Origin of the sequence: Streptomyces sp. NPDC017520 (genome assembly GCF_044329855.1) — a bacterium.
In the GTDB taxonomy this organism is placed as follows: domain Bacteria; phylum Actinomycetota; class Actinomycetes; order Streptomycetales; family Streptomycetaceae; genus Streptomyces.
Window position 1 is genome coordinate 21472 of sequence record NZ_JBIRKB010000017.1, and the last position, 115343, is coordinate 136814.

Consider the following 115343-nt stretch of genomic DNA (forward strand, 5'->3'; position numbering starts at 1 on the left):
TGATCCGACCTGCTCCAAACGAAAGCCCCTCAAGCCCCCCCCCCCACCCCCCCCCCCCCCCCCCCCCCCCCGCCCCGGCCCCCCCCCCCCCCGCCCGCCCCCCCCCCCCCCCCCCCCGGGCCCCCCCCCCCCCCGGCCGCCCCCCCCCCCCCCCCCCCCCCCCCCCCCCCCACCCCTCCCCCTCGTACGTGCGCGAATCGCATGGGCGGGGACTCGTTCAGCCCGCCGCCGCTATGTGCTCCGACGCCGTCGCGGCGGCGGTGAGCTCGCCGGCCCGCCGTCGACGCCGGGCCAGCGCCACCCGGCGCTCCGCGGCGGTGAGCCCGCCCCACACCCCGTACGGCTCGGGCTGCATCAGCGCGTGCTCCTGGCACTCCACCATGACCGGGCACCGCGCGCAGACCCGCTTGGCGGCCTCCTCGCGGGCCAGCCGGGCAGCGGTCGGTTCCTTCGACGGGGCGAAGAACAGGCCGGCCTCATCGCGGCGGCAGGCCGCATCGGAATGCCAGGGGCCCGCGTCGTCCTCCCGGGCGGGGGTCCGCTGGGCCGGAACGGCGGCGACCTGCAGAGGCTGATGCGGCGGTTGCAGCACGGTCTACTCCTGACGACGGCTACGGCTTCGCGAGCGAGAGTCGATGCAGCACTCCCTACCCGCTGTGCGTACGCCTATGCACTGAGTGGCACCAGTGCGCGGCGCACTGCAATGCGCCCCCACGGCTTTATGGCCGATTACCGGAGGTCGCGCGCCCCGCCGTATGCCGTGCGCCCCGCCGTATTCAGTAGCCGAGATGTTTGCGCAGCCGCTGCTGGAGGTCCGCGACGAACTTGCCCCGCTTCGGCCTGGCTTCCACGCTTCCGAACACGGAATAGCCGTTGACCACGACGACCGGTGCTTCCGGATCCGGCGATTCGAGCGTCCGTACTTCGAAGCTGCCGAAGACGCCCGTACCGCTGCCGCGCAGGGAAATGTTCTCCGGCACCCGGACGTCGACGCTGCCGAAGATGGACGTCGCGTTGATAACGGTGAGGCGTTGGCCGAAAAGCGCTTCGGTCAGATCGATCTCCACGCTGCCGAAGAGCGCGAAGGCGTTCGTCCGGCCGCCGACCCGCCAACGGCCCTTGCGGTTGGCGCTGCTGAAGACCGCGACGAGATTGTCCGCGGGGCCGTCGGGGGCCTCGGGGCCGTAGGCGTACGGCTGGGAGTCCGGGCGGGCCGTGGAACCGGAGGCGGCGGGCAGGTCCCGGACCAGCGGCTGGAGTTCGCCGACGGTCTTGGCCCGGTAGACCAGGTCGATCCGCTCCGCGTGCTCGTCCGCCGTCAGACGACCCTCGGCCATCGCCTCCCGCAGGATGTCCGCGATCCGGTCGCGGTCGGCGTCGGAGGCGCGGATGCCATCGCCGTCCAGGGCTTCGGCGGGCGGCCGGGCGGCCGGCGCGTGGGGCTGCTGGGGCTGCTTCTCTAGGTCCACCGCCCCAGCGTACCCAAACGCGATAGATCGCGACTACCCCTCCAACCGGCGTGCCCCGGCCCCACCCCCGCCTTCCGGGGGCGGCATCCAGGTGAGCCTTACCTCACAGGATCCTCCCGGGGGCGGCGCTCTACCCTGGTGGATGCGCTGCCCGAGGGAGGTCAGCCGCCGTCGCCGAGTGAGGAATGGCCGTCATGGCAGAGTTTGCGTACTCCGATCTGCTCCCCCTGGGGGAGGACACCACGCCGTACCGTCTGGTGACCGCCGAGGGTGTCTCCACCTTCGAGGCCGACGGCCGGACGTTCCTCAAGGTCGCACCGGAGGCGCTGCGCACCCTGGCCGCCGAGGCGATGCACGACATCTCGCACTACCTGCGCCCGGCCCACCTGGCGCAGCTGCGGCGGATCGTCGACGACCCGGAGGCGTCCTCCAACGACAAGTTCGTGGCGCTGGACCTCCTGAAGAACGCCAACATCGCCGCCGCGGGCGTCCTGCCGATGTGCCAGGACACCGGTACGGCGATCGTCATGGGCAAGCGCGGGCAGAACGTGCTGACCGAGGGCGGTGACGAGGAGGCCCTGTCGCACGGGATCTACGACGCGTACACCAAGCTCAACCTGCGCTACTCGCAGATGGCCCCGCTGACCATGTGGGACGAGAAGAACACCGGCTCCAACCTGCCGGCCCAGATCGAGCTGTACGCCACCGACGGCGGCGCGTACAAGTTCCTCTTCATGGCGAAGGGCGGCGGCTCGGCCAACAAGTCGTTCCTCTACCAGGAGACAAAGGCCGTCCTGAACGAGGCCTCCATGATGAAGTTCCTGGAGGAGAAGATCCGTTCGCTGGGGACCGCGGCCTGCCCGCCGTACCACCTGGCGATCGTGGTCGGCGGCACGTCGGCGGAGTTCGCGCTGAAGACCGCCAAGTACGCCTCCGCGCACTACCTGGACGAGCTGCCGGCCGAGGGCTCGCCCACCGGGCACGGCTTCCGGGACAAGGAGCTGGAGGAGAAGGTCTTCGAGCTGACGCAGCGGATCGGCATCGGCGCGCAGTTCGGCGGCAAGTACTTCTGCCACGACGTGCGCGTGGTGCGGCTGCCCCGGCACGGGGCCTCGCTTCCCGTCGCCATCGCCGTGTCCTGCTCGGCCGACCGCCAGGCCACCGCGAAGATCACCGCCGAGGGCGTCTTCCTGGAGCAGCTGGAGAAGGACCCGGCGCGCTTCCTCCCCGACACCACCGACGAGCACCTCGACGGGGCGGGCGGGGACGTCGTGGAGATCGACCTCAACCGGCCGATGGACGAGGTGCTGGCCGAGCTGACCAAGTACCCGGTCAAGACCCGGCTCTCGCTGACCGGGCCGCTGGTCGTGGCGCGCGACATCGCGCACGCCAAGATCAAGGAGCGGCTGGACGCGGGCGAGGAGATGCCGCAGTACCTGAAGGACCACCCGGTGTACTACGCGGGCCCGGCGAAGACGCCCGAGGGGTACGCCTCCGGTTCCTTCGGCCCGACGACGGCCGGCCGGATGGACTCGTACGTGGAGCAGTTCCAGGCGGCGGGCGGCTCGAAGGTGATGCTCGCCAAGGGCAACCGCAGCAAGCAGGTCACCGACGCCTGCGACGCGCACGGCGGCTTCTACCTCGGCTCGATCGGCGGCCCCGCGGCCCGCCTCGCCCAGGACTGCATCAAGAAGGTCGAGGTCGTCGAGTACGAGGAGCTCGGCATGGAGGCGGTCTGGCGCATCGAGGTCGAGGACTTCCCCGCGTTCGTCGTCGTCGACGACAAGGGCAACGACTTCTTCACCGAGCCCGCCCCGGCTCCGACGTTCACCAGCATTCCGGTGCGGGGGCCGGGGCTCGGCTGACCCCGTCCCGTAGATGTGACCGGGAGGGCCCGTCCGCGCGGACGGGCCCTCCCGTTCGTTACGGGCCCTCCCGTTCGTTACGGGCCCTCCCGCGCGTTATGGGGCCCTCCCGCTCGTTACGGGGCCCTCCTGCTCGTTATCGGCCGTCCAGCAGGCCCGATGTCGCGACCAGATACCCCAGCTGCGCGCGGCTGTTGCTGCCCAGCTGCTCGGAGACCTTGCGCATGTGCTCGGCGACGCTGCGGCGGCTCATGCCGATCCGGCGGGCGATGGCGGCGTCCGTCTCGCCGTTGACGACGGCCTGGAGGATGGTGCGCTGGAGGTCGGAGGTGACGACGGGGGTGCGCAGCGGCGCGCGTTCGGGGCGGACCGGGACCGCGCGGGACCACGCCTCGTCGAAGTGGCGGGCCAGGAAGCGGACCAGCGACGGGTGCTGGACGCGCAGGGCGGTGTGCGGTTCGTCGGAGAACGGGATGAGGGCGAGGTCCCGGTCGAAGACGATGAACCGGTCGGCGACCTCCGCCAGGGTCCTGACCTCGGCGCCCTCGGCGGTCACCTGCTCGATGTAGGCGAGTGTGGTGCGGTCCGAGCGGACCGTGTGCTGGTAGAGGGTGCGTTGCCGGATGCCGCGGCGCAGGTTGCCCAGGTCGCGCGGGAGCGACTGCTCCAGGACGTGGGCGGGGCGCCCGCCGCCGGGGTGGGCGGTGCGGACCTCGGCGCGGCAGCCGCTGACCCCGGCGTCCAGGGCCTTGCCGATGACGGCCGTGCCGGAGAGCCGGGTGAGGACGGGGCGTTCCTGCCGGTGCATCTCGGCGTAGAGCCCCTCGAAGGCGGCGAGGGTGGCGCGGGCGGAGCGCAGGGTGCGGCGCTGCTCGACGATCGCCTCCTCGATCGGGGCGAGCGCGGCGAACGAGGCGGTCTCCGGCGGTACGGGGATGAGGTAGCCGGGTGATTCCTGGTCGGCCACCATCAGGTGCAGGGACCGCAGGCAGGGGGGCGCGGCGCCGGCCGGGAGGCGGCCCTCCGTCAGCGCACGACGATAGGCCGCGAGCGCCGCCTCGCAGGGTTGTTCCGGTATCGACCGGTCCGAGGGTGATTCACGGCAATCACATACCGGTGAGGGGGAATGATCGTCCTTCACAAGGATGCAGATTACCTTTGTGCAATCGTGAGGCCCCCGTCCGGCGTCCGTGCTCGACGAGTATGTCCGGGTGACATCTGGAATGGGCAGTGCGGACGGACCGAGGGCGGACGAGGCGGACGGCGGTTCCCGGAAGTCCGGGGAGGCCCGGGAGGCTCGTGATACCGCGGTCTCCGAGCGCCGTTTTCGATTCCTCGTCGCCGGATACGCGGTGTCTTCCTACGGCACTTTCCTGAATATGGTGGCGCTGAATCTCTTCGTCTACGAGACGACGGGCCGGGCGCTGGCCATGGGGCTGTTCATGGCGGTGCGGCTCGCCTCCGGATTCGTCGCCGGTCTGGTCGTGGGCGGTCTGCTCGCCCGTTTCAGCGCCAAAAGCATCATGCTGTGGGCGAACGTCGGACAGGGCGCCGTGATGCTGGTGCTCATCCTGGCGCCGGACGGTCTGCTGACCGGGGCGCTGATGGCCGTCTCGGTGGTGATCGGGGCGTGCGGGACGCTGTTCATGGTGGCGTTGCGCAGTTCGATCCCGGAGATGGTCGGGGAGGACCGCAGGGCCTGGGCGAACTCCCTCTCGATCACCGGCCGTTCGCTGGCCATGGTGGCGGGGTTCGCCTCGGCGGGCGTGGTGGTGTCCCTCGTGGGGTACACAGCGGCCTTCGTCGTCGACATGGCGACGTTCGTGGCCTGCGCGGTGACGGTGGCCCTGCTGCCGATCGCCGGAGGCAAGGGAGCGGGCGCCGCCAAGGGAGCGGAGGCCGAGGGAGCGGACGGCACGGCCGCCGAGGGCTCCGGGGACCAGAAGGCGGCCTCGGGCGCCGCGTCCGCGAAGGGCGGCAGGCGCTGGCGGCCCGTGGCCTTCCTCGCGCTCGCCGCAGCCCCCGGGATGGGCCTGATGGTGGCCCTGCGCGGGGTCGACGCGTTCGGTTCCTCGTCCCACAACGCGGCACTGCCGATCTACTCCACCTCGCTCGACGCGTCGAACCCCGCGGTGTTCGTCAGCGCGTTCTGGTGCGTGTGGGCGCTCGGCAACATCGGGGCCCAGCAGGTGATCCAGCGGTACGCCCAGCGCACCGGACGCTCCGTGGGGGCGCTCGGTTTCGGCTACGGCACGGTGGTGATGTCGGCGGCGTTCATCGCGGCGTTCGCCGGGTTCCCGCTGGCCGTGACCGCGGTGATCGCGCTGATCGCGGGGGCCGCGGACGGCCTCACCGAGGTCGCGTACACCTCGCACCTCCAGACACTTCCGGCCACCTTGCGCGGCCATGCCTTCGGTCTTTCGGCCACTTTCGAGAACCTCGGCTTCGGCGTCGGCATGATCCTTGTGGCGGCGGCCCTCGACCGGTTCTCCCCGCTGGCCGTGGTGGGCTGGTCCCATGGCGCCGCCATCGTCGTCGCCGTGGTGTTCCTGCTGAGGGTGGCGGGAGTGCGGCGGGCGGAGCGTGGGGGGCGTGCTGGGCGTGCTGGGCTGCGAAAGGAAGAAGCCGTTGAGGGACGACCGGATCGCGGTGATCGGGACGGCGCTGAGGTTTCCGGGGGCTGATACCCCGGAGGCGTACTGGCGCGACATCCGGGCGGGGGCCGGCCACGTACGCCGGTTCACCCGGGCCGAGTTCGCCGCGGCGGGGGTCCCGGCGGCGGAGTACGAGCGGCCGGGGTTCGGCGGGGCGAGCGCGCTCCTGGCGGATGTGGACGGCTTCGACGCCGGGTTCTTCGGGATGAGCGGGCGGGAGGCGGAGCTGACCGATCCGCAGCAGCGGCTCTTCCTGGAGTGCTGCTTCCACGCCCTGGAGGACGGGGGGTACGCGGGTGGCACGGGCCGTTACGCGGGTGGCACGGACCGTTTCGGAGGTGGCAAGGACCGTTACGCGGGCGGCGACGGCGGCTCGTTGCGGATCGGGGTGTACGGCAGTTCCGGCTACCGCCTGTACTCGCTGCACAGCTATCTGGCGGAGAACCTGGCGACGGAGGCCGGCTCGGGCGACTGGATGACCGCCAAGCAGGTCCAGGTCGGCAACTACCCGGACTTCACCGCCACCCGGGCCGCCTTCCGGCTCGGTCTGACCGGTCCCGCGCTGACCGTGTCGACGGCCTGTTCCAGCGCTCTGGTCTCGGTGCATCTGGCCTGCCAGGCGCTGCGCGCCGGGGACGCGGAGCTGATGCTGGTGGGCTCCGCGGCCCTGCATCTGCCGGGGGTCACCGGCCAGGTCCCGGTGAAGGGTTCCACCCTCTCCCCCACCGGCACGGTCCGGGCCTTCGACGCGGACGCGGACGGCACCGTCGGGGGGAACGGGGCCGCCGCCGTCCTCCTCAAGCCCCTGGCCCGCGCACTGGCCGACGGCGACACCGTGCACGCGGTGATCCTGGGCTCGGCGGTCACCAACGACGGCTCGGACAAGGCGACCGGCAACGGCCCGGGGAGAGGGGGGTTCGCCGCCCCCGGGGTCGCCGGCCAGCGGGACGCGGTGCTCGGGGCGCTGCGCGCGGCGGACGTGGACGCGGCGTCGATCGGCTACGTGGAGGCGCACGGCACGGGCACGCTGAAGGGCGACCCGATCGAGTTCGCGGCCCTGACCGAGGCGTTCCGCGCGCACACCGACCGGACCGGCTTCTGCGCGCTCGGCTCGACGAAACCGGCCATCGGCCACCTGGACAGCGCGGCGGGACTCGCGGGGCTGATCAAGGCCGTCGAGGTGCTGCGGCACGGGGTGGTCCCGCCGCTGGTGAACTTCGCCCGGCCCAACCCGGCGCTGGCGGTGGACGACAGCCCGTTCCTGCTGCCGGTACGGGAGAGCGCCTGGCCGCTGGCGGGCGTACGGCGAGCCGGTGTGCACTCCATCGGCATGGGCGGTACGAACGCTCATGTGATCCTGGAACAGGCGCCGGAGACCGTGCACGCGGAGTCGGCGCACGACGCTCCCGTGCCCGCGCTGCTGCCTCTCTCGGCCGCGGACGGGGACGCGCTCCGGGCGTACGCCGCCGCCCTGCGGGACCACCTGGCGGACGGGCCGCCCTGCTCCCCCGCCGATCTGCTGACCACCACGGCCCTCGGGCGGCGGCAGCTGCCGCACCGGCTGGTCGTCACCGGTGCCGACCCGGTGGCCGGTCTCGACGCGTTTCTCTCCGGGGCCCCGGAGGGCGAGGCGTACACGACCGGAGTGGCCGACGGCGTACGGGAGCGGCGGCCGGTGTTCCTCTTCAGCGGCCAGGGCGGCGGGCATCCGGGCATGGGCGCCGAACTCGCCGCGCGCTTCCCGGTGGTGGCCGAGGTGCTCGATGGCTGCGCCCGGGTGTACGCGGAGGAGACCGGGCAGGACGACTTCCTGGACCGGATCGTCGGCGGACGGGGTCCCGAGCGGTGGGACACCGCCTTCGCGCAGCCCGCCCTGTTCGCCCTTCAGATCGCCCAGGCCCGGCTGTGGGAACAGCTCGGGATCACCCCGGCCCGGGTCGCCGGGCACAGCGTCGGCGCGTACGCGGCGCTGTGCGTGGCCGGGGCGCTGGAGACCGAGGACGCGATGCGGCTGGTGTGCGGGCGCGGGCGGCTGATGCTGGAGCGGGCGGCCCCGGGCGCGATGGTCTCCGCGTTCGTCCCCCGGGCCCGGGTGCGGGAGCTGCTGGCCGAGGTCCCCGGGCTGGAGCTCGCGGTGGTCAACGGAGCCGCGCACCACGTTCTGGGCGGCCCGCCGGAGACGGTGGACGCGGCACGGGCGCTGCTGGCCGCGCGGGGTGAGGCGTATGAGGTGCTGGCGGTGGACCGGGCGTTCCACACGGCGCTGCTCGACCCGGCGCTGGAGGACTTCCGGGTGCTGGCCGACAAGGTGGAACTCCGGCCGCTGCACACGGAGTTCGTCGACGGCATCGACGGCACGGTCCGCCCCGCCGGGTGGCGGCCGGACGCCGCGTACCTGGTCGCACAGGCCCGCCGCACGGCGGACTTCGCCGCCGTCCTGGACCGGCTGGCCGGGACGCCTGAGGACGGTTCGCCGCGGGCCGGGTCCCCGCTGCTGCTGGAGCTGGGCCCGTCCGCCGTGCTGACGGGGATGGTCCGCCGGTCGCTGCCGGACGCGGTCTGCGTACCGACGCGGCAGTGGGAGCGGGCGGTGGCCGCGCTGCACTGTGGCGGGGCCGGGGTGGACTGGGCGGCGCTGCTGGAGCGCTGCGGCGGCCGGCGCGTGCGGCTGCCCACGTACCCCTTCCAGCGCCGGTCGCACTGGCGGGGCCCGGCCCCGTACACGCCCCCGGTACCGGCCGGGCAGCCGACCCCGCCCGCCTCGCTCACGGAGTTGCCCGCGCCGGCCGGCGGGGCCGCTCACTCATCCCCACGCTCCTTGGAGGACCGCATGACCGCACAGGCCGTACTGGAGAGGGTGCTGGAGCTGACCGCGCGCCATCTCGGCCACCGGCCCGACGAGGTCGCCGCCGACCGCACCTTCGTCGGCCTCGGCGCGGACTCGCTCCAGCTCATCGGGATGGTGCGGCAGCTGGAGGCCGAGTTCGGCACGGAGATCAGCATGCGGGAGGTTCTGGAGGAGGCGGGCACGCCCCGGCTGACGGCAGCGCTGATAGCCGGGCGGCGGACGCCTCCGCCGACGGCAGCGGTGGAGCCGCCGCCGCCCGCGCCGGTGCCCGCGCCGGTGCCCGCGCCCGCGCCCGCTTCCGTGCCTGCGCCCGCTTCCGTGCCCGCGCCCGCGCCCGCTTCCGTGCCCGCGCCCGCGCCCGCTTCCGTGCCCGCGCCCGTGCCTGCTTTCACGCCCGCGCCCGCTTCCGTGTCCGCGCCTGCTTCCGTGTCCGCGCCTGCGCCTGTGCCTGCTTTCACGCCTGCGCCCGTGCCTGCCGCCGACGGGCCGGCGTACGCCACCAGGGCCGAGGTCGCAGCCCTCTCCGAGCAACTGCGCCAACTGGCCGAGACCCAGACCGCGATGCTCACCCAGCTCTCCGAGGCCGTCGCCCTGCTGACCGCCCGCACCACGGGGACGGACGGCCGATGAGCGCGGGGATACCCGAATCCGTCGAGGCCAGGACCGGGACCGGGAAGGACGCCGCCACCGCCGCCGCCGGCACGACCGCCGAGGCCGTGGCCCGGGCGGCGGAGCTGTCCCGCGCGCTCACCGCCCGGCTCGCGGAGGCCCGCCGCCAGTTCGCGACGGAGGACCCGAAACCCACCTCCGGGGAGGCCGCTCACGGCCCCCGTCTCGTCGTGGACGCGGCGGGCGGGATGGCCGGGGCAGGGGCCGACGAGGCCCAGCGGGCCCACACCGCCTCCCTGGTCCGGCGGTTCACCGAGCGCACCCGCACCTCCAAGGAGCTGGCCCAGCGGCACCGTTCGGTGCTCGCCGACAGCCGCGCCGTCGTGGGGTTCCGGGACGCCACCAAGGAGATGCTCTACCCGATCGCGGCCCGCTCGGCGCACGGCTCCCGGCTCACCGACGTGGACGGCAACACCTACACCGACATCACCATGGGGTTCGGCGCGCTCCTCCTCGGCCATGAGGCGGAGCCCGTCACCGAGGCCGTGCGCCGCCACCTCGCGGACGGGCTGCGCTTCGGCCCCCGGTCCCCCGACACCGGGGAGGCCGCGGCCCTGCTCGCCTCGCTGACCGGCCTGGACCGGGTCGCCTTCGCCTCGTCCGGTACGGAGGTGAACTCGGCCGCGATCCGGCTGGCCCGCGCCGCCACCGGGCGCGACAAGGTCGTCATGTTCCGGGGCTCGTACCACGGGCACATCGACTCCGTCCTCGGCCGGCCGGGCGGGCCCGGGCAGCACGCCGTGCCCGTCTCCCGGGGCATCCCGGCCAGCGCGGTCGCGGAGCTGATCGTGCTGGAGTACGGGGCCCAGGAGTCCCTGGAGACGATCGACGCCCTCGGGGACGGCATCGCGGCCGTCCTCGTCGAGCCCGTGCAGTGCCGCAACCCGGGCCTGCGGCCCGTGGAGTTCGTCCGCTCGCTGCGCGAACTCACGTCCCGCCGGGGCATCGTGCTGCTCTTCGACGAGATGCTGACGGGGCTCCGCCCCCACCCGCGCGGCGCACAGGAGCACTTCGGCGTGGTGCCGGACCTCGCCACGTACGGCAAGGCGCTCGGAGCCGGCCTCCCGATCGGTGCGGTGGCGGGCCGGGCGGATCTGCTCGACGGTGTGGACGGCGGGTTCTGGCGGTACGGGGAGCCCGGCGGCCCCTCGCGCGAGACCACGTTCATCGGCGGAACGTACATGCAGCACCCGCTGTCGATGGCGGCGGCCCGCGCGGTGCTCACCCACCTCACCGAGCGGGGGCCCGGCCTCCAGAGCGGGCTGAACGCCCGTACCCAGGCGCTCGCCGACCGGCTCAACGCCTTCTTCCACGACGAGGAATTCCCCCTCGAACTAGCCCACTTCGGGTCGATGTTCCGCTTCCGGCACCGCGCCGACCTGGAGCTGCTCTACCACCACCTCCAACTGCGCGGTGTGTACGTGTGGGAGTGGCGCAGCTTCTACCTCTCCACCGCCCACACGGAGGAGGACGTGAACCGGGTCGCGGAGGCGGTGGAGGGATCGCTGCGGGAGCTGCGCGACGGCGGGTTCTTCCCCCGGTCCGCCCGCACGGCCTCGGCGCGGCCCGCCGAAGTGCGGGGCCCCGCGCCGGACTTCGGCGTCTACTTCTTCGGCGACTACCCGGAGACCGGAGAAGCCGACGGCAGCGGCAGCGGCACCCCGGAGGCGTACGACACCGTCCTGGACACCGCGCGCTTCGCCGACGAGCACGGCTTCTCCTCCGTCTGGCTGCCCGAGCGGCACTTCGACTCCTTCGGCGGGATCTTCCCGAACCCCGCCGTGCTCGCCGCCGCCGTGGCCCGGGAGACCGGGAGCGTCCGGATCAACGCGGGCTCGGTCGTCCTGCCGCTGCACGATCCGGTACGGGTCGCCGAGGAGTGGTCGGTCGTGGACAACCTCTCCGGCGGCCGGGTCGGCATCGGCTGCGCCACCGGCTGGCACGCCCGGGACTTCGCCCTGCACCCGGACCGGTTCACGGACCGGCGGCGGATCGCCTTCGACCACCTCGACGAGGTGCGCCGGCTGTGGCGCGGGGAGGCGGTGCGGCGGCCCACGGGCGAGGGCGTGGAGGCGGAGATCCGGATCCGGCCGCGCCCGGTGCAGCAGGAGCCGCCCTTCTTCCTGGCCACCTCCGGGCAGCGGGCGTCGTACGAGGAGGCGGCCCGGCGCGGCCTCGGGGTCGTCACCAACCTGATGAGCCAGACCGTGGACGAGCTGGCCGCGAACATCGCGCACTACCGGCGTACGCGGGCGGAGTGCGGGCTCGACCCGGCGGCCGGGCGGGTGACGGTGCTGGTGCACACGTATCTCGGCGACGACCACGCCACCGCCCGGGCCGAGGCGCTGGAGCCGATGGTGCGGTATCTGCGGTCCTCGCTGCTGATGCGCTCGGCGGCCACCGCCGCGGGGTCCCGGCGCGAGGACGTGGCGGCGGCGGGCGAGGAGGACCTGGACTATCTGTTCCGTCGCGCGTACGACCGCTACTGCGACCGGCGGGCCCTGATCGGCACGCCTTCGAGCGTCGCCCCGTTCGTCGACGCGCTGCACGGGGCCGGGGTGGACGAGATCGCCGCGCTGGTCGACTTCGGGATGGACCGGGAGCGGCTGCGGGCGGGGCTGGAGCGCCTGGACGTGCTGCGCCGCCGGACGAAGGAGCGCGACGCCCGGTCCGAGGACACAGTCGCGCCCGCCACCTCGGCGCAGCGGCGGCTGTGGCTGGCCGCGCAGCTGATGGAGAACCCGGCGGCGTACAACGAGACGGGGGCCGTGCGGCTGCGCGGGCCGCTGGACGTGGCCGCGCTGCGGGCGGCGGTGGACGGCCTGGTCGAGCGGCACGCGGGGCTCCGCACGGTGTTCCGGGCCGAGGAGGAGACGGGCGTCGTCCAGGTCGTGCGGAACGGGCTCCGCATCCCCCTGGCGGTGACCGACGCCCGCGGGCAGGACGCCGAGCGGGCGATCGGGGCGCTGCTCACCGAGGAGAGCGGCCGGGCCTACGACCTGGCCGGGGGGCCGCTGTTCACGCCCCGGCTGCTCCGGCTGGCCGAGGACGACCACGTCCTGGTGCTCGGTACGCACCACATCATCACGGACGCGCACTCGGCCGCGCTGATCGCCGGGGACCTCCAGGAGCTGTACACGGCGGCCCGCGCCGGACGTCCGCCGGTCTTCGACCGCCCCGCCGGGACGACCGTCGGAGCCCCCGAGCCTCCGGCCGACGCGGCCGGCCTGGCCTGGTGGCGCGAGCTGCTGGGCGACCGGCCGCCGGTGCTGGTCCTGCCCACGGACCGGCCGCGTGGTCGCCGGGTGGCGGGGCGCGGCGGGGCGGTGGCCCGGGCCGTGGGCCGCGAGCGGGCCGACCGGCTGCGGGAGTGGAGCGGGCAGCAGGGCGTGACCCTCTTCGCCACGCTGTGCACGGCGTGGCAGCTGGTGCTGCGACGGCGGTCGGGGCAGGACGCGTTCCTGCTCGGCACGACGTTCGGGCGGCGGTCGCCCGCGACGGCGGACACGGTCGGGTTCCATGTGGCGCTGCTGCCGTTGCCACTGTCCGCCACCGACGCGACCTCGTCGCCGGAGGCCGTACGGGCCACCGGGCGGGCGCTGTTCGCGGCGGACGAGCACAGGGGGGTGGACCTGGACGCGCTCTTGGCGGCCGTCCACCCGGACCCGGGGAATCCGCGCCCGCTGGTGACCGTTTCGGTCGACCTCGACCGGGCGGCGCTGGCCGGAATCGACCTGCCCGGCCTGCGGGCCGAGGGCGTGGCGGCCGGGACGGAGTCGGCGCCCCTGGAGCTGGCCCTGATGGTCACCCAAGTTCAGGACGGGGGTCTTCGGCTGCGGCTGCGCTACGACGCTGATCTGTTCGACGCGGCGACGGCGGAGGGGTATCTCGGCGAGCTGGCACGGCAGTTGGACGCGATGTCGGACCCGGCTGAGGAAGGCGCGGATCGACCGGGCGGGCGGGGGGAGCCGGGGGGACCGGGCGCGGAGAGCGCCGCCGTGCTCCTCCGCGAGGTCTGGGAGTCCGTCCTCGGCCGGCCGGGCTTCGCCGCCGACAGCAACTTCTTCGACCTGGGCGGCAATTCGATCGCCGCGATCCGCCTGGTGAACCGGGTCCGGGACACGCTCGGCGTCGACTACCCGCTGGCGGACTTCTTCGCGGACGCCACCCTGCGGGCCATGACCGAGCAGTTGGCGGGCGGCCAGGGGACGGACGGGCCGGAGCCGGAGGGGCCGCCGGACACGGACGGGCCGGAGCCGGAGGGACCGCCGGACACGGACGGGCCGGAGCCGAAGGGGACCGGGACGGACACGGACGGGCCGGACACGGACAGGACCGGGACGGACACGAACGGGAAAGGGCCGGACACGGACGGGACCGGGACGGATCTCGTGGCCGTCGTCGACCGCGCCCACGTCAGCGACCAGCAGGCCCGGATGATCGCCGGGCACCACGCCATGCCCGACCCCGCCGTGTGGAACGTGCCGACGCGCATCACGTTCACCGGGGCGCTGGACCCGGCGGTCCTGCGGTCCGCCGTGACCGAGCTGGTCGCCCGCCACGACGGGCTGCGGACCAGGTTCACGCAGGACGGGGCGCCGGACGGACCGTGGTGGCAGGAGGTGCTGGCGGCGGAGCCGGTGCCACTGCCGGTGGAGGATCTGACCGGGCTGCCGACCGCCGAGCGCCGGCCCCGGGCGGACGCCCTGTGCCGGGCCGACGCGGCGGCCCCGTTCGACCTGGGGCAGTCGCTCCAGCCCCGGACGCGGCTGCTCCGGGTGGAGGAGGACCGCTGGGAGCTGATGTTCGTCCTGCACCACGTCTGCGCCGACGGCTGGTCGCTGTCCGTGCTGCTCGCGGAGATCGCCGCGCTCTACACGGCGGCCGCCGCGGGCGTCCCGCACGGCCTGCCCGATCCGGCGATGCAGGCGCCCGGGTACGCCCGGTGGCAGCGGGAGCACCACGATCCCGGCGCCGAGGCGGAGCGGGCCGCGTTCTGCGCCCGTTACCTGGACGGGGTGCCGTCCGCCGTCCCCGTACCGACGGACCGGCCGCGCCCGCAGAAGCTGAGCGGGCACGGCGACACCGTGCGCGGGGTCGCGACGGGTGAGGTGCGGGCGGCGGTGGAGAAGCTGGCGGCCGAGCGGCGCACCACCCCGTTCGCGGTCGCGGCGGCGGCCCTCGGGGTGTTCCTGGCCCGGCTGTCAGGAGAGGAGGACACCTTGCTGAGCGTGCCGTACGCCAACCGCGAGGGCACCGACGCGGAGTCGCTCGTGGCGATGACGTCCACCGCGGTGATGGTCCGCGTACGACTGGATTCAGCCAATCTTGACGAGACCTGCGCGGAGCTCGCGGTCCGTACGGGCGTGGGCGCGCTCGGTGCCATGGCGCATGTGCTGCCCACCGCGCGCATCATGCAGGCGATGCGGGACGCTGGCGCTGTCAGCGTCCCCGACCGGGTTCCGCACGTCCTGGCGTTCCAGAACTCCGTCGACACGGACATCGAGATCCCCGGGCTCCGGGTCGAGGTGACCGATCTGGCACCGCCGCTTTCCCGCAGCGAACTGTGCTTCGGACTTGCGCCACGGCGGGACCCCGCGAAGGGTTATCGAACATTCCTGGAATTCTCCACCGACCTGTGGGACCACGCGACCGCCCACGACCTTCTCGCGTCGTACACCGACCTGCTCGCGGAGTTCAGCGCCCGGCCCGACCGGCCGGTGCGGGAACTCCTCGGGGAGCGCCCCCGGCAGGGGCCCCCGGGCCGAGGCTCCGGAGGCTCAGCCGGGGACGCCAGCGCCGGGCCCGACCGGCCCGGCGGACCGTCACCCTCCCAGTCATTGCCGAACACCGGAAAGGCGGACGCCGTATGACTCCGGCCCCCCACCGCAGCCACACCGACGACCTGCTCGCCTTCATCGCCGCCAGCCCTTCCCCGTACCACGTGGTGGCCAGTGCGGCCCAGCGTCTGGAGAAGGCCGGGTTCCGCGAACTGCGCGGCACGGACGACTGGACGGGGGCGACCGGCGGCTGCTTCGTCAGCCGAGCCGGTGCGCTGATCGCCTGGTACGTCCCCGAGGGCGCGCCCGCCCACACGCCGTTCCGGATCATCGGCACCCACACCGACTCCCCGAACCTGCGGATCAAACCGGCGCCGGACACCGGGTCTTCGGGGTGGCGGCAGATCGGGGTGGAGATCTACGGCGGGGTCCCGCTGAACACCTGGCTCGACCGGGACCTGGGCGTCTCCGGCCGCCTCGCCCTGCGCGGCCCCGACGGCGCCCCGCGCAGCCGGCTCGTACACATCGACGAACCCCTGCTGCGGGTACCCCAGTTGGCCATTCACCTGGACCGTACGGTGAACGAGGGCGTGGCCCTGGACCGGCAGCGGCACATCGCTCCGATCTGGGCGCTGGGCGACCCGCGGGAGGGCGAGCTGCTGCGCCGGGTCGCTTCGGCCGCCGGGGAGGACCCGGCGGACGTGCTGGGCTGGGACCTGATGCTGCACGACGTCCAGCCGCCCGGATACCTCGGCGTGGACCAGGAGTTCGTGGTGGCGTCCCGGCTGGACAACCAGGTCTCGGTGCACGCCGGGGTGACCGCTCTGGTGGACGCGGCGACGGGGGCCACACAGCCGTCCTTCGTGCCGGTGCTGGCCGCCTTCGACCACGAGGAGGTCGGCAGCGGTTCCGAGACGGGGGCGCAGAGCCCGCTGCTGGAGCGGGTCCTGTCCCGGTCCGTGTCGGCGCGCGGCGGCAGCGACGAGGACTGGTCGCGGGCGCTGGCGGGCGCGTTCTGCGTCTCCGCCGACATGGCGCACGCGGTGCACCCCAACTACGCGGAGCGGCACGACCCCGACCACCGCCCGCTCCCCAACGGCGGCCCGACGCTCAAGGTGAACGTCAACCAGCGGTACGCCACCGACTCCACCGGCATCGCGGTGTTCACGGCGGCGGCCGAGCGGGCCGGGGCCCCCTGGCAGCCGTTCGTCTCCAACAACGCGATGCCCTGCGGTACGTCGATCGGCCCGCTCACGGCGGCCCGCCTCGGCGTCACCACGGTGGACGTCGGGGTGCCCGGCCTGTCGATGCACTCGGCGCGCGAGCTGTGCGGCGTGCGCGACCCGGGCTACCTCGCCGCGATCCTCACCACGATCATGGTCGGGGACTGACCGAACTCCGGTAGCAGAGAAAGAGAACAGGAACGACCGTGGCCGACGAAGAGACCGTCCTCATCTGCCTGCCCTTCGCCGGGGCGGGTCCCTCCTTCTTCACGCCCTGGCAGAAGCTGGCCCCGGAGGGTCTGCGGATCCTCCCGGTGTCGCTGCCGGGCCGCGAGAAGCGGTTCCCCGAGCCCGCCCACACCTCGGCGGCCCCGGCCGTCGACGACGCGTACGCGCAGGTGACGGCGGCCCTCGGTGAAAGGGACGGGAGCGGCGGCCCGGTCGTGCTGTTCGGGCACAGCATGGGCGCGGTCCTCGCGTACGAACTGGCGCACCGGATCGAGCGGTCGGGCGGCCCGATCCGCCTGGCCGCGCTCGTGGTCAGCGGTGCCCCCGGTCCCTGGACGCCGCGCACGGACCGGGCGGACGGGCTGCCGGACGAGGAGTTCGCCGCCCGGGTCCGGGCGTTCGCCGGGTACGACCACCCGGCGCTGGCCGACCCGGAGATGCGGGAGCTGCTGCTGCCGTTGCTGCGGGCGGACGTCCGGCTCCACGAGACGTATGTGCCGTCCACGGAGAGCCCGTTGGGTGTCCCGGTCATCTCCGTCCGGGGGCGGGAGGACACCCTGGTCGGGGCGGCGGAGGCGGCCGAGTGGGGCCGGGTGACGACGGGGAAGCTGACGGTGGCCGAGCCGACGGGCGGGCACATGTACCTCACCGAGCGGCCGGGCGAGCTGCTGGAGCTGGTGGCCGCCGAGGTGCGGGCGGCGAGGGGCCGGTGACGGGCGGCGACGACGACGGCGGCGGCCTTCCGGGGCCGGATGCCGACGGCGCTGGTGCGGGGCATGCGGCCGACGGCGGCGGCGGTGCGGGGCATGCGGCCCTCAGCGCTGGTACGGAGCGTGCGGTCGGCGGCGCTGGTACGGAGCGTGCGGCCGACGGCGGCGGTGCGGGGCATGCGGCCCCCAGCGCTGGCGCGGAACGTGCGGCCGGTGGCGGGGCCCGGCTCGCCGGGCGGACGGCGCTGATCACGGGAGCGGCGCGCGGTCTCGGCCGGGCCTGTGCGCTGGCCTTCGCCCGCGAGGGTGCGGACCTGGTGCTGCTGGACGTGGCGGGCGAGCTGCCCGGGGTGCCGTATCCGCTCGGTTCCGCCTCGCAGCTCGCCCACACCGGGCGGCTCTGCCGCGAGGCGGGGTCCGCCGTGCTGACCCGGCAGGCCGACGTCCGGGACCTGGCGGCGCTGGAGTCGGCGGCGGAGGCGGCCGAGGAGCGCTTCGGGCGGATCGACGTCCTGGTCAACAACGCGGGTATCGCCGCCCCTTCGGGCCGCCCGGCGCACGAGATCACCGAGGCCGAGTGGCAGCTGATGATCGATGTGGACCTGGGCGGCGCGTGGCGGGCGATCCGCGCGGTCGGCGGCCGGATGGTCGCTCAGGGGTCCGGTTCGATCGTCAACATCGCCTCGACGGCGGGCCTGGTGGGCTACCGGCACTTCGCGGGGTACGTCGCGGCCAAGCACGGCCTCGTCGGCCTGACGAAGGCGGTGGCCCTGGACTACGCGCCCCGGAAGGTCCGGGTCAACGCGGTGTGTCCGGGCTCGGTGCGGGACGACGAGGCGATGGAGGGCCGGATGCTGGCGGAGATCGCCCGCTCGCTGGAGGTCCCGGTCGCGGAGCACGGGGCCGCGTTCGTCCGGGACCAGCCGATGAACGCGCTGGTGGAGCCGGACGACGTGGCGAACGCGGTGCTCTGGCTGGCCTCGGACGAGTCCCGCCAGGTGACCGGCAGCGTGGTCGCCGTGGACGGCGGGTTCACCGCCCGCTGACTGCCCGCTGACTGCCCGCTGACCGATCGCTGACCGCTCGCATCGCCGTATCCCCCGCTGTGGACGAGGAGTTGTGCACGTGTCGCCTGCCCATCACGCCCTGACGGTCCGCCTGCCGCCGGCCGTCACCGGCACCGCGCTCGCCGCCGCCCTCGCGGCGGCGGCGGAGCGGTGGTGGCCCGGGGAGCGCCGCCCCCGGCTGTGGACCGAGACCTTGCCCGTCCCGGCCGGGGCCGACGCCGCCGCCCGGCGGCGCGCGGCCGAGGCCCGCCGTCCGGTCGCGCCCGGCCACCGGCTGCGCGCGGTGCTGCTGCGGTACGCGGGCGGTCACCCCGCCGACCTCGTCCTGACCGCCGACGGGGCCGCGCTGGACGCCCGGTCGTTGCGGATCGTCGCCCGGGTGCTGCTGGGCGAGGTGCCGCCGGACGCCGTGACGCCGCACGACGGGCCGCTCCCCCCGGACCCGCGCGTGGACGAGGAGACCCGGAGCCTCGCCGCCGCGCTCGCGTTCACCGCCGGGCGGTACACGGGCGCGGCCTCGGTGCGCGTCGCGGTCCCCGTACCGGCCCGGGACCGGCCTCCCCGCGCGCTGGGGGCGCTCGACGGGTACGTGGTGTTCGCGGCGGACCTGTCGCCCGGCCGCACGGTCGCCGACCTGCTCGCCACCGAACCGCTCGTCCCGGCCGAGGGCGAGGAACCGCCCGCGCTCGGTCTGGTTGCGGGCGACGGGGACGGCCCGGCCACGCTGCCGAGCCGCCCGGAGGGGCTGTGCATACCGGCACACCAAGTGGAGCGTGCGCGGCAGGAGTTGCTGAGCCGCCCGCCCAGCACCCCGCTTCTGGAACTGGATCCGCTGAGCGAGTCCGAGTCCGCCGAGCAAGTGCTGCGCGGGGCAACGGGGAAGCCCCCCGCCTCCCTCCCCCTCCGCGTGGACGAGGCCTTCGCCGCCCAGGCCGCCGCCCGCCCGGACGCCCCCGCGCTCACCGCCGGGCCCACCACCCTCTCGTACGCCGAACTGAGCCGCCGGGCCGAGGAGTTCGCCGACGGTCTGTACGCCCACGGCGTCCGCCCGGGCGATCTCGTGGGGCTCTGCCTGCCCCGCGGAGCCGACCTGGTGGCGGTGATGCTGGGCGTCCTGAAGGCGGACGCGGTCTACGTACCGCTGGATCCGGAGCATCCGGCGGAACGGCGTGAGCGCACCGCGAAGGCCGCCGGGGTCCGGCTGACCGTCGAGGACCCGGCCGCCCTGACCGGCCACCCGCCCCGTCACACCGCGGAACGGCGGGAGGGCGGCGCCCCCGCGTACGTCATCCACACCTCGGGCTCGACCGGCCGCCCCAAGGGGGTCCTCGTCCCGCACGCCAATGTCACGGCCCTGGTCGATGCCGTCCGCGACGACTTCGGCCTCTCCCCCGACGACACCTGGACGTGCTTCCACTCGGCGGCGTTCGACTTCTCGGTGTGGGAGATCTGGGGGGCGCTGCTGACGGGCGGCCGGCTGGTCCTCGTGGACCACTGGACCTCGCGCTCGCCGGAGGACTTCCACGCGCTGCTGGGCCGGGAACGGGTGAGCGTGCTGAGCCAGACCCCGTCGGCGTTCACCCAGCTCGCGGCGGCCGACCGGACGGGCGGTGGCCTGTCCGCCCTGCGGCTGGTGGTGCTGGGCGGCGAGCCGCTGGACACCCACCCGCTGCTGGGCTGGTTCGACCGGCACCCGGAGGACCGCTGCCGGCTGGTCAACATGTACGGGATCACCGAGACCACCGTCCATGTCACGGCGGCCACGGTGACCCGCCGCGAGGCGCTCGCCGGTTCCCGGTCGGTGGGGCGGCCCCTGCCGGGCTGGTCGGTCCGGGTCCTGGACCCGTACGGGCGGCCGGTGCCGCCGGGTGCGCCCGGCGAGATCCATGTGGGCGGGGCGGGCGTGGCCCTGGGCTACCTGGGCCGGCCCGCCCTGACCGCCGAACGCTTCGTCCCGGACCCCCTGGACCCGGCCGGGCGGCTCTACCGCAGCGGCGACCTCGGGCGGCTGCTGCCCGACGGAACGCTGGAGCACCTGGGCCGGATCGACGACCAGGTGAAGGTGCGGGGCTTCCGGATCGAGCCGGGCGAGATCCGGCACGTCCTGCTGGAGGACCCGGCGGTGTCGGCGGCCGCGGTCACCGTGACGGGCGGCGGGGGCGGGGACGCGGCGGCCGTGCGGATCGACGCGTACGTGGTCCCGGCCCCGGGAGCGGGCGAGGACGGCGGGCCCGTACGGGAGCGGGCGGCCCGGCTGCTCCCCCCGCACATGGTGCCCGCGACGGTGACCGTGCTGCCGGCCCTCCCCCTCACCGCGAACGGCAAGCTGGACCCGGCCCGGCTGCCCCCGCCCGGTGCGCGCCGGCCGACTGCCGCACCGCCCCGCGAGACCGCGCCCACCCCCGCCGGCGTCCTCGCCGGTATCTGGCGGGACGTCCTCGGCGTCGAGGAGATCGGCCCGGACGACGACTTCTGGGACCTGGGCGGCAATTCGCTGTACGCGATCCGGATCGGCACGCTCGCCCGGGAGCGCGGGCTGCCCGGCATCCCGCTGCGGCAGCTGTATCTGACGCCGACGCTGGGAGCGCTGTCCGAAGCGCTGGCCCGACAGGCGTGAGAGAAGGCATGACGAGGGGACGGCCGCACCGCGCCGGCCGCCCCCTCGCACGCGGTGGCTACACGAAGCGCTGGTTCGCGCCCCCGTCGCACGTCTGGAGCTTGAGCGGGTCCTTGGCCCCCGTCAGCGTCAGACACAGGCCGGTCGCGGCGGCCGGGCGGACGGTGCCCGCCTGCCGGACGAACTTCTGGTTGGCCGCGCCCGAGCAGTCCCACACGACGAGCGTGGCGCCGGCGTCGTACCTGGCGCCCGGCACGTCCAGGCAGCGGTCGTGGCTGAGCGCGGTGCGGGCCGTCTGCGTACCCGCGTCGTACCACCAGTTCTGGTTACGCCCGCCGTGGCAGTCCCAGCCGCCGATCGCCGTGCCGTTACGGGTGACCGAGGCGGGTACGTCCACGCAGGAGCCGGTCGCCTCGTTCCTCAGCGGGGCGAACAGGTCGTCGAAGGCCGCTCCCGTCAGGACCGGGTTCCCCGTGCTCGCCGGGTCGGCGCAGCCCGCCTCGCGCAGCCCGGAGTCGTACAGCTGGGTGAGGCAGGACGCGAAGGCCCGGTGGCCGGCCGCGTTGGGGTGGAAGGACTGCCGGACGGAGTTCTCGTCGGGCAGTCCGGGCTTGCTCAGGTCGATGTAGAGCCCGCGCGCCCAGGCGTTCTCGGTGCAGACCTCGTGACCGTGGAAGAGCCGCGAGTTGTCGAGGTAGGTGGCGCCGGTGGCGGCGGCGGCCTTGCGCATGCCGGTCTGGAAGGCGGGCACGGCGGTGTTACGGCCCCAGACGGTGTCGGAGTCGTAGCCGAGTCCGCCGCAGATGAGCTTCCCGGGGAACTTCGGGTTGTCGCGGAAGTCCGGGCCGATCGGGCTCGGGTAGCCCATCAGGACGAGCTTGTAGTCGTTGTCCGCGTACCCGGCGTCCGTCATGACGGTGCGCAGGTCGCGGACGGTCTGCTCGACCTTGGGGACCAGGGCGTCTACGCGGGCCTGCCAGCCGCCCGCGTACTTCGGCTCGCAGGGGCCCTGGAGGCTGATGTAGCGGACCACGCAGTCGGTCATGACCGGGCCGAACTGGAGGTCGTCGTTGGCCCCGGCGACCAGGACGATCATCTTGATCCGGGTGTTGCGGGCCTTGATCGCGAGGCTGTCGCTCTGCACGAGCTCGTCGGCGTACTGCTTGTTTCCGCCAATTCTGATGTTTCCGGTGGAAGCGCCGGAACACGAGACGTTGTACGTGACGTCCGCCGCGATGCCCGTGCGGTGGATGGCGGCGTCCGGTGAGCGGTGGCACCAGTTGTCCGGCCCGTTGGTGCCGGGGTCGTAGGTGCCGACGCCCTCGCCGGAGATCTCGCTGTCGCCGAGCGAGATCAGCCCGGTCCTGCGGTCGCCGAGCGGGCGCTCGGCGGGGCTCCCGTACAGCTGGGTGGCCTCGGCGGCCCGGACGGCTTCCAGCGCGGGCGGGAGAGGGGTGGATGCGATAGAGCTGGTACCCGACTCCGTCGCGCCCGCGGGTCCTGCGGCGGCCATACCGCCGACGGCGGCCGCGAGAGCGACGGCGCCCGCGACCGTAGAGCGGAGCCGGCGAAGGCTTGCGAGCCCTCGAAGTCTGGTGCTGGTGCGCCTCATTGCGCCTCCCGGTAGTGGTTACCCCCGGTATTTACTGGTCGGTAGGCGACTTGGGAATACATCGAACAAGAGAAGTGCTCATCTTTTTCAGGAGGTTTGAACACCATGGTCGATACGTCAGGTGACACGCCCCGCGAGAGCGGGTTCCGGATCGAGCACGACTCGATGGGCGAGGTGAAGGTCCCCGCGGAAGCCAAGTGGCGCGCCCAGACCCAGCGGGCGGTGGAGAACTTCCCCGTCTCCGGGCAGCGTCTGGAGCGGGCGCACATCGAGGCGCTGGCCCGGATCAAGGGCGCGGCGGCCAAGGTCAACGCCGAGCTGAAGGTACTGGATCCGGACATCTCCGCCGCGATCCAGGAGGCCGCCGCCGAGGTCGCCTCGGGGCAGTGGGACGAGCACTTCCCGGTCGACGTGTTCCAGACGGGTTCGGGCACCTCGTCGAACATGAACACCAACGAGGTGATCGCCACCCTCGCCACCGAACGCCTCGGCCGCCAGGTCCACCCCAACGACCATGTGAACGCCTCCCAGTCGTCCAACGACGTCTTCCCGTCCTCCATCCACATCGCCGCCACCGCCGCCGTCACCGCCGACCTGATCCCCGCCCTGGACCACCTGGCGGAATCCCTGGGGCGGAAATCGGCCGAATTCGCGGAGGTCGTGAAGTCCGGCCGTACGCATCTGATGGACGCCACCCCGGTCACCCTCGGCCAGGAGTTCGGCGGCTACGCGGCCCAGATCCGCTACGGCGTGGAGCGGCTGCGCGCCTCCCTCCCCCGGCTCGCCGAACTGCCCCTGGGCGGTACGGCGGTGGGCACCGGCATCAACACCCCGCCCGGCTTCTCCGCCGCCGTGATCGCGGAGGTCGCGGACGCCACGGGGCTGCCGCTCACCGAGGCCCGCGACCACTTCGAGGCGCAGGGCGCGCGGGACGGGCTCGTGGAGACCTCCGGCCAGCTGCGGACCATCGCGGTGTCCCTGACCAAGATCTGCAACGATCTGCGGTGGATGGCGTCGGGGCCGCGCACCGGTCTCGCCGAGATCGCGCTGCCCGACCTCCAGCCCGGCTCCTCGATCATGCCGGGCAAGGTCAACCCGGTGATCCCCGAGGCGGTCCTGATGGTCGCCGCCCAGGTCACGGGCAACGACGCGACGGTCGCCACGGCCGGCGCCGCGGGCAACTTCGAGCTGAACGTCATGCTCCCGGTCATCGCGAAGAACCTGCTGGAGTCCGTACGGCTGCTGACAGCCGCCTCCCGGCTGCTCGCGGACCGTACGGTCGACGGCATCACCGCCGACGTGGAGCGGGCCCGCGCCTACGCCGAGTCCTCGCCGTCCGTCGTGACCCCGCTGAACAAGTACATCGGCTACGAGGAGGCGGCGAAGGTCGCCAAGCAGTCCCTCAAGGACGGGACGACGATCCGCGAGACGGTCCTGGCCTCGGGGTACGTCGAGCGCGGCGACCTGACGATGGAGCAGCTCGACGAGGCGCTGGACGTGCTGCGGATGACGCGCCCGTGAGCGGAGGGCGGGACGCCCGGTGACACCCGGGAAGGGTTCCCGGTGCCGCCCGGGAGCGCCCCGTGGGGCCCTAGGTCCTGTCGTCGAACTCCCGCCGTCGCCCGAAGGGCGGCCCTGCGGGGTCGGGTGTGTGCTCTCGGTGTGCCGGGCGCGGGTCCGCGTACTGGACGTACTCGGGCGTGTGCCCGGTGCGGCGAGAGTGCGTGCATGGCGCCGCGGGGCAGGCGGGAGTTCGACGACAGGGCCTAGGGCATCCGGCGGATCGGGACCGGGTGACCTGAGTCGCAGCGGGCCGGCGGGAGCGCTCCGTAAGATCTCTCCATGACAGGTACGGGAGAGTACGCACGCTGGGCGCCGGGGGACCAGATCCTCTGGCGCTACCGCGACAACGGCCGGGCCCACCGGACGGCCGGCGTCCCGCCCGTGCACATCTGCCGTCCGGTGACCGTCGTCCAGGACACCGACGAGCTGCTCGCCGTCTGGATGGCGCCCGGCACCGAATGCGTGCGGCCGGTGCTGGCCGACGGCACCCAGGTACATGCCGAGCCGCTGGCCACCCGCTACACCGCGCCGCGCACCACGGCCCGCTCGACCTGGTTCGGCTCCGGGGTGCTGAAGCTCGCCAGGCCCGGGGACCCGTGGTCGGTATGGCTGTTCTGGGACCGGGGCTGGACGTTCCGGAACTGGTACGTGAATCTGGAGGAGCCCCGGACCCGGTGGACCGGAGGGGTGGATTCCGAGGATCACTTTCTCGACATCTCCGTGAACCCCGACCGGAGCTGGAAATGGCTCGACGAGGACGAGTTCGCCCAGGCCCAGCAGGTCGGTCTGATGGACCGGGAGACCGCGGCCCGGGTCCGGGAGGCGGGCCGCGCGGCGGTCGAGGTGATCACCGTATGGGGGGCTCCGTTCCGGGACGGCTGGGAGCACTGGCGGCCCGATCCGCGGTGGCAGGTGCCGCCGCTGCCGGATGACTGGGACCGCACCCCTGCCCGTATGCCGTCGTGAGACCCTGGAGAGTCCCCTCGGGCGGTCCGGTCGGCAGGTCCGGACGCACGGAGGGCTGATCGCCGCAACCAGCGGGTGCCACACCGGAACTGACCACAAGTCACCACACCGGTCGCGCGGAGGGGCGGGTCACGGACCCGGACGTTCCGCTCGGTCGCGGGAGCCACTACGAGGGGGTGGAGACGTGCACGCTGTCCGCTGCCCTCTCGCCGCGTCCGCCGCCGGAGGGGTCGCCCGTCGGCCATCTCCGGGGCGCTCGGTTTCGGCCCCTTCATCGGGGGCATCCGGTGACAGCCGTTGTTCTTCCCGCGCTTGCCGGGGCACAGTAGCGCCCCACGAGGTGACTGCCTCATACAACCGGCCCGGACGGACGGAATCCCACGCGTGACGGAGCACCCCACCTCCCACGAAGGCCGGCAGCCTCTGGCGGCCCGGCAGCAGGAGCGCACCCGGCCCCGGCAGCAGGACGCCGCAGCCGCCGCTGCCGCGGTCCCGGCTCCGGCCGCCGCGCCGAACCCGGGTCCGGGAGCGGCCGCCGTCTCCGAGGCGCAGGCGGCCACCCGCCGCGAGGGCGACCGGCTGCGCTTCGTCGGCGCGGCGACCCGGCGGATCGCCCGGGGCATAGACCTGGACGAGATCGTCCTCGGGCTGTGCCGGGCCAGCGTGCCGACGTTCTCCGACGCGATCCTGGTCTATCTGCGCGACCCGCTCCCGGTGGGCGACGAGCGCCCGGTGAGCCCGTTCGTCCTGCGGCTGCGCCGCAGCGACCGGCTGCGCGTCACCGGCGAGGAGGGCGGCGAGGCGTCCGGCTCCGAGACCGAGCGGCTGCGGCCGCTGATCCTCGACCCGCAGGCCGACCTGATGCCCGCCGCCGAGCTGTGCGAGGTGCGGGCGGGCGGTGCGCTGGCGGAGGTGCTGCGCGGGGTGCGGCCGGTCTTCGGCGACTCCGCGGCGGCCCGGGCCGCCCTGCCGGAGCTGCTCGGCCCCGGCCGGTCCGTCCCCACCGGGCACCGGGCGATCCTCGCCCCGCTGCGCGGCCGGCGCCGGGTCATCGGGGCCGCGGTCTTCGTGCGCGGCACCGAGCGCACCCCGTTCGAGGCCAGCGATCTGCTGGTCGCGGCGCAACTGGCGACGCACACCGCGCTCGGCATCGACAAGGCCGTGCTGTACGGGCGCGAGGCCTACATCGCCGACGAGTTGCAGCGCACGATGCTGCCCGACTCGCTCCCCCAGCCCACCGGCGTCCGGCTCGCCTCGCGCTATCTTCCGGCGGCCGAGACGGCCCGGGTCGGCGGCGACTGGTACGACGCGATCCCGCTGCCGGGCAGCCGGGTCGCGCTGGTCGTCGGCGATGTGATGGGCCACTCGATGACGTCGGCGGCGATCATGGGCCAGCTCCGGACGACCGCGCAGACCCTGGCGCAGCTCGATCTGCCGCCGCAGGAGGTCCTGCACCACCTGGACGAGCAGGCGCAGCGCCTGGGCAGCGACCGGATGGCGACCTGCCTGTACGCGGTCTACGATCCGGTCGCGCACCGGATCACCATCGCCAACGCCGGACACCCGCCGCCCGTGCTGCTGCACCTGGGCGGGCGGGCCGAGGTGCTGGTGGTGCCGCCGGGCGCCCCGATCGGGGTGGGCGGCGTCGACTTCGAGGCCGTCGAGCTGGACGCCCCGGCCGGCGCCACGCTGCTCCTCTACACCGACGGTCTGGTGGAGTCGCGGCTGCGGGACGTGTGGACGGGCATCGAGCAGCTGCGGGAGCGCCTCGCGGCGACCGCGCAGCTCACAGGACCGGACCACTCGCCGCCGCTGGAGGCCCTCTGCGACGACGTGCTCGACATGCTCGGCCCGGGTGACCGGGACGACGACATCGCGCTGCTCGCCGCCCGCTTCGACGGGATCGCGCCGAGCGACGTGGCGTACTGGTACCTGGAGCCGGAGGACGCGGCTCCGGGCCGGGCCCGCCGACTGGCCCGGCGGGCGCTGAGCCGCTGGGGTCTCGACGACCTGGCCGACGAGGTGGAGTTGCTGGTCAGCGAGGTCGTCACCAACGCGGTGCGCTATGCCGAGCGGCCGGTGACGCTGCGGCTGCTGCGGACCGACGTCCTGCGCTGCGAGGTCGGCGACGACTCCCCGCAGCTGCCCCGGCAGCGCCGGGCGCGGGAGACGGACGAGGGCGGACGCGGGCTGTTCCTGGTCAACCGGCTGGCCCGGCGGTGGGGGGCGACGCGTCTGTCGACGGGCAAGGTCGTCTGGTTCGAGATGGCGCCCCGGGGGCAGTAACGCCTCGTCGCGAGTCGGCCGACGATATGCGTGTGGGGCGGGCCTGGAGGCCCGCCCCACACGCATGACGTCATGCCGTCAGTGGCTCACTCGCCGAGCAGTCCGTTGCCGCCCGGCCGTTCGCCCGGCTGGCCGTCGTCCTCCCCGGGCTGGGGCGGCACCTCCGGGCTCGTGGAAGGCGCGGTGGGAGGCGTGGAGCTGGGCGGAGGCGGCGGCGTCGACGACGACGGGGTGTCGCTGGGCGTCTCGCTCGGCTTCTCGGAGGGCCTGTCCGACGGGGTCGGGTCCTCGGACGGGGTGGGGTCCTCGGAGGGGGTGTCGGAAGGCGTCGGCGGGGCGGGCACCTCGCCGCGCTCCACGTCCTGGAGGTCGAACGTCTTGTCGGACCCGCCGCCGAGGGCGCCGAGGGTGTAGTCGGCCCAGATCCTGGCCGGGAAGCCGCTGCCGCTGGCGCGGCCGGAGTTGGCCGTACCGGTCAGGGAGACCTGCTTGCGGCCGCCGTCACCCTCGCCGAAGAGGGCCACGACCGTGGCCAGCTCCGGGGTGTACCCGGCGAACCAGGCCGACTTGTTGTCCTCGGAGGTGCCGGTCTTGGCCGCCGCGTCGTAGGCGGGGCTGTTGGCCGCGCCCCCGGAACCGGCGTCGACGACCCCGGTGAGCCCCTTGGTCACGGTGTCGGCCGAGGCGCGGCTGATGGCCTGCTCCCGCTTGGGCTTCTCGGCGTTCACCGTGCGGTCGCGGTGCTCGGCGGACTGGAGGATGTGCGGGGTGACCTTCCGGCCGTGGTTGTCGAGCGTGGCGTACACGCCGGCCATGTCCCAGGTCGAGGCGTTCATGGTGCCGAGGGTGACGGCGGGGCGCTCGGGGAAGTTCTTGTCCGGTACGCCGAGGGCGAGCGCGGTCTCCTTCACGGCGGCGGGCGTCACGTCGACGATCATCTGCGCGAAGACGGAGTTGACCGAGCTGTTCAAGGCCTTCTGGACGGAGACCTGACCGTAGCTGCGGTCGTCCTGGTTCTGCGGGGCGAACGGGGTGTCGCTGCCGACGACGGGCCGCTTGCTGGTGCCGTCGTACACCGTGTTGAGCCCGATCAGGCTGCCGTCCTGCGTCTTCGACTCGTTCTCCAGGGCGGAGGCGAGCACCAGCGGCTTGAAGGTGGATGCGGGCTGGTAGTCCTGGCGGGTGGCGTTGCTGATGTAGTGCTTGATGTAGTCCTCGCCGCCGTACAGGGCGACGACCTCGCCGGTCTTCGGGTCGACGGAGGTGGCGCCGGCCTGGACGGTGGCGTCGACCTTGTTGCCCTCGCGGTCGAGCTTGGACTCCAGCTGGTCGTCCACCGCCTTCTCCAGCGCCTTCTGGCGCTTCTTGTCGACGGTGAGGGTGAAGGTCCAGCCGCCCGCCTCGCGGTCCGCGGCGGAGACGCCCTGTTTCTCCAGCTCCTTGTTGGCGGCCTCGACGAGGTAGCCGGCCTGTCCTTCCATGCCCTGGGCGGGCTTGGGCTTCTGGGGGACGGGGAACTCGAGGCCGGCCTTCTCGGACTCGGTCAGCCACTTCATCTCGACCATGTTGCGCAGGGTGTAGGCCCAGCGCTCCTTGACCAGCTTCTTGCCGGTGTCGGTCGCGGTGTTCCAGTCGTACTGGCTGGGGGCCTGGAGGAGTGAGGCGAGGTAGGCGCCCTGGGAGACGCTCAGGTCCTTGGCGTCGACGCCGTAGTACGCCTGGGCGGCGGCCTGGATGCCGCTCGCGCCGCGCCCGTAGTAGGCGGTGTTGATGTACCCGGCGAGGATCTTCTCCTTGGACTCCTGCTGGTCGACCTTGAGCGAGATCACCAGTTCCTTGAGCTTGCGGCTCACGGTGGGGTCCTGCGTCAGGTAGAAGTTCTTCACGTACTGCTGGGTGATGGTCGAGCCACCCTGCTTGCCCTTGCCGCTGACGGTGTTGAGGAGGGCGCGGGTGGTGCCCTTCAGGTCGACGCCCTGGTCCTTGTAGAAGGACTTGTTCTCGGCGGCGACGAAGGCGTGCTGCACCTTCTTGGGAACCTCGTCCAGGTCGACGATCTGGCGGTTGACGCCCTTGCCGGTCCGGGCGAGGACCGAGCCGTCGCTGTACTGGTAGACGTTGCTCTGCCGCTCCGCCATGGCGTTGGCGGCGGGGACGTCGACGTACACGTAGAGCGCCCCGAAGGCTCCCATGCCCAGCAGGACGATCCCGAAGAACGCGCCCAGCAGCTTCTTCCACGTGAAGAGTCTGCGTATGCCGCCGCTCTTCGGGGCCCGGCGCGACTCCCGCGCCTGGGCTCGTCGCGCATCCGCTCGACCCATTGGTGTGTTGCTCCCGCTTCTCTGCTCGACCGGCTCGCTCGGTTTCCTCAGTTCGCTCAGACCTGCCAGCTAACACCGCCGACGGGGACAAAAGACAAGCGATCCGGTCTTTTACGGACGTGAGAATCAGCACCCGTTCCCTAGGAACCGACTCCCCAGAGGTGGACAAGGTTGCGAGAACCATTAATGTGTAATCACATTGATAGCGCGGCACGAGACCGCGCCGAACGGGGGATCCCATGACTGCACAGCACGACGACCACCGCCCGGAGGCTCCGGCCGACGACCTCGCGATCGACGCCCCCGACATGCCCGCACCCCAGGTCAGGGAGGTCCCGGCGCACTCCATCGGGGGCGGGGTCGGGCTCCTGCTGACCGTGCTCGGGGTGATCGCGGGCATCGGCCTCACCATCGGCGGCGGAGTGATGAACGGGAGCGGCGCCGTGCCGCTCGGCGTCACCCTCCTCGTCCTTGGACCACTCCTCGCGCTCACCTCGTTCTTCTGCATGAGCGGTGTGAAGATGGTCGCTCCGGGCGAGGCCCGGGTGATCCAGCTCTTCGGCCGGTACGTCGGCACCATCCGCACCGACGGCCTGCGCTGGATCAACCCGCTGACCTCCAGCCGCAAGATCTCCACCCGGGTCCGCAACCACGAGACCGCCGTCCTCAAGGTCAACGACGCCTACGGCAACCCGATCGAGCTGGCCGCGATCGTCGTCTGGAAGGTCGAGGACACCGCCCAGGCGCTCTTCGAGGTCGACGACTTCCTGGAGTTCGTCGCCACGCAGACCGAGGCGGCGGTGCGGCACATCGCCATCGAGTACCCGTACGACGCCCACGAGGAGGACGGCCTCTCGCTGCGGGGCAACGCGGAGGAGATCACCGAGAAGCTGGCCGTCGAGCTGACCGCCCGGGTGAAGGCCGCGGGCGTCCTCATCATCGAGTCGCGCTTCAGCCACCTCGCGTACGCCCCCGAGATCGCCTCCGCCATGCTCCAGCGCCAGCAGGCCGGCGCGGTCGTCGCGGCCCGCCAGCAGATCGTCGAGGGCGCGGTGGGCATGGTCGAGATGGCCCTGGCCCGGATCGCCGAGCAGGACATCGTGGAGCTGGACTCCGAGCGGAAGGCGGCCATGGTCAGCAATCTGATGGTGGTGCTGTGCGGTGACCGCGCGGCCCAGCCGGTCCTCAACACGGGCTCCCTCTACCAGTGACCGACCAGACGCCTCCCCGGCGGACACCGGAGTCCCGGTCGCGGCAGCGCAAGCAGATGCTGCTGCGGCTGGACCCCGCGGTGCACGACGCACTCGCCCGCTGGGCCTCCGACGAACTGCGCAGCGCCAACGCGCAGATCGAGTTCCTGCTGCGGCGGGCGCTCGCGGAGGCGGGCCGGCTGCCGGGGGCCGCGCGCCCGATCGCCCGCCGGGGGCGGCCGCCCACACGGCCGCCGGAGGGGCCGGAAACCCCGCCGCAGCCCGAGGCGAGCACTCCACAGCCAGGGGCGACTGCGCCGCAGCCCGGGACGAGCACGCCGCAGCCCCCGCCCGGAGCGACCGCTCCAGGCACCCCGTAGTCACCGCGACCCCGGCCCGCCCCAAGGGCCGGGGTCGCTTTCCGGACGCGTATACACCGTAGGTATACACCCCGTGTACAGTTCCGTTCATGTCTATCGGTCACACCCTCCTCGGGCTCCTGGAGTCCGGCCCCCGACACGGCTACGACCTGAAGCGGACCTTCGACGAGAAGTTCGGCCAGGACCGCCCGCTCCACTACGGCCAGGTCTATTCGACGATGTCCCGGCTCCTGAAGAACGGACTCGTCGAGGTCGACGGCGTCGAGAGCGAAGGAGGCCCCGAGCGCAAGCGGTACGCCATCACCGACGCCGGGATCACCGATGTCTCGCACTGGCTGGCCCAGCCGGAGAAGCCCGAGCCCTACCTCCAGTCGACGCTGTACACCAAAGTCGTCCTGGCGCTCCTGACCGGCCGCAGCGCGGCCGATCTGCTGGACACCCAGCGCTCGGCGCACCTGCGGATGATGCGCGTCCTCACCGACCGGAAACGCAAGGGCGACCTCGCCGACCAGTTGATCTGCGACCACGCCCTGTTCCACCTGGAAGCCGATCTGCGCTGGCTGGAACTGACCTCTGCCCGTCTCGACCAGCTCGCCAAGGTGGTGGCTCCGTGATCCCCGAAGGCTCCCTTCTCTCCGCGCACGATCTGCGCAAGACCTACGGTTCGACGCCCGCCCTGGACGGCGCGTCGTTCTCCGTGCACCCCGGCGAGGTCGTCGCCGTGATGGGCCCCTCCGGCTCCGGCAAGTCGACCCTGCTGCACTGTCTGGCCGGGATCATCACGCCCGACTCCGGCACCATCACCTACGCGGGCCGCGAACTGTCCGCGATGTCGGACGCCGAGCGCAGCGCCCTGCGGCGCAGCGACTTCGGCTTCGTCTTCCAGTTCGGCCAGCTCGTCCCGGAGCTGACGTGCAGGGAGAACGTCGCCCTGCCGCTGCGGCTGAACGGCGTCCGGCGCAAGGCCGCCGAGCGCACCGCCCTGGAGTGGATGGAGCGCCTGGAGGTCGACGACCTCGGGGCCAAGCGCCCCGGCGAGGTCTCCGGCGGACAGGGCCAGCGGGTCGCCGTGGCCCGTGCGCTGGCCGCGTCGCCGAAGGTGATCTTCGCCGACGAGCCGACCGGTGCGCTGGACTCGCTCAACGGCGAGCGGGTGATGGAGCTGCTCACCGAGGCCGCCCGCTCCGCCAGCGTCGCCGTGGTCCTGGTGACCCACGAGGCCCGCGTCGCCGCCTACTCGGACCGTGACGTCACCGTGCGCGACGGCCGGGCCCGCGACATGGAGCACGCCGCATGACGCTGCTCGAAGAAGGGCGGCCCGTGGCGCCCCCGCGCCCGGCAGCGCCCTCGCGGGCTGCGGCGACCCTCCGCGACCTCGGCCTCGGCATCCGGTTCGCCGCCGCCGGGGGCCGCGAGGGCTGGATCCGTACGCTGCTGACCGCCGTCGGCGTCGGCCTCGGCGTCGCCCTCCTGCTGCTCGCCTCCTCCGTACCGCATCTGCTCGACGAGCGGAACGCGCGCGAGCAGGCCCGCAGCGAGACCCGGATCTCCGACTTCCCCGACGCGAACGCCCCGAAGTCGGACAGCTCGGTGCTGCGGGTCAACACGACCACCGAGTACCACGACCGGACCGTCGCGGGCTATCTGATGCGCCCCGACGGCTCGAAGCCCGTCCTGCCGCCGGGGGTCGACCGCTTCCCCGCGCCGGACACGATGGTCGTCTCCCCCGCCCTGCGGGAGCTGCTCGACGAGCCCGGCAACGAGCTGCTGCGGGAGCGGCTGCCGTACGGGATCACCGGCACGATCGGGGATGCCGGGCTGCGCTCCCCGGGTGAACTCCTCTACTACGCGGGCAGCGACACCCTGACGCCGGCCAACGGCGGCCACCGCATCGCCGGGTACGGCGACGAGCGCCAGGGCGATCCCCTCCCACCCCTGCTGATCGTGCTCGTCATCATGGTCTGCGTCGTGCTGCTGGCCCCGGTCGCCATCTTCATCGCCACCGCCGTGCGCTTCGGCGGCGACCGGCGCGACCGGCGGCTGGCCGCGCTGCGCCTGGTCGGCGCGGACATCCGGACGACCCGGCGGATCGCCGCCGGGGAGGCGCTGTTCGGCGCGCTGCTGGGGCTGCTGTTCGGCCTGGCGTTCTTCCTGGTGGGCCGGCAGTTCGTCGGCGCGGTGGAGATCTGGGACGTCAGCGCGTTCCCGGCCGACCTGGCGCCCGACCTCCGGCTGGCGTCGCTGATCTCGGTGGCCGTGCCGTTGACGGCCGTCCTCGTCACCCTGGTGGCGATGCGGTCCGTGGTGATCGAGCCGCTCGGCGTCGTACGCCGGGGTCGTGAGCGGGGACGCCGTCTGTGGTGGCGGCTGCCGGTGCCGCTGGCGGGTCTCGTGGTGCTCGCGCTCTGGGGCCGGGTCGAGGAGTACGCCCCGGTGAACCCGTTCCCGATCACCGCGGGCGCCGTGCTGGTGCTGTTCGGGCTGGCCCTGCTGCTGCCCTGGCTGGTCGAGGCCTGTGTGGAACGGCTGCGCGGCGGCCCGGTGCCCTGGCAGCTCGCCACCCGCAGGCTCCAGTTGAGCAGCGGGGCCGCGTCCCGCGCGGTCAGCGGGGTCACCGTGGCGGTGGCGGGGGCGATCGCCCTCCAGATGCTGTTCGCCTCGATGAACGCCGACTTCAACCGGATGACCGGCCAGGATCCGACGCGGGCCCAGTTCGCGGGGTACTCCGAGGACGTCACCGGCGAGGCGGCCACCTCGACCATCGAGCAGTTCCGCGCCACCAAGGGCGTGGAGGTGGTCATCGGATCGGTGGCGGCGTACGCGTCCAGGCCCGGCGTCCACGCCGACGAAGACGTGCCGCCCACCACCACCCTGACCGTCGGCACCTGCGAGACCCTGCGCGAGCTGGCCCGGATCGAGGCCTGCGAGGACGGTGACACGTTCGTCGCCCACCCGCCGGGCGACAAGGACATGAGCGCCTGGATCGACCGGACCGCCCGCAAGGGCGAGGTGGTCGAGATCGGCTACGGGAACAAGCTGATGCGGTGGACGCTGCCCGCCGACTCCCCGACCGTGCGGGGCCGCAAGGACCCGATGGGCGAGACCCACTACGGGATCATGGCCACCACCGGTGCGATCGACGCGGGCAAGCTGCCCGGAGCGACGATCACCGTCCAGATCCGGGTCGACCGGAGCGTGCCGGACGTCGCCGAGTACGTACGCAACACGGCGGCGAAGGTCGACCCCGGGATGCGCTTCGTCACGCTCGACTCGGTGGAACGCGACCGCCAGTACGCCAGCATCCAGACCGGGCTCCAGGTGGGCGCGAGCGCGGTGCTGCTGCTGATCGCCCTGTCGATGCTGGTCTCCCAGGTGGAGCAGTTGCGTGAGCGCAGGCGGCTGCTGTCGGTCCTGGTGGCCTTCGGCACCCGGCGCTCCACGCTCGGCTGGTCGGTGCTGTGGCAGACCGCCGTGCCGGTGGCGCTCGGTCTGGCGGTGGCGGTCGCGGGCGGTCTTGGCCTCGGGGCGATGCTCGTCCACCTGATCGAGAAGGAGGTCTCCGACTGGTGGCTGTTCTGGCCGATGACGGGGGCCGGGGGCGCGCTGATCCTGCTGGTCACCGTGTTGTCGCTGCCGCCGCTGTGGCGCATGATGCGCCCGGACGGACTGCGCACCGAGTGACGCCCGCCTGATCCGCGTACGGCCGGGGCTCCTGCAAACCGGGCCCCGGCCGTCCGTGCGCTCGCAGGACGTGCGCTCGCAGGACCTGCGCTCTCAGCCGTCTTCCGCCACCAGCCGCACCGGCAGGGGCTCCATCGCCTCGCGCAGGGCGGCGGCGAACTCCTCGAACTCGCCGCCCCGCGCCGACCCGGTCCGCATCGCCAGCGCCACCCGCCGGGTGGGCGCCGGGTCCGCGAAGTACCCGGTGGCCAGCGCCTCGTTGCGGCCGGTCTCCACCGTCACCGCCGTCCGGGGCAGCAGCGTCACCCCGAGCCCACCGGCCACCAGCTGGACCAGGGTGGAGAGCCCGGCGGCGGTCGTGGTCACCGGCGCGCCCTCGGTGCGGCCCGCCTCGCGGCAGATGTCCAGGGCCTGGTCGCGCAGGCAGTGCCCCTCGTCCAGGAGCAGCAGCGGCAGTTCGCGCAGCGCGTCGCGCGGGATGTCCGCCCGGCCGCCGAGCCAGTGGTCCTGCTCCATGACCAGCACGAAGTCCTCGTCGAACAACGGGATCTCGGTGACCCCCGGCACGCCGAGCGGCACGGCGAGCAGCAGCAGGTCCAGCCGCCCGGCGGCGAGACCCTCCAGCAGCGAGGAGGTCTGCTCCTCGTGGACCTGGAGGTCGAGGTCCACGTAACGCTCGTGGACGAGGCGGAGCACGGTGGGCAGCAGATACGGGGCGACGGTCGGGATCACGCCGAGCCGGAGCACTCCGGTGAACGGGGCCCGGACCGCCTCCGCCTCCTCCATCAGCGCGGCGACGGCCTCCAGCACCGCCCCGGCCCGCACCGCGAGCCGCTCCCCCGCGGGCGAGAGCAGCACCTTGCGCGTCGTACGCTCGATGAGCTGGACACCCAGTGCCTCCTCCAGGGTGGACACCGCTCCGGAGAGTGCTGGCTGACTCATCCCGATTGCTGCCGCCGCGTCCCGGAAGTGCAGATGCTCCGCCACCGCCGCGAAGGCACGCAGCTGCGACAGGCTGGGCTGCTTACCGGCCGGCTTACCGGACTGCTTGGGACGTATGCCCTGATTACCCTGGCCCACTGATAGGCACCTCCGATCATCTCGACCGAGTGTAGCTATTTCCGCGATCAATGCACTCTGTGCCAAGGTGGAGTCCGTCCAACCCTCAGGAACGCCCCCAAAAGGGGAATTCCAGACGTTGCAAGGAGAGCGCGTGCTCACTGTCGGTGACAAGTTCCCCGAGTTCGACCTGACTGCTTGTGTTTCGCTGGAGAGCGGCAAGGAGTTCGAGCAGATCAACCACAAGACCTACGAGGGCAAGTGGAAGATCGTCTTCGCGTGGCCGAAGGACTTCACCTTCGTGTGCCCCACCGAGATCGCCGCCTTCGGCAAGCTGAACGACGAGTTCGCGGACCGCGACGCCCAGGTCCTCGGCTTCTCCGGTGACTCCGAGTTCGTGCACCACGCCTGGCGCAAGGACCACCCGGACCTGACCGACCTGCCCTTCCCGATGCTGGCCGACTCGAAGCACGAGCTCATGCGTGACCTCGGCATCGAGGGCGAGGACGGCTTCGCGCAGCGCGCCGTCTTCATCGTCGACCAGAACAACGAGATCCAGTTCACGATGGTGACCGCCGGTTCCGTGGGCCGTAACCCCAAGGAGGTCCTGCGGGTCCTCGACGCCCTGCAGACCGACGAGCTGTGCCCGTGCAACTGGACCAAGGGCGAGAACACCCTCGACCCGGTCGCGCTCCTCTCGGGCGAGTGAGCTGATACCGACATGGCTCTCGACGAACTGAAGTCCGCCATACCGGACTTCGCCAAGGACCTGAAGCTGAACCTGGGCTCGGTCATCGGCAACAGCGACCTCCCGCAGCAGCAGCTGTGGGGCACCGTGCTGGCCTGCGCGATCGCCTCGCGTTCGCCGAAGGTGCTGCGCGAGCTGGAGCCCGAGGCGAAGGCCAACCTCTCCGCCGAGGCGTACACCGCGGCGAAGTCGGCGGCCGCGATCATGGCGATGAACAACGTCTTCTACCGGACCCGGCACCTGCTGTCGGACCCGGAGTACGGCACGCTCCGCGCGGGCCTGCGGATGAACGTCATCGGCAACCCGGGCGTGGAGAAGGTCGACTTCGAGCTGTGGTCGCTCGCCGTCTCCGCGATCAACGGCTGCGGCCAGTGCCTGGACTCCCACGAGCAGGTGCTGCGCAAGGCCGGCGTGGACCGTGAGACCATTCAGGAAGCCGTCAAGGTCGCTTCGGTGATCCAGGCGGTCGGTGTGACCCTCGACGCCGAGGCCGTAATCGCCGAGTAGTGACACCGCACCACCCCTGATACGAGAAGAGCCCCGAGGACGACCGACCGTCCCCGGGGCTCTTCTTCTCGTGTCCCTACTCTCCCTGCTCCTGCGGCGGCTTCTTCTCCCGCGCGGGTTCCCCCGGAGGGTTCTGCGGACCCGGGGTCGCGGACACGGCGGGTGCCGGGCTCATCGACAGGGCGGTGGCCCCCTGGTGACCGCCCCGCTCGCCGGGCTCCCCGTACGCGCGCAGATAACCGACCACCGTGTTGGTCACGGCGACCAGCGGTACGGCGACCACCGCACCGCCGATGCCCGCGACCAGGCCCCCGGTCGCCACCGCGAGGACCACCGCGAGCGGATGCACCCGGACGGCGCGGCCGAGGATGAACGGCTGGAGGATGTGGCCCTCGATCTGCTGCACCGCCAGGACCACCACCAGCGCCCACAGCGCGGTCCACACTCCCTCGGTGACCAGGGCGACGACCACCGCGAGCGCGCCGGAGACCACGGCGCCGACGAGCGGGATGAAGGCGAACAGGAAGATGAAGACGGCCAGGGGCACGGCGAGCGGCACGTTGAGGATGTAGAGGCCGAAGCCGATGAAGATGGCGTCGATCAGGGCGACCAGCACCGTGCCGCGCACATACGCGGTCAGGGTGCGCCAGGCGCGCGGCCCGGCGCCGGCGACCCCGGGGCGGGCCGCGGCGGGCACCAGCTTGAGCGACCACTCCCAGATGCGCCGGCCGTCGTAGAGCAGGAACAGCGTGGAGAACATCGCCAGCAGCAGCCCGGTGAGGAACTCCACCATCACGGTGACGCCCTGGAGCCCGGCGGAGGTGATCTCCTCGGTGTTGGTGCTGATGGTGTCGCTGAGGTTCTTGGCGATGTCGTTGATCTGCGACTCGGTGACGTGGAACGGGCTGTCGAGCGCCCAGCGCTTCAACTCGTCGATGCCGTCGCGGACCCGGTCGGAGAGCGTGTCGAGGTTGTCCATCACCTGCCACACCACGAACCAGCCGACCAGTCCGATGATGACGAACCCGAGCACGGCGGTCACGGCGGTGGCGAGCCCGTGGGGCAGCCCGAACCGCTTGAGCCGGACCACCGTCGGCTGGAGCATCGCGGTGACGAGCAGCGCGGCGGCGAAGGCCAGCACCACGAGCTGGACCGCGCTGATCACCCGCATCAGCACCCAGAGCGTCCCCGCGAGGACGAGGAGGCGCCAGCCGGCCTCGGCGGCGACCCGCATCCCCCACGGGATCGCCGCCACCGGATCCGGCTTGGCGGCGACCGAGGGGGCGTACGAGGGCGGCGCGGGCACCTGCCCGGCGTCGTCGTCCTCCGGGGCGGCGGGGGCCCCGCGCGCCGCGAGGAGGTCCTCGTCATCGGCGGCGGCGCGCGCCCGTCGCTCGTCCAGTCGCGCACCCAGCTCCGTCAGTTCGGACCCGAAGCGGCCCAGCCAGCCCGGCAGTTTCGACATGCTTGCTTTCCTTCCCCCATCTTCGCCACCCAGTGCTCCGCAGCGCTTCCCCACGCTCCCCGGGCCGCCAGGAAGCGACCGTACACGCGCGAGGCCCCCCACCGTCTGGACGGTGGGGGGCCTCGCGAGGTTGAGAGGGCGGTCCGTGGACTTCGCCCGCTCCCTCTAATACCAGTTGTTGGCCTGCCAGAAGGACCAGGCGCCGCACGGGCTGCCGTAACGGCCGTCCATGTAGCTGAGGCCCCACTTGATCTGGGTGGCCGGGTTGGTCTGCCAGTCGGCGCCGGCGGACGACATCTTGTGGCCCGGGAGCGCCTGCATCAGACCGTACGCCCCGGAGGACGGGTTGGTCGCGCGGTAGTTCCAGGTCGACTCGTGGTTCACGATGTTGCTGAAGCACTGGAACTGGTCCGCGGGGACCATCTGACGGGCCATCGCCTTGACGTCGGCCACGCTGTAGGAGCCCTGCGCGGAGAACGAGGCGGCGTCGCGGACGGAAGAACGGCTGGCGCGCTCGGCGTCTTCCTTCTTCTTCTGTTCCGCCTTGCGCTCGGCCTCGACCCGGTCCTCGGCCGCCTGCTTCTTGGACTTGGCGTCCTTGGCGGCCTGGATGCGGGCCGATTCCTCGGCCGACTTCTTCGCGGCGGCGTCGGCGGCGGAGGCCTGGGCATCGGCCTGCTGCGTCAGCGAAGCGGTCTGGACCTGGGCCTGCTGGCCCGCGGGGATGTCTGCGAGCAGCGTGGTGTCGGCTGCGGCCGCCTCGAAGTTGTTGTTGTCGTCGGCGGCAGGTGTGCCGCCCGCAGCAACGCCTACGACGGCGCCAACGGTGGTGACCGCGGTGGCGGATGCCACGGCGAACCCCCGGACCGAGATCCGGCTCACATGGTGTCCTTCCAGCATCGCCCGCTTAGGTGACCTCGCGGGCGCGTTCGTGCCCCTGACACTGGCCTCCCTACTGCGTGGGTCACGGGAGGCGCGGGCCCGATGGGCAACCCCGGCGAGGGGGCTGCCGCGTGGTGCTCGCGGGCGGCATACGGGCGTCTTGTGTGGAGTTGTGTGGTGCGTGGCACCTCTGGAGGTGCCCAAGTGCCGTATGCGGGGCCTGACGGAAGCAAGACTCTGCCGGACGGGAGCGCCGGGAGGCAATTCTGTCTCGCGTGGGAAAGGTCACACCCCGTTTGGCCCTCCCGTTTTCCGGAAATGACGGCGCAGCACAATGCCGCCCGGCTAAGCTCCTTGGCTCGCCGGGCGACATCAAAGGGACATGCGTTTCAGATGTGGCCTTCCTCCAGCATTTCGGTCACCAGCGCGGCGATCTGCGAACGCTCCGACCGCGTGAGCGTGACGTGGGCGAACAGCGGATGGCCCTTCAGCTTCTCGACGACGGCGACGACTCCGTCGTACCGGCCGACCCGGAGGTTGTCCCGCTGGGCCACGTCATGGGTGAGCACGACACGCGAATTCGCCCCGATGCGGGACAACACGGTCAGCAGGACGTTCCGTTCGAGCGACTGCGCCTCGTCGACGATCACGAACGCGTCGTGCAGGGACCGGCCGCGGATGTGGGTGAGCGGCAGGACCTCCAGCATCCCGCGCCCGAGCACCTCCTCGATGACCTCGCGCCCGGCGACCGCCGAGAGCGTGTCGAAGACCGCCTGCGCCCAGGGGCTCATCTTCTCGGCCTCGCTGCCGGGCAGATAGCCGAGCTCCTGCCCGCCCACCGCGTACAGCGGGCGGAAGACCATCACCTTCTTGTGCTGTTGGCGCTCCAGCACCGCCTCCAGGCCCGCGCAGAGGGCCAGTGCCGACTTGCCGGTGCCGGCCCGGCCGCCCAGTGACACGATGCCGACGTCGGCGTCGAGCAGGAGGTCGAGGGCGATCCGCTGCTCGGCGCTGCGCCCGTGGATGCCGAAGGCCTCCCGGTCGCCCCGCACGAGCCGTACGTTGCCCTCGGCGGTCACCCGGCCGAGCGCCTTGCCGCGCTCGGACTGGAGGACCAGACCGGTGTGCACGGGCAGTTCGGCGGCCTCGGGGACGTACAGCGTCTCCTCGCTGAACAGCAGGTCGATCTGTTCCCCGGCGAGGGACAGTTCGCTCATGCCGGTCCAGCCGGAGTCCGTGATGGCGAGCTCCGCGCGGTACTCCTCGGCGAGCAGTCCCACGGAGGAGGCCTTGATACGGAGCGGCAGGTCCTTGGAGACGACCGTGACGTCGTACCCCTCGGCCTGGAGGTTGCGTGCGACCGCGAGGATCCGGGAGTCGTTGTCCCCCAACCGGTAGCCGGCGGGCAGGACGCCGGGATCGGAGTGGTTGAGCTCGACGCGGAGCGTCCCGCCCAGATCCCCGAGCGGGATCGGGGCGTCCAGCCGGCCATACCGGACCCGGAAGTCGTCCAGCAGGCGCAGGGCCTGCCGGGCGAAGTATCCGAGTTCGGGGTGATGCCGTTTGGCCTCCAGTTCCGTGACCACCACGATCGGGAGCACGACTTCGTGCTCGTCGAAGCGGGCCATGGCACCGGGATCGGCCAGCAGGACGCTGGTGTCGAGAACGTATGTGCGCCGGTCGGGCATGCGGCGCTTGCTGCTGGTCACCACGGAAGGACGTACCCCCTCGGACGAGGTCGGGGAGTGCGACGGACGGTCGCGCTGCTTCCCGAAGGGAGAGGACGGACCGGGATCGGGCCCCTGTGCGCGGGCCGGACCACGGCCACCGCGTCGGCCGCAGACTGTCTACGGTCCTTCGTGTGCAAAGGGCCTCCCGGGCGAGCGGCCTTGGCACCGCTCACTTGGATGCGACATCCGCCTGGTTGATGACCGGACGTCGACCTGCCAGGGGTATTCCCTTTTCCGCGCGTAGCCATGCCGCCGCATATGACACGGTGTGGAGAAGTCCCGGTGGACGGGCGATGGCGCCCTCGCGTACGCGTACACGCGCGATGGCTCCCCTATATAGGGGAGCCATCCGGGAGAGGGGGGAGTGATCGGGGCGGATGGGCGGCAGGAGGGCGTTCAGGCGCCGTAGCGGCGGTGGCGGGCGGCGTAGTCGCGCAGCGCCCGGAGGAAGTCGACCTTGCGGAAGGCCGGCCAGAACACCTCGCAGAAGTAGTACTCCGAGTGGGCGCTCTGCCAGAGCATGAAGCCCGAGAGGCGCTGCTCGCCGCTCGTCCGGATCACCAGGTCGGGGTCGGGCTGGCCCCGGGTGTAGAGGTGCTCGGAGATCAGGTCGGTGGAGACGACCTCGGCCAGCTCCTCGAAGGTCGTGCCCTTCTCCGAGTGCTCCAGGAGCAGGGAGCGCACCGCGTCCGCGATCTCCTGGCGGCCGCCGTACCCGACCGCGACATTGACGATTATTCCGTCGATGTCGGACGTCGCCTCCTGCGCTTCCTTGAGCACCGACTGCGTCTCCGGCGGAAGCAGGTCGAGTGTGCCGACGTGGTGGACGCGCCAGCGCCCGTCCGCGGCGAGGTTGCGCACGGTGTTCTCGATGATGCCGAGCAGCGGCTTCAGCTCGTGCTCGGGGCGGTCGAAGTTGTCCGTGGACAGCATCCAGAGGGTGACGACCTCGACATCGGTCTCGCTGCACCAGCCGAGCAGCTCGGAGATCTTGTCCGCACCGGCCTGGTGGCCCTGCACGGCCGAGCCGCCGGACGCCTTGGCCCAGCGCCGGTTGCCGTCGAGGATGACCCCGATGTGCTTCGGCACCTGGTCGTGGTCCAGGCGGCCTCCCACCCGGCGCGCGTAGAGCCTGTACACCAGGTCGCGGAAGTTCACTGCGTTCACCCTCTCGGTTCCGTACGGGCCCGGGGCCCGCCCTCCCCGTCGCCGGGGGTCCGGGGGCCGTCCCCCGCAGGGGGTCGCCGCGCGGTCTGCGCCGCCCGCACGATCCCTCGGCGGTCCGCACCCCTACCACTGGCACGGCCGCGCGGGCCTTCGCCGCGCCGCACATCGGCATTCCCCGAAGCCGCCACATTACTGCGATCGGGGCACGAGGGCCCAACCCGGTCTGTCACAACTCCGTGATAAGGAATGAAACGTGACTGATTACCTCTCCCCCGACCTGTACTACCGGGCCGCCGGTTCGCGCTACGACTCCATGGAGTACCGCCGGACCGGGCGCAGCGGCCTCAAGCTGCCCGCCCTCTCGCTCGGCCTGTGGCACAACTTCGGCGACGACCGGGCCCTGGACTCCCAGCGGGCGATCCTGCGCCGCGCCTTCGATCTCGGGGTCACCCATTTCGACCTGGCCAACAACTACGGCCCGCCGCCCGGCTCGGCCGAGCTGAACTTCGGCAAGCTCTTCGCCCAGGATTTCGCCCCGTACCGCGACGAACTGGTCATTTCCACCAAGGCCGGTTACCTGATGCACCCCGGCCCGTACGGCGAGTGGGGCTCGCGGAAGTACCTGCTGTCCTCCCTCGACGCCTCCCTGAAGCGGATGGGCCTCGACTACGTCGACGTCTTCTACTCGCACCGCTTCGACCCGCACACCCCGCTGGAGGAGACGATGGGCGCCCTGGCGTCCGCCGTGCGGCAGGGCAAGGCGCTGTACGTGGGCGTCTCCTCGTACAACGCGGAGCAGACCGCCGAGGCGGCCGGGCTGCTCAGGGAGATGGGCGTGCCGGCGCTGATCCACCAGCCGTCCTACTCCATGATCAACCGCTGGATCGAGGACGACGGGTTGCTCGACACCCTGGAGGCGGCCGGGATGGGCTGCATCTCCTTCGTGCCGCTCGCCCAGGGCCTGCTCACGAACAAGTACCTGAAGGGCATTCCGGAGGGCTCGCGCGCCACCCAGGGCAAGTCCCTCGACCCGGACCTGCTCTCCGACGAGGTGGTCCGCCGGCTCAACGGGCTCGACGACATCGCGCGGGGCCGCGGCCAGTCGCTCGCCCAGCTCGCCATCGCGTGGGTGCTGCGCGACAGCCGGATGACCTCGGCACTGATCGGCGCGTCGAGCGTGAAGCAGCTGGAGGAGAACGTGGCGGCCCTCGCGGGCCCGGCTCTGACCGCCGACGAGCTGAAGGAGATCGACGCCTTCGCCGTGGACACGGCGGGCACGAACATCTGGGCCGGTCGCAGCTGACGTCGGCTCAACGGGGCCTGCGCGCCGGGAAGAACGAGAACTCCCGGGGGCCGCGCGGCGGTGCCGCCGTCGGCCCGTAAAAAACGGGCCGGTCCGTGGGGGGGGATACGGACCGGCCCGAGGGGGGGTTTCCACCATAACCCTTCGTAAGTACTGCCGCGTGCAACGCCACTCCATCATTACTCTCCGGATTCACCGGACTGCGCTCCGGGCAGGGCGGCGGACGCCCGTGGGGCCCCGGAGCCGCCCGGTGTCGGCCTCGGTGTCGGCCCCGATATCGGCCCCGATATCGGCCCCGGTGTCGGCCCCGGTGTCGGCCTCGGTGTCGGCCTCGGTGTCGGCCCCGATATCGGCCCAGGTGTCGGCTCCGGTGTCGAGGGGGAGCGGTACGGCGTCGGCTTGACGCCGTCCGGGCCGTTGAGGACGGAACCTGACCTCTGAGGGCTCTAGGTTCGACGGCATGACGACAGGATCCCGCGCTACATCGGCAGCGGCAGCGACCGTGAGCTGGACCGGGGCGAACGCCCGGAGGCTGGCCCGCCAGCACCTCCACCCGGATGCCGCCGCCACCGCGTCGCGCGGCGCCACCACCCCCGGCGCGGCGGTGGCCTCGACGCTCGGCGCGCACGCCCAGGTGCTGTCGGCGGCCGAGCTGTCCGTGGGGCTGCGCGGGGACGGGCTGACCCGTACGGACGTCCGTACGGCCCTGTGGACCGACCGGACCCTGGTCAAGACGTTCGGACCGCGCGGCACGGTCCACCTGCTGCCCGCGGCGGACCTGCCGCTGTGGACCGGGGCCCTGTCCGCCGTGCCGGCGGGCCAGAACCCCTTCTCCAAGGACGCCCGGATGACCCCGGACCAGGTGGAGGCGGTCGTCGCGGCCGTCGCGGAGGCGCTGACCGGGGCGGAGCTCACGATCGACGAGCTCTCCGAGGAGGTCGTCGCGCGGACCGGGCCGTGGGCCGGGGACCTGGTGATGCCCGGATTCCAGACGATGTGGCCGCGCTGGCGGCAGGTCCTGCACCTGGCCGGCCACCGCGGCGCCCTCGTCTACGCCCCGAACCGGGGGCGGAAGGCGACGTACACCAACCCCGGGTGCACCCCGCTGCCCGGCCCCGGGGCGACGGCCGCCCTGATCGAGCGGTATCTGCGCGCATACGGGCCGGCCACCTCCGCCCACTTCGCCCGCTGGCTCGCCGCGCCGAAGCCCTGGGCGGCCGACCGGTTCGCCGCGCTGGCGGCGGCGGGGGCGATCGAGAAGGTGATGTTCGAGGACGCGGGTCCGGCGTGGGTGGTCGCGGGCGACACGGACTTCCCGGCGTCACCGGTGCGCGGCGTGCGCCTGCTCCCGTACTTCGACGCTTTCACCATCGCCTCCCAGCCCCGTGAGCGGCTGTTCCCGGGGGCCGCGTACGAGCGGGCTCTCGCAGGCGGGCAGGCGGGGAACTTCCCGGTGCTGCTGGTGGACGGCACGGTGGCCGGCGTCTGGCACCTGCGCCGCTCGGGCCGCCGGCTCGCGGTGACGGTGGAGCCGCTGGAGCCCCTGCCGCCGGCCGGGCTCCGCGCGCTGGAGGAGCAGGTGGAGCGGGTCGCCGCGATCATGGAGGGGACGGCGGAACTGACGGTCGGCCCGGTGACGGTGGGGCCGCACGCGTAGGCGGCCGGGGGGCGGGGTCCACTCGGGGGTACGGGAGTGCGTGCGTGGCGCGGCTCGCGGAGTCAGGGGCGGGGCTCCTGGGGCCAAGGGCGCGGCTCGCGGAGTCAGGGGCGCGGCTCGTGGGCCAGAGGTGGGGCTCCTGGGGTCAGTGCAGGGCTTGCGGGTCAAGGGCAGGGCTCATGGGTCGGGCGTGAGGCTCGAAGCGGATGGCCATCGTGTCCCCGGCAACCACCACGAAGTCCCCTTCCTCGCACCGGATGACGGCCTGGAGCACCTCCCCGCCGGCGTCCCTCAGCTCCTGGGTGCCCACGACCGTCCACGCTCCCCCATGCGGCACCGGCGGGAGGAGGGCGGGCGGGGCGTGCTGCCACCGGCTCGCCGGTACGCACCAGTCGGGCAGCCTCGGCCAGGCGCCCGGGGTGACGTGCAGCGTCCGGTCGGAGGCGCAGGTCAGCAGGACGGACTGGTCGCCCGAGAGGACGAACTCGACGGCCTCCGGCTCGCCCGCCCGGCCCTCGGGCCGGTAGTAGACGCCGAGGACCGCGGTGATCCTTGCCCCCGTGAGCCAGTCGGCGTTGCCGTGCCGCGCGCGCCCGGCAGGCGCCGCGCAGCCTTCCCTCTCCAGGCTCATGACCGCTCCCCTCCTTCGCTGGGCCCTTCGCTGGGCCCTTCGCTGGGCCCTTCGCTGGGCGTGCGTCCCGTCGAGTAGGACGGCCGCCCGCACGATCCCGTTGCCTCCGGGGCGAGGCTGAACTGGCGTACGGGGTAAACGGGTTGACCGGCGGCCGGGGTAGGCGGTTGCCCGGCGGACGGGCCCCTGCCGCCGTCACCGGGGCTTGCGGGCCTCGATCAGGAAGCGGGCGGTGCGGGCGCGGAACGGTCCTTCCGCCTCGATCTGCCGGTGCAGTGCGGCCAGTTGGGACCGGTACCGCTCGACGGTGAATCCGGGGACCATCCAGATCACCTTGCGCAGGAAGTAGACCACCGCGCCGATGTCGTGGAACTCGGTGCGCAGGGTCTCGGAACGCAGGTCGACCACGTCGAGTCCGGCCGCCGTCGCGGCGGCCCGCGCGTCCTCCGGGTGCCGGCCGCGGCGGACCTCGGGCGGCTGCGGGCCGAGGAAGTACTCGACGAGTTCGAAGACGCTGGCCGGGCCGACCTGCTGCGAGAAGTACGTGCCGCCGGGTGCGAGGACCCGCGCGATCTCCTCCCACCATGTGGTGACCGGATGGCGGCTGACCACGAGATCGAAGGCGGCGTCCCCGAAGGGCAGCGGCGGCTCGTCCTCGTCGGCGACGACGACCGCCCCGAGCGGGTGCAGGAGGGCGGTGGCGCGGGCGATGTTGGGCGGCCAGGCCTCCGTGGCCACGGTGACCGGAGGCAGCTTCGGCGCGGCGGCCAGGACCTCGCCGCCACCGGTCTGGAGGTCGAGAGCGGCATGGGCCCGGCCGAGGCGGTCGGCCATCGCGCGGGCGTACCCCCAGGAGGGGCGCTCCTCGGTGGCCCGGCCCTCCAGCCAGGAGAAGTCCCAGCCGTCCACGGACACGGCGTCGGCCTCGGCGACGAGGGCCTCGAACCGGTCGCGGGAGGCCGCGGAGTCGAAGGGGAGGGGGGCAGGGACGGGAGCGGAGGAAGGAGCGGGGGCAGGGCCGGGGACGGCGTCGGATGGTTCGGACATACGGGAATCGTGTCAGGCGGACCCGGAGCACGCGAACGGATTCCCGCCCGTGCGGACGCCCGCGCGAGGGGCCCCGTTCTCACCCGGCCAGGGCCCCCAGCAGCAGACCGGTCAGCGCCCCGCCGATCATGAACGGGCCGAACGGGATGCCGGTCCTGCGCCCCGCCCGGCGCAGAAGCACCAGGGCGAGGCCGTACGCCGCCCCGAACAGGAACCCGGCGAACCCGCCCACGAACAGCACGGTCCAGCCGTACCAGCCGAGGGCCACGCCCAGGGCGAGGGCGAGCTTCACATCGCCGAAGCCCATGCCGTTCGGGTTGATCAGGAAGAGCAGGAAGTAGAAGCCGCCGAGGGCCAGGCCGCCCAGCAGGCCGGAGGTCCAGGATCCGGCGTGCCCGGGAAGCAGCGCGGCGCCGCCGAGCAGCAGGACGGCCGCGGCAGCCAGGGGCAGGGTCAGCGGGTCGGGCAGCCGGTGGACCCGCCGGTCGACGACGGCGAGGAGCACGGCGACGGGGGTCAGCGCCAGCCATCCGACGAGCTCGGGCCTGGCCCCGGTGGCGGCGGCGAGCGCGACACAGGCGGCCACGGTGACCAGCGGAGCGAGGAGACCGGGGGCGTAGGCGACGGACGGGGCGGGAGCGGGGGCTCCTGTGTCGTTGCCCGCCTCGGCAGAGGCGGGAGGTCCGGTTTCGCGGCTCGCCTCGGCAGAGACCGGGGCTCCCGTGTCGTAGCCCGCCCCGGCGGAAGCGGGCGGCCCGGTGTCGCAGCCCGCATCGGCGGAAGCGGGAGGCCTGGTGTCGCAGCTCGCCTCGGCAGAGACCGGGGCTCCCGTGTCGCCGCCCGCCCCGGCAGAAGCGGGAGGCCTGGTGTCGCAGCTCGCCTCGGCAGAGACCGGGGCTCCCGTGTCGCCGCCCGCCCCGGCAGAAGCGGGAGGCCCGACGTCGCAGCCCGCCCCGGCGGAGGCCGCGCCGGGTTCGGCGCCCGGTCGGCCGGCGCCGGGCAGGCCGGTATCGGCGCCCGTGCCGGTGTGGGCCCCGGGCGCGGCCGGTGTTCCCGGGGCGGCGGCGCAGGGCGCGCACCGGGCCGGCCCCAGCCAGCCGCGGACCGGGCCGGTGAGCGGATGCCCCGCGGGGCACGCCGTACGCCAGGGCTCCTCCGGCTCGACGGCGAACCGGTACGCGGCACGCGGGATCAGCAGTCCGGTGACGGCACCCCAGACCGCGGCGAGGGCGAGCAGCACGGCGTCCACGGAACGACCCTAATGGGCCTGGGGAACAGGGGTCTTGGGCCCGGGGGCCCAAGCGCGGCCGTATAGGACCCGGGCGGGTCCGCCGGGGGCTACGGTCGGTGCCCATGAGGACATGGCGCGATGGCGACGGGACGCTCACGGTCGGTACGGACTCCGGGGCCCGGGAGGTGCCGCTGCGGATAGCGGCCTCGTACCGGGCCCGTACCAAAGGGCTGCTCGGGCGGGACGGGATCGAGGGGGCGATGATGCTCACCCCGTGCGGGAGTGTGCACACCTTCCGGATGCGGTTCCCCATCGATGTGGCGTACCTGGACCGGAAGTTCACGGTCCTGGCCGTCCGCACGATGAAGCCCGGCCGCCTCGGGCTGCCCCGGCCCCGGGCCCGGCACGTGGTGGAGGCGGAGGCCGGGGCGATGGAGCGGTGGGGGGTACGGCCGGGCGTACGGGTGGAGCTGAAGGCGACGGCCCACGCCTCCGGTGCACCCGGGACGTCGTCAGGTTCCGGAGCCTGAGAACGCGGCGCGAGGCCGCTGGGACGGGGCTACGGCGGGCCCGCGCCCAGCAGGGTCCAGGCCCCGTAGGCGGCGGACACGCAGGCCAGGACGGCGAGGACGGCGGCCGTACGCCCGGTCGTGCGCAGCCGCAGCAGGGCGACGGCGGGTGGCAGCAGCAAGGGGAAGGCGGGCATCATCAGGCGCGGCCGGGAGCCGAAGTACCCGGCGCCGATCAGTGAGATGACGACAATCGTGAGGGCGTAGACGAGCACCGGGAGCGGCTGCCGCTGCCGTACGCACAGCACCACCAGCCACCCCAGCAGCCCGAGCGCCGCGCAGAGGCCGAGGGCGGCGGGCCACGGAAGGCCGGCGATGAACGCGGCGAGCGCGCGACCGCCGTCGATGTTGTTGCCCCACTGCGCCTGGACGTCGAAGTAGGCGAACGGGCTGCCCTCGCGGACGGCCACGAACACCACGTACGCCAGCCAGCCCAGCGGTGCGAGCGCCACGCCCGCGATCATCCGGGCGTTGCGGCGCAGTACCGGGCCGGCGCGGCGCTCGTCGCGGTACTCCCGTACGAGGGTGACGGCCGCGGTGATCGCCAGGGCGGCGATGAGCGCCGCCGCCGTGGGCCGGGTGAGCCCCGCCAGGACGCAGAGCGCGCCCGCCACGATCCAGCGGCCCCGGAGGACGGCGTACAGCGCCCAGGCGGCGAGCGCGGTGAACAGGGTCTCGGTGTACGCCATCGACTGGACGAACGCCGTCGGGTACACCCCCCACAGGGCGGCCAGCACCACGCCCGTACGCCGTCCTCGCAGCTGGGCGCCGACGGCGTAGACGCCCCAGGCGGCCAGCAGTCCGGCCGTCCAGGCGACCAGGAGTCCGGCGCCGCCGAGCGTGAGCGGGGTCACCTCGGAGATGGCCCGTTCCAGGGCCGGGAGCAGAGGGAAGAACGCCAGGTCGGAGTGGACGGAACCGTCCGGGAGGGTGACGGTGTAGCGGTAGCCGTTCTCGGCGATGCGCTGGTACCAGACGGAGTCCCAGCGTCCGCTGAGCGGCCCCAGGGGGTCCCTCCCGGCGGCGGACGCGGCTGCCCAGAAGGCCAGGAGCCCCAGGGCCCGGGCGGCGGCGTAGACCGCGAGCGCTGGCGCGGCGGCCCGGAGCGCGGCGGCGGCCCGGGAACCGGGGGTGCGGGGGCCCGGGGCCGGACCGGCGGGCGGCCGGGCGCGGAGCTGGTGATCGGACATATGGCCGATTATGACGTCGTCGGCGGGCGTCCCTCCGCACCGGGGGCCGGGGCCCGGGGAGTGTCCGGAGGTTCGCGGCGGCCCGGCATCCGGGGTTCGTGGCGGCCCGGCATCCGGGGTTCGTGGCGGCCCGGCATCCGGAGGTGCGTGGCGGCAGGGAGCCGGGGGTGCGTGGCGGCCCGGTGTCCGGAGGTTCGCGGCGGCCGGGCTCAGACGCCGAGCACCTCATTCCCGTACACCTTCCACGGCGACATCTCCACCCCGTCCATGACGGCCAGCTGCGGGTGGCGGGCGGCCGTCTCGTCCCGTACGGCGACGGCGTCCGGCCAGGAGTGGAGGTGCGCGTCGCCCTCGATGACGACGCCGTCCCAGTCGGTGGCGGCCGTCGCCCCGCTCCGGTCGACGACGAAACCGATGCAGAGCACGGAGGCCCGTCCGACGGTCCGCCGGATGGCGCTCACCGCGTGTTCCCGCTCCGGCTCGGGCAGCTCCCCCACGGAGAACTCCACGGCGACGACGCCGGCCCGGGCCTGCCGGATGCGCACCAGGAGGTCAAGGCCCGCGTCGGTCCACAACCGGAATCCGACCTCGCGGAGCCGCTGGAGCCCGGCGATGGACAGCAACTGCTCGCGGGTCACGGGCGAACGGGCGCCCAGGGAGGCGGAGTCGAGACTGACGAGCACGGTGCGGCCGGACACCGGGTGCGTCGGGCGGAGCCCTTCGGCCTCCAAGTCGCCCAGCAGTGTCCGGGCGTCCAGCCGCGTCCAGCCCAGGTGGTACGAGTAGAAGAATCCGGCATCCATCGACGCCCCACCCCCATCGCGGTTCTTCGCGGCGTCGTGGTCGGCGACCACCGGCAGATCCGAGGGTACTGAGCCGCGGCCAGGGCGGCGTGGGTCCACGGGCCCACGGGCGGCCCCAAGCGGAACGGCGGGCGCGCCAGGGCGCGACACGGCTCCCGCACCGCGCACTTGGGCCCGGCTTGGGGACCGGGGACCCGAGCTGGGGCCGCTTGCTGTACGGCTTCGCCGTCGCCGGGGACGTCGTCGGCATCGAGGGCGTTCTCATGCCCGGCGTCTCGCCGGCGGCCGGTGCGGTGTCGGGGGTGGCCGTCGACGGGCTCCTGGAGGAGCGCGCCACCCGGACCCAGGAGCCGCCCCGGTACACGTACAACTGACGGGACGGCGGTGCGACCGCGTTGGAGTGCCTGGGCCTCGTCGCCCTCGTCGCCCTCGTCGTCCTCGTCGCCGTGCTCATCGGCGCGATGGCCGGGGCCGGGTCAGGGGCCGGGTCAGGGGCCGGGTCAGGGTCGGTGGTCAAGTAGGGGATGTGTTGCGGGGCTTGTGGTGTTGTCCGGACGACCCCCCCTCGGAGGAGACCCCACCATGGCAGAGCTGAAGATCGACGCCGTCGTGTTCGACGTACTCGGCACGCTCGTCGACGAACCCGCCGGACTCCGTGCCGGCATCCGCACACTCGTCGATGAATCCGCCGGACTGCGTGCCGGCGTCCGCGCGCTCGATCCGCCACTCGACGCCCCCGGCGCCCCGGACGCCCCGGACTCCGCCGGGACCGAGCGGCTCCTGCTGCTGTGGCAGCGGCACATCGAGCGCGAGCAGCGCCGCGTCCTCGACGGCGACCGGCCCTACCTGCCCAGCGATCTCCTCGACCGGGAGGCCGCCGGGCTCGCCGCGGAGGCCGCGGGGGTCGGGGATCCGGCAGCGGTGGAGGCGCTCGCCCGCTCGGCCCGCCGCCTCCCGCCGTGGCCCGACACCGTGGCGGGGCTCGCCCGGATCGGCGGGCGCTTCCCGCTGATCGGCCTCTCCAACGCGAGCCGGACGGCGCTGCTGGAGCTGAACGCGCACGCGGGCCTGCGCTGGCACCAGGCGCTGTCCGCCGAGGACGCCCGCGCTTACAAGCCGGACCCGGCGGTCTACCGGCTGGCCGTCACCGGTTCCGGGGCGCCGCCGGAGCGGCTGCTGATGGTCGCCGCCCACGCCTGGGACCTGCGCGGCGCGCAGGCGCTGGGCCTGCGCACGGCCTATGTGGCCCGCCCGGTCGGCGACCCGCCCGCCTCCTCGGACCGGTTCGACCTCTACGCGGAGGGGTTGGCGGACCTGGCGGAGCAGCTCGGGGTGTCCTAGACAGTGCGGGGCCCGTCGAGCCGGGTCGGTCAGCCCGTGCCTCCGTTGCGGTGGAGGGCTTCCAGGACGGTCAGTTCGTCGTCGGACAGCCGCAGGGCTCCGGCGGCCACGTTGGCGGTCAGGTGGTCCGGGTTGCCGGTGCCGGGGATGGCGAGCACATGGGGTCCGCGGTGGAGCGACCAGGCCAGCCGGATCTGCGCCGGGGTCGCACCGTGCGCGCGGGCGACGGTGAGCAGCGCGTCGCCGTCGGCGTCCGGGGAGGCGCCCGCCTCGCGCCCGGCACCCGCGATGGAGTAGAAGGGCACGAAGGCGATCCCCTGCTCACCGCAGGCCCGCAGGAACGCGTCCTGGTCCGGCGGTGATCCGAGCCCGTACTTGTTCTGCACGCAGACCACCGGTGCGATGGTGCGGGCTTCGGCGAGCTGGGCGGGGACGACGTTGGAGATCCCGAGATGACGGATCAGCCCGGCCTCGCGCAGTTCGGCCAGCGCACCGAACCGCTCGGCGATCGAGTCGGTTCCCACGACGCGCAGGTTCACCACGTCGAGGTGGTCGCGGCCGAGCTGCCGGAGGTTCTCCTCCACCTGCCCGCGCAGCTGTCCCGGCGTGGCATGGGTCTGCCACTCGCCCGAGGAGTCGCGGCACGGTCCGACCTTGGTGGTGATGACCAGGTCGTCGGGGTAAGGGGCGAGCGCGCTGTTGATCAGCTCGTTGGCGGAACGGAGTCGCGAGAAGTAGAACGCGGCGGTGTCGAGGTGGTTCACGCCGAGTTCGCGGGCTCGGCGCAGCACTCGTATCGCACGGTCCCGATCGCCCGGCACCGCGTCGACGTCGAATGCTTCGCCCTGCTGCGGCAACCGCATCGTCCCGAACCCGATCCGGTTGACCACGAGGTCGCCCAGGGTCCAGGTGCCCGAGGCGGCGGCGGCGATCGTCTCTGATGTCATGCCCGGATGATCTCAGGGCGGGTGTGGCACCAGCAATGAGATGCGCGGCGGGACGCGGTCCGGGAGCGTCGGAAGGACCGAAGCCCGGCCCGCGTCCGCTTCCGCCTCCACTTCTCAGGACAGCCGCCTCCACTTCTCAGGACAGCGGGCAGGTGAGAGGGAGGACGCGTTCGGTCAGCCGGCCGCTGAGGACGGTGACGGGGTCGGTATTGGTGTCGGTGTCGGTGTCGGTGTCGGTGACAGGGTCGGCATCGGTGCGGACGGTGTCGGTGTCGACCGCCTCCGTCAGCCAGTCCGCCGCGGTCAGCCGGTCCACCACCTCACGGAGGTCGCCGGGAGCGATGGCGCACCAGGAGGAGAGGGCTTCCACGTCGAGGCCCTCGCCCTCGGGCCCCAGGCGTCCATCGGCTGTGACGCCGGTGGCCAGGGCCAGGGCGAGGAGGCGTGCGTCGGCCGTGGTCTTGCCCTTGCGGAGCTTCTTCTCGCCGACGACTCGCTGGGCCCAGCCGCTGAGCTTGGGGCGCATCTTCCTGCCGAAGGTGAACGGGCCCGGGTTGCTCTCGTCGGGCGTCAGGGACGGCACGTCGATGCGGGTGGGGTTCTCCGGGCGGGAGGCGATCAGCTCCTCGACCGTACCGGCGATTTTCAGCCAGCCGCACTCCAGCAGTTGCTCCACCAGGTGTTCGGGTTCCGCCAGGGGCAGCCCCTTGAGGTCCTGCCCGACGAGGTTGCCGGTACCGGACTGCGCGGTGCGCAGCGTCAGCATCACCACCAGCAGGCGGGCCTCCGGCCCCGGCAGGGGCGCGTGGTCGGCCACGTGGGCGAGGACGGCCCGTGCGTGATCCCACTGGGCGGGCGCGGTCAGAAGCCGGGGCACAGCGGGGCCTTCGCCTTCCGGGGCTTCACCGATGCGGTGCAAATGCTGGAGACGGGCGGTGGCGGCGGCCTGTTCGGCTCGCTGGGCGTCGAGGCGGAGTCCGGTGTCGGCGGTGACTTCGGCCCAGGCGCTGAAGGCCTTCGCCTTGCGGGCGTGGAGGTCGGCGAGCATCGCGAGGTCGGGTTCGGGGCGCTGCTGGTAGGCGCGGAAGAGTTCGCCGAGTTCGGTCAGTTCGTCGCGCAGGGAGATGGGCCGAAGGTCGTGCGGGACGAACCGCTGAGCGATCCTTCCCCGCCGGGCGCGCTGCCGCGCCGGCCTCGGGGGCCGCGGGGGCCTCTCGGACCGGGGGGCCGGCACCTCGTGCGGGGGGTTGGCCCCGGCGGCGCTGTGGGAGAAGTGCGGGCCGACGGCCGACACCATCGACGCGGGGGCGGCCGCGGCCCGGGAGGGTGCGGACGGAGCCGTCCGGTCGAGAGCCGGGGCGGTCGCGGCGATCTTCGCGGTGGGATGCGCGGCGGCACAGCGCGAGCAGCACTCCATCACCTGCCACCAGCGCCCTCCCCGGTCCGTGACGACGGCCAGGACGACCGCCCCGCCGCACCTCCAGGGCGCGGGGCGCTCACGGGGTCCGGCGGGGCGGATGTGGGTGTGGCATTCCGCGGCCCGGCAGGCGCAGTACGCCGACGGGCTGGGGGCCGGGCCCGCGCGCAGGTGGGCCTTGAGGTGCTCGACCGCCGCCGTACGGCCGACGGCCGCGGAGGGCAGCACCTGCGCGGCGCAGGCCGGGCGGCTGCACGAGACGCGTACGTCCGCCCGGCCGCGGCCGACAGGGTCCAGCCGCACCGTCCAGGTGCGTCCCGTCACCCGCTCGTTCGTCGCGTGGGCCTCCACACCCATCACCCCTTCCGCCCTTCCTCGACGCCTGTTCGTCCGCGCACCCCGGCACACCCGCTGACCCACGTCTCCGTGGCGCACGGCGTGTCGCACCCCGCCGCACCTGCCGCCGGTCCTGATTCCGGCCCGGCCGCACGAGGGGCCCACCGCGTTCTTGTCCGTAGGGGATGTGTCTGATCCACAACGCAAACGACGGTCCGCCGTTCGGGTGACGGGCTCGGAGAGAATGTGGCTGGTTTACGGCCCTGCCGGACCTCCGGGCGGGCCGTCCGCCGCATCCGCCGTGTCTGCCATGTCCGCCATGTTCGCCATGTTCGCCATGTTCGCCATGTTCGCCGTAACGACGAACGGTCCGGCACGCGATGGTCGTCGCGCGCCGGACCGGGCCGTCTCCCGTGGGGTGCGCAGGAGGTCAGGACCCCGCGCCGCGCGGGAAGGAGACCTCCACGCGGCGGTTCTTCTTGCGGCCCTCTTCGTTGCTGTTGCTGGCGATCGGGTACTGCTCGCCGTAGCCCCGGATCTCGTACGTGATCGTGGCGCCGAGCTCCTTCGACAGGACCCCGTGCACGGCGTCGGCGCGCTGCTTGGACAGGATGTCGCCGTGGGCCGAGGAGCCGAGGTTGTCGGTGAAGCCGAAGACGCGGACCTTGGTCGCGTTCTGCTTCTTGATCTCGGCGGCGATCGCGGCGATACGGGCGTTGGCCGCCGAACCGAGCTTCGCGCTGTCCTTGCCGAAGAGGACTTCGGCCTGGAGTGCGAACTTGATGTCGGCGTTGCTGTCCTCGCGGCGTTCCTCGCCGCCGAGGTCCTCCACGACCTGGACGATGTCCAGAACCCGGCCGGGGGCAAGGGTGCCGCCCTCCGGCATCTTCAGGTCCGGGTCGTTCGGGTCGACGGGGACGGGCGGCTCCGACGTCGCCTCCGTCCCGGGCGGGACGCTCGGCCCGTCGTCGGCGTACGAGGGCGAGGCGCCGAGCAGCGTGGTGCCGGCGATCAGCACGGCAACCGCGACGGCTTGGCCCATGTGGTGGGCCGCCCGGGGGCGCTTTGTGGTCTTCATGGCCGCACTCACCCAGAAATCTTCAGCGAGGTGGTGGCGAAGGTCGGGAGAGTGAAGTCGACCTCGGTCGTGCCCTGCGGCGGGGCGGGGAACTGCATGAAGATTGGCGCAGACTTGCCGGGGGCGAGGGATGAGATCGCCGTGGTGCACAGGCAGCGGGAGTCCGTGTCACGGAGCACGTAGTAGCGCTTCTTCCCCACCTTGTCCACGAGCGTCGCGCCGGCGACGGAGTTGGGGTTCTTGTTCACCAGGTTCACCTCGGACCCGGACCACGCCGTGGTGATCCGTGCCTGGTCCCCCTCATTGGTGACTTCCCCCTGAACGGTGAGGAATCCGCCCGAGTCGCGCTTGGCCTCGTTGATCACCAGGACGAGCCCACCCATCCCCCGGGCTTCCGCGAGCTTCACGTCCGGGTCCACGTTCTCGCCCGCAGCCGTGTCCTCCTGCTGCGGCTCGCCCTTGTCCTCCGCAGAGGGGCTGGCCGGGGCGGACGGTGCGCTGGAGCCCTCGTTGCCGGGCTCCTCGCCTCCGTCATCGCCGCAGCCGGCGAGCGCGAGGGCAAGAGCAGCCGTCACGGAGACAGCCGCCATCGCCCTTCTGGTCGTCGTGGTCCGCCGCATGCTCATGGTCCGATTCCTCTACTAGTCGTTCGCTTCGCTGTCACTGGTCGACCAACCGCACATCGAAGAGAGTTCTGCCCACGCTCTCCCACAGCCCGGGCCGACCGATTTCGGCCGTCGCGATCTTGATGACATCGCCGCTCCTGCACGTGAAGATGAATGCCTCCGGGGAGCCGTCACTGTTGGCGTCGATGACTACCGGGTTGGGGCAGCGGAACTCGATGAGCGCGGTGGCCTTGGCGTTGGCCTTCTTGTTCTGTGAACCGGGGATCACCGGCGAGTCCACCGATTCGTGTCCCTCAACCTCGACCGTGATCTTGTCGCGCAGGTATCCGTGGGTTGGATAGCAGAGCTCCCTCTTCGCGTCGTTGGCCTCGGCAAGTCTCTGCGCCTCGGCGCAGGGCGGGGCGAAAGGCGCGATGAGGAAGGCATCCAGCGCGTTGCCGGGCAGCGAGCCGAGGAATCCGGGCCCGAAATCGGCGCGTGCCTTATGCGCGGCAGCCAGCGCGGCGGCGTCCGCCGCGCCCTGGGAACCGTTGCGCAAGGCCGAGGCCTTGCCCACAGCGAAGAAGGCCAACGCAAGGAAGAGCAGGCCCGCCACCATCACGATGTAGATGGGGAAGGCCTGCCCTGCGTCGCCGCGTGGACGTGTACGCATCAGCCAGAGGTGATGGCGGTCACCAGTCCGTCGATGCGCTCCGAGATGTTCCCACCGATCCCGGCTGCCGCAATCGCACCGATGATCGCCACAACCACCAGAATGATGCCCAGATACTCGAACGCCGTCTGCCCTCGGTCCTTCGCCGCGTAGCGCTTCTGGATGCTGCTGACGGCGGTGTTGGCCCAGCCGTTGACGCGGACGGCGGTCTTCAGGGTAATGTCCGACATGGTGGTCCCCTCCGGGTTCGGCCGACCGATTGCCGGCCGACTCGCACGTTCCTGCGGTGCCGCCCTCGGTACCGGCTTCCTCCCGGCCGGTGCCATTGACGACGTGAGAAACATACGGGAGAACCCCTACCGCCCCAGAGGGCCCGTGGGCCCATTCCCGGGCCCAAAAGGCTTTCTGCGTAGCCTCGTTGCGCGATCGCTCGGTCATGGCTGCCGCCCGGTGCTCCGGGGCGCGGTGCCGAGCCAGTGGGCGATCGCCTCGCTGCGGGTGGTGCTGTGGAGTTTCGTGAAGATGCGGTTGATGTGGTTCTTGACCGTCTTCTCACTGATGAAGCAGGTGGCGGCGATCTGCTGATTACTCATTCCGGACGCAATCAGGTCCATGACCTCCACCTCCCGCGAACTCAGCTTGTATTGCCGCCTGTTGGGGGCGGGCGCCGACCCCCCGGACAGAGAAGACTGTCCCACAGAAGGTTGCAGTTGCGAAAGACTTTCCGAATTTTCGAGGGGGCGTGGCGCCGGGTGCGCGGGGAGGGGCGCCGCCGTCAGGGCCGATCCGAGCCCCTCCGGCAGGGGGCCCCGGGGCGGAGCCGATCCCAGTCGCATGTGGGCCAGCAGGGCGTCGGCGGCCGTGGCGGTGAAGTTCGCGCGGCCGTCCTTCGTGTCGCGCACGGCACGGACCAGTTGGTCCGCGGTGAACTCTCCGTGCACCAGGTAGCCGCCCGCACCCAGGCGCAGCGCCTCGTGGACGATCTCGCTCTCCCTGTTGTACGTCAGCATCAGCACGGGCGCGAGGCCGACCAGGTGCGGCAGGGCCGAGATGCCGTCCACGCCGGGCATCCGGACGTCGAGCAGAACCACGTCGGGGCGGTGCTGGAGCGTCTTCTCGTAGGCCTCGCGGCCGTCCGCCGCCTCTGCGACGACCTGGATGTCCGCCCGACCCGAGAGCAGGACGCCCAGCCCCGCCCGGACCACCGGGTTGTCGTCCGCGACCACCACCCGGAGCCGGGCCGGTTCGGGAGCCGCGGGAGCCGGTGGGAAGGGCGACGCGGTGGGCCCTCCGAACGCGGGGTACGGGGTCGGCGCGGCCGGGTGCTGGATCGCAGTGTGCTGGTGTCCTGGCCGGCCGGCGGGACCGGGGGCCTGGGCGAGCGGGTTGGGCGACGACGTGTGCTGGGGGGCGTGGTGACGGGCCGACGCCCCATCGCGGTTCGTGGGGGTGACATCGTCCGGCATGCTGCGACCTCCTCTCAGGGTCGGGGTCATGGGTGGGGGGTCGTGACGTGCTCGGGCGCGAGCGACGGCGGGAGCGGTGGTGAGGTCTGCGGCGCGGGGGCGGGCGGGGAGGGCGGCGGGGTGTTCTCCCCGGCGGCCGGTCCCGTCAGCGCCGCCAGGGGGAGCTCCACTCTCACCTCCGTGCCCTTCTCCGCCTTCCCGCGGCCGATCCGGATGCGGGCCCCGATGGAGGCGGCCCGCTCCACCATGCCGACGAGGCCGAAGTGGCCGGCCCTGCGGAGGGTGTCGAGCGTCGTTCCGGCGGGGAGGCCGCGCCCGTCGTCGTACACGCTGATGCGCAGCATGTCGCCTTGCACGCCCGCGAGGACGATCAGGTAGGAAGGGCCCGCGTGGCGGTGGGCGTTCTCCAGTGCCTCGGAGGCGACGGTGAGGAGTTGCCGGGCGACCGCCTGCGGTACGGGCGGGACCGGGGTCTCTTCGGCGAGCCGGCGGAAGGTGGCCGTGACCGGGTGGCGGTCGGTGAAGTCCCGCGCCTGGGACGCCAGTTCCGCGACCAGGTCGACGCCGCCCTCCAGGCCCTGTTCCCGGCGCAGGTCGGTGAGCAGTTCCCGGGATTCGGCGGCGGCCCGGCGGGCGGCGCGGGCGACCAGTTCCGCCTGGAGTTTCACGGTGGGCGGGTCCATGCGCCCGGCCGAGCCCGCCAGTCCGTCGGCGGCCAGCGCCAGACCGTGCAGGGTCTTGGCGACCGAGTCGTGCATCTCCCGGGCCAGGCGGGTGCGCTCGCCCTCCACCGCCTCGTTGACCGCCAGCCGCGCCCGGGTCTCGGTGAGCGCCTGGGTGGCCGTCCCGAAGCGCAGGAGGAGGTTGCGCAGGGTGACCCCGACCGCCCCGGCGATTACGCAGAAGCCGGGCAGGAGCAGGGCCGGCGCCCCGCCCGGCTCCAGCTTCGGGACGCTCGCGTACACGCCGAAGACGATGACCACCTGGAGCGCCGCGAAGACCGCCGCACCGCGCCAGCCCTGGACCAGGCCGGCCAGCAGCGGGGTGCAGACGGTGACGTACGCGAGGGTCGACTCGGGGGTCGCCGTGATGAGCAGCAGCGCGCCGAAGGACACGTCGACGGCCAGGAGCCAGGGGTGCCGCAGGAGCACCGGGCCGAACCGCTCCCAGTCCCGGAACAGCAGGTACGAGCCCATGAAGGTGACCAGGATCGCCGAGCCGATGAACCAGGTGGGCAGGCCGGGAGCGGTACGGTCGATCGCGTACGGGGTCGCTATCGCGATCATCGCCAGGCGGAAGCCGAAGACCTGGCGGCACATCGCCTGGAGAGCGTTGACCTGGATGGCGAAGGCCGGGCGGGCCGGGGTTCCGGCATGGGCGCGGGTCAGTTCCGCCGTCAGTCCGGGCTGGGCTCCGCTGAGCTGGAATGCCATGTGCTGTCACCTCCGTCTCATTCCCCGTAACGCTCGTGCTCCGCACGGCCGGCCGACCGCTTCAGCAGGCGTTCCGGAACGTAGGAGTCCCGTCCCCATCCGGCCCGTCGTTCATGTCATCCGGCCCGTCGTCATGTGATCCCGTCCGTCATTCATGTCGTCCCGTCCGGCGTTCATCTCATCCGCCCGTGAGGGACGTGAGGTCGACGTCGGCTCCGTACACGAATCCGACAGTGAGGAGGAGCAGCGTGCCCGGGAGGAGGAACGTGGTCACCGCGAACGTGGCCTTCGGGACCGCCCTGGCCGCCTTGCGGCGGGCGTTCTGGGCGTCTGTGCGGCGCATGTCGTTGGCGATCTGGATGAGCGTCTCCACGATCGGCGCGCCCAGCTCCTCGCCCTGCTGGAGCGTCGTGACGAACATGGCGACCTGTTCGGAGTCGTTGCGTCTGCGGAGTTCCTCGAAGGCCTGGCGGCGGCTGACGCCCATGTCCATCTGCCGGAGCGTGATGCGCAGCTCGTCCGACCAGGGGCCCTCGTACTTCTCCGCGACCCGGTCGAGTGCCTGCCGGAAGCCGAGCCCCGCCGAGACGACGACGGCCAGGACGTCGAGGAAGTCCGGCAGCGTCCGCTCGATGTGCTCACGGCGCACCCGGATCGCCGACCAGATCCCGGCCTCGACCCAGAACAGGCCGAAGGCGACCATCAGGAGGGCCAGGAACAGCTGGCCGCGCAGGAGCATCGAGAACGCGCCGAGGACGCCCAGCGCGCCGTAGACGGCGCGGCGGGCCGCGTAACGGTCGAGGGTGAGGCCGCCGGGGTTGCCCGCCAGGTCGATCTGGCGGCGCTTCTTGTTGACGGCCTTGGGGCCCATCATCCGCAGCACCATGGGGGCCCAGCGGATGCCGAGGCGGTCGATGCCGGAGCCGACCGCGCTGGTGCGGGAGGCCCCGGACTCCAGGGCCACGGCCAGGTCGCCGGGGAGTTTGGCGTCGGCCCGGTACATCCGGATGCCGTGGATGGCCCCGTAGACGGCGAGGCCGACGACCAGGGCTAGCAGCAGGTCCATGTCCGTCCCCTTTCTTCCTGGTTCCTGGGCTCAGGCATCGGTTCAGACATCGATACGGGAGAAGCGGCGGATGACGACGAACCCGATGGCGTAGAGGACGATGGACACAACCACCGCCACCTGGCCGAAGAACGCCCCCGTCATCCGGTCCAGCGCCCCGGGCATGACCGCGTTCATCAGCAGCATCGCCCCGATTCCGAAGAGGGGTACCGCGTACGCGGTCACGGTGACCTGGGAGAGCTGGGTCTTGACCTCGCGGCGGGTCTCCTTGCGCTCCTCCAGGGTCTCGGTGAGGTTGCGCAGCGAGCTGACGACCGTACCGCCGGCACGGTTGGAGAGGACCAGCGTCGTTACCAGGACTACCAGTTCGCGGGAGGGGAGCCGGTCGGTCAGCTCGCTCAGCGCGTCCTCCAGGGGCTCGCCGACGGCCAGCCGCCTGGCGACCCGGGCCAGCTCCTCGCCGGCCGGGTTTTCCAGTTCCTCGGCCGCCATCGACAGCGAGGTGCGCAGGGCAAGGCCCGCCTGGGTGGCGTTGGCGAGGATGCGGGAGAGCTCGGGGAGCTGGTTGATGAAGCGCTCGGTGCGCTTGACCCGTTGCCAGTTGAGGAACGCGTTGGTACCCCAGAGGCCGATCAGTGCGGCGACCGGGCCGAAGAACGCGGCGAGTATGGAGGAGGCGATCATCCAGAGCCCCGCCATCGCGACGACCGCGTAGACGAAGAACTCGCCGGGGGTGATGTCCATGCCGGTCGCCGCGAGCTTCAGCTCCAGTCTCCGGCCGAGCGCGGTGGCGCGCAGTCTGCGGTCGAAGCCCTTGAAGCGGCGGGGGCGGCCCGTCTCCGGGATCTGCCCGACGTGGGAGAGCCGGTCGACGAGGGCGTCGCGGTCGGCCTTGCCGCCGGAGTAGGAGTGCAGGCCGATCACGCCGAGCACGCAGGCCAGCAGCGTGACGCCGACGGTGACCAGGGGGAGGTTGACGTTGTCCATGGCTCGGTACCTAGTTGGCCTCTCGGGTGGCGAGTTGTTCGGCGGACTGGGCGACGCCGAACGCCTGCGGGATGGGCTGACTGGCCAGGTAGAGGCGCTCGGCGAGCTTCCGGGGCAACGGGAGGTACTGGAAGTCGCCGTAGATGCGGCCGTCGGGGGCCATCGGCTGTGCGTTGAACCGCGCGACCGTGACGATGCGGTACGGGTCGCGGCCGTGCGAGTCGAGGACGGCGATCTCGGTGATCTTCCTGGTGCCGTCGGCGTGCCGGGTGAGCTGGACGATCACGTCGACGGCGCTGTTGATCTGGTCGTGCAGCGCCTCGAAGGGGATCTCGACCTCCGACATCGAGGCGAGGGTCTGGAGACGCATCAGCGCGTCCTCGGCGCTGTTGGCGTGCACGGTGGCCAGCGAACCGTCGTGACCGGTGGACATCGCCTGGAGCATGTCGAGGGACTCGCCGCCTCGGACCTCACCGACGACGATGCGGTCGGGGCGCATACGCAGCGAGTTGCGGACCAGGTCGCGGATGGTGATCTGGCCCTTGCCCTCGACGTTCGCCGGGCGGGTCTCCAGCCGGATGACGTGGCTCTGCTGGAGCTGGAGTTCGGCGGAGTCCTCGATGGTGACGATGCGCTCGATGTTCGGGATCAGCCCGGACAGGGCGTTGAGGAGGGTCGTCTTGCCGGTGCCGGTGGCCCCGGAGACGATGATGTTGAGCTTGGCCTGCACCAGCCCGGCGAGCAGGACCAGCATCTGTTCGTCCAGCGAACCGAAGCCGATCATCTCCTGGAGCGTGAAGGAGCGGGGGAACCGCCGGATGGTGAGCGTCGCGCCGGTCAGCGAGAGCGGCGGGATGATCACGTTGACACGTTCACCGCTGGGCAGGCGGGCGTCGACCATCGGGTTGGACTCGTCGACGCGGCGGTTGACGGTCGACACGATCCGCTCGATGGTCTGCATCAGCTGTTCGTGGGAGCCGAAGCGCATCGGGAGCTGTTCGACCCTGCCGTTGCGCTCGACGAAGATCTGGTCGGGGCCGTTGACCATGATCTCGGTGATGGACGCGTCCTCCAGGAGCGGTTCCAGGATGCCGAGTCCGAGTGCCTCGTCGACGACGCGGCGGATCAGCTGCGAGCGTTCGACGGTGGAGAGGACCGGGCCCTCGCGGCTGATGATGTGGCCGAGGACGCGCTCCAGCCGGGCCCGCCGGTCGGCGGCGGCCAGCGAGGACATCTCCGCGAGGTCGATCTCCTCCAGCAGCTTGGCCCGGTAGGTGGCCACCATGTGGCCGTCCTCCCGTGCCCCGCCCTGTTCCTCAGGAGCGGTCATGCGTGCCCGCAGGCTCATCGGCGTAGCTCTCCTCGGTGTTCGCGGACGGTGCTGGTCCGACAGGTCCGGTCCGGCCCGGGTCAGGGCCGTACGTGGGGGGGGTGGGGGGAGGGTGGAGGCGCGGGGGTCAGGAACCGATCCTGGACTTCTCGTTGGGCATGGTCGTGCTCCGCTCGGCCCACCAGTCGTCCAGTCCCGGCACCACGGAGGGCACCTTGACCCGGACCGTGACCGTGATGTCCTGCCCGCCGCTCCTGCGGTAGCGGAATCCGCCCTCCTTCACCCAGTCGCTCACGGCGTCGCGGGCGTTGGACCGACCGCTCCCCCGGGCGTCCACGCTGGCTTCCGTACGGGCTCCGGCGCGCGCGGCCGTACCCGCCTGGTTGGCGGCGTACGCGGCCAGGCCCAGCTGGATGGCCGCCATCGCGACGAGAAGCAGCAGGGGGAGGAAGCCGAGGTACTCCATGGCGACCTGGCCCCGGTCGTCCCTCGCTCGTACGGAGCGGGTGCGCCCGCTGTACGGATGTTCCGTCACCACCGCTGGTCCTCCTTCGGCGATCCCGCCCTGCCCTTGATCTGCGTGTCGAGGTCGAAGAGGCCCGGCACCAGCACGGGAACCTTCAGCCTCACCGTGGTCTCGTATAGGCGGCTGCTGCTCCCGTCGCAGCGGATCCGGGCACCGTCCCTCCAGGCGTCGGGGAGGTCCTTCAGCGCGCCGGCTCGACAGGCCGCCCCCGCCCCGTACTCCGCCCCGCTGCCCTTGCGCGCGCCCACGTCGGCCGCGTTGCCCGCGAGGCTGAAGGTGTAGCCGATCAGGGCGCACTCCCAGAGCACGAGCATGATCAGGATGATGAAGGGGGTCATGCCCAGGAACTCGATCGCGGTCTGTCCCCGGTCCCGGTCCCGGTCCCGGTTCCAGTTCCGGTCGTGGCCCCGGTTCCAGTTCCGGTTCCGGTCCCGGTTCCGGCTCCCGGTCCCATTTCTGTCCCCGGCCCCGGTCCCGGTCCCGTTTATGTCCCCGGCCCCGGTCCCGGTCCCGTTTATGTCCCCGGCCCCGGCCCCGGTCCCGGTTCCGTTCCCGGCCCCCGGCCTGTTCCCGTACCAGCGGTCACGTAGGGCGGTGATCCGCCCCCGTATGCCGCTTCGTGCCGTCCTTGTGGTGGTCATCGCTCAACGTGTCCCCTCGGAGTCTCCGAGTCCACGGCCGGAGCCGTCGCGCCGGCGGCGCGGGCGTCCGATCGAGCCCCGGTCGTTCTTCGGAGCGCCGCTGTTCCGCTTGACCAGGGCGCCGCCGCTCTTCTTCGCCGTCGCGCTCTCCTTGACGATGCCCAGCTCTCCGGCCAGGCCCCAGAGCGCCTGCTTGACCGTGCTCTTGGCGTCCAGTTCGTGCAGGCGTCCGGAGTCGATGGACGCCTGGAGTTCCTTGAAGTTCGCGGGGATCGCCGCCGACGCGACCCGGGTGCCGGTGATCTTCTGGATCAGCGGCGGCTGGATCTCCGTGTTGCGGGTGAAGCGGTTGACGAGGGTGATCGTCTCCTCGGCCTTGCGGATCTGGAGCCGTTCCCACATCCGTACGATGCGTTTCGCGCCGCGCACCGCGATCACGTCCGGGGTCGTGACCAGCAGGGCCACGTCCGCCATCTCGATGGCCGCGGCGTTGGCCCCGTTCATCTGGCCGCCGCAGTCGATGACGACGATCTCGTAGCGGGTGCGGAGCGCGCTGACGATCTGACGGGCCGAACGGTCGCTGACCTCCTCGCCGCGTTCGCCCTCGCCGGGGGCGAGGAGCAGGGCGAGGCCGGTGGAGTGGGAGAACACCGCGTCCGACAGCACCCGGGGCGAGATGTCGGTGATCAGGGCGAGGTCGACCAGGGAGCGGCGGAACTGGACGTCGAGGAACGAGGCGATGTCCCCGGTCTGGAGATCCATGTCCACCAGCGCCACCGTGTTGCCGGACGCCTGCGCGGCCAGGGCGAGCTGGATGGCGGTGACGGTCGCGCCGACGCCGCCCTTCGCGCCGGTGACCGTGACCACCGTGCCGCCGGGGCCGGTGAAGACGTCGTTCGCGGAGGTGAGATGGCGGCGTACGCCGGAGGACCACTGGGCGGCCGCCTGGACCCGGTTGGCCAGCTCCTCGTAGCTCAGCGGCAGGGTGACCAGGCCGCGCGCCCCGGAGTCCATCGCGTCGGCGAAGAGGCTCGGACTGGCGTCCGCGGTGATCAGGACGACGCCGACGGACGGGAACCTCATCGACACCTCCCGGATCAGCTCCAGGGCCGGCACCGGGCCGATCCGCTCGTGGACCAGCACCACCTCGGGCAGCTCGTCGATCGCCTCGCCCGCGAGGCGGGCCAGGGTGTCGATGAGCTGGGTGGAGTCGCCGACCGGGGTCGCGGGTTCGGCGTCGGGGAGCTGGCTGAGCAGGGTGGTGACGGAGCGGGCCGCGTCGAGGTCACCGACGGCGGGGAGGATTCTGGTGGTCATCCCATCCTCACTTGTCCTTGTCGAGCGTGTAGGTGCGGTCCCCCGGACGGATGGTGCCGTCGCTGCCCGGGGCGACGAGCGCGAGACGCACGTGCTCCGCGAAGGACTCGGCGTAGGCGACGCGCTGGGTGTCCAGCGTGTTCAGGGCGAAGGTGATCGGCACGGCCTCGGTCGCCCGGGTCCCCCGGTCGTCCGCGCTCGGGTCCAGAGGGGTCAGCTCGCCGACGTCCAGCACCTTGGCGTTGGAGACGATGACCTTGGACTGGGCCGCGTCGCCCTGCTCCTCACCGGCGAACGTGGCGTAGATGTTGACCGTCGCGCCCGGTGTGATCTTTCCCGCTACGCCGGTGGAGGCGTCGATCATGATGGCGATCTCCTGCTCACCTGCACGGAGTTCGGGCTTGCGGACCATCATGTCCGACTGGAGCAGGGAGCCTTCGCGGAGCTCGGTGACCGCGATCTTCGACTCGACCTCTCGCAGGTCGGTCACGGCGTTCTCCGATAGCCAGCGTTTGGGCATCTTGATCTTCTCGAACTGGCCGCTGTTCAGGGCTGTGTACGGGGCCACGTTGGTCTTCAGCTGGTACGCCGTCACCTCGGGTCCGACCTTCGAGTTGACGTCGCTGATCACCGAGAGCACGCCGGCGAAGGCCGCGAAGGCACACAGGACCGACAGGAGCAGGAGTATCACGCCGCGGCGCTGGCGGGAGTTCATGGTCCGGACAACCTCGTTCGAATCGGATGCGTGGGGCGGACTGCGGACAGACGGAGCGGTGCGGGGTGGTGCGGATCGGTGCAGCGGTTACACGCATACGTCTGCGGTGGAGCGGTCAAGCGGTCGAGCGGTGGACGTGGAGCGGTTACGCGCTTACATCTGCGGTGGCGCGCTGCTGCGGGCCGACCGGAGCGGGGACGGTCTCGTGCGGGGAGTGCGAGGAGTGCGGGGAGTACGGGCAGGAACCGGGAGGAGCGGGTCCTGCGGGGAGGAGCAGTCTCGCTAGGGGCCCGGTGATTCGCCCGCCCCGTGGTGGAGGACACCGGTGAGCAGCGCGCGGTTCTCCGAAGCCGCGAGAGGAGCGGAACAGAATGCGCAACGGTCGCCGATGAGTTCCATGGCGCACCAGTGGCACTTCTCCCGGCGTACGGAGGAGACCAACTGGTAGAGCACGGACAGGTCCGGGAGATGGGCGGCGAACTCCACCAGCTTTCCCGTGCCCCACCAGCGCGGTGAGTCGGACGGGACCGTGGCGTCGTGAATGGCCTGGACCTTCCAGGCAGGCGCGAGGGTCTCCTGTACCCAGTCCGACTGCAGATTCCCTTTGGCGACCAGAAGATGCGTACCAAAAACCGGCCCCGTCGGCGGTTCGACGGTCGGGCCCACCTTCACCAACTGCGACTCGGGTCCGGCGAGCACGGCGAACTGGGATCCGGGAACCCAGGACGTGGCGTGGCTCTTGAGGCTGACCGGGACCCGGTCGAGCCGGGCGACGGAGTTGAGGAGTGCACCCGCGTAGATGTAGTGCGAGAGCAGCCGGGCGGCGGAGGCGACCACCCCGGGGCTGAAGTCGCAGATGGACAACTGACGGAGCTGGCGCACCAGTACGGCGAGGCCGAGGGGCGGGAGGTCCACCTTGACCAGGGCGATCCGGTCGCTCTCCAGCACCGAGCGAATGGAGTGGAGGCGACGCTCGTGCTCGGGCCGGATGCCCGAGGGATAGAGGGCGATCACATACCCGTGCTGTTCCAGCAGCAGGTGCATGTCGCCGATCGCCAGCTCCAGCGTCTGGGCCTCGGGGGCCTGGAGCAGAGCGGCGGTCGGCGTCTGCTGGTCGGTGGGCGGCAGCACCAGGTCTGCGCTCGTCACTGCTATTGCGGTCGGCACGCTCTTCCCCGTTTCGGCTCCGGTCGACGTGGGGACGTCGGCCGCAATCGCTCCTGACTCCGTGCTCCTGACTCAGCACTTTAGCCACGTCTCACCAGGCAGAGAACAGTTACCGGAGACCAGTACGGCATCATGCGAACACCGTTCCTACGGGGCCCGGGTGTTAAACAGGACGAAATCGATTCCGAGCAACTCCGCTGTCATCGCGGAGCGTTACCGAAGCCTGCGTCCGGCTTTCGATCAGGTATCCATTCGCGCACGTCAGACTGGATTCCGAGCCGTCGGCCTCCTTTTCGTAAGGGCGTTTCCGTGACCGTCGGAGGATCGCCCACAAGATCACCCTTGCGGGGGGCGATGTGCGGGCGCGGGGCGTTTCCCGGCGGAGAACACCTCCGTCCGGCACCCTCCCCGGGGCCTCGCGCGCCCCGCCGTCGACCCGGCGGCACGACCTCGCACTCCCGTTCGCTGAAGGCGTTTTACCGCCAGAGGTCTTGACAACTTGATTGGTCTGGACCAGTTTTATGCGCCAAGCGGTGGCCACCGCCCCCGGCCGGACACTCCATGTTCAACGGCCCGGTTCCCTACCCCCTTGTACCACCGCCGTACGACATCCCCGCTTCGCCCGGCCCACCGCGTGCAGCCCGGCCGCCCCTCGTCCGCCCGGCACTCCTGCACGACCCCCGCCAGGCCACCAACTCCCCACGGAGGAACCAGTGGAACGCTCCGCAGGCAGCAGTCACAGAAGGCGTCGTCGCTCCCGTCCCGTCCTCGGCGGCACCATGGCCGTCATCGCGGCCGCGGCCCTGACCGTCACCGGACTCGTCAGCACCGCCCAGGCCGCCGACGTCAACAACGCCAAGAACGCGGGCTTCGAGTCGGGCCTCGCCAACTGGACCTGTTCAGGGAACAGCGGGACCGTCGTCTCCTCCCCCGTGCACGGCGGTACGTCCGCGCTGAAGGCCACCCCGGCCGGCCAGGACAACGCCAAGTGTTCGCAGGCCGTCAAGGTGAAGCCCAACTCGACGTACGCGCTCAGCTCCTGGGTGCAGGGCAGCTACACCTACCTCGGCGTGAGCGGCACCGGAACCACCGACGTCTCCACCTGGACGCCGGGCTCCGCCACCTGGACCAAGCTGTCCACCAGCTTCAAGACCGGCGCGAACACCACCTCGGTGACCGTCTACACCCACGGCTGGTACGGGCAGGCCGCCTACCTCGCCGACGACTTCGAGGTGACCGGCCCCGACGGCGGTGGCGGCGAGGAGCCCGGCCCGGTCATCCCGGCGACTCCCGCGGGCCTCGCGGCGGGCGCCACGACCACGTCCTCCGTCGCCCTGTCCTGGAACGCGGTCTCCGGCGCGACGGGCTACAAGGTGTACCGGGACGGTGTGCAGGCCACCACCTCCACCGGAACCTCGGCGACGATCACGGGCCTCACCGCGGACACCGCCTACCAGTTCTCGGTGAGCGCCACCAACGCGGCCGGTGAGTCGGTCAAGTCCGCCGCCGTCAGCGCCCGTACGGCGAAGGAGGGCACGGGTCCCGGCCCCGGTCCCTCCGTGCCCAAGCACGCGGTGACCGGCTACTGGCAGAACTTCAACAACGGCGCGGCCGTCCAGAAGCTCAGTGACGTCCCGGCCGACTACGACATCATCGCGGTCTCCTTCGCGGACGCCACGGCGACCCAGGGCGCCGTCACCTTCAACCTGGACACCGCCGGGCTGAACGGCTACACCGACGCCCAGTTCCGGTCTGACATCAAGGCCAAGCAGGCGGCCGGCAAGAACGTCATCATCTCGATCGGCGGCGAGCTGGGCACGGTCCGCGTCGACAGCGACGCATCCGCGACCGCGTTCGCCAACTCGGTGTACGCGCTGATGCAGGACTACGGCTTCAACGGGGTCGACATCGACCTGGAGAACGGTCTCAACGCCACGTACATGACGAAGGCGCTGCGCCAGCTGTCGGCGAAGGCGGGCCCCGGGCTGGTCCTCACGATGGCTCCGCAGACCCTCGACATGCAGTCGACCTCGGGCGAGTACTTCAAGACGGCGCTCAACGTGAAGGACATCCTGACCGTCGTCAACATGCAGTACTACAACAGCGGTTCGATGCTCGGCTGCGACGGCAAGGTCTACTCGCAGGGCTCGGTGGACTTCCTCACCGCGCTCGCCTGCATCCAGCTGGAGGGCGGCCTCGACCCGTCCCAGGTCGGCATCGGCGTCCCCGCCTCCACCCGCGGCGCGGGCAGCGGCTACGTCTCCCCGTCGATCGTGAACGCGGCGCTGGACTGCCTCACCAAGGGCACCAACTGCGGCTCGTTCAAGCCGTCCAAGACCTACCCGTCGCTGCGTGGTGCGATGACCTGGTCGACGAACTGGGACGCGACGGCCGGGTTCGCCTGGTCGAAGGCGGTCGGACCGCACGTCCGCAGCCTGCCGTAGCGCCACGGCACCACCCGGAACCCCCAGCCTGCCGTAGCGCCACCGCACCATCCGGATCCCGCAGCGCCGCCGCTCCCCCGGCGGCGCTGCGGCGTTACGTCGGCGACCACCCGGTCACCCCGGGCCCCCAGCCACCAGGTCACGGGTTCCCCAGGTCACGGGGTCACCAGGGCAGTTCGCGCACCTGCTGGACGCACAGCACGACGAACAGCAGCCCGGACAGGGCGAGCATCCCGTTGCTGAGCCATCCGTTGCGCCATTCCCCGGGCGTACGGGAGGAGTTGAGCAGCCAGAGCAGGGTCACGGCGAGGAACGGCATGAAGAACGCGCCGAGCACCCCGTAGGCGATGACCAGGCCGAAGGGCTGGTCCAGCCAGAGCAGCGTCATCGGCGGGAAGGTCAGCCACAGGAGGTACGCGCGGAACGGCAGCGACCGCTGCCGGCGCTCGGCGACGTCCGGACCCTCGTGCTCCTCGGCCTTCGCCGCACCGGCCGCCGGGGCCCGGAACCGCTCCACGAAGTCGGCGAACATCAGGCTGACCCCGTGCCAGACGCCGATCAGCGACGAGAACGACGTGGCGAAGAAGCCCACCAGGAAGAGCTTGGCGGTGCCGGCGCCGAAGCGGTCCTCCAGCACCCTGCCCAGATCGATCAGGCCCCGGTCGCCGGAGGTGAGGGCGGTCTGGGAGGCGTGCAGCAGCTCGGCGCCGACGATGAGCATCGCCACGACGAAGACCCCGGTGGTGATGTAGGCGACCCGGTTGTCGAGCCGCATCACCTTCATCCAGGAGGAGTTGCTCCAGCCCTTGGCGTTGACCCAGTACCCGTACGCGGCCATGGTGATCGTGCCGCCGACGCCGCCGATCAGCCCGAGGGTGTAGAGGAGCGAGCCGTCCGGGAGCACGGGCAGCAGCCCGGCGAACGAGGCCCCGACGTCCGGCACGACGCGGGCGGCCACGTAGACGACCACCACGAACATGATGCCGACCAGGACCGTCATGACCTTCTCGAAGACGGCGTACCGGTTGAACCAGACGAAGACCAGCCCGATCAGCCCGGTGACGATCGCCCAGAACTTCAGCCCGGGGCCGTCGGGGAACAGCGCCACGATGGGCAGGGCGCTGGAGGACATGGCCGTCGCCCCGTAGAGGAAGCCCCAGAGCACGACGTAGACCGCGAAGTACACCGTGGTCCAGGGGCCCAGGCTGCGCCAGCCGTCGAAGAGCGTCCGGCCGGTCGCCAGATGCCAGCGGCCGGCCGCCTCGGCGAGCGAGATCTTGACGACGCAGCCGATCACCGCCGCCCACATCAGGGTGTATCCGAACTTGCTGCCCGCGATGAGCGTCGCGACCAGGTCACCGGCCCCGACGCCGGTCGCCGCGACGACGATGCCGGGGCCGATGTACTTCCAGCTGGACTTCCGTGGTCGGGAGGCCTGCTCCCCTGTCCCTGTGGTTGCGCTTGTCTCCGCCATGCCGATCAAGGAAGCGCAATCGGCGGGGCAGCACAAGGGGCGCGCACGGAACCGGCACACACGGGGAGGGGGAACGACCCCGTGTGTGCCGGTTCGCCGAGGGCTGTCCCGTAGTCCCGGCGGGGTCAGATGACCAGGCTGAGCAGCGCCGCGACGACGAAGCCGGCGACCGAGAGCACCGTCTCCAGGACGGTCCAGGACTTCAGGGTGTCGCGCTCACTGATGCCGAAGTACTTCGACACCATCCAGAAGCCGCCGTCGTTCACGTGCGAGGCGAAGATCGAGCCCGCCGAGATCGCCATGATGATCAGCGCGAGGTGGGCCTGGGACAGGTCCTGGCCCTCGACCAGCGGGACCACGATGCCGGCCGTCGTGACGATCGCGACGGTGGCCGAGCCCTGGGCGACGCGCAGGACGACCGAGATCAGCCAGGCGAGCAGGATGACCGGCAGGCCGACGTCGTTGAAGGTGTCGGCCAGCGCGTCCGCGATGCCGCTGCCCTTGAGGACGGCGCCGAAGATGCCGCCCGCGCCGACCACCAGCAGGATGTTGCCGACGGGCTTGAGCGAGGACGTGGAGACCGATTCCAGGGACTTGCGGGACCAGCCGCGCCGGATGCCCAGCAGGTAGTACGCGAGGAACAGGGCGATCGTCAGGGCGACGAACGGGTTGCCGAAGAACTCGACCACCGAGCGGAGCGTGGAGGGGTCCAGGGCGATGGAGGAGAACGTCGCGGCGAGGATCAGGATCAGCGGGGTGCCGATGATCGCGAGGACCGTGGAGAGCGGGACCGGCTTCTCGTGCGGGGTGACCCCGGCGGCGCGCTGTTCGGCGGCGACGGCGGCCTTGGCCTCCTCGGCGGCCTCCACCATGTCCTGCGGGACGTCGACGAAGATCCGCTTGCCGATCCAGGCGGCGTACGCCCAGGCGGCGAGGACCGACGGGATGCCGACGACGACGCCCATCAGGATGACCCAGCCGAGCGAGACGTTGAAGAGTCCGGCGGCGGCCACCGGTCCCGGGTGCGGCGGCAGGAACGCGTGGGTCATCGACAGGCCCGCCAGCAGCGGCATCGCGTAGAGCAGGATCGATTTTCCGGAGCGCTTGGCGGCGGCGTACACGATCGGCGCGAGGACGAAGATGCCGACGTCGAAGAAGACCGGGATGCCGAAGACGAGGCCCGTCATGCCCATGGCGAGCGGGGCGCGCTTCTCGCCGAAGGCGTTCAGCAGGCGCGCGCTCAGCACCTCCGCTCCGCCGGACACTTCGAGGATCGCGCCGAGCATGGTGCCGAGCCCGATGATGATCGCGACATGGCCGAGGATGCCGCCCATGCCGGACTCGATGACCGAGACGGCGGCGGATTTCTGCACGGTGCCGAAGAGTTCGGTGACCGAGAGTCCGGCGCCGAGGCCGACGGCTATGGAGACCGCGAGCAGGGCGACGAACGGCTGGAGCCTGACCTTGATGATCAGGAAGAGCAGGAGGGCGATGCCGAGGGCGGCGACGGTCAGCAGACCGGCGGTGCCGTCGATCAGGAGAAGCAGACCACCGGTGTGCGGTGGCGCCTCGACCGGCGGCGGGGTGGCGGCGAGCAGCATGGGAACTCCGGTGGTGCTGGAGGGCAGGGGGGAGCGCGGCACGGCGCCCCCGGGGAGCGGGGCGCCGTGCCGTACGGCGTGCTGGAGCGGTCCTGCGGGTGGGACGAAGCGATCAGGGGGGCCTGCGATCAGGGGGGACGGGGGTCGGCGGGCCGGGGTGGCCGGCGGGCCGAGGTGGCCGGCGGGCCGAGGTGGCCGGCCGACCGGGGTAGTCGGCCGACCGGGGTAGTCGGCCGACCGGGGTAGTCGGCCGACCGAGGTAGTCGGCCGACCGAGGGGGTCGGCCGACCGGGAGGACGGCGTGGCCGGGGTGGTCGACCGACCGAGGTGGCCGGCGGGCCGAGGGGGTCAGCGGACCTGGGTGGTCAGCGAACCGGGGCGGTCAACCGACCGAAGAGGTCAGCGAACCGGGGCGGTCAACCGACCGAAGAGGTCAGCGAACCGGGGCGGTCAACCGACCGAAGAGGTCAGCGAACCGGGGTCGTCAGCCGGCCGAGGGGGCGGCGGCGTGGCCGGGGTGGTCAGCCGAGCACCGCGAGGGCGTCGATCTCGATGAGCAGCCCCTTGGGCAGGCCGACGTAGACCGTCGTGCGGGCCGAGGGGGCCTCCTTGAGGTTCTGCTCGGCGAAGTACGTGTTGTAGATCTCGTTCATCTCCGCGAAGTGGTCCACGTCCGTGAGGTAGACGCGCATCATCATGACGTCGTCCCAGCTCGCGCCACCCTCCTCCAGGATCGCCTTGACGTTGGCGAAGGTCTGGAGGGTCTGCTCGCGGAGCGTGGGGCCGGCGGGCGTCGGGGCCTGGCCCGCCACGGCGGGGAGGAAGCCGACCTGGCCGGCGACCTGGAGGATGTTCCCCTTCTTCACGCCGTGCGAGAACTTCGCGGGCGGCGTGGTGTGGGTGGAGGGGGTGAGGGCGGTCTTCTCGGTCATGGCTGATCAGGCTTTCTTGGGTCGGGTGGTGCCGGAGTACTCCCGGCTGATGGTCTCGGCGGTGCGCCGGACCAGTGGGAGCAGGGTGAGGAGTTCCTCGGCCGTGACGACCACATTGGGTGCGGACACCGACATGGCCGCGACGACCCGCCCGTCCGCGCCGCGAATGGGGGCGCCGATGCAGTTGATGGACTCCTCGTGGCCACCGAGGTCGGTGGCCCATCCCTGTTCGCGGACGACGGCGAGCTCCTTGAGGAACGCGGCGGCGTTGGGCGTCGAACGGGACGTGTACATGGGGTAGTCGAGCTTCTCGGCGATGACGCGCCGCTCGGGCTCGGTGAGGTCGGCCAGCAGCAGCTTGGCCACGGCCGCGACGGTGATCGCGACGGGCTTGCCGATCCGTGAGTACATCCGGACCGGGTAGCGGCTCTCGACCTTGTCGATGTAGAGGACTTCCTGCTCCTCGTACACGGCGAGGTGGACGGTGTGCCCGCACCGGTCGTTCAACGCGACCAGGTGGGAGTGGGCGATCTCGCGTACGTCGAGGTTCTCGACGGCCTCCTGGGCGAGCGCGAAGAGCCGGGCGCCGAGGCGGTAGCGCTGGTCCTCCTGCCGGTAGACCAGGCCGTGCTCGTGGAGCGTACGCAGCAGACGCAGCGCCGTGGACTTGTGGACGCCGAGCCGCTCGGCGACCTGGCCGAGGTCTGCGGGTCCCTGGGCGAGCAGCGGCAGGATGCTGAGTGCCCGGTCGACGGTCTGGCTCATGGTGTGCGTACCTCCTCGGGAGCCCGGTCGGCTGCGGTCCAGCCGGGGCCGAGACGAAGTCTCCCCCAGGCGTCGTCGTCGAGGGCCGCGAGGCGGTCGGCGTGGTCGCGGGCGGGCGGGTCGGTGAGGTCGCCGGGGACGGTGAGGACGGCGGCGGCCATGAGGTGCCCGTGCCGGACCCGGTCCCGCACGGGCAGCCCGCGCAGGGTGGCGGAGAGGAACCCGGCGGCGAACGCGTCTCCGGCCCCGACGGCGGCCACGACGTCGACGCGGAGGGCGGGGACGAGAGTGACGGTGTCGGCGGCGAACGCAGCGCCTCCGGAGGCGTTCTCGGCCCCTCCGGCACCCGACGAGCGGGCCCCGCCGCCCTCCGTGGAGCGCGAGGCCGGGGCATTTTCAGCCCCTCCGGCGATGGAGGAGCGGGGTCCGGGGCGGAGCCCCGAGGCGAACACCGTCGCGCCCGCGCTCCCCCGCTTCACGACGACCACGGCCGGCTCCGGCAGCGCCGCCCGGATCGCCTCCGCGCCGACGATCCCCCACGCCTCCTCCGCCTCGTCCTCGCCGACGAACACGAGGTCGGAGCGGCGGGCCAGCTCCAGCAGCACGGAGGCGTCGCCGCCCCGCCACAGATGCGGCCGGTGGTTCACGTCGAACGACACCAACGGGCGCCCCGGCCGCGCGGCCGTGAGGTCCCGCAGCAGCGCCAGGCAGTCGGCGGACAGCGCGGCCGTGATCCCGGACAGGTGCAGGACGCGGCCCGCGAGGAGGTCCTCGTACGGCACGTTGTCCGGGGACATCGCGGAGGCGGCGGACCCGGCCCGGTAGTAGGCGACCTCGTGGGTGTCGGTCCCGCGATCCGTGGCCGTACGGAAGTAGATGCCGGTCGGGCGCACCGGATCCCGGCGGACGGCCGAGGTGTCGACCCCGTACGACGCGATCGTCTCGACGAGGTGGTCGCCGAAGCCGTCCGCGCCGACCCGGCCGACCCAGGCCGCCCGGTGCCCGGCGGCGGCGAGCGCGCAGGCCACGTTGGACTCGGCGCCGCCGATCCCGCGCCCGAAGGAGGGCACGTCGGCGAGGCGGCCGGGCTGCGAGGGCAGGAACGTCACCATGGACTCACCGAGACAGACGACATCGGTGCTCGCGGCGGCGTCGGCCGTGCCTGCTGCGGGTCCGGACACTGGAGGGCTCCTCGCTGATCGGCGTGCGGGCCGGTGGTCACCATTGACCGGGCATCGGCTCGGATGTTAGACAGCGTTGAGCGATATACGCAATGGGTGTTGCATATGTTGCAACGAACTTCGAGGAGCTCCCCTTGACAGCCGAACGCGCCGGACGCCCCACCGGCCACACCGCCTCCCCCACGCCTTCCGCCCCCGGCGTCTCCCCCGCGTCCCTGGCGTCCGGCCTCGCCGACGAACGCGTCGACCACCGCTTCAAGGCCCTGCCGCCGGACGCGGAGGGCCTGACGGTCGGGGCGCTGGCCGCCGAACGCCGCAACCTCTTCACCGGCGGGTTCACCACCCCCGTCCTCGCCCTCTCCGCCGAGTCGGTGGCCCACAACCTCGACCTCCTGGAGACGTACGCCGAGCGTCACGGCCTCGCGTTCGCCCCGCACGGCAAGACGTCCATGTCCCCGCAGCTCTTCGTGGACCAGCTGAAGCGCGGCGCGTGGGGCATCACGGCGGCCGTGCCGCACCAGGCCCGGGTCTACCGGGCGTACGGCATCGGGCGGATCTTCCTCGCCAACGAGCTGGTCGACGCCGTCGCCCTGCGCTGGCTGGCCGGCGAGATGACGGCCGATCCGGAGTTCCGCTTCGTCTGTTACGTCGACTCCGTGCGCGGCGTCGAGCTGATGGAGGCGGCCCTCGGCTCGGCGGGCGCCACCCGCCCGGTCGACGTGGTCGTGGAGCTGGGCGCGGGCGAGGGCGCGCGCACCGGGGCCCGCACGGAGGCCGACTGCGCGGCGGTGGCCGACGCGGTGGCGGCGGCCGGTTCGCTGCGGCTGGTGGGCGTCGCCGGGTACGAGGGCGAGGTGCCGGACGCCGACCCGGAGCGGGTACGGGAGTGGCTGCGGCGGCTCGTCGGGCTCGCGGCCGACTTCGACGCGGCCGGCCGGTTCTCCGGCGCCGAGGAGATCGTCGTCAGCGCGGGCGGCAGCGCCTGGTTCGACGCGGTCGCGGACGTCTTCACGGAGATCCCCGAACTGAGCGCCCCGGTCCTGAAGTTGCTCCGCTCGGGTGCGTACGTCTCGCACGACGACGGGCACTACAAGCACCTCACCCCGTTCAACCGCGTCCCCGAGGAAGGTGCACTGGAGCCCGCCTTCCGCCTCTGGGCGCAGGTCGTCTCCCGCCCCTCCGGTGAGCAGGCGTTCCTGAACGCGGGCAAGCGCGACGCGGCGTACGACCTCGATCTGCCCGAGGCGCAGGTGGTCCGCTCCGGCCGGGACGGCTCGGTCAGGACCGCCACCGGGGTCACCGTCACCGGCCTCTCCGACCAGCACACCTGGGTGCGCACGGAGGGGGGCACGGAGCTGGAGGTGGGCGACTGGGTCGGCATGGGTCTCTCGCACCCCTGCACCAGCTTCGACAAGTGGCAGCTGATCCCGCTGGTCACGGCGGACGGCACGGTCACCGACTACATCCGCACGTTCTTCTAGATCCGTGGGCCCGAGACATCCCCGCCCCCTCCCCGATCGGAAAGGCGACCCATGGACCTGGTCCTGCGTGACGCGCTCGTCGTCGACGGCACCGGCGCGCCCTCCTACCGCGCCGATGTGGCCCTCGACGGCGGCCGCATAGCCGCGATCCATCCCGAGGGCTCCGCCGGCCCCCGCCCCACCGCCACCCGGGCCGTGGACGCGGACGGCCTCGCGCTCGCCCCCGGCTTCATCGACATGCACGCCCACAGCGACCTGGCGCTGCTGCGCGACCCCGACCACAGCGCGAAGGCCGCGCAGGGCGTCACCCTGGAGGTGCTGGGCCAGGACGGGCTGTCGTACGCCCCGGCCGACGACCGCACCCTCGCCGAGGTCCGGCGCTCCATCACCGGCTGGAACGGCGACGGGAGCGACATCGACTTCGACTGGCGCACCGTCGGCGGCTATCTGGACCGCCTCGACCGGAACTTCGGCGGCCAGGGCATCGCCGTGAACGCCGCCTACCTCATCCCGCAGGGCACGGTCCGGATGTACGCGGTGGGCTGGGACGACCGGCCCGCCACCGACGCCGAACTGGCCCGGATGAAGGAGCTGGTGGACCAGGGCATGCGGGAGGGTGCGGTCGGCATGTCCTCGGGCCTCACCTACACGCCCGGGATGTACGCGGACGACGCCGAACTCACCGAGCTGTGCCGGGTGGTGGCCCGCCACGGCGGCTACTACTGCCCGCACCACCGCAGTTACGGGGCCGGTGCGCTGGAGGCGTACGAGGAGATGGTGCGGCTCACCCGGAGCGCCGGCTGCGCCCTCCATCTCGCCCACGCCACCATGAACTTCGGCGTGAACAAGGGCAGGGCGCCGGATCTCCTCGCCCTGCTCGACGGGGCGCTCGCCGCCGGGGCCGACATCTCGCTCGACACCTACCCGTACACCCCGGGCTGCACCACGCTGGTGGCCATGCTGCCGAGTTGGGTGAGCGAGGGCGGGCCGGACGCGATCCTCGCGCGGCTCGCGGACGCGGAGAGCGCGGAGCGGATCCGGCACCACCTGGAGGAGCTGGGCTCGGACGGCTGCCACGGCGTGCCGATCGAGTGGGACACCATCGAGATCTCCGGCGTCGGCGCACCGCACCTGGCCGAGTACGTGGGGCGCACGGTGGCGGAGTCGGCGGCGCTGCGGGGCGAGGAGCCCTGGGTGACCGCCCGGCGGCTCCTCACCGAGGACCGGCTCGGGACGACGATCCTCCAGCATGTGGGCCATGAGGAGAACGTCCAGCAGATCATGCGGCACCCGGTGCACACCGGAGGCAGCGACGGCATCCTCCAGGGCGACAAGCCGCACCCCCGGGCGTACGGCACGTTCCCGCAGTATCTCGGGCGGTACGTCCGGGAGTTGGGCATCCTCTCGCTGGAGGAGTGCGTCGCCCGTCTGACCTCGCGCCCGGCCGCCCGGCTGCGGCTCGCCGACCGGGGCCTGGTGCGCGAGGGCTACCGCGCGGACCTGGTGCTGTTCGACCCGGAGACGGTGGCGGCGGGCTCCACGTTCGAGGAGCCGCGCGTCCTCCCGGTCGGCATCCCGCATGTGCTGGTCGACGGCCGTTTCGTCATCGAGGACGGCAGGCGGACCTCGGTGCTGGCGGGCCGGGCGGTCCGGGGAGCGGGTGCCGGGGCGGGGGCCGTCTGAGGGCTCTTCGCGAAGCCTACGAGGCGTCCGCCGCGCGTTCCGCCGCCCAGGCGAGGTCCTCCTCGGTGGGGGCGTCGTCCTGGGTGAGCGCGCGCCGCCAGTAGCCGCTGAACTCGACGGCGGCCTTGGGCAGTCGGCGCTCCTCCACCAGATGGCGGCGGAGCGCCCGGACCGCGGAGGACTCGCCCGCCACCCAGGCCGCGTCCACCCCGTCGAGCGCCGGTCCGGCCTCCCGCACCGCCGCCGGCAGCGAGTCGCCCCGGTCCCGGTGCACCCACCGGACCTCGGACCCACCGGCGGCGGACGGCAGCTCCCGCTCCTCCCCCGCGTCCGCCACCTCGGCGAGGACCACGGCCCCGGTTCCGGCGGGCAGCGCCTCCAGCACCGTGGCGATCGCCGGGAGCGCCGTCTCGTCCCCGGCGAGGAGCATCCGCCGGGCGACGGGCAGCGGCCGGGCGTAGAGGGAGGACGGGCCGACCATGCCGAGGACGTCGCCGGCCCGGGCCGCCGCACCCCAGCGGGACGCGGGGCCGCCGGCGCCGTGGAGCACGAAGTCCACAGTCATCACGTTGCGTTCGCGGTCGTAGGCGCGGACGGTGAAGCTGCGCATCCAGGGCCGCTCCGCCTCCGGGATCGCGAGGAGCGCCTCATACCAGCGCATGCCGTACGGGTCGTCCTCGGCCGGCTCCGGCAGCCGGGGCACGGTCTGCCCGGCGCGCGGCAGGCAGAGCTTCAGCTGCTGGTCGGGACGGTCCTCCAGCAGGCCGGGCAGTTCGTCGGCGGTGAAGCCGATCCTCGCCGTCCCGGGGGTGATCCGCTCGACGTCCGTGACCCGCACCCAGTTGACCGGCAGTGCCTGGCTCATCGTGCCCGACCTCTCTCCCACGCTGATAACTTACGGCGTAATGAGTTACCCCCCGGACGTTACTTTACGTCGTAAGGAGTCGCAAGTGGTGGTCTTCGCCGGACAGGGCGACCCGCGCCGTTCCCTCTCCCTCCTGTGGCGCGCGGACACCCCGCCCCCCACGCGCGGCGGCCCGGGCCCCAAGCCCCGGCTGAGCGTCGACGCGATCGTGACGGCCGCCGTGGCGCTCGCGGACGAGGAGGGGATGGGGGCTCTGTCGATGCGCGCGGTCGGCGACCGCCTCGGGCGCACGGCGATGGCGCTCTACACCTACGTCCCCGGCAAGAGCGAGCTGCTGGACCTGATGTACGACGCCGTCCACGCCGAACTCCCCGCCGCCGGGCCGGAGCCGGCGGACTGGCGGGCGGCGCTCACCGCCTGGGCCGGGGAGATCCTGGAGTTCTACGTCCGGCACCCCTGGGTGCTCCAGGTCTCGCAGGCGCGCCCGGTGCTGGGGCCGCACGAGTACGCGGGCCTGGACACGCTGGTCGTCCTGTTGCGGGCGACCGGCCTGGAGGCGGGGTCGCTGCGGCGGCTGGTGGGGACCCTGTACCCGTATCTACGGGGGTCGGCGCAGGTGGTGGCCGACGCACGGCTGGCCGCGGCGGCGACCGGGAGCTCCGACGAGGAGTGGTGGGCGGCGCGCTCGGCGGCCCTGGCGGAGCTCGTCCCCGACTTCGCGGAGCGCTTCCCCGCCGTGAGCCGGCTGGAGGCGGACGGGCCGGTGGAGCCGTACCCGGCCGCGGGAGAGGGCGCGGAGGCCGTGCCGTATCCGGAGCGGGAGGCCCGGGAGGCGTTCCGGGTGGGGCTCGGGGTGCTGCTGGACGGGATCGAGGCGGCGCGCGCCCGGCGGCCCCGGTAGTGGTCGGGGCCGCCGGGCACGCGCCGGAATCACCGTTGGCCACTGCCGTTGCCCCGGTTACGGCCTGGGCAGCGCACAGCCCTCGCGGGTGAGGTCGATCGCGCTGCCGGCCCCTATGCACGGGACCATGTTGTACGTCTGCTGGGCGTAGTTGATGCCCTCGCGGACGGTCACCTCGCCGTTCTCGTCGACCTCGCACGGGTTGTTGTCCGTGCACTCCTGGCCGCTCTCGTTACCGGTGTTGTTGACGGCGACCACCTTGCCGGTGGCGTCGTCGATCACCGGCGAGCCGGACGTACCGCCGATGGTCCGGCACTCCGGGGTGTAGCGGACCGAGTCCTTCCAGGTCCACCGGCCCTCCTTGAGCTGGTGGACGAAGCCGTCGATGTCGCAGCTGTAGGTGCGCTTCCAGTAGCCGGAGGCGACCGTGATGGCGGTGCCCGCCGTCGGGTGGGCGGTCTCCAGCTCCAGCGCCCGGATGCCGTAGCGGCCCTCGATCTGCTGGTAGGTGCTGGTGAGTTCGTAGAGCGAGAGATCGGTGTCGGTCATGGTGCCGTACGCGATCTTGCTCGCCTTCAAGGTGCCGACACCTCTGCCCGAGGCGTTGAGCAGGGTGAACGTCCGGGAGGACGGCTGGTCGACCACGACCTCGCCGGGGCCCGGGAAGCCGGACTCCATGCAGTGCCCGTTGGAGAGCACGAGGGCGGGGTCGGTGGGGGCGGCGTCGGGGGTACGGACGACGGAGCCCGAACAGTTGCTGAGCGCGACGGTCCCGGCGAAGGTCACAGCCTTCGCGGCGGGGTCGGCCTGGGGCGCGGCTTCCTGTGCCCGCGGCGCGGGTGCGGCTGCGGCGACGGGCGCGGCACCCGCTCCCAGGAGCAGGGCAGCGAGAAGCGCACCGGCGAGAGGCTTGTTCATGTGGGGGGTCCCCTCCAGTGGTGCCAAGGGCCGGAGATCTTCCGGCTTTTGACATGCGCATGTTGGCGCAGATGTCAGGCCATCACAAGGGGACCCCTCACCAAGGGCCGGTTCCGGCCGCGGCCACGGCGTTCGCTACCTCAGCCCCACCACGGCCTCGGGAGCGGCCCCGCCGCGGGCCCCGGCGCCGACTCCGGCCTCGAACGCCACACCAGCCCCCGCGCCGACTCCGGCCTCGAACGCCACACCGGCCCCCGCGCCGACTCCGGCCTCGAACGCGACACCGACCCCCGCGTCGACCACCCCATCGGCTCCGGCCTCCTCCGCGCCGCGACAGACGTGGTCGCGCCCCCACTGCGCCAGCGGTCCCAGCGCGGCGTTCAGCGAGAGGCCCAGGGGGGTGAGCGAGTACTCCACGCGCGGCGGCACTTCGGCATACACCTCGCGGTGCACGATGCCGTCGTCCTCCAACTCCTTGAGATGGGAGCTGAGCACCTTCTCGGTCACCCCGGTCACGGTCCGGCGCAGCTCACCGAAGCGGCAGGTCCGCTCGTTCAACGCCCACAGGATGAGCACCTTCCACTTGCCGCCGATCACGTCGATCGCCGCGTCGATCCCGCAGACGAAAGCCCCCGGCCTTCGTACGATCCGCATCGTCCGCCCTCCCCTGCCTGGTCGCCGACCGCGAGCCGACCACCACTCCACGTGGGCACTTGCCACCCCCCGGCACCTTCGACCAGCCTAAACGGCACGTCCGACAACCATGCCGATTCCGCTCGGCCCGCCTCAGACCCGCGCCTCCGCCGCCTCCGCCGCCTTCGCGTACGTCACCGCTTGGAGCAGCGTCAGCCCGGGTTCGGCCCGGCGCAGGATCTTGATGGCCGCCACGGAGTCCGCCGGCCCCTGGTGTCCGGCGGCGGCGAGCCGCTGCCGCACCCACCGGCCGCGCAGCTCCTCGTCCGGGCGCGCGGCGGCGTCCTCGGCCACGAGGAGGGCGCGCTCCAGTCCGGGGCGCTCGGAGTCGGTGGCGGTCTCCAGCGCACGCCGGAGCCCGGCGACGACATCGGGGGCGTCTCGGAGGACGAGTGCGGCGAGGGGCTGGGGCTTCCGGAACATGCTCATGTGATCACCGCTACCCGGCCCCGCCCGGGTCTCACCCGAGTTGAGCAAGATCTGAGCGAGCCACGCCTCCCGCCACCTGCGTGGACCCGGGTCTCGGCCCTGGGACCGAGGCCGTGCGGTCACGCACTTCGGTCCGTGGTCGGAGGCGTGCCCGCGCCCCGGCTGCGTACGGTCGGCGTATGACTCTCGACCTCGACGCGTACTTCGCCCGTATCGGCTGGACCGGAAAGCCTCGCCCCACGCTGGAGGTTCTGCGGTCCCTGCACCGCGCCCATCTGACCGGCATCCCGTTCGAGAACCTGGAGGCCGTCCTCGGCTCCGCCCCGTCGCTGGCAGTCGACGACCTGGAGGCGAAGCTCGTGCGCGGCGGGCGCGGCGGGTACTGCTACGAGCACAACACCCTCTTCTCCGCCGTGCTGAGGCAGATCGGCTTCTCCGTGACGCCGCTGACGGCCCGAGTGGTGCTGGGCGCCGCGCCGGGCGACGTCCGGCCCCGTACGCACATGCTGATGCGGGTGGATGTGGCGGGCGAGCCGCACCCGTATCTGGCGGATGTCGGGTTCGGGGCGGCCGGCGCCCTGCTGGAGCCGATCGAGCTGGTGGAGGGCGCCGAGCTGTCCGACGTGCCGCGCCGCCACCGACTGGTCCACGCGCCGCACCACGGCCCGCTGCCGCTGTGGGAGCTCCAGAACGGCCAGGGCGGGTCGTGGGAGCCGCAGTACGACTTCACCCTGGACCCGTACGAGAAGCCGGACTACGAGGTGATCAACTGGTTCATCGCGACGCACCCGCGCTCGCCGTTCCGGCAGGCGGTGTACGCGCAGCGCACCCGGATCGGCTCCCACCTCGCGCTGTCGGGGCTCGACCTGGTGGAGACGGCCGACGACGGCACGATTCAGGAGCGGCGGCTGAAGGACGGCGACGAGGCGCTGCGTGTCCTGGCGGACGACTTCGGCATCCGGCTCCCGGAGGGCGTCCGGCTGCCGGAGTGACGAACCCCGGCGGCCGGAACGGGCACGCCGGTACGCGTCGGGTGTGGGGACGGCCTGGACGACAGGCGCCGGAAGGGGCACGCCGGTACGCGTCGGATGTGGGGACGGCCGGGACGACAGGCGCCGGAAGGGGCACGCCGGCCCGCCGTGCTCGGCACAGGGACCCGGTACGGGCACCCGCGTGGCGCATCTCACCCGCTCCGGCCGCCCACGCCCCGTTTCCAAGCCGCGACGCCGCCCCGACCGGGCGATCCCACGGTCCGGGGCGGCGGCGGGCATGGCGATGGAAGTCGGGGCGGGGCGGGGAGGCGCCCCGGAGGGAGTACGCCGGGAGCAATCCCCGCGCACCTCGCGAAACGCCGCCGTAAGCTCGCGGACATGCAGGTCATCCAGTCCACGAAGCTCTCCAACGTCTGTTACGAGATCCGGGGTCCCGTGCTGGAGGAGGCGATGCGGCTGGAAGCGGCCGGTCAGCGCATCCTCAAGCTGAACACGGGCAACCCCGCCGCGTTCGGGTTCGAGTGCCCGCCGGAGATCCTCGAGGACATCCTGCGCAATGTCGCGGGCGCGCACGGTTACGGCGACGCGAAGGGCCTGCTGTCCGCGCGCCGTGCGGTGATGCAGCACTACCAGACCAAGGGCATCGAACTCGACGTCGAGGACATCTACCTGGGCAACGGCGTCTCCGAGCTGATCCAGATGTCGATGCAGGCGCTGCTGGACGACGGCGACGAGGTGCTCGTACCGGCTCCCGACTATCCGCTGTGGACCGCGTCGGTCTCGCTGGCGGGCGGGACGGCCGTGCACTACCGGTGCGACGAGCAGGCCGACTGGATGCCGGACCTCGCGGACGTCGAGCGGAAGATCACCGACCGCACCAAGGCCCTGGTGATCATCAACCCGAACAACCCGACCGGCGCCGTGTACGACGACGAGATGCTGCGCGGTCTCACCGAGATCGCCCGGCGGCACAACCTGATCGTCTGCTCCGACGAGATCTACGACCGGATCCTCTACGACGGCGCGACCCACACCCCGACGGCGGCGCTGGCCCCGGACCTCATGGTGCTGACCTTCAACGGGCTCTCCAAGAACTACCGGGTGGCCGGCTACCGCTCCGGCTGGATGGCCGTCTGCGGACCGAAGGCGCACGCCACCTCGTACATCGAGGGGCTGACGATCCTCGCCAACATGCGGCTCTGCGCCAACATGCCCTCGCAGCACGCGGTGGCGACCGCGCTCGGCGGGCGGCAGTCGATCCAGGACCTGGTGCTGCCGGGCGGCCGGATCCTGGAGCAGCGGGATGCGGCGTACGACCTGCTGACCTCGATCCCCGGGGTGACCTGTGTGAAGCCGAAGGGGGCGCTGTATCTCTTCCCCCGGCTCGACCCCAGGGTCTACAAGATCAAGGACGACCGGCAGATGGTGCTGGACCTGCTGCGGGCCGAGAAGATCATGGTCGTGCAGGGCACCGGCTTCAACTGGCCCGAGCCCGATCACTTCCGGATCGTCACGCTGCCGACGGTCGAGGACCTGACCGACGCGGTGACCCGGATCGGCACCTTCCTGGACGGCTACGGACAGCCGTAGCCGGTCAGGGACAGCCCTGGCCGGTCAGGGAGAGCCGTAGCCGGTTACGGACAGCCGTAGTCGGTTACGGACAGCCCTGGATCCATCACGCTTCCGGATCGAGCACAACTTTAGACTCATTCCAATGTAGGATGGTTCCACGCACCATCGGGAGGCCATCCATGTACGAGCCGATCCGCAGCCCCTCGGTCCACACCCCGGCCGACGGAGCGGACTTTCCGCACCGCAGCCGCGAGGAGGAGCTGGACATCCAGCTCGCCGGGCACCTGGCCGCCCTCCTCGCGGTCACCGACGAGCTGGGCCTCACCGGGCCGGGCGACCGGATCGCCGAGCAGGTGGCCCGGCTGCGCGGCGCCCCGCCCGCCCGGCACGCCGGTCTGACCGACGCCGCCCCCGCGGTCCTCCACCGCCGCGCCCACGCCCTCGCCGGCCGCGCCCTGCTGGTGGCGGCGTCCCGCGCCGACACGACCGCCGCCATCCTCTCCGCGATACGGATGGACGCCCACACGGCGGCCCTCGCCGACCCCGCCCTCTCCGGGCAGCTGGTCGGCGCCCACTGACGGCCCCGGTCCGCGTGCCGTCGAGGCGCGCGGACCGGGCGCCACGCCCCCCGCCCCGCCGGGGCCGTTGCGTTCTGGGATGACCCCTTCATCTTCCGTCCACCCAACTCGGCCCGGAATGTGGGTTTCCGCGAGCACGCTGCGCGGGTGAGACGCATCGTGGGAATCGTCCTGGCGGTCGTGCTGATCGCCGGTGTGGCAGCGGCCGTCGCCCTGGGCCGCGACAACGGGGACAGCGGCACCGCCGCGAAGACCGTGCGCGGAGTGATCGGGTCGGAGAAGGCCGAGTTCTTCGCCGACCCCGACACCGTGAAGGCCCTCGCGGCCAAGGGATTCACCGTTCGGACGGAGACCTCCGGGTCCTGGGCGATGGACCGACTGCCCCTGAAGGGCCACGACTTCGCCTTCCCCGGCTCCAAGGCCCCGGCCGATGAGCTGCGTCGGGGAGCCGACGCCCAGGGCGGCCCGCTGCGGCCGTTCTACTCGCCGCTCGTCGTGGTGGCCCATCGCAACGCGGCCGAGGTCCTCGCGGACAACGGACTGGCCCGGCTGCGGGCCGCCGACGGGTCGAAGTTCACCACGCAGGGGACACTGCTCATGGGCCCCTACCTCGCGGCGGCCGAGGACGACCGGACCTGGCAGCAGCTCAAGGGAGCTTCCGGGCATGCCGAGTTGAGCGGCACGGTGTTCATCACGAGCACCGACCCCGTCACCTCCAACTCCGGCGCGCTCTACCTCGCCGCCGCCTCGTACGTCGCCGACGGCGGCCGGGTCGCCGCGGACGCGAAGGCCGTGGAGCGCACCGCACCCCTCATGCGCAAGCTCGTCCAGGTGCAGGGCGCGCAGCAGACGAGCAGCGACGCGCCGTTCCGCGACTTCATCAGCGGAGTGGGCAACCCTCTCGTACTGGTCTACGAGTCGCAGGTGGCCTCCCTCCTGATGAGCAGTCAGCGACAGGAGATCGGCGACCTCGTCGTCCTCTACCCGGACACCACGGTCTCCAGCGACCACACCCTCGTACCGCTGACGGACCACGGCCGCGAGCTCGGCGAGCTGCTGTCCACCGACCCCGGACTGCGGAAGCTGGCGGTACGGCACGGTTTCCGACCCCAGGGTGCGGCGGCCGAGTTCATCACCGCGACCGCGGATCACACCGCCTACATCGACCAGCGGCTGACCGGCGTGCGCCAGGCGCCCGTGCCCACCGCGGAGGTGTTGCGCTCGATGGCACGGAGGGCTCGCGGCTGACGACGCTCCCCGCCCCGTCCCCGCGGCCCGCCCGCACCCGCCCGGTTCCCGCGGCCCCGCCCGCACTCGGCCACCCGGCCCGCGCCCGCACCAAGCCACCTGTTCCCGCGGTCCCCGGCAGCCGGGCCTGTTCCCGGCTCCGGACCCGCACTCGCAGCCCAGGAGACCGCCCCATGCCCCAGGACGCCGGAGCCCGGAACGCCGGGCCCCAGGACGCCGGAGCCCAGCACCCCGGGCCCCAGGACCCTCGACAGCCGTACGACCCGCCGACCACCCCGCTCGTGCTCAGCCCGCCCGCACCCGTCGCACCCGTCCGCGCCGAGCAGGCCGCCGGGCTCGTCCCGGTCGACGAGGCCGTCCGCGCCGGCCTGGTCCGGCGTGCCGAGGAGTACGTCGAGGGCCTCGCCGGGCTCGACGCCCGCTCCCCCGAATTCGGCGCCCGGGTCGGCGAGATCGCCGCGCTCGGGCAGGGCGACATCCGCGGTGCCGCCCAGCAGTCCAACCGGATGCTGGACCGCACCGTCCGCGCGCTCGCCTCCGGCGAGGGTGACGCCCCGGCCCGGGTGGGGGCCTCGCTGGTCGAGCTGCGCCGCACGGTGGAGGACCTCGATCCGCGCGACACCCCGGGACGCGGGGCCCGCCGGCTGCTGTCCCGGCTGCCGGGCGGGCGCCGGCTGCGCGACCACGTCGCGAAGTACGCCTCCGCCAGGGGGACCCTCGACCGGATCGTCGGATCGCTCCGCGGCGGCCAGGACGAACTGCGCCGCGACAACGCCGCGTTGCACACCGAGCGCACCCGCCTCTGGGAGTCCATGGGCAAGCTCCAGGAGTACGCGGTGCTCACCGAGGCCCTCGACGGCGTGGTGGAACGGCGCGTCGCGGAGGCCGAGGCGGCGGGCGATCCGGTGCGGGCGGACGCGCTGCGGGCCGACGTCCTCTTTCCCGTGCGGCAGAAGCACCAGGACCTGCTGACCCAGATCGCGGTCTGCGCCCAGGGGTACCTGGCGATGGACGTCGTGCGGCGCAACAACGACGAGCTGATCAAGGGCGTCGACCGGGCGGCCACCACCACCGTGTCCGCGCTGCGGATCGCGGTGATGCTGTCCTCGGCTCTGGAGAACCAGCGGCGGGTCACCGAGCAGGTGCAGGTGCTCCGGTCGACGACCGAGGACCTCATCCGGGGCAACGCGGAGATGCTCGCCACGCAGAGCGGGGAGATCCAGCGCATCGCGGCCGACCCCGCGGTCGGCGTCGAGACCCTGCGCACCGCGTTCGGGCAGATCTACGCGACGCTCGACGCCATCGACACGTACAAGGCGCGGGCGACCGGGGCCATGGCGGCCACCGTGGAGTCGCTCACCGCCGAACTCCAGGAGGCCGGAGCCCGGCTGGAACGCAGCCGAGCGACGGATGCAGCGCTGGACGGGGGCCACTCATGAACAGCCGCGCGACGGATCCGGCACTGGACGGGGCCGCACATGAACAGCCGCACGACGGACGCAGCACCGGACGGGGACCGCACATGAACAGCCGCCCGAGGAAGGGCTCCCCGGTCCGGCGCGTGCTCCTCCCGCTGCTGGCCGCGGCCCTGATCGCCCCGCTCGCCGCCTGCACGACGGACCGGGACGACGGGCGGGGCACCGGCCGGGGCGGCGGCGACGGGCAGCCCCGGACGGGGACCGTCCGCGTGCTGGCCTCCAGCGAACTCAGCGACATGGGGCCCCTGTTGGAGAAGGCGCGCGAGGCGACGGGGATCACCGTGCGGCCCACCTGGGCGGGCACGCTGGACGCCGTGGAGCGCCTGGCGTCCGGAAAGGCGGACGGCGCGTTCGACGCGGTGTGGCTGTCGTCCAACGACTATCTGCGGCTCGACCCGGAGGCCGCCCGCCGGATCGCCTCCGAGACCCCGCTGATGGCCTCCCCGGTCGCGCTCGGGGTGCGGCCCGAGACGGTACGGCGGCTCGGCTGGGATGCCGGGGCGGTCAGCTGGGCGCAGGTCCACCGGGCCGTCTCGGCGGGGGACCTCACGTACGGGATGACCGACCCGAGCCGCTCCAACTCCGGGTTCGCCGCGCTGATCTCGGTGGCGTCCGGGCTCTCCGGCGCGCAGGCGGCGCTCACCGACGCCGACGTCCGCGAGGCCGGGCCGAAGCTGAAGGAGTTCTTCGCCGGGCAGCGGCTCACCTCCGGCTCCTCGGGGTGGCTGGCCTCCGCGTACGCCCGGCGCTCCACGGTGGACGCGCTGATCAACTACGAGTCGGTTCTGCTGTCCCTGAACCGGGACAGCGGCGCCGGGCTGACGGTGATCCGCCCCCGCGACGGGGTGGTGACCGCCGACTACCCGCTGAGCACCCTCGCCGGGGCCACGCCCGACGCCCGGGACGCCGTGCGGACCCTGACCGAGCACTTCCGGTCCACCGCCGTGCAGCGGGAGATCACCGCGCTGACGCTGCGCCGGCCGGTCGTCGCCGGCGCGCGCCCCGCCGATCCGCTCTCCCCCGAGCAGCGCCGCGAACTGCCGTTCCCCGGTACGCGGTCGGTCGCCGACGGGCTGCTGTCCTCGTACGAGCACCGGCTGCGGCGGCCGTCGCGGACCGTGTACGTACTGGACACCTCCGGGTCGATGGCGGGCGCGCGGCTGGCCCGGCTGAAGTCCGCGCTCAACGGGCTGACCGCCGGCTTCCGGGAGCGCGAACAGGTCACGCTGCTGCCGTTCGGGTCCACCGTCAAACAGGTCCGTACGCACACCGTCGACCCGGCGGACCCGAAGGCGGGCCCGGCGGCGATCCGGGCGGACTCCGCGGCGCTGACCGCCGAGGGGGACACCGCGATCTACTCGTCCCTCGCCGCCGCCTACGACCACCTCGGCCCGGACACCGAGTCCGCGTTCACCTCCATCGTGCTGATGACGGACGGCGAGAACACGGCGGGCCGGTCGGCGGCGGAGTTCGCGGCGTTCTACCGGGCGCTGCCCGCCGCCCGCCAGGTCACCCCGGTGTTCCCGGTCGTGTTCGGCGACTCCGACCGCTCGGAGCTGAAGGCGATCGCCTCGCTGACCGGCGGCCGGCTCTTCGACGGGACGAAGGAGAAGGGTCCCGGTTCGCTGGACGCGGCGTTCGAGGAGATCCGTGGCTACCAGTAGAAGCCGGGGCCGAGGCCGGTCCGTGGCAGCCCGAGTCGTCGGCTATCTGGAGTCGGCCCGGAATCTGACCGGCGGCGCCGCGGCCCTCGTCGGTCTCGCCCTCACCTTCGCCGGGTTCGCCGGGGCGTACTGGCCGGTGGTCGTCGGTGGGTTGTACGGGGCGGGTGCGCTGCTCGCCCCGCCGCCCCGGCCGCCCGCCCCCGCGTTCGAGGACCCCTCGTCCCGGCTGGACGAACTGCGGGCCGACCTGGTGACCCTGCGGGCGTATCTGGACCGGGTGGACCTGCCGGCCGCCGCGACGGAACGGCTCACCGCGCTGACCGGCCTGCTGGACGGGCTGCTCGCCCCCGGCTGGGCCTCGGAGGCGCTGGCGGAGGACCCGGAGGGCGTGCACGTGGTGGCGCGGGCGGTGCGCCGGGACGTTCCGGAGTCCGTCGACGCGTATCTGCGGACCCGGTGGTGGACGCGGCTCGCGCCGGGCGCGCGGGCTCCGGAGGAGGAGCTGGAGCGGCAGGTGGCGCTGCTGCACGGGGAGGCGCAGGGGCTGGTGGACGGGTTGCGGGAGGCGGAGGAGCTGCGCCAGCGGTCCCACACCAAGTACCTGGAGGACCGGGGCGGGGGCGGTCTGCGGCGCACGCCTCCCGCGGAGACGGGGCGGCCCCCGGAACCGTGAGGGGGTTCCGGGGGCCGGGAGGGTTGTCCTTGGTCGGGGACGGCCCTCCGGGGCTGTCGGCACGAGCTGCGAGCTACGGGCTGCGAGCTACGGGCTGCGAGCTACGACAGGCCCCGTACCGCGGCGGGTCGTTCGGCCCCACAGGTCAGGGCGGATGTCCGACGGACCCGGCCGCGGGGTTCGGCGGGAGCGCGGGGCTCAGCCCAGGCGCTTCACCAGGGCGTGGTACTCGTCCCACAGCTCCTTGGGGGTGTGGTCGCCGAAGGTGTTGAGGTGCTCGGGGACCAGGGCGGCCTCCTCGCGCCAGACCTCCTTGTCGACCGTGAGGAGGAAGTCGAGGTCGGCCTCGGAGAGGTCCAGGCCCTCGGTGTCGAGCGCGCCCTTGGCCGGCAGGATGCCGATCGGGGACGCGACGCCCTCGCCCTTGCCCTCCAGGCGCTCCACGATCCACTTCAGGACGCGGCTGTTCTCGCCGAAGCCGGGCCAGACGAACTTGCCCGCGTCGTTCTTGCGGAACCAGTTGACGTAGTAGATCTTCGGGAGCTTCGACTGGTCGGCCTTGTCGGCGCCCACCTTGACCCAGTGGTTCATGTAGTCGCCCATGTTGTAGCCGCAGAACGGCAGCATGGCGAACGGGTCGCGGCGCAGCTCGCCGACCTTGCCCTCGGCGGCGGCGGTCTTCTCGGAGGCGACGTTGGCCCCGAGGAAGACGCCGTGCTGCCAGTCGAAGGACTCGGTGACCAGCGGGACGGCGGAGGCGCGGCGGCCGCCGAAGAGGATCGCGGAGATCGGCACGCCCTTGGGGTCCTCCCACTCGGGCGCGATGATCGGGCACTGTCCGGCGGGGACGGTGAAGCGGGCGTTGGGGTGGGCGGCGGGCGTGCCGGACTCGGGGGTCCAGTCGTTGCCCTTCCAGTCGGTGAGGTGCGCGGGTGCCTCCTCGGTCATGCCCTCCCACCAGACGTCGCCGTCGTCGGTGAGCGCCACGTTGGTGAAGACGGAGTTGCCCCACATGGTCTTCATGGCGTTGGCGTTGGTGTGCTCGCCGGTACCGGGCGCGACGCCGAAGAAGCCGGCCTCGGGGTTGATCGCGTAGAGGCGGCCGTCCTCACCGAACCGCATCCAGGCGATGTCGTCGCCGATGGTCTCCACGGTCCAGCCGGGGATGGTCGGCTCCAGCATGGCGAGGTTGGTCTTGCCGCAGGCCGAGGGGAAAGCTGCGGCAATGTACTTGGGGGCCTCGGCCTCACCGCGCGGCGGCGTGAGCTTCAGAATGAGCATGTGCTCGGCGAGCCAGCCCTCGTCGCGGGCCATGACGGAGGCGATGCGCAGGGCGTAGCACTTCTTGCCGAGCAGGGCGTTGCCGCCGTAGCCGGAGCCGTACGACCAGATCTCGCGGTCCTCGGGGAAGTGCGAGATGTACTTGGTGGTGTTGCAGGGCCACGGAACGTCCTCCTGGCCGTCGGCCAGGGGAGCGCCCAGGGTGTGGACGGCCTTCACGAAGAAGCCGTCGGTGCCCAGCTCGTCCAGGACGGCCTGGCCCATGCGGGTCATGGTGCGCATGGAGACGGCGACGTACGCGGAGTCGGTGATCTCGACGCCGATCGCGGAGAGCGGCGAGCCGACGGGCCCCATGCAGAAGGGCACGACGTACATGGTGCGGCCACGCATGGACCCACGGAAGACACCGTCCGCACCGGTGAAGACGGCCCGCATCTCGGCGGGGTCCTTCCAGTGGTTGGTCGGACCCGCGTCCTTCTCCTCCTTGGAGCAGATGAACGTACGGTCCTCGACGCGGGCGACATCGTTCGGGTCGGACGCGGCGTAGTACGAGTTGGGCCGCTTGATCTCGTCCAGCTTGGTGAACGTGCCCTTGGCCACGAGCTCCCCGCACAGGCGCTCGTACTCGGCCTCGGAACCGTCGCACCAGACCACCCGGTCCGGCTGGGTGATCGCTGCGATCTCGTCGACCCAGGAGACCAGCTCCTGGTGGTGGGTGGGGACAGTGAGGGGAGCCGCGATGTCGCGCGCCACGATCGCTCCTAGTTGAGGGTGTCAGTTGTCGAGGGGCCCCGTGGGGGCTGCGACCCGGATGCTTCGTACCCTTCGAATTCCCCTGGCGCTCATCCGGTGCCGACTGCACTCATTTGATCATCCGACCGTTGCGCCCATATGTCCAGGGGGGCTCACACGTGAGCATCGCCACTCATTTGCGCCCCAAATCCACTACTTACGGTGGCGTAGGTAGCATGCGGATATGACTGACGACGCCGCTAGCTCCACGCCCCCGGGCCCCGTCGTACTCGACCCCGTCCCCGTCAAACCGCGCATGCGCGGCTGGCTGCACGCCGGAATGTTCCCGGCGGTGGTGATCGCCGGGATCACCCTGATCGCCCTGACCGACAGCACGATGGGCCGGATCGCCTGCGGCGTCTACATCCTCAGCGCCTGCCTGCTGTTCGGTGTCAGCGCGGTCTACCACCGCGGCACCTGGGGGCCGCGCGGCGAGGCGGTGCTCCGCCGCCTGGACCACGCGAACATCTTCCTGATCATCGCGGGCACCTACACCCCGCTGACGCTGCTCCTGCTCCCCGAGTCCACCGCCCGGCCCCTGCTGTGGGCGGTCTGGGCGGCCGCGGCGGCGGGCATCGCGTTCCGGGTGTTCTGGGTCGGCGCGCCGCGCTGGCTCTACACCCCGTGCTACATCGCGATGGGCTGGGCGGCGGTCTTCTTCCTGCCCGACTTCCTGCGGACCGGCGGCATCGCGGTCCTGGTCCTCGTCGTGGTCGGCGGGCTGCTGTACAGCGCGGGCGGCGTGATCTACGGAATCAAGAAGCCGAACCCGTCGCCGCGCTGGTTCGGCTTCCACGAGGTCTTCCACTCACTGACGCTGGCGGCGTTCATCGCGCACTACGTGGGCATCTCGATGGTGGCGTACCAGCACGGATGAGCACCGAGGGGTTACGCACGAGGGGCCGGCCGCACGAGACGACCGGCCCCTCACCCCTGTGCGGCCCTCACCCGCCGAGCTTGGCCGCCAACTCCCCCGCGTCCGTCGTCGGCGCGTCGCACACGAAGTGCCGGCAGACGTACGCGGTCGGCTCCCCGCCCACCGGCGGCCGGTCCACCAGCAGCGGGAACTCGGCCCCGGCCCCCGGGCCCTCCCCCACGGCGACGACCGCGCCCGGGGCCCGCCCCAGCAGCGCCGTACGGTGCAGCTCTCCGCCGACCGGCCCGGCGACGGCGACCTCACGGGGCCCGTCCAGCAGCGCCTCGGCCACCGCGAGGCCCCAGCCGACGAACCGGGGCACGCGCGGCCCCAGCGCCTTCACCACACCGAGCGCACCCTCGGCAGCCGTCCGATGGGCCTCCGACCCGGTGTACGCGGCGTACGAGAGCAGCGCGCCGGCCGCCGCGGTCCACCCGGACGGGGTGGCGCTGTCCGTCGGATCCTGCGGCCGGCGGATCAGCTGCTCGGCGTCATGAGCCGTGTCGTACAGCTGCCCGCCCTCGCCGGTGAACTGCTCCAGCACGATGTCCAGCAGGAACCCGGCGAACTCCAGCCAGGCGCCCTCCCCGGTCACCGCCGCCAGCGCGAGGAAGCCCTCGGCGACATCGGCGTAGTCCTCCAGCACCCCGGCGTTGTCGCCGGCGCGCCCGTCCTTGGACGTGCGGGTCAGCCGGGCCACCTCGCCCAGGTGTACGCGGACCAGCAGATCGGCGGCCTCGGTGGCCCGCTCCACCAGGTCGGGCCGGTCGAAGTACGCCCCGGTCTCCGCCAGGGCCGCGATGGCGAGCCCGTTCCAGGCGGCGACCACCTTGTCGTCCAGCCCCGGGCGCGGCCGCTCCGCGCGGGCCGCCAGCAGCCGGGCCCGTACGTCCGCGAGCCGGGCCGCGTCCACGGGCCCCGTGTCCCCCGGCAGCCGGAGCACGGAGGAGCCCTCCTCGAACGTCCCTTCCTCCGTCACCCCGAAGTACGCGGCGGCGAACGCGGCGTCGTCCTCGCCCAGGGCCTCGCGGAGCTGGGCGGGCGTCCACACGTAGAAGGCGCCCTCGACGTGCTTGCCGTCGGCGTCCTCGCTGTCCGCGTCCAGCGCGGAGGCGAAGCCGCCCTCGGCGGTCCGCAGCTCCCGCACCATGAAGTCGGCGGTCTCCAGGGCGATCCGCCGGGCCTCGTCCGACCCGGTGGTACGCCACAGATGGGCGTACACGCGGCAGAGCAGCGCGTTGTCGTACAGCATCTTCTCGAAGTGCGGCACGATCCACTCCCGGTCCACGGAGTAGCGCGCGAAGCCTCCGCCGAGCTGGTCGTAGATCCCGCCCCGGGCCATCGCCGAACAGGTGTCGGCGGCCATCTGGAGCGCCCCCTCCGACCCCGTACGGGCGTAGTGCCGCAGCAGGAACTCCACCGCCATGGACGGCGGGAACTTGGGCGCGCCCCCGAACCCGCCGTGCTGTTCGTCGTACTCCCGGGTCAGCCCGAGCAGCGCCTGCGCGGTCTCCTGCTCCCCCGGCACCCCGTCACCGCCGTGCACGAGCGAACGCCCCGCCAGATCCGCGACGATCCGCCCGGCGACCTCGGCGACCTCCTCGCGCCGGTCGGTCCAGGCGGCCGCCACGCCTTCCAGGACCTGCTGGAAGGAGGGCGAGCCGTGCCGGGCCTCGGGCGGGAAGTAGGTCCCGAAGTAGAAGGGTTCGGCGTCCGGCGTGAGGAAGACGGTCATCGGCCACCCGCCGTGCCCGGTGGCCGCCTGGACGGCCTCCATGTAGACGGCGTCGACGTCGGGCCGCTCCTCCCGGTCGACCTTCACCGGCACGAAGTGCTCATTCAGGTAGGCGGCGACGGTCTCGTCCTCGAACGACTCGTGCGCCATCACGTGACACCAGTGGCAGCTGGCGTACCCGACGCTGAGCAGCACGGGCAGATCCCGTTCTCTGGCCGCCTCGAACGCCTCGGGCGACCAGGGCCACCAGTCGACGGGATTGTCGGCGTGCTGGCGGAGGTACGGGGAGGTGGTCTGCGCAAGTCGGTTGGCCATGGTCCCAATCCTCGCGCACCCGCCTCCGCGACACCCGCGCGCCACGGAGACCATCGACCTCAGACGCATCCGCCCCGAACACGTGCTTCTGGTCGTCGAGGTAGTTTCGCCCGGCTCGGAGACGACGGATACGACCTGTTGCACGCGGTCCCCGCCATGGAAGCGCCGTCACCACGCAGGTGTGATCCCGCGTGTGGGCGCGCCGCGACGCAGGGGGTGAACGAGAGCGGTGCGCTCCTCGCCGGGCCGCAGAATTCCGCAACGCCAAGGAGCCTGCTTCTGCGATGATCGGGCGGTCTTGAGGCAGAACCAACCCGGGGGAAGACACTGATGACTGATTCCACGCAGGGCGGCGGTACGGACGAACCTCTGGGGCGAGCCTCCTATCTGTTCGAAGGAAGACGGGTACTGGTCTCCGACCTCGTCGACGCCGGACTGCTGAACGCGGGCACACAGCTCGCCTTCCGGCAAAGGCGATCCAAAGAGACGCACCTCGCCCGGGTGACCGCGGACGGCAGGATCGAGCTGGGAGACGGACGCAGGTTCAAATCCCCTTCCACTGCGGCCGCGGCTGCCACCGGGCGGGGCCCCTATGACGGATGGACCGCCTGGGAACTGGAGGACGGTACCCTGCTGGACGTTCTCAGACAGAATCTCCTGGACTCGGTGGCGGAGCCGCCTCTTCCCGGCGGCCCCGCGGTGGACGGCTCCGCAGGTCCGCACGCCCGGCTGAAGGAGGCCCGGAAGCAGGCCGACGCGGACAGTCCTGTCGCCCTCACCGTCCGCGATCTGCTGGGCTGGTGGGGAGCATCCCGACGCGGCTATCTGGTCAGCGAGCAGATAGCCGCCGAGCTGGCCAACCACGGGCTGTCCACCGTGCCGGACTTCGCCGCGGTGGGCATCGACGACCGGGTCACGTTGACCGGGCCCCCCGTGGCCCTCGCGGGCGTGGAGGAAGAGGAGGAAACGCCCGAGCAGGAGGCGACGGCGGAGAAGGAGACCCCGAGGACGACCCGTGCGACGGGGTCGGCGGCCTCCGGCGACGAGGAGGGAGAGGGTGAACCGATCCAGGGTCAGACGGTCGGTAACCTGCCCTCGGCGCTCAGGGGCGTGGTGTCGGTGACCTCATCCGCGAGCTTCGAGGAAGTCTTCACCAAGATGCAGCTCAACGGGTACTCGCAACTGCCCGTGCTGAACGGAACGCGGAACCTCCAGGGGGCCGTCACCTGGGAATCCGTCGCCCTGGCCCGTCACACGGACAGCGGGGCTCCGTTCACCCGAGCCATCACCAAAGCCCACGCCGTCAGCTATGCCGATCACTTGATCGACGTCCTTCCCTACTTGGAGCAGCACGGCTTCCTCCTGGTGCGGGACCAGACGAACCAGATCGCCGGGATCATCACGATCGCCGACGTGGCAGCCGAATACGGAGCCACCGCCCGGCCGTTCCTGCTCATCGGTGATCTCGATCGGCAGCTGCGTCGGATCATCTCGGAGGGCCTCGTCCTTGCGGAGGTGATCAAGCTCTGCGACCCGGACGGACTCCGCGGCCTCACTTCCTTCGGTCAGATGTCCTACGGCGACTACCAACGGGTGCTGAGCAATGAGAAGCAGTGGAACACGCTCGGCTGGCCGCTGGACCGCAGGTCCTTCACGGCCCACCTCGATGAACTGCGGTTGGTTCGAAATGAGTTGATGCACTTCAACGACAAGGACAAGGTCGGCGACGACGCGATTCCCAAGCTCCGTCACATGATCGAGCTGCTGCGCAACTACGGGGGATGAGGCTGGGCGGTCGGCCGCTCCGGGGCGCCCCAGCCCTCTGCGAGGACTTCGTGTCCGCGAGCCCCCTACCGCGCTTGCCGTCAAGGGGTCCGAACGAGCGCGACGATCCCGAGGACCAGCCCCGGCGCGGAAAGGCCGGAGGCCCCGGAGTCAGGAAGGACGGTCGCCAGTCGACCACCCTCCTACTGCCCCGGCCTCCCGGCACGGGCTCGCGGCCCGACCACCGCGCTCGCGAACCGGCTCGACGTCCTCTCCGTCGACCTCCGCTCGGTGTCGAGAGCCCTCACGGAGTTCGACGAGCGCTGGGACGTCGACGGCGACGAGGACGCGTCCGGGGGCGTGGGGGAGGCCCGGCTCGCCCTGGGGCTGCCGGTGGAGGACGAGGAGGAGGGCGACGGCGAGCAGCAGAGGTGCGGCGCCGGCCCACGGCTTGACTCTCCCCTTGCCCGGCACCCCTCGCGCCGGAGCGCCCCACGCAGGACACTTGACCCCGACGCTCGGTATCCGACGCTTGCTATCCGACGCTCCGGAAACCGAGGTCCGGAGCGCGGCACTCGGAGGGGGACGCATATGCGGGACAGCCATCGGGCGGAAGCCGAGAGGCTGTTGGTGCGCGCCGTGGAGGAGGAGACGCGGCGCACCGGCGGACGGACCGATGCCGGTGCGCTGATGTCGCGGGCGCGGGCCGCGCTCGACACCATGGCCGCCGGCGCGGGTGAGGAGTACGCCGCGTACACGCGGGCGCTGGACGCGGTGGCGGCAGGAGAGCGCCCGCTGTCGGAGCGCTTCAGCAGAGCGACGCTCGGAACGCCGCTGCTGGTGACGGGAGTTGCCGCAGCCGCCGCGTTCGGCGCGGATCTGGCGCTCGGTGCGACCACCGGCCTGGCGCTCGGCGCGGGCGCGGCCGTCGCGGTGGCCGGCACGGCGACGACCGTGGCGAGGGCGACCGCCTCGCACTGGCCGGCCGCGCACCGCCGCGCCGGAGCGGCCGGACAGCCGGGCGGGGCGGAGCAGTTGCGGCTCCAGTGGCTGACCGCCCTGGAGGTACGGGGCATCCGCCCGTACCTGGACCAGCAGCGCATGCTGACCCCCGCCGCGCGCACCCCGAAGAAGCAGACCGCCCCGGTGGGGCGGCAGTTGCGCGGCGGGGACCGCAGCGCGGCGGCCCGCACCCGGGTGGTGCTGGAGCAGTCCTTCGGGCATCTCCCCACAGCGGAGGGGCCGTTCACCGGGCGGCGGGCCGAGCTGGCGCGGATCGCCCAGTGGGTGCACGCGGCTCGCGCCTCGACGCGGACCCGGCCGACGGTCGTCGTGCTGCACGGTGAGCCGGGGGCGGGACGTACGGCGCTCGCGGTGCGGGCCGCCCATGCGCTCAAGGACCAGTTCCGGGGTGCGTGCGTGGTCGATCTGCGCGGCCAGGTCGCCGGCGAGAGCCCGCTGCCGACCCGGGACGCCCTGCGGCACCTGCTGAACCGGCTGGGCGCGCCGCGCGAGCAGCTGCTGTTCAGGGAAGGCGCTTCGGCCGAGCAGCAGGTGCGGCGGCTCTCCGAGCTGTACCACCAGCACCTCACCGGGACGCCGGTCACGATCGTGCTCGACGACGCCACGGACGCCGGGCAGGTCCGCACCCTGGTGCCGGAGCGCTCGGACAGCCTGGTGATCGTCACCGCCCGGGAGCCGCTGGAGCTGCCCGCGGACCTGCCGGCCTGGGTGCACCACCTGCCGGTCGGCCCGCTGGACGCGGCGGGTGCGGAGGAGCTGCTGCGCGAGGTCGCCGAGGAGGAGGAGACCGGGCCGTACGACTACCCGTCCACGGACGCCGTCGTGGAGCTGTGCGGCGGGCTGCCGCTGGCGCTGCGGGTGGCCGGTTCCGCGCTCGGGGCCCGTAGCCGGCACACGCTGGCGGAGGACCTGGGGGCGGCAGGGCCGCCCCCAGGCGCTTACGGTCCGGTCGACCCGGTGGAGCGGGCCCTGTGGCTGCGCTACACGGACCAGGGCGAGCAGGCCCGGCGGCTGCTGCGGCGGCTCGCGCTGGCGGGCCGGGCGAGCCTGGGGGCGGCAGCGGCGGCGGCGCTGCTCGCGGCGGACGAGCAGGAGGCGGAGCGGCTGCTCACCGTGCTGACCCGGGCGGGGCTGCTCACCCGCGTACGGGGGTCGCGCTACCGGCTGCACGATCTGGTGCGGGCGTTCGCGCTGGCCCGGCTGGTGGACGAGGAGGTGCCGGCCGAGCGGGCGGCGGCTCAGGAGCGGCTGCTGACGAACTACGCGGAGCTGGCCGACGCGGTGATCCGGATGGTCGACGGGAAGATGTCGACGCGGGCCGGGCAGTTCGGCTCGCACGGTTTCGGTTCGCTGGACTCGGCGCTGCGCTGGCTGGACGACGAGTCGAGCTTCATCACGGCGGCGCTGCGGCACACGGAGGGCGTCGACCAGGCGACGGTGCTGCATCTGCTGGGCGCCCTGTGCGACTACTGCCTGCTCCGCGGCGACCTGTACCGCCTGGGTGAGATCAGCGAGCTGACGCAGGCCGTGGACCAGGGGCTGCTGGAGCGGTCGGTGCAGTGGCGTACGGGTATCGCGGCCCGGCAGCTCGGCGAGCTGGACAAGGCCCGCACCACGCTGTCCTCGGTCGTCGGGCTGTACCACGAGGCGCAGAACGACGCGGGCGAGGCGCTGGCGCTCCAGTCGTCCGGCGCGCAGGCCGAGGACCGGGCGTGGACGCTGCACGCCCTGGCGGCCGTGGAGCGCGACCGGGGCGAGCTGGCGCGGGCGCTGTCCCTGCTGGCGGACGCGCTGCGGCTGCACCGGGAGGGCGAGTCGCTCCACGGTGAGGCCTGGACGCAGTTCCAGCTGGGGCAGGTGCGGCTGCGGAGCGGCGAGGTCGCCCCGGCCGAGGAGGCGCTGAACACCGCCCTGGAGCTGTACGGGCGCACCCGCGACGGACGCGGCGAGGCGTGGGCGCTCACCCAGCTGGCCCGGGCCCGGCTGCTGGACGGAGATCCGGGGGCCGCCCTGGAGCAGTTGCGCGAGGCGCTGGACCGGCACCGGGACAACGAGGACGCGCGGGGCGAGGCCTGGACCCTGTACTACCTGGGGCAGGCGCTGGAGGAGGAGGGGGACACCGATCAGGCGGTGCGTGAACTGGAGCGGTCCCGCACGATGTTCTCGCGGATGCGGGACGTGTACGGGCTGGCGTGCGCCCGTCACCATTCGGGCCGGGTGACCCGGGACCAGCGGGCCGCGCAGACGGGCAACCTGCGCAATTCCGGGTTCGCCCGGCAGCTGCTGATGGACGCGCGGGCCGACTTCCGGCGGATCAAGGTGCCGTACGGGGAGGCGTGGGCGTGCGTGGAGCTGGCGTTGATCGACGCGGGCAACGGGCGTGCGCCGCAGGCGCTGGCGCTGTGCGGTGAGGCGGCGGAGCTGTTCGCCTCGTACGGGGACGCGCGGGGCGGCGACTGGGCCCGGTTCCTGCGCTGCACTCTGCTGCCGTACGCCTCGCCCGGGGGCAGCGAGGTGGGCACGGTGGTGGCGCAGCAGGAGCTGGCCGAGCTGATCGAGGGCCGGCACCCGGCGCGGGACGGCAAGCTGGAGCAGTCGGCGGCGGCGTTCGCGGTGGCCCTGGAGCGGGGCGTGGACCTGGAGGACGGCTGGCAGGCGTGGCGGCTCGGGCTGACCCCGACCCGCGCCGCCGGCCAGATCATGGGCGTCACGTTGGAGCCGGCCCGGCCTTGACGACACGCCCGCCAGAACACGGCCGTGACGACGGGGCGGTCGTGACCGGGCGGACCTGCGCGGGCGGATCTGCGCGGGCGGACCTGGGCGGACGGACCTGGGCGGACGGACCTGGGCGGACGGACCTGGGCGGACGGACCTGGGCGGACGGACCTGGGCAGACGGACCTGCGCGGACGCCGGAGACCGGCGCCCGTTCGGTCACGGGCCGACGGGCGTCCGGCACCGGGGCCGGACGCCCTTCCCGTACGCGCGGCTCCGGCGCGGGTTACTTCCGGGGTGCGGCCGCCCCGTCGGCGGCGGGCTCGGCGGCCACCGCGTCCGGGTCCGGGGCCTCCTCGAAGTCGACCTTGCCCATGTGGCGGTTCATCGACTTCATCAGGGCCCACACGCCGACGGCCAGCGCCGCGAAGACGAGGAAGCCGAGGACGCCGGGGGTGACCTTGTTCTTGTCGAGCTCTTCGGCGGCGAGCGGGACGAGGTGCGTCAGTGCCTGGGTCGCGTACATATCAGGCATTGTCGCGGATGCCCGCGAAGAGGTCGCTCTCGGGGAGGGAGGTATCGACCAGAGACTTCGCCAGCTCGTACTCCTCGGTGGGCCACACCTCGCGCTGGATGTCCATCGGGACCCGGAACCAGCCGCCCTCGGGGTCGATCTGCGTGGCGTGCGCGATGAGCGCCTTGTCGCGGATCTCGTAGAACTCGTCGCAGGGAACGTGCGTGGTCAGCGTGCGTTCCACGCGCTCGAACTCCTCCCAGCGCTCCAGCCACTCGCCGTACGGGGACTCCAGGCCCCGGGCGAGGAGCGCCTCGTGCAGGGCGACGGTGCGCGGCCGGTTGAAGCCCTGGTTGTAGTAGAGCTTCTTCGGCTCCCAGACGGGGCCGAACTCGTCCTCCGGGAACCGCTCCGCGTCGGCCGCACCGTCGAACGCGATCATCGAGATCGTGTGCGTCATGATGTGGTCGGGGTGCGGGTAGCCGCCGTTCTCGTCGTACGTGGTGATGACCTGCGGCCGGAACGCGCGGATCTTCGCCACCAGGCGCCCCGCGGCGGCCTCGGGGTCCTCCAGGGCGAAGCAGCCCTCGGGCAGCGGCGGCAGCGGGTCGCCCTCGGGCAGCCCCGAGTCGACGAAACCGAGCCACTCCTGCTGGACGCCCAGGATCTCCCTGGCCTCGTCCATCTCCTTCTTGCGCACCTCGTGGATGTTCTTCTCGATGTACGCGTCGCCCTGGAGCTTCGGGTTGAGGATGGAGCCGCGCTCGCCTCCCGTGCAGGTCACGACCAGCACGTCCACCCCCTCGGACACGTACTTGGCCATGGTGGCCGCGCCCTTGCTCGACTCGTCGTCGGGGTGGGCGTGAACGGCCATCAGTCGCAGCTGCTCAGTCAAAGCTCGATCCTCAGTCATTGGTCGCTCTGGTCGATCATGGGTCGGTCAGGTCGGTCCGGGTCGCTGTCGAAGCCGGTCCGGGTCTCTGTCTCAAGAGGTGCCGTGCCCGCGCGGTATCGGTGTGGGGCGCGGTCGGACGCCGGGCGGGCGGCTTCTATAGTGACTGAACGAGGGGCCGGAAAATTCCTCGATGCCCGGTCCGGAGGGAACGATCATGACGACGGTTCGCGAGGCCCTGCCCGAGGGGCGGTACGGCCGGACCGAGGATCAGCGCGCGGACCGCAAGCTGAGGATCGTCGGATCGGTCCTGGGCGTCGCCCTGCTCGGCGTGATCGGCTGGATCGGCTTCGACTACGTCGGCGGCCAGGGCATCAGCGCCGAGATGATCAAGTTCAAGGTCGTCTCCGACGCCCGGGCCGATGTCCACCTGGAGGTCCGCAAGGACCGCGAGGGCCACGGCTACTGCGTGGTGCGGGCGCTCAGCGAGGACGGCTCCGAGGTGGGCCGCAAGGAGGTCCGCTTCGACCGGGCCGAGGACCGGATCGACGAGGTCGTGACCGTGGTGACCCGGTCCAGGGCGACCGCGGTCGAGCCGATGGGCTGCACCGCCGACGACGGCCCGACCGGCTGAACCCCACCACACCCCCTGTGACCTGCGACGATACGGGTCACATCAACCGTATGAGGGGTGTGGCGCTTTACCTTCTCCCCCTTTTCCTGCGGAATTGTTAGGCTCGTGGTTTCGCCCACCCGCAGAGGCACATGCTTCTGGGTAGGGCGATGCTTTGTATTCCCAGCACTTCCCAGCACCGACGAGGAGCACCTGTGACCCAGACCAGCGAAAACGTCACCTGGCTCACGCAGGAGGCGTACAACCAGCTCAAGGCCGAGCTGGAGCACCTGTCTGGTCCCGCGCGCACGGAGATCGCCGTCAAGATCGCGGCGGCCCGTGAGGAGGGTGACCTCCGGGAGAACGGCGGGTACCACGCGGCCAAGGAGGAGCAGGGCAAGATGGAGCTGCGGGTGCGCCAGCTGACCCAGCTCCTGGAACACGCGAAGGTCGGCGAGGCGCCGGCCGACGACGGCGTGGTCGAGCCCGGCATGGTCGTCACGATCGCCTTCGACGGCGATGAGAGCGACACGCTGACCTTCCTGCTCGCCTCCCGTGAGTACGCCAGCACGGAGATCGAGACGTACTCCCCGCAGTCCCCGCTCGGCCTCGGTGTGAACGGCAAGCGCACGGGCGACGACGCGGACTACGAGCTGCCGAACGGCAAGACGGCCTCGGTGAAGATCCTGGCGGCGAAGCCCTACAGCGGCTGATCCGGCCGCATCACGACGCACACAACGCACGGGAGCCCCGGCCACGGACGGCCGGGGCTCCCGTGCGTCGTGTGCGTCGTACGGGCGGAGCTCCCGTGCGTCGTGTGCGTCGTACGGGCGGGGCTCCCCCGCGTCGTGTGCGCCGTACGGCCCGGGCTCCCTGCCCCGCCGTCCACACGCGGGCCGTTCCCGCGGACGGGTCAGGAGCAGTCGCCGGTGCGGCCGAGGGTCTTCTCGGGCGTCACGCCGGGGCGGGTCCACTGCGGGGTGGGACGGCTGGCCGGGCCCCAGCTCGCGGCCCCGTCCGCGTCGGTGCGCCAGTACCAGCAGACCTGGCCGCCCTCGCCCGGATAGCCGTCGCGGACGCTGCCGATCGCCGGCCGGCCATCGGGCCGGTCCTCCCACGCCTCGCCACGGCCGTAGGGCGTCAGGTCGAGCAGGCCGAAGGAGCCGTTGGCCGCCTCGATGCCGCGGCCTGTCGTGGAGTAGGTGAGGAACACGCGCCCGCCGTCGCGCAGGAAGCAGGCGAGGTGTCCCATCTCGCCGCCGATCGGCGCGTCCAGGCCCCGCACCGAGTACCAGGGCTGGGTGTAGCCCATGAACGCGGTGAAGGCGGCCACCTCTTCCCGGGTTCCCGTGGTCAGGACGGCGAACGAGACGCCCCGGGCGTTGAGGTAGACGGCGTCCTTCATGTGCCAGACCGCGTCGGTGCAACCCTCGCACTGGCCCTGGTGCGGTGCGCCGTCGTACCACATGTGCTGGTAGACGACGAGCTCCCGGCGGCCCTCGAAGAGGTCCAGGAACGGGACCGGGCCCTCGGCTCCGACGACCTCGGCCGTCCCGTCGACCTCCACCATCGGCAGCCGGCGGCGGGCCGCGGCGAGCGCGTCGCCCTGGCGGGTGTGGGCCTTCTCGCGGACCAGGAGCTCGTCCCGGGCGGCCTGCCAGGTGGCCAGGTCGACGACGGGCGGGGCGCCGGGCAGACCGGTGGCCGGGGCGTCCGGTGTGCTGGCCATGGTTACCTCCGTGGGGTCGCGTGGCGGGCGTCAGACGGCGGCCGAGCGGTACTTGCGGACCGCCAGGGTGCGGAAGACCACGATGATCAGGACGGACCAGATGGCCGAGGCGAGGATCGGGTGCTCCATCGGCCAGGCCCCGGTGACGGACTTCGGCACGCCCGGCATCGTGTTCCCGAAGAGCTCGCGGGCCCCGGCCACCGTGGCGCTGAAGGGGTTCCACTCGGCGACGTGCTGGAGGAACGTGGGCATGCCGGTGACCGGCACGAAGGCGTTCGAGATGAACGTCAGCGGGAACAGCCAGATCAGGCCGCCGGAGGTCGCCGCCTCCGGGGTGCGCACGGACAGGCCGATCAGCGCTCCGATCCAGGAGAACGCGTAGCCGAGCAGGAGCAGCAGCAGGAAGCCGCAGAGCACCTTGCCGAGGTTCTCGTGGGTGCGCCAGCCGACGATCAGGGCGACTCCCGCGAGCACGACGAGGGTGAGCGTGGTCTGGACGAGGTCGGCGAGCGTCCGTCCGGTGAGGACCGCGCCCCGGGCCATGGGCAGCGACCGGAAGCGGTCGATGAGCCCCTTGTGCATGTCGTCGGCGATGCCGGCGCCGGCGCCCGCGGTGGCGAAGGTGACGGTCTGGGCGAAGATGCCCGCCATCAGAAACTCCCTGTACAGCTGCGGGTCGGTCGAGCCGCCGATGCTGATGGAACCGCCGAAGACGTAGGTGAAGAGCACCACGAACATGATCGGCTGGATCAGCCCGAAGATCACCATCTCGGGGATCCGGGTCATCCGGATCAGATTCCGCTTGGCGACGACGAGGGAGTCCTTCACGGACTGCGTGATGCCCCCGGCGGGGCGGGGGACCAACGAGGGGGCGTCCTTGGCGGTCGCGCTCACCGGGTGTCCTCCTTGCTCCGGGAGCCGCGGGAACGTTCCGCTTCCGCTCCGTCGGGCTCCTCGTCCCCGTTCTCGCGCACCTCGGCCGCGTGGCCGGTGAGGGAGAGGAAGACGTCGTCCAGGGTGGGCCTGCGCAGGGCGATGTCGTCGATCTCCACGCCCTGGGCGTCCAGGTCGCGGATGATCTCGGCCAGCAGCTTGGCCCCGCCGCTGACCGGGGCGGTCAGTTTGCGGGAGAGCTGGGCGACGGCGACCTCGCCCTTGCCGAGGGCGGTCAGGACGGACCGGGCGCGCTCGATCTCGTCCGGGCGGTGCACGACGACCTCGACGCGCTCGCCACCGGTGCGGGCCTTGAGCTGGTCGGAGGTGCCGCGGGCGATGACCTTGCCGTGGTCGATGACGCAGATGTCGTGGGCGAGGCGGTCGGCCTCCTCCAGATACTGCGTGGTCAGCAGCAAGGTCGTGCCGCCCGCCACCAGGTCCTCGATCACGTCCCAGAGCTGCTGCCGGTTGCGCGGGTCGAGGCCGGTCGTCGGCTCGTCCATGAACATCACGGGCGGCGACACGACGAGCGCCGCCGCGAGGTCGAGGCGCCGGCGCATACCGCCGGAGTACGTCTTGGCGGTGCGGTCGGCGGCGTCGCCGAGGTTGAACCGGTCCAGCAGGACGCCTGCCCGGGCCTTCGCGTCCCGGGCGCTCAGCTGGTAGAGCTGCCCGACCATCTGGAGGTTCTCCCGGCCGGTCAGATACTCGTCGACCGCGGCGAACTGTCCGGAGAGCCCGATCGAACGGCGTACCTCGTTGGGCTTCTTCAGTACGTCGATCCCGGCCACGGACGCCGTGCCGCTGTCCGGGCGCAAGAGTGTGGTCAGCACCCGTACGGCGGTGGTCTTGCCCGCGCCGTTGGGGCCGAGCAGTCCGAGGACCGTGCCCTCGGGGACGTCGAGGTCAACGCCGTCGAGGGCACGTACGTCACCGAAGGTCTTCACCAGACCTTCGGCGTGGATCGCACCTGGCATGGAGGGGCTCCCCCGTCACTCGCGGATGGTGATGGTGTCGCCGGTGGCGGCCTTCCGGTCCGATCCTAGGATCGGCGGGCCGCCACCGCCCGGTGAACGGGCGTATTGCCGGGCCCCCGGCGCGCGATGGGTCCGCCCGTGCGGCCTCCTCAGCCCATCACCCGGAAGCCCTCGGCCCGCAGCGCCGCCTCGACCTCCGCGCAGTGCTGCGGCCCCTTGGTCTCCAGGTGCAGGTCGACCTCCGCCTCGGTCAGGCCGAGGCGCGGGTCGGTGCGCACGTGGCTGATGTCGAGGACGTTGGCGTCGGCGACGGTCAGCGCGGCCAGCAGGGCGGCCAGCGCCCCCGGGCGGTCGGTGAGGCGCAGCCGCAGGCTCAGGTAGCGGCCCGCGGCGGACATCCCGTGCCGCAGGATGCGCTGCATCAGCAACGGGTCGACGTTGCCGCCGGACAGCACGGCCACCACCGGCCCCCGGAAGGCCTTCGGATCGCTGAGCAGCGCCGCCACCGGGCTGGCCCCGGCCGGTTCGACGACCAGCTTGGCCCGCTCCAGGCAGAGCAGCAGGGCACTGGACAGCTCGTCCTCGCTGACCGTGCGGACCTCGTCGACCAGCTCCTCGATCAACCGGTACGGTACGTCGCCGGGCCGGCCCACCTTGATGCCGTCGGCCATCGTGGCCGGGGAGTCGAGGGAGACGGGGTGCCCGGCGGCCAGCGACGGCGGGTAGCAGGCGGCCCCCTCGGCCTGGACGCCGATGATCCGGACGTCGGGGCGCAGGGCCTTCACCGCGACGGCGACCCCTGCGGCGAACCCGCCGCCGCCGATGCCGATGACGATCGTGCGGACCTCGGGGCACTGCTCCAGGATCTCCAGCCCGACGGTGCCCTGGCCCGCGATGATGTCGGGGTGGTCGAAGGGGTGGATGAAGACCGCGCCGGTCTCCTCCGCGTACCGCTGGGCGGCGGCGAGGGTCTCGTCGACGACCTGGCCGTGCAGCCGCACCTCGGCCCCGTACTCCCGGGTCGCGGCGACCTTGGGCAGGGGCGCCCCGACGGGCATGAAGACCGTGGAGCGTACGCCGAGGAGCGACGAGGCCAGGGCCACGCCCTGGGCGTGGTTCCCGGCGCTGGCGGCGACCACCCCGGCCGCCCGTTCCACCGGGGTGAGGCCGGAGATCCGGACGTAGGCGCCGCGCAGTTTGAAGGAGCCGGTGCGCTGGAGGTTCTCGCACTTGAGGTGCACCGGGGAGCCGACCAGCTCGGTCAGATGACGGCTGCCCTCCAGGGCGGTCACCCGCGCCACCCCGGACAGCATCTTCTGCGCGCCCCGGACGTCGTCGAGGATCAGGGCCGGGTGGCGGGCGGTCGCGCGGAAGCTCATGACCGCAAGTCTTGCAGCTCCGACCGGGCGCGGCAGACTTGTCTCATGGCGGCCTGCGGTGGTGTCCGCAGGTTTGTGCGGCACTGGTACGCGTTGCCCCGGGGCCGCGTACTCTGTCCCCCACCCATCCGACACCGCACGAAGAGAGCCCCCGGCCATGCCCCCTCAGGACATGACGACTGCTGCGTCTCCTTCCGGGGGCGCCGCCCCCGAACACCCGGGCCCCGACCGCCTGCTGGACTCGCTCCAGCACCAGGTGGCGGTCTTCGCCCGCCGTGCCGAGCAGACCCGCCTCGGCGGTGTCGGCCAGGTCCGCAACTCGATGGACCGGGCGGCGTACCTGCTGCTGAACCGGCTGGACCGGGAAGGTCCGATGGGCGTCAAGGCGCTGGCGGCCGGGATGGGCATCGACTCCTCGACGGTGACGCGGCAGGTCGCGCCGCTCGTCGACACCGGTCTGGTGAAACGCACGTCGCATCCGGAGGACGGCCGGGCCGTCGTGCTCCAGCTCTCGCCGCGCGGTCAGGCCCGGCTGGAAGAGGTCCGGGCCTCGCGGCGCGAGCTGATGTCCCAGGTGACGGACGGCTGGTCGCAGGAGGAGCGGGACACGTTCTGCGCCCTGCTCACCCGTTTCAACGGGTCGTTGGCCGCCCGGCAGGCCGCGTACCAGCCGCCGCAGTCCGACTGACGGGGGCGCGGGCGGCGGTCAGCCCCGGGGGTCACGCCGGCCAGGTGCCCGTGACGCGCCTGGTCACCTGGGCACCCGAGCGTTCGACGGCGGCCTTGACCACGGAGAAGACCGCCCCCTGTACGGCGGCGGCGAGAAGGATCTGTCCCCAGGGGCGACCCTCGTCGAGAGCGTCGGGCGCGTCGCCCTCGCCCTCGATGAGCTTCCACGTCTGCCTGAAGGCGGCGCCCGCGATCATCCCGCTGACAGCGCCCAGGACCAGGCCGACCGGCTTGTAGGCGATCTTGGCCCCCTTCATCGGGTGCGTCCACGGCTGCGGCGTACCAGCAGGAAGGCGACCAGCAGGGCGCTGCCCGCGAGGAGCGGGGCGCGGTGGGCGCGGACAGCCGTCGCGGCTCGCTCCGCCCTTTCCCTCAGCGGTTCGGGAGCCTTCACCGCCGCGTACTGGCCGGCGCGCGCCGTGCGCTCACGCAGCTGCGCGGTGACCCGCGCGGTCTCTTCCAGCACGGCGTCGGGTGTCCCGTCCTTCACCCGCTGCGCGGCCTGCTCCGTCAGGTGGCGCATACGGCCGGATGCCGTCCCTGCCTTCACGGCGGCCCGCTCCTTCACCAGGGCGGCCTTGTTCTTCGCCTGCCCCCTGAGGTCGGCCTTGGCCGCGAGCGCCTCGACGGTCTGCCCGAGCCTGTCGCGCGTTCGCTCCACCTGTTCGCGCAGTTCCTCAGGGGTGGGCGTGCCCGTGTCGTCCTGCGATGCGTCGTTCATCGGTGTGCCTTCTCCATCGGTGTGCCGTCTCCTTCGGTGTGCCTTCTCCTTTGGGGCCGGAGCCGGGGCCGAGGCCGGGGCCCGTGGCGCCCGCGGGTGACTCAGCGCCTGCGGGAGCCGCCGATCCGGCTTCCGGCGCCCACGCCCGCGACGTGCAGGGCGAGGAGCACGAGGCCGAGCAGCATCACATTGCCCGACGCGAACACGTCGTTGGTGGAAATGCCGGCGGCGTTGATGAGGAACGCGACGAAGAACAGTACTGCGGCTGCTATACCCAGCATGGGAGTTACTCCTTCGATTCGTGTCGTCCGTGTGCCCGGCATCGGGAAAGGCAAGCCTCGATACGGAACAGCCCTGAGCGTAGGAGTCAGTCAACGAGGCCCGCGGGCCGGCCTGGTGCAGGTTGCTCGGATTCCCTGAAATCGGGGTGGAAAACAACTGGTTGTGCGGGCGTATGCCGGATGGTCCGGGGCACGAGGCTGATCAACGGTTGCTGAGGCAGAGGGTGGATCGCCGGGACGGGAGCGAGAGAGCGACCGGTTTCGGCAGCGCCGCCCTGAATACGTTTATTCCTTGTCCATACGAACGAAGGAGTTTTCCATGAGCGAGAACTTGTGGGGCTACCAGCCGCATGTCGGCCACACCGCCGGTACTGATCTGATCGGCTACAAGGTCGAGGCGACGGACGGCAGCATCGGCAAGGTCGACAAACACTCCGACGATGTCACGTCCTCGTATCTGGTGGTCGACACCGGCGTATGGATTTTCGGCAAGCACGTTCTGCTCCCGGCGGGCACGGTGAGCCGGATCGACAGCGACGAGAAGAAGGTCTACATCGACCTCACCAAGGACCAGGTCAAGGACTCTCCGGAATTCGACAAGGACAAGCACATCGGCGACACGGAATTCCACCGCACGACCGGCGAGTACTACGGCCGCCACCGCCGCGTCTGACGCGACGCCCGGGAAATCGGCGGGCGGGGCGGGAAGGCATGATGCCTCCCTCCCCGCCCGCCGTTTCGTTGGTACGCCACCGCACGGAGTCCTCCGTGCGGTGCCCGGGTGAGTTCGGGGGCCCGGCCCCTCCCTGGCGTGTTTCCCCGCACCCGCCGCGTCCGGGCTCTTGACCGGGGCGGGGCGCCGGGGCTCGTATGTGGTCCATGGCAGAGCGGGCTACCCACCGGGACCGGCTCCGCGCCCTGGAGTTCGAGGCCTTCGTGGCGGGCGCGGGCGGACGTCTGCTGCACACGGCGACGCTGCTCACCGGCGAACCGTCGCAGCCGCCGGGCGCGTACGCGCGGGCCGAGCGGCTGCTGCACGCGGCGCTCGTCCGTACGTACGCAGGCTGGGACGGGCTGCGCGGCGGTGACCCCTACGACCTGGCCCGCCGGGAGCTGGCGCTCCGGTTCGCCCGGGAGGCCCGGCGACATCAGCGGCCGCGCGGCGGTCCGCTGGACCGGCTGTCCCCGATCGAACGGCTCGTCCTCGTCCTTCGGCTGTACGAGGAGGTCGGCGAGGAGCAGACGGCGGCGTTGCTCGGGCTGCCGGGCGACCGGGTCCGCGCGGTGTGCGCCCGGGCGGCGGCGGCGCTGCGCGCGCCGAGGCGTGGCGCCGGTCCGGGGCCGGCGTCCGCACACCGTACGGCCGGGCCGCGGCCGGCCCCGAGCTCCCGGGCCACGCCGTGAGCGGCGACCGCCGGGACCCGCGCGAGGAGCGGATCCGCCGGATGCTGGACGGCCCGCACCCGGTTCTGCCGCCGGACCTGGCCATGCGGGCGGTCCGGCACGGCGGGCGGCGGCTGCGGCTGCGCCGGGCGGTGCGGCGGACGGCGCTCTGGCTGGCGGCCGTGGCGCTCGTGGTGTTCCTCGTCTGGGCCGGGGTCGAGCAGCCGTGGGAGACCGAGCCCGCGCAGGTCACTCCCCCGTTGGAGGGCTGGTGAGCCCGGAGGGCGGGAGAGCCGGCGCCTGGGCGTGAGGGCGAGCGCCTGGGCGTGAGGGCAAACGCCTGGACGTGACGGCGAGCGCCTGGGCATAAGGGCAAACGCCCGGGCGGGACGGCAAACGCCTGGGCATGAGGGCAAGCGCCTGGGCACGACGGCGAGCGCCCGGGCGTGAGGGGCGCCCGCCCGTTCCGGCGGGCGTCCCTTTCACCTCTGCCGGGTCAGCCCAGCGCCTGGGTGAGGTCGGCGATCAGGTCGTCGCCGTTCTCGATGCCGACGGAGAGCCGCACCAGGTCGGCCGGAACCTCCAGCAGGGAGCCCGCGACGGAGGCGTGCGTCATCCGCCCCGGGTGCTCGATCAGCGACTCCACTCCGCCGAGGGACTCGCCGAGCGTGAAGAGCTTCGCCCGGTCGCAGACCTCGACCGCCGCCTCCTCGCCGCCGGCGACGCGGAAGGACACCATGCCGCCGAAGGCCTTCATCTGCTTGGCGGCGACCTCGTGGCCGGGGTGTTCGGGCAGGCCCGGGTAGAGGACCTGGGAGACCTTGGGGTGCCGGGTCAGCAGGTCGGCGACCTTGGTGGCGTTCTCGGTGTGCCGGTCCATGCGGACGGCGAGGGTCTTGATGCCGCGCAGCACGAGCCAGGCGTCGAAGGGTCCGGCGACCGCGCCCATGGCGTTCTGGTGGTACGCCAGTTCCTCGGCGAGTTCCGGGTCGCTGACGACGAGCGCGCCGCCGACGACGTCGGAGTGGCCGCCCATGTACTTGGTGGTGGAGTGCACGACGACGTCCGCGCCGAGCGCGAGGGGCTGCTGGAGGTAGGGCGAGGCGAAGGTGTTGTCGACGACGAGGCGGACCCCGGCCTGCCGTGCGACCTGCGCCACGGCGGCGATGTCGGTGATGCCGAGCAGCGGGTTGGACGGGGTCTCCACCCAGATCGCCTTGGTGCGCGGGGTGAGCGCGTCCCGTACGGCGGCCACGTCCGAGGTGTCGGCCACGGAGAACTCCACGCCCCACCGCGAGGCGACCTTCGCGAACAGCCGGAACGTGCCGCCGTAGGCGTCGTTCGGGATGACCACGTGATCGCCGGGGGTCAGCAGCGTACGCAGGAGGCAGTCCTCGGCGGCGAGGCCGGAGGCGAAGGCGAGGCCTCGGCGCCCGCCTTCGAGGGCCGCGAGGTTCTCCTCCAGGGCGGTGCGGGTCGGATTGGCGCTACGGCTGTACTCGTAGCCGCCACGCAGTCCGCCCACGCCGTCCTGCTTGTACGTGGAGACCTGGTAGATCGGCGGAACCACCGCGCCGGTGAGGGGGTCGGCGGTGTTCCCCGCGTGGATGGCGAGGGTTTCGAAGCTGTGCTGGTCGCTCATGAGGCCGAGCGTAGTTCGTGGCGAGGGCCCGTACCGGCCACTTGCCGCTCCGGGGACAATGGGGTCATGGAGATCTTGTTGTTCCTGCTCGCGATGTGCCTGTTCGCGGCGGTCATCGGCCCCTGGGTCATGCGTCGCCGGGGCGGTATCCGCCAGGTCGCCCCCGGTTCGCCGGACGCCGCCGACCCGGACACGTACGGCTTCGCCCGCCAGGAGGAGCTGGACGTCCGGATGCCCGGACCCGACCAGGACCTCCTGGACGTGCTCGACGTCGTCCAGGGCACCCAGGACTGGCGGGCCGCCGCCCAGTTGCTCGCCGGGACGCCGAAGGAGGGCGAGGTGCGCTGGCAGCGGATCCAGGCCTTCGCGGGAGCGGCCTCGCTGGAGCTGGCGCGGCGGCCCGGGGAGGGCGGCGCGTGGCTGCGGAACTGGCGCGCGGAGTCCCCGAAGGACGCGGGCGGTGCGGCGGTGCACGCGGAGTTCCTGGTGCAGCAGGCGTGGCGGTCCTCGGCGGCGGGGAGCGACGACTTCCGGATCATCCTGGAGGAGGCCCGTACGGTCTGCGGCGAGGCGGCCCTCCTCGCGCCGGGCGACCCCGTCCCGTACATCGTCGAGCTGGCGGTGGCCCGGGGGCTGGGCTACACCCCCGAGCAGTTCGACCAGCTCTGGGCGAAGATCATCGACCGGGCTCCGGCCCACATGGGCGCGCACATCGCCGCGCTGCACTTCCACTCCGAGCGGTGGCACGGCTCCCGCAAGGACGCCGACACCTTCGCCACGGCCGCGGCCGCCCGCGCCCCGCAGGGTTCGCTGCTGGCCGCGCTGCCACTGTTCGCGGTGTACGAGCACCTGCCGGAGGTCAACCTCGTGCAGGGCTTCTACCGGGGCCAGGTGGTCACCAAGGCGGTCGAGGGCGCGATGTTCGCGGTGCACGCGGCCCGCCCGGACGACCCGATGCTGGCCCATGTCCGCCACCTCCTGGTGCTGTTCCTGGTGCACATGGAGCGCTGGTCGGAGGCGATGCACCAGCTGATCCGGATCGACGGCCACGTGGGCGCGCTGCCGTGGACGGCGGACGCGGACCCGGCCGCGCAGTACGCGGTCTACCGGGCGCTGGCGGTCGCCGGCTACGAGGCGAACGGCGGCAGCCCGGCGACGCTGCCGCACTGACCGCTTCCGTACGGGATCACGGCCCGGACGCGGGGGCCCGGCCGACCGCCGTGGTCACCAGCGCACCGGCCACGAGAGCCGCGCCCGTCACCATGACCGCCG

General features: G+C 72.4%; 96 protein-coding genes and 3 pseudogenes (1 of these 99 running past the window's edge). 45 read left to right on the top strand and 54 right to left on the bottom strand.

Annotation, left to right across the window (positions count from 1 at the left end; translation table 11 throughout):
* Window positions 1-217 precede the first annotated feature (217 nt).
* Entirely contained in the window at window positions 218-592 is a 375-nt protein-coding gene (locus ACH4KB_RS30740) for a WhiB family transcriptional regulator (RefSeq protein WP_398069126.1), read from the bottom strand.
* A gap of 184 nt (window positions 593-776) precedes the next feature.
* Complete coding sequence (locus ACH4KB_RS30745; RefSeq protein ID WP_398069128.1) at window positions 777-1469, bottom strand: DUF1707 domain-containing protein; 693 nt, start codon at window positions 1467-1469, stop codon at window positions 777-779.
* A 194-nt stretch (window positions 1470-1663) separates the two neighbouring features.
* Between ACH4KB_RS30745 and ACH4KB_RS30750 the strand changes: the two genes are divergently transcribed.
* The gene (locus ACH4KB_RS30750; protein WP_069755272.1) at window positions 1664-3334 is read left to right on the top strand and encodes a fumarate hydratase; all 1671 of its coding nucleotides are present in this window, start codon (window positions 1664-1666) and stop codon (window positions 3332-3334) included.
* A gap of 136 nt (window positions 3335-3470) precedes the next feature.
* Here the strand turns inward: ACH4KB_RS30750 and ACH4KB_RS30755 are convergent, their stop codons facing one another.
* The gene (locus ACH4KB_RS30755) at window positions 3471-4475 is read right to left on the bottom strand and encodes a LuxR C-terminal-related transcriptional regulator (protein ID WP_398069130.1); all 1005 of its coding nucleotides are present in this window, start codon (window positions 4473-4475) and stop codon (window positions 3471-3473) included.
* Window positions 4476-4557: 82 nt separating this feature from the next.
* Here ACH4KB_RS30755 and ACH4KB_RS30760 point away from each other — a divergent pair, with 82 nt between their 5' ends.
* The 7 genes from ACH4KB_RS30760 to ACH4KB_RS30790 all read left to right on the top strand — a co-directional run bounded on the left by ACH4KB_RS30760 (window position 4558) and on the right by ACH4KB_RS30790 (window position 21130).
* Window positions 4558-6018, top strand: a complete 1461-nt coding sequence (locus tag ACH4KB_RS30760; RefSeq protein WP_398069343.1) for an MFS transporter — start codon at window positions 4558-4560, stop codon at window positions 6016-6018.
* Window positions 5963-9466 (top strand): type I polyketide synthase, encoded by a 3504-nt coding sequence (locus ACH4KB_RS30765; RefSeq protein WP_398069132.1) that lies wholly within the window; start codon window positions 5963-5965, stop codon window positions 9464-9466. The genes ACH4KB_RS30760 and ACH4KB_RS30765 overlap by 56 nt, the downstream gene beginning before the upstream one ends.
* Window positions 9463-15378, top strand: a complete 5916-nt coding sequence (locus tag ACH4KB_RS30770; RefSeq protein ID WP_398069134.1) for a MupA/Atu3671 family FMN-dependent luciferase-like monooxygenase — start codon at window positions 9463-9465, stop codon at window positions 15376-15378. The genes ACH4KB_RS30765 and ACH4KB_RS30770 overlap by 4 nt, the downstream gene beginning before the upstream one ends.
* Entirely contained in the window at window positions 15375-16676 is a 1302-nt protein-coding gene (locus ACH4KB_RS30775; protein ID WP_398069136.1) for a M18 family aminopeptidase, read from the top strand. Before ACH4KB_RS30770 ends, ACH4KB_RS30775 begins: the two co-directional genes overlap by 4 nt.
* 38 nt (window positions 16677-16714) lie before the next feature.
* Window positions 16715-17449 carry a thioesterase II family protein gene (locus ACH4KB_RS30780; RefSeq protein ID WP_398069138.1) on the top strand — a complete coding sequence of 245 codons (735 nt, stop codon included), beginning with the start codon at window positions 16715-16717 and terminating at the stop codon, window positions 17447-17449.
* A 242-nt stretch (window positions 17450-17691) separates the two neighbouring features.
* Entirely contained in the window at window positions 17692-18492 is an 801-nt protein-coding gene (locus tag ACH4KB_RS30785; protein ID WP_398069345.1) for an SDR family oxidoreductase, read from the top strand.
* A 79-nt stretch (window positions 18493-18571) separates the two neighbouring features.
* The gene (locus ACH4KB_RS30790) at window positions 18572-21130 is read left to right on the top strand and encodes an amino acid adenylation domain-containing protein (protein ID WP_398069140.1); all 2559 of its coding nucleotides are present in this window, start codon (window positions 18572-18574) and stop codon (window positions 21128-21130) included.
* Between the two features lie 58 nt (window positions 21131-21188).
* On the opposite strand, the gene ACH4KB_RS30795 is transcribed toward ACH4KB_RS30790, so the two are convergent.
* Complete coding sequence (locus ACH4KB_RS30795; RefSeq protein WP_398069142.1) at window positions 21189-22742, bottom strand: ricin-type beta-trefoil lectin domain protein; 1554 nt, start codon at window positions 22740-22742, stop codon at window positions 21189-21191.
* A 105-nt stretch (window positions 22743-22847) separates the two neighbouring features.
* On the opposite strand from ACH4KB_RS30795, the gene ACH4KB_RS30800 reads away from it, so the two are divergent.
* From ACH4KB_RS30800 to ACH4KB_RS30810, 3 genes are all read left to right on the top strand, one after another.
* Complete coding sequence (locus ACH4KB_RS30800; RefSeq protein WP_398069144.1) at window positions 22848-24263, top strand: class II fumarate hydratase; 1416 nt, start codon at window positions 22848-22850, stop codon at window positions 24261-24263.
* A 321-nt stretch (window positions 24264-24584) separates the two neighbouring features.
* A complete protein-coding gene (locus ACH4KB_RS30805; RefSeq protein ID WP_398069145.1) occupies window positions 24585-25271 on the top strand; it encodes a DUF402 domain-containing protein in 687 nt (228 codons plus the stop codon).
* 384 nt (window positions 25272-25655) lie between these two features.
* A complete protein-coding gene (locus tag ACH4KB_RS30810; protein ID WP_398069147.1) occupies window positions 25656-27557 on the top strand; it encodes a SpoIIE family protein phosphatase in 1902 nt (633 codons plus the stop codon).
* An 86-nt stretch (window positions 27558-27643) separates the two neighbouring features.
* Here the strand turns inward: ACH4KB_RS30810 and ACH4KB_RS30815 are convergent, their stop codons facing one another.
* The gene (locus ACH4KB_RS30815) at window positions 27644-29878 is read right to left on the bottom strand and encodes a transglycosylase domain-containing protein (protein ID WP_398069149.1); all 2235 of its coding nucleotides are present in this window, start codon (window positions 29876-29878) and stop codon (window positions 27644-27646) included.
* 239 nt (window positions 29879-30117) lie between these two features.
* Between ACH4KB_RS30815 and ACH4KB_RS30820 the strand changes: the two genes are divergently transcribed.
* From ACH4KB_RS30820 to ACH4KB_RS30840, 5 genes and pseudogenes are all read left to right on the top strand, one after another.
* A complete protein-coding gene (locus ACH4KB_RS30820) occupies window positions 30118-31089 on the top strand; it encodes an SPFH domain-containing protein (protein ID WP_398069151.1) in 972 nt (323 codons plus the stop codon).
* Window positions 31086-31343, top strand: a pseudogene (locus ACH4KB_RS30825) (hypothetical protein); the annotation flags it as partial. The gene ACH4KB_RS30820 and the pseudogene ACH4KB_RS30825, both read left to right, overlap by 4 nt.
* A gap of 194 nt (window positions 31344-31537) precedes the next feature.
* Window positions 31538-32062 carry a PadR family transcriptional regulator gene (locus ACH4KB_RS30830; protein WP_018956160.1) on the top strand — a complete coding sequence of 175 codons (525 nt, stop codon included), beginning with the start codon at window positions 31538-31540 and terminating at the stop codon, window positions 32060-32062.
* Complete coding sequence (locus ACH4KB_RS30835; RefSeq protein ID WP_398069153.1) at window positions 32059-32745, top strand: ABC transporter ATP-binding protein; 687 nt, start codon at window positions 32059-32061, stop codon at window positions 32743-32745. The genes ACH4KB_RS30830 and ACH4KB_RS30835 overlap by 4 nt, the downstream gene beginning before the upstream one ends.
* Complete coding sequence (locus ACH4KB_RS30840; RefSeq protein ID WP_398069155.1) at window positions 32742-35129, top strand: ABC transporter permease; 2388 nt, start codon at window positions 32742-32744, stop codon at window positions 35127-35129. Before ACH4KB_RS30835 ends, ACH4KB_RS30840 begins: the two co-directional genes overlap by 4 nt.
* A gap of 93 nt (window positions 35130-35222) precedes the next feature.
* Here the strand turns inward: ACH4KB_RS30840 and ACH4KB_RS30845 are convergent, their stop codons facing one another.
* Window positions 35223-36209 (bottom strand): hydrogen peroxide-inducible genes activator, encoded by a 987-nt coding sequence (locus tag ACH4KB_RS30845; RefSeq protein ID WP_398069157.1) that lies wholly within the window; start codon window positions 36207-36209, stop codon window positions 35223-35225.
* A gap of 133 nt (window positions 36210-36342) precedes the next feature.
* Between ACH4KB_RS30845 and ACH4KB_RS30850 the strand changes: the two genes are divergently transcribed.
* A complete protein-coding gene (locus ACH4KB_RS30850) occupies window positions 36343-36897 on the top strand; it encodes a peroxiredoxin (RefSeq protein ID WP_329159042.1) in 555 nt (184 codons plus the stop codon).
* A gap of 12 nt (window positions 36898-36909) precedes the next feature.
* Window positions 36910-37443: an alkyl hydroperoxide reductase gene (locus ACH4KB_RS30855; protein ID WP_398069159.1), complete on the top strand. Its 534-nt coding sequence runs from the start codon at window positions 36910-36912 to the stop codon at window positions 37441-37443.
* Window positions 37444-37519: 76 nt separating this feature from the next.
* Here ACH4KB_RS30855 and ACH4KB_RS30860 read toward each other — a convergent pair whose 3' ends face one another.
* From ACH4KB_RS30860 to ACH4KB_RS30875, 4 genes are all read right to left on the bottom strand, one after another.
* Window positions 37520-38908 carry an AI-2E family transporter gene (locus ACH4KB_RS30860; RefSeq protein WP_398069161.1) on the bottom strand — a complete coding sequence of 463 codons (1389 nt, stop codon included), beginning with the start codon at window positions 38906-38908 and terminating at the stop codon, window positions 37520-37522.
* Between the two features lie 165 nt (window positions 38909-39073).
* Complete coding sequence (locus ACH4KB_RS30865) at window positions 39074-39790, bottom strand: transglycosylase SLT domain-containing protein (protein WP_398069163.1); 717 nt, start codon at window positions 39788-39790, stop codon at window positions 39074-39076.
* 389 nt (window positions 39791-40179) lie between these two features.
* Window positions 40180-41502: a PhoH family protein gene (locus ACH4KB_RS30870; RefSeq protein WP_361874286.1), complete on the bottom strand. Its 1323-nt coding sequence runs from the start codon at window positions 41500-41502 to the stop codon at window positions 40180-40182.
* A gap of 414 nt (window positions 41503-41916) precedes the next feature.
* Window positions 41917-42678 (bottom strand): isoprenyl transferase, encoded by a 762-nt coding sequence (locus ACH4KB_RS30875; protein WP_073741104.1) that lies wholly within the window; start codon window positions 42676-42678, stop codon window positions 41917-41919.
* A 262-nt stretch (window positions 42679-42940) separates the two neighbouring features.
* Between ACH4KB_RS30875 and mgrA the strand changes: the two genes are divergently transcribed.
* Complete coding sequence (gene mgrA / locus ACH4KB_RS30880; protein WP_398069165.1) at window positions 42941-43990, top strand: L-glyceraldehyde 3-phosphate reductase; 1050 nt, start codon at window positions 42941-42943, stop codon at window positions 43988-43990.
* A 192-nt stretch (window positions 43991-44182) separates the two neighbouring features.
* Here mgrA and ACH4KB_RS30885 read toward each other — a convergent pair whose 3' ends face one another.
* On the bottom strand, window positions 44183-44452 hold the full coding sequence (locus tag ACH4KB_RS30885; RefSeq protein WP_398069167.1) for a hypothetical protein: 270 nt from the start codon (window positions 44450-44452) through the stop codon (window positions 44183-44185).
* Here ACH4KB_RS30885 and ACH4KB_RS30890 point away from each other — a divergent pair.
* The gene (locus ACH4KB_RS30890; protein ID WP_398069169.1) at window positions 44451-45647 is read left to right on the top strand and encodes a winged helix DNA-binding domain-containing protein; all 1197 of its coding nucleotides are present in this window, start codon (window positions 44451-44453) and stop codon (window positions 45645-45647) included. The genes ACH4KB_RS30885 and ACH4KB_RS30890 overlap by 2 nt on opposite strands.
* A gap of 145 nt (window positions 45648-45792) precedes the next feature.
* Here the strand turns inward: ACH4KB_RS30890 and ACH4KB_RS30895 are convergent, their stop codons facing one another.
* The 3 genes from ACH4KB_RS30895 to ACH4KB_RS30905 all read right to left on the bottom strand — a co-directional run bounded on the left by ACH4KB_RS30895 (window position 45793) and on the right by ACH4KB_RS30905 (window position 48328).
* Entirely contained in the window at window positions 45793-46278 is a 486-nt protein-coding gene (locus ACH4KB_RS30895) for a hypothetical protein (protein WP_398069171.1), read from the bottom strand.
* A gap of 195 nt (window positions 46279-46473) precedes the next feature.
* Window positions 46474-47325, bottom strand: coding sequence for a class I SAM-dependent methyltransferase (locus ACH4KB_RS30900; protein WP_398069173.1), 852 nt, complete (start codon window positions 47323-47325; stop codon window positions 46474-46476).
* A 79-nt stretch (window positions 47326-47404) separates the two neighbouring features.
* A complete protein-coding gene (locus tag ACH4KB_RS30905; RefSeq protein ID WP_398069347.1) occupies window positions 47405-48328 on the bottom strand; it encodes a prepilin peptidase in 924 nt (307 codons plus the stop codon).
* A 350-nt stretch (window positions 48329-48678) separates the two neighbouring features.
* Here ACH4KB_RS30905 and ACH4KB_RS30910 point away from each other — a divergent pair, with 350 nt between their 5' ends.
* Window positions 48679-49086 carry a DUF192 domain-containing protein gene (locus ACH4KB_RS30910; protein WP_398069175.1) on the top strand — a complete coding sequence of 136 codons (408 nt, stop codon included), beginning with the start codon at window positions 48679-48681 and terminating at the stop codon, window positions 49084-49086.
* Window positions 49087-49115: 29 nt separating this feature from the next.
* Here ACH4KB_RS30910 and ACH4KB_RS30915 read toward each other — a convergent pair whose 3' ends face one another.
* A complete protein-coding gene (locus ACH4KB_RS30915) occupies window positions 49116-50315 on the bottom strand; it encodes a hypothetical protein (RefSeq protein WP_398069177.1) in 1200 nt (399 codons plus the stop codon).
* Between the two features lie 209 nt (window positions 50316-50524).
* Window positions 50525-51118, bottom strand: a complete 594-nt coding sequence (locus tag ACH4KB_RS30920) for a hypothetical protein (RefSeq protein WP_398069349.1) — start codon at window positions 51116-51118, stop codon at window positions 50525-50527.
* Between the two features lie 209 nt (window positions 51119-51327).
* Between ACH4KB_RS30920 and ACH4KB_RS30925 the strand changes: the two are divergent.
* A pseudogene (locus ACH4KB_RS30925) lies at window positions 51328-51612 on the top strand (hypothetical protein); the annotation flags it as partial.
* 88 nt (window positions 51613-51700) lie between these two features.
* A complete protein-coding gene (locus ACH4KB_RS30930) occupies window positions 51701-52459 on the top strand; it encodes a haloacid dehalogenase type II (RefSeq protein WP_398069179.1) in 759 nt (252 codons plus the stop codon).
* A gap of 29 nt (window positions 52460-52488) precedes the next feature.
* Here the strand turns inward: ACH4KB_RS30930 and ACH4KB_RS30935 are convergent, their stop codons facing one another.
* The 16 genes from ACH4KB_RS30935 to ACH4KB_RS31010 all read right to left on the bottom strand — a co-directional run bounded on the left by ACH4KB_RS30935 (window position 52489) and on the right by ACH4KB_RS31010 (window position 68145).
* Entirely contained in the window at window positions 52489-53406 is a 918-nt protein-coding gene (locus ACH4KB_RS30935; protein ID WP_398069181.1) for an oxidoreductase, read from the bottom strand.
* Between the two features lie 136 nt (window positions 53407-53542).
* Complete coding sequence (locus ACH4KB_RS30940) at window positions 53543-55180, bottom strand: hypothetical protein (protein ID WP_398069351.1); 1638 nt, start codon at window positions 55178-55180, stop codon at window positions 53543-53545.
* A gap of 409 nt (window positions 55181-55589) precedes the next feature.
* On the bottom strand, window positions 55590-56237 hold the full coding sequence (locus tag ACH4KB_RS30945) for an OmpA family protein (RefSeq protein WP_398069183.1): 648 nt from the start codon (window positions 56235-56237) through the stop codon (window positions 55590-55592).
* Window positions 56238-56245: 8 nt separating this feature from the next.
* Window positions 56246-56863: a hypothetical protein gene (locus tag ACH4KB_RS30950; RefSeq protein WP_398069185.1), complete on the bottom strand. Its 618-nt coding sequence runs from the start codon at window positions 56861-56863 to the stop codon at window positions 56246-56248.
* 34 nt (window positions 56864-56897) lie between these two features.
* The gene (locus tag ACH4KB_RS30955) at window positions 56898-57515 is read right to left on the bottom strand and encodes a pilus assembly protein TadG-related protein (protein WP_398069187.1); all 618 of its coding nucleotides are present in this window, start codon (window positions 57513-57515) and stop codon (window positions 56898-56900) included.
* Complete coding sequence (locus tag ACH4KB_RS30960; RefSeq protein ID WP_398069189.1) at window positions 57515-57745, bottom strand: hypothetical protein; 231 nt, start codon at window positions 57743-57745, stop codon at window positions 57515-57517. The genes ACH4KB_RS30955 and ACH4KB_RS30960 overlap by 1 nt, the downstream gene beginning before the upstream one ends.
* Before the next feature lie 204 nt (window positions 57746-57949).
* On the bottom strand, window positions 57950-58981 hold the full coding sequence (locus ACH4KB_RS30965) for a response regulator (RefSeq protein WP_398069191.1): 1032 nt from the start codon (window positions 58979-58981) through the stop codon (window positions 57950-57952).
* Window positions 58982-59007: 26 nt separating this feature from the next.
* Window positions 59008-60414, bottom strand: coding sequence for a sensor histidine kinase (locus tag ACH4KB_RS30970; protein WP_398069194.1), 1407 nt, complete (start codon window positions 60412-60414; stop codon window positions 59008-59010).
* Window positions 60415-60592: 178 nt separating this feature from the next.
* Complete coding sequence (locus ACH4KB_RS30975) at window positions 60593-61480, bottom strand: type II secretion system F family protein (protein ID WP_018956136.1); 888 nt, start codon at window positions 61478-61480, stop codon at window positions 60593-60595.
* Window positions 61481-61522: 42 nt separating this feature from the next.
* The gene (locus ACH4KB_RS30980; protein ID WP_398069196.1) at window positions 61523-62467 is read right to left on the bottom strand and encodes a type II secretion system F family protein; all 945 of its coding nucleotides are present in this window, start codon (window positions 62465-62467) and stop codon (window positions 61523-61525) included.
* Between the two features lie 10 nt (window positions 62468-62477).
* Window positions 62478-63815, bottom strand: coding sequence for a CpaF family protein (locus tag ACH4KB_RS30985; protein ID WP_003966653.1), 1338 nt, complete (start codon window positions 63813-63815; stop codon window positions 62478-62480).
* Window positions 63816-63924: 109 nt separating this feature from the next.
* On the bottom strand, window positions 63925-64332 hold the full coding sequence (locus tag ACH4KB_RS30990) for a TadE/TadG family type IV pilus assembly protein (RefSeq protein WP_398069353.1): 408 nt from the start codon (window positions 64330-64332) through the stop codon (window positions 63925-63927).
* Entirely contained in the window at window positions 64329-64676 is a 348-nt protein-coding gene (locus ACH4KB_RS30995) for a septum formation initiator (protein ID WP_398069355.1), read from the bottom strand. The genes ACH4KB_RS30990 and ACH4KB_RS30995 overlap by 4 nt, the downstream gene beginning before the upstream one ends.
* 291 nt (window positions 64677-64967) lie before the next feature.
* Window positions 64968-66281: a CpaE family protein gene (locus tag ACH4KB_RS31000; protein ID WP_398069198.1), complete on the bottom strand. Its 1314-nt coding sequence runs from the start codon at window positions 66279-66281 to the stop codon at window positions 64968-64970.
* Window positions 66282-66288: 7 nt separating this feature from the next.
* Window positions 66289-66996 carry a Flp pilus assembly protein CpaB gene (cpaB, locus tag ACH4KB_RS31005; protein ID WP_398069200.1) on the bottom strand — a complete coding sequence of 236 codons (708 nt, stop codon included), beginning with the start codon at window positions 66994-66996 and terminating at the stop codon, window positions 66289-66291.
* 282 nt (window positions 66997-67278) lie between these two features.
* Entirely contained in the window at window positions 67279-68145 is an 867-nt protein-coding gene (locus ACH4KB_RS31010) for a hypothetical protein (protein WP_398069202.1), read from the bottom strand.
* Window positions 68146-68876: 731 nt separating this feature from the next.
* Between ACH4KB_RS31010 and ACH4KB_RS31015 the strand changes: the two genes are divergently transcribed.
* Entirely contained in the window at window positions 68877-70607 is a 1731-nt protein-coding gene (locus ACH4KB_RS31015) for a chitinase (protein ID WP_398069204.1), read from the top strand.
* A gap of 163 nt (window positions 70608-70770) precedes the next feature.
* On the opposite strand, the gene ACH4KB_RS31020 is transcribed toward ACH4KB_RS31015, so the two are convergent.
* The 5 genes from ACH4KB_RS31020 to ACH4KB_RS31040 form a co-directional block, all read right to left on the bottom strand.
* The gene (locus tag ACH4KB_RS31020; protein WP_398069206.1) at window positions 70771-72081 is read right to left on the bottom strand and encodes an Nramp family divalent metal transporter; all 1311 of its coding nucleotides are present in this window, start codon (window positions 72079-72081) and stop codon (window positions 70771-70773) included.
* Window positions 72082-72206: 125 nt separating this feature from the next.
* Entirely contained in the window at window positions 72207-73682 is a 1476-nt protein-coding gene (locus tag ACH4KB_RS31025) for a GntP family permease (protein ID WP_398069357.1), read from the bottom strand.
* Between the two features lie 521 nt (window positions 73683-74203).
* Window positions 74204-74614 carry a RidA family protein gene (locus ACH4KB_RS31030; RefSeq protein WP_097933002.1) on the bottom strand — a complete coding sequence of 137 codons (411 nt, stop codon included), beginning with the start codon at window positions 74612-74614 and terminating at the stop codon, window positions 74204-74206.
* A 6-nt stretch (window positions 74615-74620) separates the two neighbouring features.
* A complete protein-coding gene (locus ACH4KB_RS31035) occupies window positions 74621-75379 on the bottom strand; it encodes an IclR family transcriptional regulator (protein ID WP_007460289.1) in 759 nt (252 codons plus the stop codon).
* Complete coding sequence (locus tag ACH4KB_RS31040) at window positions 75376-76560, bottom strand: sugar kinase (protein ID WP_398069209.1); 1185 nt, start codon at window positions 76558-76560, stop codon at window positions 75376-75378. Before ACH4KB_RS31040 ends, ACH4KB_RS31035 begins: the two co-directional genes overlap by 4 nt.
* A 92-nt stretch (window positions 76561-76652) precedes the next feature.
* Here ACH4KB_RS31040 and ACH4KB_RS31045 point away from each other — a divergent pair, with 92 nt between their 5' ends.
* Together ACH4KB_RS31045 and ACH4KB_RS31050 are read left to right on the top strand one after the other, a co-directional pair.
* Window positions 76653-78041: an alanine racemase gene (locus ACH4KB_RS31045; RefSeq protein WP_398069211.1), complete on the top strand. Its 1389-nt coding sequence runs from the start codon at window positions 76653-76655 to the stop codon at window positions 78039-78041.
* A 51-nt stretch (window positions 78042-78092) separates the two neighbouring features.
* Window positions 78093-79724 carry an amidohydrolase family protein gene (locus ACH4KB_RS31050; RefSeq protein WP_398069213.1) on the top strand — a complete coding sequence of 544 codons (1632 nt, stop codon included), beginning with the start codon at window positions 78093-78095 and terminating at the stop codon, window positions 79722-79724.
* A 16-nt stretch (window positions 79725-79740) separates the two neighbouring features.
* Here the strand turns inward: ACH4KB_RS31050 and ACH4KB_RS31055 are convergent, their stop codons facing one another.
* Window positions 79741-80589, bottom strand: coding sequence for a siderophore-interacting protein (locus ACH4KB_RS31055; RefSeq protein ID WP_398069215.1), 849 nt, complete (start codon window positions 80587-80589; stop codon window positions 79741-79743).
* Between the two features lie 85 nt (window positions 80590-80674).
* Here ACH4KB_RS31055 and ACH4KB_RS31060 point away from each other — a divergent pair, with 85 nt between their 5' ends.
* On the top strand, window positions 80675-81490 hold the full coding sequence (locus ACH4KB_RS31060) for a TetR/AcrR family transcriptional regulator (protein WP_398069217.1): 816 nt from the start codon (window positions 80675-80677) through the stop codon (window positions 81488-81490).
* Between the two features lie 57 nt (window positions 81491-81547).
* Here ACH4KB_RS31060 and ACH4KB_RS31065 read toward each other — a convergent pair whose 3' ends face one another.
* The 3 genes from ACH4KB_RS31065 to ACH4KB_RS31075 form a co-directional block, all read right to left on the bottom strand.
* A complete protein-coding gene (locus ACH4KB_RS31065) occupies window positions 81548-82408 on the bottom strand; it encodes a serine protease (RefSeq protein ID WP_398069219.1) in 861 nt (286 codons plus the stop codon).
* Window positions 82409-82543: 135 nt separating this feature from the next.
* The gene (locus ACH4KB_RS31070; RefSeq protein WP_398069221.1) at window positions 82544-83062 is read right to left on the bottom strand and encodes a winged helix-turn-helix transcriptional regulator; all 519 of its coding nucleotides are present in this window, start codon (window positions 83060-83062) and stop codon (window positions 82544-82546) included.
* Window positions 83063-83194: 132 nt separating this feature from the next.
* Window positions 83195-83530 carry a hypothetical protein gene (locus tag ACH4KB_RS31075; protein WP_398069223.1) on the bottom strand — a complete coding sequence of 112 codons (336 nt, stop codon included), beginning with the start codon at window positions 83528-83530 and terminating at the stop codon, window positions 83195-83197.
* A 179-nt stretch (window positions 83531-83709) separates the two neighbouring features.
* Between ACH4KB_RS31075 and ACH4KB_RS31080 the strand changes: the two genes are divergently transcribed.
* From ACH4KB_RS31080 to ACH4KB_RS31110, 7 genes are all read left to right on the top strand, one after another.
* Window positions 83710-84522 (top strand): arylamine N-acetyltransferase, encoded by an 813-nt coding sequence (locus ACH4KB_RS31080; RefSeq protein ID WP_398069225.1) that lies wholly within the window; start codon window positions 83710-83712, stop codon window positions 84520-84522.
* Window positions 84523-84900: 378 nt separating this feature from the next.
* Window positions 84901-86112 carry a pyridoxal phosphate-dependent aminotransferase gene (locus ACH4KB_RS31085; RefSeq protein WP_398069227.1) on the top strand — a complete coding sequence of 404 codons (1212 nt, stop codon included), beginning with the start codon at window positions 84901-84903 and terminating at the stop codon, window positions 86110-86112.
* 161 nt (window positions 86113-86273) lie between these two features.
* Window positions 86274-86672 carry a hypothetical protein gene (locus tag ACH4KB_RS31090; protein WP_398069229.1) on the top strand — a complete coding sequence of 133 codons (399 nt, stop codon included), beginning with the start codon at window positions 86274-86276 and terminating at the stop codon, window positions 86670-86672.
* 159 nt (window positions 86673-86831) lie between these two features.
* Complete coding sequence (locus tag ACH4KB_RS31095) at window positions 86832-87920, top strand: hypothetical protein (RefSeq protein WP_398069358.1); 1089 nt, start codon at window positions 86832-86834, stop codon at window positions 87918-87920.
* Between the two features lie 173 nt (window positions 87921-88093).
* Window positions 88094-89359 (top strand): toxic anion resistance protein, encoded by a 1266-nt coding sequence (locus ACH4KB_RS31100; RefSeq protein WP_398069231.1) that lies wholly within the window; start codon window positions 88094-88096, stop codon window positions 89357-89359.
* Window positions 89360-89442: 83 nt separating this feature from the next.
* Entirely contained in the window at window positions 89443-91062 is a 1620-nt protein-coding gene (locus ACH4KB_RS31105; RefSeq protein ID WP_398069233.1) for a substrate-binding domain-containing protein, read from the top strand.
* Window positions 91063-91084: 22 nt separating this feature from the next.
* Window positions 91085-91735 (top strand): hypothetical protein, encoded by a 651-nt coding sequence (locus ACH4KB_RS31110; protein WP_398069235.1) that lies wholly within the window; start codon window positions 91085-91087, stop codon window positions 91733-91735.
* Between the two features lie 198 nt (window positions 91736-91933).
* Here ACH4KB_RS31110 and ACH4KB_RS31115 read toward each other — a convergent pair whose 3' ends face one another.
* A complete protein-coding gene (locus tag ACH4KB_RS31115) occupies window positions 91934-93769 on the bottom strand; it encodes a phosphoenolpyruvate carboxykinase (GTP) (protein WP_398069237.1) in 1836 nt (611 codons plus the stop codon).
* Between the two features lie 223 nt (window positions 93770-93992).
* Between ACH4KB_RS31115 and ACH4KB_RS31120 the strand changes: the two genes are divergently transcribed.
* Window positions 93993-94685, top strand: coding sequence for a hemolysin III family protein (locus tag ACH4KB_RS31120; RefSeq protein WP_398069239.1), 693 nt, complete (start codon window positions 93993-93995; stop codon window positions 94683-94685).
* Window positions 94686-94752: 67 nt separating this feature from the next.
* On the opposite strand, the gene ACH4KB_RS31125 is transcribed toward ACH4KB_RS31120, so the two are convergent.
* Entirely contained in the window at window positions 94753-96774 is a 2022-nt protein-coding gene (locus ACH4KB_RS31125; protein WP_398069241.1) for a thioredoxin domain-containing protein, read from the bottom strand.
* A gap of 43 nt (window positions 96775-96817) precedes the next feature.
* Here ACH4KB_RS31125 and ACH4KB_RS31130 point away from each other — a divergent pair.
* From ACH4KB_RS31130 to ACH4KB_RS31140, 3 genes and pseudogenes are all read left to right on the top strand, one after another.
* Window positions 96818-96904: pseudogene (locus ACH4KB_RS31130) on the top strand (Uma2 family endonuclease); the annotation flags it as partial.
* 200 nt (window positions 96905-97104) lie between these two features.
* Window positions 97105-98559: a CBS domain-containing protein gene (locus tag ACH4KB_RS31135; protein ID WP_398069243.1), complete on the top strand. Its 1455-nt coding sequence runs from the start codon at window positions 97105-97107 to the stop codon at window positions 98557-98559.
* 570 nt (window positions 98560-99129) lie between these two features.
* The gene (locus tag ACH4KB_RS31140) at window positions 99130-102294 is read left to right on the top strand and encodes a tetratricopeptide repeat protein (RefSeq protein WP_398069245.1); all 3165 of its coding nucleotides are present in this window, start codon (window positions 99130-99132) and stop codon (window positions 102292-102294) included.
* A 267-nt stretch (window positions 102295-102561) separates the two neighbouring features.
* Here ACH4KB_RS31140 and ACH4KB_RS31145 read toward each other — a convergent pair whose 3' ends face one another.
* Both ACH4KB_RS31145 and mca read right to left on the bottom strand, forming a co-directional pair.
* Entirely contained in the window at window positions 102562-102801 is a 240-nt protein-coding gene (locus ACH4KB_RS31145) for a hypothetical protein (RefSeq protein ID WP_398069247.1), read from the bottom strand.
* Between the two features lies 1 nt (window position 102802).
* Window positions 102803-103684: a mycothiol conjugate amidase Mca gene (gene mca / locus ACH4KB_RS31150; RefSeq protein ID WP_398069249.1), complete on the bottom strand. Its 882-nt coding sequence runs from the start codon at window positions 103682-103684 to the stop codon at window positions 102803-102805.
* Between the two features lie 214 nt (window positions 103685-103898).
* On the opposite strand from mca, the gene ACH4KB_RS31155 reads away from it, so the two are divergent.
* Complete coding sequence (locus ACH4KB_RS31155; protein ID WP_398069251.1) at window positions 103899-104315, top strand: DUF4307 domain-containing protein; 417 nt, start codon at window positions 103899-103901, stop codon at window positions 104313-104315.
* A 194-nt stretch (window positions 104316-104509) separates the two neighbouring features.
* Window positions 104510-105007, top strand: a complete 498-nt coding sequence (gene greA, locus ACH4KB_RS31160) for a transcription elongation factor GreA (RefSeq protein WP_398069253.1) — start codon at window positions 104510-104512, stop codon at window positions 105005-105007.
* 200 nt (window positions 105008-105207) lie between these two features.
* Here the strand turns inward: greA and ACH4KB_RS31165 are convergent, their stop codons facing one another.
* The 4 genes from ACH4KB_RS31165 to ilvA form a co-directional block, all read right to left on the bottom strand.
* A complete protein-coding gene (locus ACH4KB_RS31165; RefSeq protein ID WP_398069255.1) occupies window positions 105208-106023 on the bottom strand; it encodes a DUF899 domain-containing protein in 816 nt (271 codons plus the stop codon).
* 30 nt (window positions 106024-106053) lie between these two features.
* Window positions 106054-106917, bottom strand: coding sequence for an ABC transporter permease (locus ACH4KB_RS31170; protein ID WP_398069257.1), 864 nt, complete (start codon window positions 106915-106917; stop codon window positions 106054-106056).
* Window positions 106914-107936: an ATP-binding cassette domain-containing protein gene (locus ACH4KB_RS31175; RefSeq protein ID WP_398069259.1), complete on the bottom strand. Its 1023-nt coding sequence runs from the start codon at window positions 107934-107936 to the stop codon at window positions 106914-106916. The genes ACH4KB_RS31170 and ACH4KB_RS31175 overlap by 4 nt, the downstream gene beginning before the upstream one ends.
* Window positions 107937-108085: 149 nt before the next feature.
* Window positions 108086-109315 carry a threonine ammonia-lyase gene (ilvA, locus tag ACH4KB_RS31180; RefSeq protein ID WP_398069261.1) on the bottom strand — a complete coding sequence of 410 codons (1230 nt, stop codon included), beginning with the start codon at window positions 109313-109315 and terminating at the stop codon, window positions 108086-108088.
* A 157-nt stretch (window positions 109316-109472) separates the two neighbouring features.
* Here ilvA and ACH4KB_RS31185 point away from each other — a divergent pair, with 157 nt between their 5' ends.
* The gene (locus ACH4KB_RS31185) at window positions 109473-110003 is read left to right on the top strand and encodes a MarR family winged helix-turn-helix transcriptional regulator (RefSeq protein WP_398069263.1); all 531 of its coding nucleotides are present in this window, start codon (window positions 109473-109475) and stop codon (window positions 110001-110003) included.
* Window positions 110004-110034: 31 nt separating this feature from the next.
* Here ACH4KB_RS31185 and ACH4KB_RS31190 read toward each other — a convergent pair whose 3' ends face one another.
* From ACH4KB_RS31190 to ACH4KB_RS31200, 3 genes are all read right to left on the bottom strand, one after another.
* Window positions 110035-110301 (bottom strand): DUF4235 domain-containing protein, encoded by a 267-nt coding sequence (locus tag ACH4KB_RS31190; protein ID WP_398069265.1) that lies wholly within the window; start codon window positions 110299-110301, stop codon window positions 110035-110037.
* Entirely contained in the window at window positions 110298-110765 is a 468-nt protein-coding gene (locus ACH4KB_RS31195) for a DUF3618 domain-containing protein (protein ID WP_398069267.1), read from the bottom strand. The genes ACH4KB_RS31190 and ACH4KB_RS31195 overlap by 4 nt, the downstream gene beginning before the upstream one ends.
* A 101-nt stretch (window positions 110766-110866) precedes the next feature.
* Window positions 110867-111046: a hypothetical protein gene (locus ACH4KB_RS31200; RefSeq protein ID WP_398069269.1), complete on the bottom strand. Its 180-nt coding sequence runs from the start codon at window positions 111044-111046 to the stop codon at window positions 110867-110869.
* 319 nt (window positions 111047-111365) lie between these two features.
* On the opposite strand from ACH4KB_RS31200, the gene ACH4KB_RS31205 reads away from it, so the two are divergent.
* The 3 genes from ACH4KB_RS31205 (at window position 111366) to ACH4KB_RS31215 (ending at window position 112704) form a co-directional block, all read left to right on the top strand.
* A complete protein-coding gene (locus ACH4KB_RS31205; RefSeq protein WP_398069271.1) occupies window positions 111366-111719 on the top strand; it encodes a PRC-barrel domain-containing protein in 354 nt (117 codons plus the stop codon).
* Window positions 111720-111925: 206 nt separating this feature from the next.
* Window positions 111926-112450, top strand: coding sequence for a sigma factor-like helix-turn-helix DNA-binding protein (locus ACH4KB_RS31210; RefSeq protein WP_398069273.1), 525 nt, complete (start codon window positions 111926-111928; stop codon window positions 112448-112450).
* Complete coding sequence (locus tag ACH4KB_RS31215; RefSeq protein ID WP_398069275.1) at window positions 112447-112704, top strand: hypothetical protein; 258 nt, start codon at window positions 112447-112449, stop codon at window positions 112702-112704. Before ACH4KB_RS31210 ends, ACH4KB_RS31215 begins: the two co-directional genes overlap by 4 nt.
* 221 nt (window positions 112705-112925) lie before the next feature.
* Here ACH4KB_RS31215 and ACH4KB_RS31220 read toward each other — a convergent pair whose 3' ends face one another.
* Window positions 112926-114071 carry a cystathionine gamma-synthase gene (locus tag ACH4KB_RS31220; protein ID WP_398069277.1) on the bottom strand — a complete coding sequence of 382 codons (1146 nt, stop codon included), beginning with the start codon at window positions 114069-114071 and terminating at the stop codon, window positions 112926-112928.
* A gap of 66 nt (window positions 114072-114137) precedes the next feature.
* Between ACH4KB_RS31220 and ACH4KB_RS31225 the strand changes: the two genes are divergently transcribed.
* Entirely contained in the window at window positions 114138-115241 is a 1104-nt protein-coding gene (locus ACH4KB_RS31225; protein WP_398069279.1) for a hypothetical protein, read from the top strand.
* Window positions 115242-115257: 16 nt separating this feature from the next.
* Here the strand turns inward: ACH4KB_RS31225 and ACH4KB_RS31230 are convergent, their stop codons facing one another.
* Window positions 115258-115343, bottom strand: the final stretch of a protein-coding gene (locus ACH4KB_RS31230; protein WP_398069281.1) for an MFS transporter. It continues 1117 nt past the right edge of the window; only the last 86 of its 1203 coding nucleotides appear in the window; the start codon falls outside the window, past its right edge — the gene reads right to left on this strand; the stop codon is at window positions 115258-115260.

Coding starts and splice junctions, on each gene's coding strand:
- ACH4KB_RS30750 (WP_069755272.1), top strand. CDS start 1,664: ATGGCAGAGTTTGCGTACTCCGATCTGCTCCCCCTGGGGGAGGACACC.
- ACH4KB_RS30760 (WP_398069343.1), top strand. CDS start 4,558: ATGGGCAGTGCGGACGGACCGAGGGCGGACGAGGCGGACGGCGGTTCC.
- ACH4KB_RS30770 (WP_398069134.1), top strand. CDS start 9,463: ATGAGCGCGGGGATACCCGAATCCGTCGAGGCCAGGACCGGGACCGGG.
- ACH4KB_RS30775 (WP_398069136.1), top strand. CDS start 15,375: ATGACTCCGGCCCCCCACCGCAGCCACACCGACGACCTGCTCGCCTTC.
- ACH4KB_RS30795 (WP_398069142.1), bottom strand. CDS start 22,742: ATGAGGCGCACCAGCACCAGACTTCGAGGGCTCGCAAGCCTTCGCCGG.
- ACH4KB_RS30800 (WP_398069144.1), top strand. CDS start 22,848: ATGGTCGATACGTCAGGTGACACGCCCCGCGAGAGCGGGTTCCGGATC.
- ACH4KB_RS30805 (WP_398069145.1), top strand. CDS start 24,585: ATGACAGGTACGGGAGAGTACGCACGCTGGGCGCCGGGGGACCAGATC.
- ACH4KB_RS30815 (WP_398069149.1), bottom strand. CDS start 29,878: ATGGGTCGAGCGGATGCGCGACGAGCCCAGGCGCGGGAGTCGCGCCGG.
- ACH4KB_RS30820 (WP_398069151.1), top strand. CDS start 30,118: ATGACTGCACAGCACGACGACCACCGCCCGGAGGCTCCGGCCGACGAC.
- ACH4KB_RS30830 (WP_018956160.1), top strand. CDS start 31,538: ATGTCTATCGGTCACACCCTCCTCGGGCTCCTGGAGTCCGGCCCCCGA.
- ACH4KB_RS30840 (WP_398069155.1), top strand. CDS start 32,742: ATGACGCTGCTCGAAGAAGGGCGGCCCGTGGCGCCCCCGCGCCCGGCA.
- ACH4KB_RS30855 (WP_398069159.1), top strand. CDS start 36,910: ATGGCTCTCGACGAACTGAAGTCCGCCATACCGGACTTCGCCAAGGAC.
- ACH4KB_RS30860 (WP_398069161.1), bottom strand. CDS start 38,908: ATGTCGAAACTGCCGGGCTGGCTGGGCCGCTTCGGGTCCGAACTGACG.
- ACH4KB_RS30890 (WP_398069169.1), top strand. CDS start 44,451: ATGACGACAGGATCCCGCGCTACATCGGCAGCGGCAGCGACCGTGAGC.
- ACH4KB_RS30885 (WP_398069167.1), bottom strand. CDS start 44,452: ATGCCGTCGAACCTAGAGCCCTCAGAGGTCAGGTTCCGTCCTCAACGG.
- ACH4KB_RS30895 (WP_398069171.1), bottom strand. CDS start 46,278: ATGAGCCTGGAGAGGGAAGGCTGCGCGGCGCCTGCCGGGCGCGCGCGG.
- ACH4KB_RS30900 (WP_398069173.1), bottom strand. CDS start 47,325: ATGTCCGAACCATCCGACGCCGTCCCCGGCCCTGCCCCCGCTCCTTCC.
- ACH4KB_RS30910 (WP_398069175.1), top strand. CDS start 48,679: ATGAGGACATGGCGCGATGGCGACGGGACGCTCACGGTCGGTACGGAC.
- ACH4KB_RS30915 (WP_398069177.1), bottom strand. CDS start 50,315: ATGTCCGATCACCAGCTCCGCGCCCGGCCGCCCGCCGGTCCGGCCCCG.
- ACH4KB_RS30920 (WP_398069349.1), bottom strand. CDS start 51,118: ATGGATGCCGGATTCTTCTACTCGTACCACCTGGGCTGGACGCGGCTG.
- ACH4KB_RS30930 (WP_398069179.1), top strand. CDS start 51,701: ATGGCAGAGCTGAAGATCGACGCCGTCGTGTTCGACGTACTCGGCACG.
- ACH4KB_RS30935 (WP_398069181.1), bottom strand. CDS start 53,406: ATGACATCAGAGACGATCGCCGCCGCCGCCTCGGGCACCTGGACCCTG.
- ACH4KB_RS30940 (WP_398069351.1), bottom strand. CDS start 55,180: ATGGGTGTGGAGGCCCACGCGACGAACGAGCGGGTGACGGGACGCACC.
- ACH4KB_RS30945 (WP_398069183.1), bottom strand. CDS start 56,237: ATGAAGACCACAAAGCGCCCCCGGGCGGCCCACCACATGGGCCAAGCC.
- ACH4KB_RS30950 (WP_398069185.1), bottom strand. CDS start 56,863: ATGAGCATGCGGCGGACCACGACGACCAGAAGGGCGATGGCGGCTGTC.
- ACH4KB_RS30955 (WP_398069187.1), bottom strand. CDS start 57,515: ATGCGTACACGTCCACGCGGCGACGCAGGGCAGGCCTTCCCCATCTAC.
- ACH4KB_RS30960 (WP_398069189.1), bottom strand. CDS start 57,745: ATGTCGGACATTACCCTGAAGACCGCCGTCCGCGTCAACGGCTGGGCC.
- ACH4KB_RS30965 (WP_398069191.1), bottom strand. CDS start 58,981: ATGCCGGACGATGTCACCCCCACGAACCGCGATGGGGCGTCGGCCCGT.
- ACH4KB_RS30970 (WP_398069194.1), bottom strand. CDS start 60,414: ATGGCATTCCAGCTCAGCGGAGCCCAGCCCGGACTGACGGCGGAACTG.
- ACH4KB_RS30975 (WP_018956136.1), bottom strand. CDS start 61,480: ATGGACCTGCTGCTAGCCCTGGTCGTCGGCCTCGCCGTCTACGGGGCC.
- ACH4KB_RS30980 (WP_398069196.1), bottom strand. CDS start 62,467: ATGGACAACGTCAACCTCCCCCTGGTCACCGTCGGCGTCACGCTGCTG.
- ACH4KB_RS30985 (WP_003966653.1), bottom strand. CDS start 63,815: ATGAGCCTGCGGGCACGCATGACCGCTCCTGAGGAACAGGGCGGGGCA.
- ACH4KB_RS31000 (WP_398069198.1), bottom strand. CDS start 66,281: ATGACCACCAGAATCCTCCCCGCCGTCGGTGACCTCGACGCGGCCCGC.
- cpaB (WP_398069200.1), bottom strand. CDS start 66,996: ATGAACTCCCGCCAGCGCCGCGGCGTGATACTCCTGCTCCTGTCGGTC.
- ACH4KB_RS31020 (WP_398069206.1), bottom strand. CDS start 72,081: ATGGCGGAGACAAGCGCAACCACAGGGACAGGGGAGCAGGCCTCCCGA.
- ACH4KB_RS31025 (WP_398069357.1), bottom strand. CDS start 73,682: ATGCTGCTCGCCGCCACCCCGCCGCCGGTCGAGGCGCCACCGCACACC.
- ACH4KB_RS31030 (WP_097933002.1), bottom strand. CDS start 74,614: ATGACCGAGAAGACCGCCCTCACCCCCTCCACCCACACCACGCCGCCC.
- ACH4KB_RS31035 (WP_007460289.1), bottom strand. CDS start 75,379: ATGAGCCAGACCGTCGACCGGGCACTCAGCATCCTGCCGCTGCTCGCC.
- ACH4KB_RS31045 (WP_398069211.1), top strand. CDS start 76,653: ATGGGTGTTGCATATGTTGCAACGAACTTCGAGGAGCTCCCCTTGACA.
- ACH4KB_RS31050 (WP_398069213.1), top strand. CDS start 78,093: ATGGACCTGGTCCTGCGTGACGCGCTCGTCGTCGACGGCACCGGCGCG.
- ACH4KB_RS31055 (WP_398069215.1), bottom strand. CDS start 80,589: ATGAGCCAGGCACTGCCGGTCAACTGGGTGCGGGTCACGGACGTCGAG.
- ACH4KB_RS31065 (WP_398069219.1), bottom strand. CDS start 82,408: ATGAACAAGCCTCTCGCCGGTGCGCTTCTCGCTGCCCTGCTCCTGGGA.
- ACH4KB_RS31070 (WP_398069221.1), bottom strand. CDS start 83,062: ATGCGGATCGTACGAAGGCCGGGGGCTTTCGTCTGCGGGATCGACGCG.
- ACH4KB_RS31075 (WP_398069223.1), bottom strand. CDS start 83,530: ATGAGCATGTTCCGGAAGCCCCAGCCCCTCGCCGCACTCGTCCTCCGA.
- ACH4KB_RS31080 (WP_398069225.1), top strand. CDS start 83,710: ATGACTCTCGACCTCGACGCGTACTTCGCCCGTATCGGCTGGACCGGA.
- ACH4KB_RS31085 (WP_398069227.1), top strand. CDS start 84,901: ATGCAGGTCATCCAGTCCACGAAGCTCTCCAACGTCTGTTACGAGATC.
- ACH4KB_RS31090 (WP_398069229.1), top strand. CDS start 86,274: ATGTACGAGCCGATCCGCAGCCCCTCGGTCCACACCCCGGCCGACGGA.
- ACH4KB_RS31100 (WP_398069231.1), top strand. CDS start 88,094: ATGCCCCAGGACGCCGGAGCCCGGAACGCCGGGCCCCAGGACGCCGGA.
- ACH4KB_RS31105 (WP_398069233.1), top strand. CDS start 89,443: ATGAACAGCCGCCCGAGGAAGGGCTCCCCGGTCCGGCGCGTGCTCCTC.
- ACH4KB_RS31120 (WP_398069239.1), top strand. CDS start 93,993: ATGACTGACGACGCCGCTAGCTCCACGCCCCCGGGCCCCGTCGTACTC.
- ACH4KB_RS31125 (WP_398069241.1), bottom strand. CDS start 96,774: ATGGCCAACCGACTTGCGCAGACCACCTCCCCGTACCTCCGCCAGCAC.
- ACH4KB_RS31135 (WP_398069243.1), top strand. CDS start 97,105: ATGACTGATTCCACGCAGGGCGGCGGTACGGACGAACCTCTGGGGCGA.
- ACH4KB_RS31140 (WP_398069245.1), top strand. CDS start 99,130: ATGCGGGACAGCCATCGGGCGGAAGCCGAGAGGCTGTTGGTGCGCGCC.
- ACH4KB_RS31145 (WP_398069247.1), bottom strand. CDS start 102,801: ATGTACGCGACCCAGGCACTGACGCACCTCGTCCCGCTCGCCGCCGAA.
- ACH4KB_RS31155 (WP_398069251.1), top strand. CDS start 103,899: ATGACGACGGTTCGCGAGGCCCTGCCCGAGGGGCGGTACGGCCGGACC.
- ACH4KB_RS31165 (WP_398069255.1), bottom strand. CDS start 106,023: ATGGCCAGCACACCGGACGCCCCGGCCACCGGTCTGCCCGGCGCCCCG.
- ACH4KB_RS31175 (WP_398069259.1), bottom strand. CDS start 107,936: ATGCCAGGTGCGATCCACGCCGAAGGTCTGGTGAAGACCTTCGGTGAC.
- ilvA (WP_398069261.1), bottom strand. CDS start 109,315: ATGAGCTTCCGCGCGACCGCCCGCCACCCGGCCCTGATCCTCGACGAC.
- ACH4KB_RS31185 (WP_398069263.1), top strand. CDS start 109,473: ATGCCCCCTCAGGACATGACGACTGCTGCGTCTCCTTCCGGGGGCGCC.
- ACH4KB_RS31190 (WP_398069265.1), bottom strand. CDS start 110,301: ATGAAGGGGGCCAAGATCGCCTACAAGCCGGTCGGCCTGGTCCTGGGC.
- ACH4KB_RS31195 (WP_398069267.1), bottom strand. CDS start 110,765: ATGAACGACGCATCGCAGGACGACACGGGCACGCCCACCCCTGAGGAA.
- ACH4KB_RS31200 (WP_398069269.1), bottom strand. CDS start 111,046: ATGCTGGGTATAGCAGCCGCAGTACTGTTCTTCGTCGCGTTCCTCATC.
- ACH4KB_RS31205 (WP_398069271.1), top strand. CDS start 111,366: ATGAGCGAGAACTTGTGGGGCTACCAGCCGCATGTCGGCCACACCGCC.
- ACH4KB_RS31210 (WP_398069273.1), top strand. CDS start 111,926: ATGGCAGAGCGGGCTACCCACCGGGACCGGCTCCGCGCCCTGGAGTTC.
- ACH4KB_RS31220 (WP_398069277.1), bottom strand. CDS start 114,071: ATGAGCGACCAGCACAGCTTCGAAACCCTCGCCATCCACGCGGGGAAC.
- ACH4KB_RS31225 (WP_398069279.1), top strand. CDS start 114,138: ATGGAGATCTTGTTGTTCCTGCTCGCGATGTGCCTGTTCGCGGCGGTC.